Below are 113029 nucleotides of genomic sequence, written 5' to 3' on the forward strand. Positions count from 1 at the left end.
GCCCCGATCGTCGGTACGACCAGCGTCGAGCATCTCGAAGACGCCGTCGAGGCGCTCTCGGTGTCGCTGACTGCCTCCGAGATCGAGTATCTCGAGGAGCCGTACCGACCGGTCGAGGTCTCCGGTCACCAGTAAGCAAGCGACGAAGCGCCGCGGCGGAGCTAACGGCGTGGGTGGCTGGCTACAGCAGCCCTTCGGCGGCCAGTCGCTCGAACCCTTCCTTCAGCCGTTCCTCGCTGGCCGCGTAGGAGATGCGGGCGTAGCCCGGGGCGTTGAACGCGGTCCCGGGAACGGTGGCGACGTGCGCGTCCTCGATGGCGGCGTCGGTCCAGGCAACGTCGTCCGCCGAGGTCGGGATCATCGCGTAGAACGCCCCCTGCGGCCGCGGGATCGACTTCCCGTGGTCTTCCAGTACGTCGACGACGAGGTCACGGCGGTTCTCGAACGCTTTTACCATCGTCGCAACGTCGGTTTCGACGCTGCGCAGCGCCTCGACGCCGGCGCGCTGGACGAAGTTCGGCGCACAGGTGACGGAGTGGCTGTGGATCTTCGACACCTGGTCCACGAGCGGCTCGGGCGCGGCCAGGTAGCCAAGCCGCCAACCGGTCATCGCGTAGGACTTCGAGAACCCGTTGACCGTCACCGTCCGGTCGGCCATCCCGTCGAAGGCGGCCAGCGAGGTCGGCTCGGCGTCGTAGGTGATGCGGTCGTAGATCTCGTCGGCGACGACCGTCACGTCGTGCTCGACGGCGAGGTCGCGGACGCCCGCGAGCGCCTCGTCGGAGAACACCGCACCCGTCGGGTTCGACGGCGAGTTGACCAGCAGCAGCGCCGTCTCGTCGGACATCGCGTCGGCCAGATCGTCGAGGGCGGGTTCGAGTTCGAACTCGTGTTCGCCCAGGTCGACCCGCGTGAGGTCGCCGCCGGCGAGTTTCACCATCGCCTCGTAGGAGACCCACGCCGGATCGAGCAGGATCACCTCGTCGCCCTCGTCGATCAGCGCGTGGACAGTCTCGAACAGCGCCTGCTTCGCGCCGGGGGTGACGACGACGTTGTCGGGTTCGGCGGGGACGTTCTTCGCTTTCAGGTCCGTCGAGATCGCCTGCCTGAGCTCCGTGATCCCGTTGGACGAGGTGTAGCCCGTGTGGCCGTCGGCGATCGCCTGGCGGCCCGCCTCCCGGACGCGCTCGGGGTCGGGAAGTCCGGTTCGCCGACCGAGAGATCGACCACGTCGACGCCCTCCTCCTCGAGCGCGCTGGCTTTGTTGCCGACGGCGACGGTCGCCGACGGTTCGACGCGGCCAACCCGCTCGGCGAAGTCCCACTGGTGGTCGCTCATGGCAGCACCTCCACCATGTCGACGGCGGCGTCGACGGCTGCCGCCCCTTGTCGACGCGCTCGTGAGCCTCGGCGCCGCTCTGGCCCGGCCCGGTGATGCCGAACGTCACGGGCGTGTCCCGGTCCAGCCCCACGGACTGCAGCGAGGAGGCGGTCGCGTCGCTGATCACCTGATCGTGATCGGTGTCGCCGGTGACGACGGCACCGACGACCGCGACGGCGTCGATATCGTCCCGGCGTGCGAGTCGGTCCGCCGCGAGCGGGCTATCGTACACGCCCGGCACGCGGACGGTCGATTCGATCCCGACGCCCCGATCCGCGGCGGCGTCTTCGGCGGCTGCCGCCATCTGCTCGGTGACTGAAGCGTTGAACTCCGCCACCACGAGTCCGAGATTCACCATACCTCCACCTGTCCGTGGGCGAAGAAAGAACTACCGAAGCGGGCGACCTGTGCGGCGCTCCGGGGCTGGAAAACCGAACGGCGACCCGACAGGTTCGGAACCCGAATCAGGGCCAGTTGCCGTTGTCGGTGAACGCGTCGACGACGCGCTGGATCGCGACGACGTAGGCGGCGGTGCGGAAGTTCGGCACGTCGAACGCCTCGTAGGCGTCGGTGAGGTTATCGAACGCGTCGGTGATGATGACCTCGAGCTCCTCGTTGACCCGTTCCTCGCTCCAGTAGAACCGCTGGCGGTTCTGGACCCACTCGAAGTAGGAGACGGTGACGCCGCCGGCGTTGGCGAGGATGTCCGGGAACACGTGGACGTCCTTCTCGGTCAGCACGTCGTCGGCGTCGGGGGTCAGCGGGCCGTTCGCGGCCTCGACGATCACGTCGGCCTGTACGTCCGCGGCGAGGTCGCCGTCGATGGCGTTCTCGAGCGCCGCGGGGACGAGCAGATCCACGTCCATCGTGAGCAGCTCCTCGTTGCTGAGCTCCTCGACACCCTCGTAGCCGCTGACGGAGCCGGTCTCGCGTTTGAACTCCTTGACGGCGACGGGATCGAGCCCGTCGGGGTCGTGGACCGCGCCCGAGGAGTCCGAGACGGCGACGATGTTGGCCCCGAGTTCGTCGATGAGTTTGGTGGCGATCCAGCCGGCGTTGCCGTACCCCTGCACGGCGACGGAGGCGCCCTCGATATCCTTATCGAGGTAGTCGAACGCCTCGCGGGCAGTGAGCATCGTGGACCGACCGGTGGCCTCGACCCGGCCTGCACTCCCGCCGGCATCGATCGACTTGCCGGTGACGACGCCCGGTTCGGTCGTGTTCTCGAGCGTCTCGTAGGTGTCCTTGATCCAGTTCATCTCCCGCTGGCCCGTGTTCACGTCGGGCGCGGGGATGTCGTTGTCCTCGCCGATGAACGGGCGCAGCTCCTCGGCGAAGGAGCGCGTGAGCCGTTCGAGTTCGGCCGCGGAGTACTCTGCGGGGTCGACGACGATCCCTCCTTTCCCGCCGCCGTAGGGGATGTCGACGACGGCGCACTTGTACACCATCCAGCCGGAGAGCGCCTTGACCTCGTCGCGGCTGACGCCCGGGTGGTAGCGAATGCCGCCTTTGTAGGGCCCCCGGTCGCCGTTGAACTCCGACCGGAACGCTTTGAACCGCTCGATCGACCCGTCGTCGAGGTCGACCGAGAGGTTCGTCTCTAGAACCCGCTCGGGGTACTTGAGCCGGTGAATGATGTCGTCGTCGACGTCGAGGTACGCGGCCGCGTCGTCGATTTGTTCCTGCAGGCTCTCGAACGGGTTTGCCTCATCGGACATTTCGGCATAGATATCATGTGTAGCTCGAATAAGCCTGCCGAAGTCCTACTACAAACGTTCGTGAACGATTTAGCGATCGTCGCCGGCAGCCGCACGCTCGAGCACGCGCTCGGCCTGTGCGATCAGTGGTGCGTCGATCATCTCGCCGTCGACGCTGAACACGCCTCGACCATCGGCCTCGGCTTCGTCGCGCGCGTCGAGCACGCGTTCGGCCCACTCCACCTGTTCGGGCGACGGCGTGAACGCGTCGTTGATGATCGGCACCTGGGCGGGGTGGATCGCGAGCTTGCCGTCGTACCCCAACTGGAGCGCGAACTCCGTCGCCTCGCGGAGTCCGGCGTCGTCCTCGTAATCGGTGTGGACCGTGTCGATGGCGTCGACGCCGGCCGCGCTCGCGGCCAGCACGACCTGCTCGCGGGCGTGGAGCACCTCGGTCCCCTCGCCGGTTCGGGTCGCGCCGATGTCGGCGGCGAGATCTTCGGCGCCGAACACCAGCGCGTCCGTCGCCGGCGCGTCGGCGATTTCCTCCGCCCTGAGCACTCCCCGGGCGGTTTCGACTAGCGCCAGTAGCGCGGGCTCGGCGTCGTGCTCGTCCAGCAGATCGGCGATCCACGACACGTCGGCGGCCTCGGCGACTTTCGGCACCATCACGCCGTCGAGACGGATCGACTGGTCGCCGTCGAGCAGCGCGTCGATGTCGGCCGCGGCGTCCACGCTCACGCGCACGGTGACTTCACAATCTGGGTCGAACGACGGGTCCGAAAGCACCTCGCGAACCGCCGCCCGCGCCGTGTCGCGCTCGCTGGGGGCGACCGCGTCCTCGAGGTCGAAACAGACGGTGTCCGCGCCCGCCGCGGGCGCCTTGCGCATCAGTTCCGGGCGATCGCCCGGCGAGAACAGGAGACTTCTGCGTGCCATACGTCGCGGGTCGGCCGGCGCGGAGTTAACTGGTCGGGATCGCGTCGGACTGAGTCGGCAGCGTTTTGCGCCGACCGCGCGAGGGGCCCGGTATGACGGGCCGCTACTACGAGGAGTTCCAGGTCGGCGAAACCATCGAGCACGGGAAGCGCCGAACCGTCTCGGAGTCGGACAACCAGACGTTCTGCGACATGACGATGAACCAGCAGCCGCTCCACCTCGACGCCGACTTCGCCGAGGACACACAGTTCGGCGAGCAGTTGGTCAACGGGCTCTACACGATGTCGCTGGCGGTCGGGCTGACGATCCCCGACACCACCGACGGCACCATCGTCGCCAACCTCTCCTACGACAACGTCGAGCACCCCAACCCCGTGTTCCACGGCGATACCGTCTACGCGCAGACGACGGTCACGGACAAACACGAGACCAGCGACGGCGAGCGCGGGATCGTCGAGATGCACGTCGAGGCGTTCAAAGTCGACGAGGGCGGCGACGGCCCGGACGGCGACACGCTCGTCTGTGAGTTCGACCGGACCGCGCTGAGCCTGAAACGCGAACACGTGGAGTGAGGCGTCGATGGACCCCGTGACGGCGAGGCTTCGACGCTGGCTCGCGCCGGTCGTCGACAGGGTGGAGACGGCCACGCTCGCCAGGGTCGGCCTCGGCACGATGCTGGTGCTCGCCGGGGTCCACAAGCTCCTGGCGCCGGCCGCGTGGGCCGTCTACGTCACGGACTGGCTGGCGCCGTGGCTCGTCGTCTCGCCGCGGCTGTTCATGCTCGCGAACGGGCCGCCGGAGGTTCTGGTCGGCGGACTGCTACTGGCAGATCGCTACGTCGCGCCCGCGACCGCCGTGGCGGCAGTCTCGCTCCCGGCGACGGTCGGCTACTTGGGTGTCGTCGCCGGTACCGACGGCGTGTTCGTCGACGTGCTGATCCGGGACGTGGGGCTGGCCGCGCTCGCGTGGGTGGTGCTGCTCGACGCGCTCGGGGACTAGCTCACCGAGAGGATCATCACCGCGTTGACGCCGACAGCTCCCCACGAGGGGAGCGCCAGGCCGAGCGGGACGAAGTACCGATGGCTGGCCGCGTCGTCGTCGAGATGTGGCAGCAGTCGCCAGGCCGCGTAGCCGACCCCGAGCGCGAACCCTTTGAGCAGCACGCCCGCACTGATCAGGCCGAACTCGCGGATGAACAGGCGGGCGAGGTAGTTGCCTTCGACGAGCCCGGCCGAGAGCCCGACCCCGGTGAGGGCGACGTCGAGGACCATCGCGACCGCGGCGAGCAGCCACAGTGCCCGTGCCCGTGCGTTGATCCAGCGGTGGTACGGGTCGGTCCAGGGCTCGCCGTCTGCCGCCGGAGGGAGGGGGCCGTCGACCATCGTTCGGTCGAGCGGTTGGCGCGCGCCGAGAAGAGTACCCGCCCGCTACCCCGGTTAGGAAGTGGAAAACCGCGGTTTACAGCACCGTGCCGTGCTTCTTGTCCGGCAGGTCCTTCTGGACGTCCTCGTAGAACGCGAAGCGATTGACGAGCTCCTGCCGGAGCGTCGACGGCGGCACCACGTCGTCGATCACGACTTCGCTGGCCATCCGGTGGGCGTCGATGTCCTGCCGGTACTCCTCGCGGAGCTCCTGCTCGCGCTGCTTGCGCTCTTCGGGGTCGTCGATGGCGTCGAGCTTGTTGGCGTAAACGGCGTTGATCGCCGCCTCGGGCCCCATGATCGCGATCTCCCCCGAGGGCAGGCCGATCACGCTCTCGGGGTCGTAGGCGGGGCCGCCCATCGCGTAGATGCCGGCGCCGTAGGCCTTCCTGACGACGACGGTCTGTTTCGGCACCGTCGCCGAGGAGGTGGCGTAGATGAACTTCTTCCCCTTCTCGAGGATCGCGTCTTTCTCCACGTCGGAGCCGGCCATGAAGCCGGGGGTGTCACACAGGTACAGCAGCGGGATCTCGTAGGCGTCGCAGGTCCAGATGAACTCGGCCGCCTTCTCGGCGGCGTCGGGGAAGATCGCGCCCGAACGGTGGTTGGGCTGGTTGGCGACGACGCCGACGGGGCGACCGTCGATCCGGGCGAACGCGGTGACGATCTCCTTGCCGTACTCCGGCTTCATCTCGAACACGGACTCGGCGTCGCAGATGCGATCGAGCAGATCGTGCACGTCGTAGGCGCGGTTCGGCTCGCTCGGGATCACCTCGTCGATCCCCTCCGGGGAGAACGTGGGGCTTTCGGGCTCCGAGCGGGGCGGTTTCTCGCCGGCCTTGTCGGGGAGGTAGCTCATCAGCTTCGCGGCCATCGCCCGCGCCTCCTGTTCGTCTTTCGCCACGAGGTCTGCGCTCCCGGAGTGTTTGGCGTGGACTGCCGGGCCGCCGAGATCCTGCATGTCGATCTCCTCGCCGGTCACCATCTTCACCATTCGCGGGGAGGCGATCGCCATCGCCGACATCCCCTCGACCATGATCGTGAAGTCGGCGAAGACGGGGGTGTACGCCGCGCCGGCGATACAGGGGCCGTAGAGCACGCAAATCTGCGGCACGTAGCCCGAGAGCATCGAGTGGTTGTAGTAGTACTTCCCGATCCCCTCGCGGTTGGCGAAGAAGCCGGTCTGCTGGTCGATCCGGCCCCGGAGGAGTCCATCAGGTAGAGGACGGGGTTGCCGGACTTCAGCGCGCGCTGCTGCATCCGGAGGAACTTCTCGACGCCCCGACCGGCCATCGACCCCGCCTTGACGGTGAAGTCGTTGGCCATCCAGTGCACGTCGCGATCCTCGAACGTCGCCGCCCCGGTCAGCAGGCCGTCGCCGGGCAGGCGCGTCCCCTCGTCGTACTCCTTGACCTCGGGGAGTCGGGGTGCCACTCGTCGAAGGCGGCGAACTTCCCGTCCTCGAACTGGATCCCGTCGGCGGCGCCCTCGCGGTCGGCGTCGCCGGGGCCGCCCTCGCCGTCCTCGCCGAACCAGAGGTCCAGTCGGTCGCGGACGAACAGTTTGCCCTGCTCTGGCAGGCGCTGTTTGTACTTCTCCGGCCCGCCGTCGAGGATCTCCTCGATCTCCTCGCGGAGCTTTCGCTCGCGCTCAGTTGGCCCGAGGTCGTCGTCGAGTGGGTACTCCGTCTCTGGGGGCGTCGCCGTTGCCGCCGGTTCGTCGGCGTCGCCGACCAACACCTCGATCTCCGCGCCGAGATGTTCGGCCAGCGCCGCAGCGACCGCCGACGCTTCCTCGTCGGTCGCACCCTCGCCGATGCGCACGTGCATACGGGGGTGGTCGGCCGAACGGGGCAAAAAGGGTCCGAAGCGCGATCGGAGGGCTCGCCGCTCGTCGTCGACTACTCGTACTCGTAGAAGCCGCGCCCGGTCTTCTTTCCGAGGTCGCCCGCCTCGACCTTCCGCTTCAGCAGGTACGCCGGGGTGTAGCGGTCACCCAGCTCCTCGTGAAGCGTCTCGCTGGCGTGGAGGCAGACGTCGAGGCCGATGTGGTCGGCGAGTTCGAGCGGGCCCATCGGGACGTTCGTCCCGAGAGTCATCCCGCGGTCGATATCCGCCTTCTCGGCGACGCCCTCGTCGAACGCGCGGATCCCCTCGTTGATCCAGGGCATCAGGATGCGGTTGGTGACGAACCCCGGCTTGTCGTCGGACTCCCAGGTCTCCTTCCCGAGGTCCTCCGCGAACGCGTGCGCGAGCGCCGTGGTTTCCGTCGCCGTGCGCTCGCCGGTGACGACCTCGACGCCGTCCATGATCGGGACGGGGTTCATGAAGTGGAGGCCGACCACGGAGTCGGCGCGCTCTGTCGCGCTCGCGATCGTGGTGATCGACAGCGTCGACGTGTTGGTCGCCAACAGCGCCTCCGCGTCGAGCGTCTCGTCCAGCTCCGCGAAGATCGACTGTTTGAGCTCCATCTCCTCGGGCGCGGCCTCGACGACGATCTCGGCGCCGGCGAGGTCGTCGAGCTCCGTCGTCCCCGTGATTCGGGCTTTCGCCGCCTCGGCTTCGTCCTCGCTCAGCGCCTCGCGGTCGACCAGCCGCGAGAGCGAGTCGTCGATCGTGTCGAACCCGTCGTCGACAAAGGACTGCTTGATGTCCCGCATCACCACGTCGTAGCCCGCCGTCGCGGCGACCAGTGCGATCCCGGCACCCATCGTTCCGGCGCCGACGACGCCCACCGTCTCGACGTCTTCCAGTGTGTACATAGACGGCATTCGGCCCGGCATCACCGTAAGCGTAGCGACAACCGCTCGATGACGCCGACATCCCTCGAATTGACTCAAAACAGAGTCCTCAGGCACGCTGCGGCGGACTCTGGGCCATCGTTTCACACAAACCTTGAAGTATCTTTGGTCCGCAGACGGTGGTAACGTGACTCGCCTGTTGGAGCATCTGATGGTCGACGTCGACGACGTGGGGCGTCGGTCGGTCGACGCGCCGACCGACCTGAAGTTCGTCGGCCCGGCCACGGCCGAGGCCATCGAGGCGGCGGCGTTCTCCGCCCAGGCCGTCGCCGACAAGGAGGTCTCCTACCGGATGCTGCAGGAGGCCGGGGTCAACCCCGGCGTGGCGGCGAAGATCCGCCGGCACCACTCGTTGCCGTGGTCGTTCGACAACGACGGCGACCTGAGCCGTCGCTCCGAGCAGGTTCGTGGGCTGCAGGACGACGAAGCGGCGTGGGTCGCCTCCAGTCACGGCGAGGAGCCCGCAGCCGAGGCCGACTCAACTACCGAGGGGGCGGAGTCGGCAGCGGAGAGCGACGCCGACGAGGCGGCGTGGGTCGAAGCTTCCACACAGCCGGCCGAAGCCTCCGACGCCGAATCGGCAGCGTCCGGCGGCGACGCCACCGACGACGCCGTCGACGAGGAGACGGCGTGGGTCGCCGACGCGACCAGCGACGACGCCTCGGCGACCGCCGACGGGAGCGGTGATCCGCTGGCGGCCGAGGCGGCGTGGCGCGAGCGATCGAAACCGACGCCGCTGACCGATCTCTCCGGGGTCGGCGACGGCTACGCCGACCGGCTGGCGGAGGCTGGCGTCACCTCGGTCCGCTCGCTCGCGACCGCCAGCCCCGAACTGCTGTCGGACGTGACCGGAATCCCCGAGGAGCAACTCCAACGGTGGCACCGCGAGGCTAGCGAGCAAGCCGACTGACGGGGCCGTAAGCGGTTCGCTGCCGTACCACCGGGTTCTCCCGTCAGACGCGACGAAGCCTTTATACTCGCAGAATCAGAATCGATAGATAGATGACTGGCTCTGGGGCACCGGTCCGAGGGAGCCGCAGTTCGGGGGTGGGTCGGCGATGAGCATCGACATCGCGACCCGGGGACTGCGCTGCACGTGACGGACAGCATCGAGCAGCGCCAGTGCGTGCTGCGGATGCCCGAGCCCGCCGCGACCGAGTCGATCGACGGCGATCGGTTCTACTTCCCGGTCGACGCCGCCGCGCGGATCGACACCCAGAGCGTGACCCTCGGGAGCTACGTCGCGACGTTCGTCCGGGACGGCGAGGGCGACGTGGTCGCCCAGATGGACCGCACGGACCAACTCGACCTCGATTCCGGCGAGTACCTGATCGAACTCGAACAGCCGGTGAAGCTGTACGTCCGCATCGAGGGACCGCTCACGGTCGAGACCAACGGAATGACGACGACGGTGAGCACGCAGGGCGACCTGTTCGTCGCCGGCCGCTCACGACACAACCACCCGGCGGGGACGATCACGACGACCGGCGACCCCCGCGAGATGATGCGCGCCGTGTCGGCGATGTCGTCGTCGCTGAAAACCACCTCCGTCGAGCGGTCCTACCCGACGCTGCGTGGCCACCCGCCGGAGATCGAACTCGGTGACGAGCTCGACATCCCCGAGGGGATGGCCGCGGCCGACGCGGGCGTCCGGATCGAGGTGCCGCCGCAGTTGCGCTTCGTCTACCCGGTCGCGCCGCTTGCGTTCTACCTCGGCGCCGAAGTGGTCCCCGGGAACGTCCCCGGCTCGTCGGCGAGGAGGGGTTCAGCTACCGCCTCGACGGCGCGGGCGGGTTCGAGGAGACCGTCGCCCAGACGCTGAAACAGACGCTGCTGTTCGACTGCGTCGCCCGAACGGAGGGGTTCTACGCCGTCGACCTGGCCGAACGGGAGGATGTCGACGCGGTGGTCGACCTCGACTGGGCCGACCTGTACGGCCGCTCGCTCTCAGAGCGATTGGACGCCTACCTCTCGGTCCCCTACGAGCGGATCGCCGACTACGTCCCGGAGTGGAAGACGGCGGGCTACGTCGCGCCCGACCCCGAGAACGCCGAACTGCTGCCGTACCTGATCGACGACCTCGCGACGATCAAGACGCCGGCCGGCGAGGCGACGACGGCCGAACAGGTGCAGACCGACTCGTTGTTCGACTTCGCGCGTGCCGGCGCGTCGACGCCGAGCACGGACGCGATCACGGGCCCGACCAGAAGCGCCACGCGCGCCACGGGACGGGCACAGGCGCCACAGGGACCGCTACCGGATCTCGTCGAACCGGAGCCGACCGGCGCGTTCGAGACGGTCTGGGCCGACGACGGCGTCCCCGTCGGGTCGACGAAGGCGTCGATCGACGGCTACCGGAACGGGCTGGAACACACACCCTCCGAGGAGATCGGCGTCACCGTCGTCGTCAACGACGAGGGAATGACCGAGGAGGGCGACGTGGCCCAGGACGTGTACGGCGACGACGCGGAGTTCCCGTTCGACCTGCGGGTGTACCGCAACCTGACGACCGATCGGCTCAAGGCCGTGTTGGAGACCGAGCGGGAGTTCCTCCACTACGTCGGCCACATCGAGGCCGACGGGTTCGAGTGTTCGGACGGCCGACTCGACGCGCGCGACCTCGACTTCGTCGGCGTCGACGCGTTCTTCCTCAACGGCTGTGCCTCCTACGACCAGGGGATGGGGCTACTGGAGAACGGTGCTACCGGGGGCGTCGTCACGCTTACCGAGGTCGTGAATAGTGGCGCCACCCGCGTAGGGAAGGCAATGGTGAAGTTACTGAATCACGGTTTCCCACTTCGTTCGGCGCTCTCCGTTGCGAGTCAGCAGTCGTTCGTCGGCGGCCAGTACTCGGTTGTCGGAGATGGCGACGTGGACGTGGTACAGCGGGAGGATCTCGGTGCACCAATGACAGAAATCAAACGCAAAGACGGTGAGTTTGCAGTTTCTGTTCGCGTATTCCCAACGAATGACATTACCGTCGGTGCCCAGTCCAATTCTGCATTTAGTGATGAGTCTACGTTCTATCTGACACCTGGAACTATCGTCGAGTCACGCTTCGACGATGTCGATACTCTATTAGATATTCTTGAACAGGTCGGCGACCTTGTTCGGTATAATGGCGAGATCAGGTGGTCAGACGAGATCAAGTTGTAATATCTAGCATCTATTCTCTAACGTGAAGTTTCCATTTACGGGCCCGCAACCGTATTTGCTGCGGAAGCAGCCACACTACCCGCCTGGGAGAGGAACAGCAGCATCGTGAACAGGACGCCCATCATCTTCGGGTTGTCGGCCAGGAACGACTTGAATTCGGACATTACACTCCATGCGAACAGTTCGCTATATAAGTGGATAGATATTACCCGGTTTGATTCTAGGCCATGATAAACGAGATGTGAGTGAAAACGACGGAAGGAAACCGGACCGACACCTCTGGCGACGCGCAGCCCTCAGTCGAGATACCCCAGGTTCTCGAGTTGCTCGGCGATCTCCTCGAACTCCGCTTCGGTGAGCTCGCCGCGCTCTTGGTGTTTGATCACGATACTGCGGAGCAGGAACCGGACGAGGTCGCTGGTGCTCGAGAAGCTGGTTCCTTCGATCGTCTCGTCGACGCGCTCGGCGAGTTCGGTGGGAATCGAGACCGTGGTGTACTCGGTCATGGCCGGTACTCAGGTGTCGGTGGGGAAAAACACGCCGGCACGGGGCTCCCACGGCGTCGACGGCGGCCGCAGGCGCGATTAGTCGTCGCCGCTGGCGAAAGACTCGATCCGATCGAGCTGTTCGCGATGGAGGGTGAGGATCAGGTCCGAGAGCACCCCGAACATCAGGAGTTGGACGCCGAGGAGGATCCCCGCAGCGCCCGCGAGCGCCCAGATCTGGTGGGGGACGCCGTAGACGAACCACTCGACGGCGACGTAGGCCGCGATCACCGACCCGGCGACGCCGGACGCGACGCCGACGCTCCCGAAGTAGAACAGCGGGTTGTTGGTTTTCGCCCGCCGGAACAGTTCGAGGAGGATGATCCCCCGTCGCGGATGGGGTGGAGGTTCGTGTTCGACCCCGCAGGGCGCTCGAGATACGTGATGGGGACGACGGTTGTGGGGATCCCCTGCTTCGCACACTCGACGGCCATCTCGGTCTCGATCCCGAACCCCTCCGCGGAGAGGTGGAGCCGTTCGAACGACGAGCGACTGAACGCTCGGTAGCCGCTCAGGATGTCCGTGAACTCTTCGCGGTGGATCGTTCCGAACAGCCAATTGATGAGTCCGTTGCCGATCCGGTTCAGGCGCGTCATCGCGCCGTCCTCCATGTCGGCGAACCGGTCGCCGATGACGTGGTCGTACCCCTCCTCGAGCGGCGCGAGCATGGCGTCGGCGTCTTCGGGGCGGTACGTGCCGTCGCCGTCGGCCATCAGCACGTACTCGCGGTCGATGTGTTCGCGGACCGCCTCGCGGATCGCCTGTCCCTTCCCCGACGCTGACTGGGTCTCGACGCGCGCACCGTGCTCGCGAGCGATCTCGCGAGTGCCGTCGCCGGAGTCCCCGTCGATCACGAGCACGTCATCGAACCCGTGCTCGCGGAACCCGTCGACGACGTCGCCGATGGTGGCGGCCTCGTCGTACGTCGGGAGGAGGACGGTGACCTGTTCGGGGTCGGGCATCTCGTCTCCGTGTGGTGTGGGGTGGAGTGAAAAGGCTTCTACTTGGGGGCGGCGACACCGGCGGAGTTTTTGCCGGCGGTAGCACAAGGGAGAATATGCGACGTTTCGTCGAGGCACTGGCCGGCCTCCTCGCGCTGACCGGGCTGCCCTATTTAGCCTACGTGGGCCTGTACTGGCTCTTCGGGCCCGAGGGCTCGCCCGCGGAGAAGGATTACGACGCCGAGCCGACAGTGAGTATCGTCCTCCCGACGTACAACGAGGAAGGGATCGTCGAGACGAAACTCGAAGAGTTGGTCTCGCTCGACTACCCGATGGAGAAGGTGGAGGTCGTCGTTGTCGACTCCAGTGACGACGAGACACCGGAGCTGGTGGAGGCATTCTTCGCGGACCGGCAGGCGCCCGAACTGACGCTGATCCGCGAGGAGGAGCGCCGTGGACTCGCCGTCGCGCTGAACGAGGCCTACGCCGCGGCGTCGAACGAGATGGTCGTCAAGACTGACTGCGACTCCCGGATCGCCGACGACGCCCTCCGTGAGGCAGCAGCGAATCTCGCTGATCCGGATATCGGCGCCGTTACGGGGCGAAACGCCGAAGCACTCGGCGGGAGCGAGGTCGAAGAGGGGTACCGGGACGTGCAGGCCCACATCCAGACGCTCGAGTCCCACCTCGACTCGACGCTCATCTTCCACGGCCCGTTCTCGGCGTTCGAGAACGACGCCATCGTCTCCATCGACGAGGACTCCATCGCCGACGACACGGAACTGGCGCTGAAGATCCGCAAGGGCGGCGACCGCGTCGTGTTCGACCCCGAGATCGAGTACAAGGAGGCCGCCCACTCGACGTTCCGAAAGCGTCGCCAGCAGAAAGATCGCCGCGCGATGGGGTTGATTCGGCTGCTCTGGCGACAGCGAGAAATGTTGGGCGGGTACGGCGCCTACGGCCGAGCGGTGCTGCCGTTCAACTGGTGGTTCATGATCGTCTCGCCGTGGCTCGTGATGGGGTCGATCGGGTTGGCAACGCTGGGTGGGGTGGCCGTCGGTGGCCCGCTCGGACTAGTTGTTCCAGCAGTGGTCGGCGGATTCGTGGCGCTTGGCTCGCGTGAGAAGTTGGGCGGGCTGCAGGCGGCGTACTCGCTGTTCGACACGCAGGTCTCGCTGTTCCGTGCGAGCCTAAAGCTTCTGAGTGGCGAGGGTGACGGGACGTGGGAGATCGACGAGGAACTGCGGGAGGTTTACTGAGGCTGTCGAAGGAAGCGTCGCACGGCGAGTGTGGTTGGTTGAAACGTCACCCTACCTTATTCGCGTTCGGATGCGACCGAGAGCCGGGACGAGAACATTATTGAGAGTGAGCCGGAAGTGACTGCTCATCACCACGAGCGAGAGGAAGTACGCCCCAGCTCCGAACACGATGAGTGCAATTACCGGAACCCAGGACACCAGCGGGACCATCGGTTTGATCAGCATGATCAATCCATACATGACGACTGCACTACCGAGCTGTGCCACGACGGGCTTTGGGAAGATTATACCACCGAGCTCTCGATGGCTCACGGCCTGATAGATGGCCAATAGAACTACTTCTACGGCTAGCGTCGCCCCAATCACCCCAAGGAGTCCGTCCCAGTAGTTCCCCAGTAGCAGCGCGAGCGGGAGGTGGACCACCAATGCAAAGAGCCGGAGTCGGAACACGATCTGGGGGCGGTCGGAACCCTCGAGCGCAGTCGCGAACGGATCCTGGTAAATGTAGAAGACGAAAAATAGAGCGATCCCGATCAGTGCGGTCGCGCCACCGGCGAACTCGGAGCCGAAGAACGTCTGCATGAGCGCAGCCGGCATCGCGAGTGCTCCGAAAAACATCGGGATAGCGAGCAGCCCGGTGTAGATAACTGCGTTAACGATATCACTCCGGATTTCCTGTCCGATCGAAGTCAGCCCGCTCACTTTCACACCGAGGGCGTTTGAAATGCTCCCGGAGAGCTGTTGTGCCGGAGTAACGATACGGAGGGCGGTTTCGTAGAAACCGACCGCTGACTCGCCAGCAAACAGGCGAATGAGGATGACGTCGACTCGCTTGTAGAAGTCCTCGACCACCGCTGTCGGGACGGAGTAGCGGGCGAACGTGAACACGTCGGCGCCCGTCTTCCCGATGTTACTTATCGACGGGCGTACTCCAGCTGCAACGAACACGATACCGGCGGAGATGAGTGTCCCCCCGCAAGTCCGACCAGTAGGCCGAACGCTCTGTACCCCTGGACGAGAAACAGCAATTGGAGCCCGAGAGTGAAGGCGCTACGAACCGTGTCGATCCAGAGGGAACGGCTTGGGTACCCTAACCCCGCGTAGAACCGGTTGAGAATCTGGAAGAGCCCCACGGTTGCGAGAACCGAAATGACTCCTGAAACGACGAGTGGTGTCATCGGAAGGAGATCGGTAAACTCCGCTACGAGGAACGTCCCAACAGCGACGACGACAACCCACGCGGCGTGGAAGAGCAGTCCGACTGTGAGATACGTATCCGCCTCCGTCTCGATTTGGCTGACGCGTTTCTTCAGGGCGACACCGACGCCGGCATCGACTCGAACGAGAAGCAATGCGATAGCGAGCGCGAAGTAGTATCGCCCGACGCCCGCTGGACCGAGCACGTTTGCGAACGCGATGACACCGACGAACCCCAACCCGGACATCGTGAACTTCGCGATCGCGGAGGTGAACGCCTCGCTACCCAGATCGAGTTCGGCGGTGTTCTTGTCGGTCATTGATGGTAGACCGGGTGGGTCACTTGTAACCGAGTGCTTCTAGATCGTCTTCGGGAAGTTCGTCTCTGGACACTGGTTCGCTTGCGGTCGTTTCCCACTCTTCGAGTGCAGCAGTGAGCTGTGAATCTGTCGTGTGCTCGCCGTCGAATGTACGTACCCCGTCGTTGTTGGCGAAGTGTCGAGCGTTCATGGCCGCGTAGTTCCCGTTCGAGGCGGCGAACGCGGTCTCTCGCTGGATGCTTCCATCACCGTGGATCTCCCCGCGGAAAATTGAGGGGACATCCACCAGACTCCAGACATCACTCCGATCGAGTGAGATCGGTAGGTTCCGTCCAGCCATCGGCACGCGAAGGATCTCCGGACACATCGTGGCATGATGCCCCCACTCTCCGTACTCCCCGAGTAACTCGCCGTGGTCTGCACAGAACAACACTTGAGTCTCGTCGGGAATCGTCTCCCAGAGCCGGGCGAGCCGCTTGTCGAGCTCCTCCACTTCACCCCGGTAGAGCTTCCGTCCGAGTTCGGCGTCCGCGTCGCTTCCACGACCGTCAAGCAGTCGGCGCGTAACCTGTTGTGCCTCGGTCCGGGAGACGGGGGCCTCGTCGGGGTTGTACGGGTGGTGTGGCTCCATGAAGTGAAGCCACCCGAACCAGTCATCGTTAGACGTGTTGACGGTATCAAGAAACTCGTCAATGACTTCTGCCGCCGGGCGGTAATCCCGGGATGCGTCGGTGACTGTGCCTCGGAGGCTCTGGTAGCTGTTGTACAATCGCGATGCGATCCCGTAGACGGTACTCTGCGGCGTCATATGCGACGCCACCCGGTCCTTTATCGACGCCTCGCCACGATCGGGCTCAATGAACTGGTCGAAACCCGCGTCGTATCCGTAGCGTTTCGAGAGAAACCGGTTCGTCGAGATGCCGACCTTCCGACGGTGTGGAAGCTGCGGCACGAAGCTCTCCTGCTCGGTGATGCCTGCCTGGCCTGGGTAAATACCGCCGATGATGGACTGGAAGCAGGAGGGCGTCGCCGTGTTCGGGGCGAACGTCGCTTCATGTGTCTCGCCAAGGAACTCCCGAGTCGAACTCATGTGTGGGTAGTGATCATACCGCAAAGAGTCAACGGTGATGAGAAGCGCGGGCCCGGCCATAGATTCCATTTCTCCCTTCATCAGTTTAAACTCCGTCGGGAGTTGTCGGGAGTCATTGATACCCCAGCGCAGTCAGCCGTTCATTGATCGTGTCGTCGGTGAGGTGGATTTCTTCTGGTTCCACTTCTGGTTCCAACTGGCCCGAGTCAGTCGCAGAGGTCACGATCCACGGGACTTCACGGAGCGCGGCCGCGGGGACGTGTCGGTAATGACCGTACAGGTTCCACTCGCCGAACGCCTCGCCGTGGTCACTAGAGAGGACGACCCGATCAGCGTCGATGTTCTCGAGGAGGGGGGCAACACCATCGTCGAGCACCCATCTGAGGTTGTCGCGATACGCGTCCCACGCGTCCGCTCGAGACAAGTCTCCCATTTGGAGGAGGTCCCAGACGGAGCGCTGGGCAGCCCCCCGCTCGTCTGCGTCGGCCCGGTCTCCAACGTCCAGCGAACGGTAGGGAATATGTGGCTGCATGTAATGGACGATGAGCCGATCAAACTCACCGTTCCGTCGGACGTCGACAGCACGATCAGTGACCGTCTCTGGCGGAACAACCCCTAGATCATCGTCCCACCCATACCGCCATACCTCGTCGAGCAAACCAAAGCTGGCTGGGTCGGGCTCGAACTCGTCACCGAACTGTTGAGAGAAGTTGTTCGCACAGACGTACGCAGTTCGTTCGACAACGTCGTTGGGGGCTTCCGAAAACGTTCGGTTGAGCCATTCCCAGGACGTAGAGCCCACAGAGGTTATCGAGGGAACGTCGGACGGGACAAACGGGTAGCCCCCTGAAACTTCCTCGGCGACGTCCGGTCGACACGTATCGAGAAGCACTAGGACGTCCCAATCTCGTTCGAACACGTTCTCCCCCTTACGGTCGGCCCCGATGAGGTGTGAGGAGTGACGCAGCGCACCCCCCAGAAATCGTATGCTGCGGAGACACCACCTTTGCGCCAACCGTAGTGGTTCACCTTGAACCGAGACTCTTCGATCCAGTCCCGAAACGTCATACGTACCCGAGTGCTTCGAGTCGATCCTTTCGCTCATCCTCCGATACCGCCTCCTCCTCGGTCGTCACAGAGGGAGTCAACTCTCCCGTATCAGTTGCTGTTGTTTCGACCCAAGGCACCTCTTTGAGCGTTTTCAACGGTACGTACGGCGGGTGTGCGTAAGTCCCCCATTCTCGGGCGGTTGCCGCGTCGGCCGTCCACGTCTCGGCACCCCATCGGCCGAACGCCTCTCCATGGTCGCTGGAGAGGATGACCCGGTCAGCGTCGACGTTGTTCAGTAGTGGGGTGACGCCATCGTCGAGCACCCACCGAAGGTTATCGCGATACGCGTCCCAGACTTCTTTGATCGAGATCTCGTTGGCACGGAGTTCTTCCCACATCTCCCGGGCCGGGTGAGTCGCACCGTAGTTTCCAACACCCGGCTTCTCGTCCCACCCATACCGATCGATCATCGACCGATACGGTGCGTGCGGCTGCATATAGTGGACGATCAGCCGATCCGGGTCGTGCTCACGAGCGGCCGCGACCGCGCGGTCGGTGACCACTTCTGGCGGGGTGGTGCAGACCTCTTCATTCCATCCGTACTCGTGTACTTCGTCCAAGTAGAGCAAATCGTCATCGTCGATGTGCTCGGCAAACAGGTTCGAGGTGACGTACGCCGTGTTTGCGAGCTCCTCGCCGTACCAACCGTTGGTCGATCGGTCAATGAATGGCTCGGAGTAGTCGCCGTCAGTGAAGTTCTTCCGAATCCACTCCACCGAAGCCGAGCCGAGGGAAGTATGGGTTGGGACCTCCTCCGGCACGTACTCGTACTCAGAACTGACCTGCTTGAGTAGATCCGGACGACAGGTATCGAGGATTACGAGTACGTCCCATTCTCGCTCGAAAATAGAGGTTCCATAGTTGAACCCCGCTCGCCCTGTACGATCGAGAACCCCTGTAAGGAGGGCTTCAGCCGACCCGCGCCCTCCGGTAACGATTCCGTGTTGGGCGATTCTCTCTCGTGATTCATTGAACCAGTCCTGTAGTGTCATGATAGCTGCCGCGGTTTCGCTGCGGCAAGTTAAGAGAAGGGTTGTCGGTGCCGTGGGATAATATTTCCTTTTGCTATCAACGGTAGCCGAGGGCTGCGAGGCGTTCCTCTATCTCGTCGTTTTCTAGCCGGATCGCTTCCGGTCTGATCGTCGGTTCAACGCTCCCTTCGTCGGTAGCACTGGTGACAGCCCACGGCACACGCTTCAAGGGTGGGATCGGAGCGGGCGTGCTGTGCCCGTAGTACCACCAGTCGCCGAACCCCTCGCCGTGATCGCTCGTAAGCACGACCTTATCGGCGTCGATGTTTCGTAGCAGGGGTTCGATGCCGTCGTCTAGCACCCAACGCAGTGTGTCTCGATAAGCGTCCCACGCCTTTTCGGCTGAGACTCGCTTTGTCCTGATCCGCTCCCACATGTTCATATCGGGGCGATCCTCGGGGTTGTCCATCCCGACAGTCAACGAGTACCACTCTGGGTGCTCCTGCACAAAGGGTCGGTATGGGGCATGGGGCTGCATGTAGTGGACGATCAAGCGGTTTGGCTCGTGCTCACGGGCGACGGCGATGGCACGGTCGGTGAGATTCTCCGGGGGACGTTACCCCACTGTTCGTCCCAGGCATATTTCCAGACTTCGTCAAGCAGAAACAGCGACTCGGGGTCAGGTATATCTCGCGTGTGCGGGTTCGCGCTTACATACGCCGTTTTCGCGAGCGAGTCGGCGTGTTCGTCGGGGTCAAACGTCTTGCGAATCCACTCGGGCGAGCGTGAACCCAGGGAGTTAATCGATTGGGATGTGTCGTACCCCGCGAGGAAGTCGTACTCGTTAGATACTTCCTGTAGCAGATCAGGCCGACACGTATCGAGAACGACCAAAACGTCCCACTCTTTGTCCCACACCGGGGTGCCGTAGTTATACAGGTGTTCACCGACCTTGCCAAGCCCGCCCTCGTAGAGTTCCTGCACTGCGCCGTAGACCCCCATCAGGGCCCCTCCCGCTCAAACCGGTCGACGCTGTTCGAAACCCATTCGCCGAAGGTCATGTCTCGTCACCCGAACCGTATGATACATCGATCGTTGCATCGTCCTCGGCGCGGGCTACAGCGTCTTGCATTCCCTGGCGGAATGCTTCCGCGCTGTAGCGTTCGGCGTACTCCTGAATCTCGGCTGCCGACCAGGCAACCCCCTCACGCTCGAACCGTTCGACTGCCGAACGGATACTCTTGGGGTCGGGGTCGTGCGTATAACCATTCTTCCCAGCCTTTATTTGATACTTCGTGTACCCTTCGTCGACGCCGAGAACCGGCGTACCGCTGGCCAGTGCCTCTACCGGGATCATGCCGAAGTCCTCATTCATTGCGTTGAATAGCAGCGCCCGAGCCTCGCCGAGGCGACGTTTCTTCTCCGATTCGTCCATGTAGCCCACGAACCTGACGTTCTCTGGGGCTCGACGCTCGAGTCGATCGCGCTCCTCACCGGAGCCACCGACGACAAGCTCCGCATCGAGCTCTGCGAACGCGTCAACGATCGCGTCGATCCGCTTTTCGGGGATGAGCCGGGAGTAGGTGAGGTAGTACTCTTTCGGATCACTCGGGCTGTACTCGTCGACGGGGACCGGCGGGTAGACGACGTCGATGCGGTCCGCCGAGATCCGCCAGTAACGTTCGAGTCGACGGGCGACAAGCTCGCTGTTCGCGACGAACCGGTCCGGATACTTTGTATTCGGGAGGAATAGGGTTCGCGCTACGAACGAGTAGAGCCGCGTTGGAAGGCTGTCTCCTCGCTGCTGGAACAGATCGTACGGCGTTCGCGGAGTGCTGTGGACGTAGTGAATGACTGTCTGTTCGTCTTCCGGAACGTACCACGATAGTTCGTTTTTCGATAGCACGACCGTATCGTACTCAGCCAACTCCGGGATGCGCTGTGCAGCGAACGCGTAGTAGAGATCGCGTGAAAACACGGACCGGCTCAGTTGGGAGACGAGTCTACCACCGAAGAGTTGCCGAGAGTCGACATCGTCCGGAAGGTACTCCGGATCCCCAAAACCGTAGTACAGTGGCGCATCGAAGAGACGGGCCAGTTCGTTTGAGACCTGCTCTGCACCACCACGCTGTAGATAGTTTCCGTGAGCGATAGCGGTACGTCCTGTCATTTGAACACCCGTACCAACGACCGATCAGTCGGACTGCTGTGAACTACTCGCCCGAGATCGAGGGAGTGAAATCGGACGGTCGGGGACGGGAGGGTCAACATACATGGCGTTGCAGGCCAGAAGATAAAAACGCCATCGCATACGGTTTTGCTACCTCGATAGACGGTCGTAGTATGCGTATTTTGGGAGTCCCCAAGGGGAGGCCGACCACGGGCTGCTGGCTCTTTCACAAACCTTATCCCCCTTTTGCTACGATTCACGCCAATGAGTTCGCGAACCGAAAGCGGCGACTCCCTCCAGTCGCTCCGCGACACTGCGGCCAACTGGTACCACGTCCCCGCGCTCCTCTTCGCGATGGCGTGGATGTTCTGGGTGCGGATGCAGAGTTACTCCCGTTTCCTCCAGAACGGTGAAGTGTATTTCTCTGGCATGGACGCCTGGTACCACCTCCGCGAGACGAACTATATCGTCCGAAACTTTCCGTCACCAATCCCCTACGACATTTGGACTGGGTTCCCGGTCGGTACGTTCGTCGGCCAGTTCGGTACCCTCTACGACCAGCTGATCGCCCTCGTCGCCCTCATCGTCGGCCTCGGCTCCCCGAGCGACACCCTCATCGCCAAGACCCTGCTCGTCGCACCGGCAGTCTTCGGCGCGCTCGCCGTCGTCCCCGTCTACTTCATCGGAAAGCGGTTCAGTAGCCGCATCGGCGGCCTGTTCGGTGTCCTCCTCCTCGCCCTCCTCCCGGGGCTGTTCCTCCAGCGAACCCTCGTCGGCGCCGCCGACCACAACGCCGCGGAGCCGTTCTTCATGGGCCTCGCGATGGTCGGCCTGTTCGGCGCCGTCGCCGTCGCCGACCGGACGATGCCCGTCTGGGAGGTGGTCCGTGAGGAGCTGATCGAGTCCCGCGAACTCGACACGCTGAGAGAGCCACTCGCGTGGTCGATCGCAGCCGGGGTCCTCGTCGGCCTTTTCCTCTGGGTCTGGCCGCCCGCCGTGTTCCTGGTCGGCATCGTCGGCCTGTTCCTCGTCCTGAACGTCGTCACCGACGTCGTCCACGGCGACACGCCCGAACCGGTCGCGTTCGCGGTGACGGTGGCGATGCTGGTCACCGCGCTGATGAGCCTGCTCGCGATCGACACGTTCGACGCCTCGACGACGACGCTCTCGCTGCTCCAGCCGTTGGCCGCCCTCTCCGTGGCGGCAGCGGGCGTGTTCCTCTGTTGGCTCGCGCGCTACTGGGAGCGCGAGGATCTCGACACGACGTACTACCCGGCCGTGGTTCTCGGGCTCGGGATCGTCGGCGCCGCCGTGCTTTCGGTCGTCGCGTCGGGGCTGTTCAACAACGTCGTCAGGAACCTCCTCCGCATCGTCGGCTTCAGCGCGGGCGCCGCGACCCGCACCATCTCGGAGGCTCAGCCGTTCATCAGCCAGAACTCCATCAGGCAGTACGGGCTCAACTCCGCCTCCGAGCGCGTCGTCATGGAGTACGGGATCACGTTCTTCACCGCCGTCCTCGGTGTCGTGCTCATGCACGCCCGGCCCCTGATTCAGAAGGGGACCCAGCGGGCCTACAGCTACCTCGGCGGGAGTCTCGTGATCACCGCACTGATCTTCCTCACGCCGCTGCCGAGCGTTCTCGGCGGCGTCGTCGGCGTCGACCAGCAGGTACTCGGCCTCCTGATCGTCGCCGCGCTCCTCGCCGGCGCGCCGCTGGTCGTGGAGTACGAGGCGACCGACCTGCTGTTCGTGGTCTGGGCGGCGTTCATCACCTCGATGGCGTTCACCCAGGTGCGGTTCAACTACTACCTCGCCATCGTCGTCGTCGTGGCGAACGCGTATCTGTTCGCGCGCGTGCTGGCGTTCATCGACGTCGACGCCGCCCTCGCGGCGGCCGACCTCGAGGTGCGCACGATCGGGTTCGCCACGGTCCCGGTCGTGTTCGGCCTGCTGCTGCTCGACCAGACGCTCGCGGCGATCGTCGTCGCGGCCGCGGTGCTCGTCTCGGCGATCATGTTCGTCGACGAACTCGAGGGCCACCAGGTGCTCACCATCGCCGCGGTGCTCCTGCTCGTCGCCGCGCCGGTGCTCGCGGTGCCGGTCACGCTCGGGGCGTCCGCCCAGAGTGGCGGGACACAGACGGCCACCGCCGTCCAGGGCGGCAACAGCACCGGTCCGGGCGCGGTACTCGCGTGGGAGGGGACGTTCGACTGGATGCAGAACAACACCCCGAGGAGGGCAACCTCGGCGGCGCCGGCAACGCCGAGCAGATGGAGTACTACGGCGCCTACGAGCGGACTGACGACTTCGAGTACCCCGAGGGGGCCTACGGCGTGATGTCCTGGTGGGACTACGGCCACTGGATCACCACCCAGAGCCAGCGGATTCCGAACGCCAACCCGTTCCAGCAGGGGGCGACCAACGCCGCGAACTACCTGCTCGCGCCGAACGAGAGTCAGGCCCAGGACGTGCTCGACCGTCGGGCCGACGCGGGTGAGGAGACTCGCTACGTGATGGTCGACTACCAGATGGCCTCGGTCACCTCGAAGTTCAGCGCGCCGGTGACGTTCTACGACGACGAGAACGTCTCCTACAACGACTTCGCGGAGACGGTGTACAGCCTCCAGGAGACCGAGCAAGGGACGTTCGTCGACCGGAGCTCGCAGGTGTACGACCAGCGCTACTACGACAGCCTGATGGTGCGGCTCTACCGCTACCACGGCTCCGCCCAGCAGGCCCAGCCGATCGTCGTCGACTGGGAGACCCGCGAGCTGACCGCCGGCGACGGCAGCACCGTCGACGTCCGCACCGTCGGCGACAACGAATCGATGGTCAAGCGGTTCCCCAACATGAGCGCCGCGCGGGCGTACGTCGAGGAGGACGGCAGCGCCCAGATCGGCGGCGTCGGGCCGTTCCCGAGCGAGGACGTGCCCGCGCTGAAGCACTACCGACTCGTGAAGGCCAGCGAGGCACAGAACCCGAACTTCCAGCTGAACGACCGGCGACAGGCCGCGATGGCCGGCGACCAGCTCTACGGGCTGATCTACCAGACCTCGGCCACGTCGCCCAACTGGGTGAAGACGTTCGAGAAGGTGCCCGGCGCGACCGTCGAGGGCTCCGGGGCGCCGGCGAACACCGAGGTGACCGCCTCCGTGGAGATGCGGATGCCGAACTCGAACTCCACGTTCGTCTACACGCAGCACGCCCAGACGAACGACGACGGCGAGTTCACGCTGACGCTGCCGTACTCCACGACGGGCTACGACGAGTTCGGCCCGGAGAACGGCTACACCAACGTGAGCGTCCGTGCGAACACCAGCTACACCGTGACGACGCCCTCGACGACCAACGCGAGCGGCTACACGGTCCAGTACGGCCAGGAGTTCAACGTCTCGGAGGGCGCCGTGCTTGGCGTCGACGAGGAGCCCGTCCAGATCACCCTCGAGAAGCGCACGCAGGCGCCCGAGGGCGCACAGAACGACTCCGACACCAACAGCACGGACACCAACAGTAGCAGCCTCACCGCCCCGGACTCGCTCAGCGTGGACTCGTCAACCGTTGACTCGACAGACGCCGGAAGCGTCGACGGGCCGAGTTCGAGCGTGCTCACGACTGACGCGTTCGGGCCGGCGGCACGCGTGACGAACTGATGCGCGGACGGAACTCCCTGGGCGTCTACCTCCGCGGGATCGCGATGGGCGCCGCGGACGCGGTACCCGGCGTCTCTGGGGGGACCATCGCGCTGCTGACCGGGATCTACCCCCGGCTGATCGCCGCGATCACCGCCGTCGAACCCGACCGACTGCTCGACATCGTGGCGGCGCCGCTGCCCGACCACCGGGCCGACGCCGTCGACGCGTTCCGGGAGATCGACGGGCTGTTTCTCGCCGCGCTGGGGCTGGGGATCGCGACCGCGGTCGTCACCGTCTCGCGAGTGCTCGAGCACGCGATGGCGGCGTACCCGGCGGCGACGTTCGGCGGCTTCTTCGGCCTCATCGGTGCCTCGGCGTGGCTGCTGCGGGGCGAAATGCAGTTCGACAGCCGTGGCCAACAGGCTGCCGCAGTCGCCGGGTTCGGCGTCGCCTTCCTGCTCTCCGGGCAGGCCGAGGGTGCGCTCGGCCACGGGCTCCCCGTCACGTTCCTCGCCGGCTCGGTCGCCGTGACCGCGATGATCCTGCCCGGGGTGTCGGGGTCGTTACTCCTGCTCCTCCTGGGGCAGTACGAGTACATGATCAGCCACCTGACCGACTTCGTCGACGCGCTGCTCGCGATCGCGACCGGGGAGTCGGCGGCGATCCCCGGCGAGACGCCGACGATTCTCACCTTCCTCGCCGGCGGCGTCGTCGGTCTGTTCACGGTCGCACACGTGGTTCGCTGGGCGCTCGAACACCGCCAGGCGGCGACGATGACGTTCCTCGTCGCGCTGGTCGTCGGCGCGCTTCGGGCGCCGGTAGTGCAGACGGCGACCCGGCTCGAGGGCGGCTGGACGCCGACCGCGCTCGGACTGTTCGGCGCGGCGGCGGTCGTCGGCGGCGCCGTCGTCGTCAGCGTCGATCGAGCCGCTGGCGGCGAGGCGATCGACATCTGAGTGGAAACCCTTCCGGGCGTCCGCCAACGCGTCTCAACAAGGCTTAATCCCCGCGGCCAGTTGCGTGGCGTATGAGCCAGATCACGGTCGTACTGCCGGACGGATCGGAGCTCTCCGTCCCGGAGGACGCCACGGTCGAGGACGCCGCCTACGAGATCGGCCCCGGACTCGGTGACGACACCGTCGCCGGCGTCGTCGACGGCGAACTCGTCGCGAAGGAGAACCAACTGCACGACGGCGCACAGCTCGAGATCGTCACCGACCAGTCCGAGGAGTATCTCGACGTGCTGCGGCACTCCGCCGCCCACGTGTTCGCCCAGGCGCTGCAGCGACTCCACCCCGAGGCGAAGCTCACGATCGGCCCCCAGACTGACGACGGGTTCTACTACGACGTGACCAACGTCGACCTCGACGACGAGGACCTCGACGCCATCGAGGACGAGATGGCCGAGATCATCGAGGCCGACTACGACATCGAGCGCCTCGAACGCTCCCGCGAGGCAGCCCTCGATCAGTACGCGGACAACCGCTTCAAACGGGAGATCCTCGAGGACGAGGCTGCCGGCGAGGAGACGGTCAGCTTCTACCGTCAGGACGACTGGGAGGACCTCTGTCAGGGCCCCCACGTCGAGTCCACCGGGAAGATCGGCGCCGTCGAACTGCTGAACATCTCCTCGGCGTACTGGCGCGGCGACGAGGAGAACGAGTCGCTCACCCGCGTGTACGGCACGGCGTTCGAGTCCGAATCCGACCTGGAGGAGTATCTCCAGATGCTCGACGAGGCCGAGGAGCGCGACCACCGCCGCATCGGCAAGGAGATGGACCTGTTCTCGGTGCCGGACCACTCGCCGGGCTGTGTCCACTTCCACCCCGCGGGGATGACGATCCGACGGGAGCTCGAGGAGTACATCCGGGAGAAGAACGACGAACTCGGCTACGACGAGGTGTGGACGCCCGAACTCAACAAGGCCGAGCTCTGGAAGCCCACGGGCCACTACGAGAACTTTACCGAGAACGGGGAGATGTTCAACTGGGTGCAGGACGACACCGAGTACGGCCTGAAGCCGATGAACTGCGCGAACCACGCCCACGTGTTCGACACGTCGAGTCACTCCTACCGGGATCTCCCGATCCGGATCTCCGAGTTCGGCACCTGCTACCGCAACGAGCAGTCCGGCGAGCTCTCGGGGATGCTGCGCGTGCGCGGCTTCACGCAGGACGACGGTCACGCGTTCATCCGCCCCGACCAGATCGAGGAGGAGATCCGCAGCACCCTCGGCGTCGTCAAAGACATCTACGAGGACTTCGGCTTCGAGATCGGCTACAAGCTCGAGACCCAGGGCGACAACGCGGTCGGCTCCGACGAGATGTGGGACGACGCCACCGACGCGCTGCAAGCCGCGCTCTCGGGCGAAGGACTCGACTACGAGATCGAGGCCGGCGAAGCGGCGTTCTACGGCCCGAAGATCGCCATCGACGCCGAGGACGCCATCGGGCGCCAGTGGACCGTCGGCACCGTCCAACTCGACTTCAACATCCCGCGCCGGCTCGAACTCACCTACGTCGGCGAGGACAACGACGAGCACTACCCGGTGATGGTCCACCGCGCGCTGCTCGGCTCCTTCGAGCGCTTCATGGGCGTCCTGATCGAGCACTTCAAGGGGCAGTTCCCGCTCTGGCTCGCGCCAGAGCAGGTCCGGATCCTGCCCGTCTCCGACGACGCGCTCGGCTACGCCCACCGCGTGAAGAACGATCTCGACGAGTTCCGCGTCGAGGTCGAGGACCGCGACTGGACGGTCGGCCGGAAGATCCGGCAGGCCCACGACGACCGCGTCCCCTACATGATCATCGTCGGCAGCGACGAGCAGGAGGCAGGGACCATCTCGGTTCGGGACCGCTACGAGCGCGAGGCCGACGGCGTGGACCCCGAGACGTTCCGCGACCACCTTGAGAGCGAACGCGACGAGAAGCGCCTCGAACCCGGCTTCCTCGACGAGTAACGCCAACGGCCGCGTTCGCCCCCACCCGCAGCTTTTAGCCGCCCCCACGAACATCCCGGCCATGTCCGACGCACCCGACGTGGGAGAGCTCTCGCCGCCGAACCGGACGCTGATGGGGCCCGGCCCCAGCGACGTGCATCCGCGCGTGCTCCGCGCGATGTCGACGCCGCTGGTCGGCCACCTCGACCCCTCGTTCGTCGAGATGATGAACGAGGTGCAGGAGCTCCTCCGCTACACGTTCCGCACCGACAACGAGTGGACGATCCCCGTCTCCGGCACCGGCTCGGCGGCGATGGAGGCCGCGATCGGCAACCTCGTCGAACCCGGCGACACGATGCTCGCCCCCAGCAACGGCTACTTCGGCGGCCGGATGGGCGAGATGGCCGAGCGCGCCGGCGGCGAGGTCGTGACAGTCGACGCGCCGTGGGGTGAACCGCTCGACCCCGACGACGTAGCCGCCGCGTTCGCGGCACACGGCGACATCGACGTGTTCGGCTTCGTCCACGCCGAGACCTCGACCGGCGTGCTCCAGCCCGAGGTGTCCGAACTCACCAGCATCGCCCACGACCACGACGCGCTGGTGATCGCCGACACCGTCACCTCGGTTGGCGGGGTCGAACTCCGCGTCGACGAGTGGGATATCGACGTGGCTTACGCCGGCCCACAGAAGTGTCTCTCCTGCCCGCCGGGGGCGTCGCCGCTCACACTGAACGACGCGGCGATGGAGAAGGTGCTGAACCGGGAGACGGACGCCCGGTCGTGGTACCTCGACCTCTCGCTGCTCGAGGGTACTGGGGCGAGGAGCGGGCGTACCACCACACGGCGCCGATCACCAACGTCTACGCGATCCGCGAGGCGCTGCGGCTCGTCGCCGAGGAGGGGATCGAGGAGCGCTGGGCGCGCCACCGCCGCGTCGCGGGCGCGCTGAAAGCTGGTGTCGAGGCGATGGGACTGGAGATGAACGCGCCCGACGAGTACTGGCTGCCCAGCCTGAACGCCGTTCGCGTGCCCGACGGCGTTGACGACGGCGAAGTGATCGACTACCTCCTGGAGGCGTACGACCTGGAGATCGCGTCCGGCCTGGGCGACCTGGAGGGCGACATCTGGCGGATCGGCTGCATGGGCTTCTCGGCGAACCCGAAGAACGTCTCGCTACTCGTGACCGCACTCGGCGACGCGCTGGCCCGACAGGGCGTCGACGTCGACGTGGGGGCGGCCGTCGAGGCGACGGCCCGGGAACTGGACCAGTAGCGAGTTCGCCCCCGGCTCTCACGGCGGCTTTACCCTGCGATTTCTCGCCTGGCTGCTCACGCGTGTGAGTCACATCTGGCGCGATTTTTCAACGAGCTGTGTCCTGTGAGGCGTTACCACAAGATTTACTCGTAAGTGTGTATACGTTCGTCACATATGTCCTCGGACATGAACGACGACGGGCTTTCGCGGCGTACTGTGCTTGCGTCCGCCGCCGCGGCGGGTGCCACCGGGCTGGCCGGCTGTAGCAGCCTCACGGGCGGCGACGACGCCCCCGAGAACCCGATCGAACTGCTCCACGCGTGGTCCGACGGGGACGGCAACGCCGCCATCGGCGCGCTCATCGAGGGGTTCGAGGAGGAACATCCCGACGTCGAGTTCGCGAACGAGCCGGTCAACGGCGCGGCGCGTGGCAACCTCGACCAGGTGATCGGGAACCGACTGCAGGCGAACGATCCGCCGAGCACCTTCCAGACGTGGCCGGGCGCGACCCTCGAGAAGTTCGGCGAGGCGTACGCCGACATCGAGGGCGACGTGTGGAACGACGATCTGAAGGAGAACTACCTGCCGGGCCCGAAGGAGCAGGCCCAACTCGACGGGACGTTCGTCACGGTCCCGCTCAACATCCACCGCATCAACAACCTGTTCTACAACACCGCGGTGCTCGAGGAGGCCGGCGTCGATCCCGAATCGCTCTCCTCGCCCGCGGACGTGGTCGACGCGTGTGCGGCCGTCGACGAGAACACCGACGCCGTGCCGTTCGCCCAGCAGACCAGCGGCTCGTGGTCGACGATCCAGCTCTGGGAGACGGTGCTGCTCGCCCAGGCCGGCCCGGACGGCTACGAGTCGTTCATCGAGGGCGAGGGCGACGTGGATCAGGTCCGCTCGGCGCTCGAGAACGTCGTCGCGCTCAGCGAGTACTACCCGAGCGACGCGTCCTCGATCGGCTTCACCGAGGCGAACACGATGGTGATGGAGGGCGACGCGGCCTTCATCCACCAGGGCGACTGGGCCGCGGGCGCCTACAGCGGCAGCGACGACTTCAACTACGGCGAGGACTGGGGTCAGGTCACCTACCCCGGCTCCGAGGGGAGCTACCTGCTCAACATGGACTCGTTCCCGTACTTCGACAACAACCCCTCGCCCGAGGCGACGAAGACGTTCCTCAGCTACTGTGGTACCACGGACGCCCAGGTGCGGTTCAACCGCGAGAAGGGCTCCATCCCGCCCCGCAAGGACGCCGACGTGTCCGAGCTCAACACGTTCCAGCAGGACCAGTACGACGACTTCACGAGCGCGGACAGCCAGCCGCCGTCGATCCAGCACGGCCTGGCCGTCTCGACGCAGATCAAAACCAACATCACTGACGCGTTCAGTGGCTTCCTCGAGGAGTACGACGCCGACGCCACCGCGGAAGCGCTCGTCGGCGCGTTCGAGTAACGCTCCCGCGGAAGCACAGTTATGCGTACCCTGATAGCCACACTCCGCAACCGAGGGTCCGACAGCGACGCCCGCACCGACGGCGGCGAGCCCGCGGCGACGCGGTCGTTTTTCGACCGGGATTCGGTCCGGTCGGCGCCCTTCTGGCTCCCGCCGTTCCTGCTGGTCGGACTGTTCGTGTACGGCGCCGTCGTCTGGAACTTCTTCCTCTCGCTGACCGACTTCTCCGGGATCGGCGAGCCGGATTACTCCGATCTGGATGTCGAGAACTACGTCGTCGCCTTCGCCGACCCGATCGACGGCTTCCTCTCGATGTTCGGGTTGGGCGGCGAAGTCGGCGGCGCGACTCCGGCGTGGTCCGATCTGACGGTCTCCCCGGTCTGGAACTCGCTGGGCAACACCATCGCGCTGATGGTCGGCTTCTCGGCCGTCTGTCTCGCGCTCGGGCTCGTGCTCGCGATCCTCGTCGACCGCGGGATCCGCTTCGAGAACACGTTCCGGACGATCTACCTACTGCCGATGAGCCTCTCGTTCGTCGTCACGGCGAAGTTCTGGCTCTACATGTACAACCCCAACACGGGGATCATCAACATCGTCCTCGGCGTGTTCGGGATCGGCCCGGTCCAGATCGTCCAGAACCCCGACCTCAAGCTCGGCGCCGTCGCGTTCGCCCTGATCTGGCAGTTCAGCGGCTACGCGATGATCGTCTATCTCGCCGCGCTGCGCGGGATCCCGTCGAGTCACTTCGAGGCCGCACGCGTCGACGGCGCGAGCACGATCAAGATGTACTGGCGCGTGATCATTCCGCAGCTCCGGACGGCGACGGTGAGCGCGCTGGTGGTCATCACCGTGTTCGCGCTCAAAGCGTTCGACTTCCTGTTCTCGATGTACGGCGGCTACCAGCCCGGCCCCTCGGCCGACATCCTCGCGACCCGGATGGTCCGGGAGGCGTACGCCAACCAGAACTGGGCGTACGGCTCGACGATCGCCGTCATCCTGTTCGTGATGGCGCTGTGTATCGTCGCGCCGTACGTCTACTCGCAGTACCAGCGAGGTGAGCTATGAGCACGGCCGACAGCGACGCCCGGCTCAAACGGCTCGGGCTCTACGCGGTCCTGGTCGCGATGGCGGGGTTCTACCTCCTGCCGATCCTGACGGGGCTGTTCACCTCGATCACGAGCCCGGAGAGCTACACGGGCCAGTCGCCGTTCCTGCCGCCGCTAGAGCCACTGATCGATGGCACTGGGTCGTTCTCCCTGCAGTCGTGGGGGAACGCGTTCGACGGGCTCGCGCGCGGGCTGGCGAACAGCTTCATCCTCGTCATCCCCGCGACGATCCTCTCGGGGCTGTTCGGGAGCATGGCCGCCTACGGGCTGACGAACGTCGACTGGCGCGGACAGGTCGGGATCTACGCCCTGTTCGTCGCCGGGATCTTCATCCCTACCAGGCGGTGCTGGTGCCGCTGACGCAGTTCTGGTACAACGTCGTGCCGCTGCAGTCGCTGTTCGCCCCGTTGGCTGGGCTCCCGCTGGTACAGGCGTACCACTGGAAGCTGGTAGCGCTGATCGTCACCCACACCGCCTACGGGATCCCGATCTGTACGCTGCTGTTCCGGGCCCACTACAAGAAGCTCTCCGACGAGATGATCGAGGCCGCCCGACTCGACGGCGCCTCGGTGTCGACGATCTACCGCCGGATCGTGCTGCCGCTCTCGATCCCGATGTTCGCGGTGGTGTTCATCTACCAGTTCACGCAGATCTGGAACGATCTGCTGTTCGCGCTGACGATCATCCAGTTCGGCGACGCCTCCGTCGTCACGCAGGAACTGGTCGGACTCGGCGTCTCGCAGTCGGGGACGAACTTCCCGCTGCGGATGGCGGCGGCGCTTTTGGCGGCGCTCCCGACGCTCGTGGTGTACGTCCTGTTCGGCGACAAGTTCGCCGAGGGGGTGGCCGCATGAGCGCCGGCGAACGGTTCAGAGGTGATTCACTATGGCAGAACTAACGCTCGATTCGGTAACGAAACTGTTCAACGAGGGGGGGAACGACGAGGTTGTCGCCGTCGACGACCTCACGATGGGTATCGAGGACGGCGAGTTCCTCGTCCTCGTCGGCCCCTCCGGCTGTGGGAAGTCGACGACGCTGCGCATGATCGCCGGGCTCGAGACCGTCACCGACGGCGAGATCCGGCTCGGGACGCGCACGATCAACGACAGCTCGCCCGCGGACCGGGACATCGCGATGGTGTTCCAGTCCTACGCGCTCTACCCCACATGACCGTCCGCGAGAACATGCGCTTCGGGCTCGAGGAGTCGACCGATATGCCCGACGACGAGATCCGGACGAAAGTCGAGGACACGGCGTCGATGATGGGCATCGAGGAACTGCTCGACCGCAAGCCGGCGGAGCTCTCCGGCGGCCAGCAGCAGCGCGTCGCGCTCGGGCGGGCGATCGTGCGCGACCCGTCGGCGTTCCTGATGGACGAACCGCTCTCGAACCTCGACGCGAAGCTCCGGGCGACGATGCGGACCGAACTCCAGCGCCTCCAGGCCGACCTCGGCGTGACGACGGTGTACGTCACGCACGATCAGACCGAGGCGATGACGATGGGCGACCGTATCGCCGTGCTCGACGACGGCGTGCTCCAGCAGATCGGGACGCCGCTCGAGTGTTACCACGCGCCGAGCAACCGCTTCGTCGCCGGCTTCATCGGCGAGCCGTCGATGAACTTCTTCCCGACGACGCGCTCGGCCGACACGCTCTCGGCCGAGCAGTTCACCTACCCGCTGCCGGCGGCGGCCACCGACGCGCTGGGTGACGCGACGGACATCACGCTCGGCGTGCGCCCGGAGGACGTGGGGGTACAGCCCGAAGCCGACGCCTCGGGCGACCACGAGTTCGAGTGTGTCGTCGACGTGGTCGAACCGGTCGGCGAGTCGAACAACGTCTACCTCCGGTTCGCCGGCGCGCCCGAGGGCGAGACGTTCATCGCGACGATCAGCGGGATGCGCAACGTCGCGGCCGGCGACCGCGTGGTCGCCACCATCCCGCCGTCGGCGATCCACCTCTTCGACGACCGCACCGGCGAGGCGCTGCGCAATCGCTCGCTCGCGGACGTCGACGGCGTCACGCTGAGCTAAGCCCGCGCTCTCAGGGCTTCCGGATGTACGTCACCGGACAGCCGGCGTTGAGCAGGATCTCCTGGGCGGTCGAGCCGAACACTGCCTTCCCCGTGGGCGAGCGCCCGCGGCCGCCGACGATCAGCATGTCGGCGTCGAACGCCGTGGCCAGCGCGAGCACCTCGTCGCTGGTGTCGCCGACGGCGCCGTGCCAGGCGTACTCCACCCCGGCGTCGTCGAGCGTCGTCCCCACCTCCCGGATCGTCGCGTGACGTTTGGCGACCGTGTCGGGCGAGACCCCCGCGTCCGGGTCGAACTCGAGTTGGCGCTTGACGGCCTCGTACCGCTCGTCGGAGAACACGTGAACGAGGTGGACCGTCGCGCCGGCCGGTTCCGCGATGTCGATCGCCGTCGCCGCGATCGACGCGACCCGCTCCTCGTCGTCGTCGCCGATCGCGACGACGACCGTTTCGAGGCTCATGGGCGACGTTGACACCCCTGAGCACGGGCCGGCCTGGGCGATGACTGCGTCCCGTCATCGATTCACCGCCACCCGTTCGCGCTGATCGTCGCCGTCGCACCTGGAGCCCGGTTCGACCCCGAGCGCCGTACTCGGCGTGCCAAAATCGATCATACCACACGGTTGCCGCCGACGCGTAAGAAATTTACTTACGTTCGAAAGAATAGTTCACAGCATGCGCTGGCACCGACTTCCGACGGCGATCTGCTCCTGGACGGTGCCGGCATGACCGCGTGGTACGCCGGCGTCGACCTCGGTGCGAGCAACATCAAGGCGGTCGTGGGCCCCGAGAGCGGTTCCGTCGAGAGCCGCGCGCGTCGCCGGACGCCACAGGGCCCGGACGGGGACGCGGTCGCCGAGGCCCTGCTCGCCGCGACACGGGAGGCGCTGGACGGCGCGGGCGTCACACCCGAGGAGATCGTCCACTGTGGCGTCGCCTCGATCGGCCCGCTGGACAAGGCGGCCGGCGAACTCGGCCGCTCGGCCAACCTCGGCCCCAACGTCGATCGCGTCCCGCTCGCCGAGCCGCTGGGCGACCTTCTGGACACCGAGGTGACGCTGCTCAACGACGCCAACGCGGGCGTCGTCGGCGAACGGTTCTACGCCGACCGCACGCCCGACGACATGGCCTACCTCACCATCTCCTCGGGCATCGGCGCCGGCGTCGCCGTCGACGGCCACGTCCTCTCGGGCTGGGACGGCAACGCCGCGGAGGTCGGCCACAACACCGTCGAGATCGGCGGGCTCAGCTGCGGCTGTGGCGCCGCGGGCCACTGGGAGGCGTACTGTTCGGGGACGAACATCCCGCGGCACGCGCGGCACGTCCACGAGACCGAGGGCGTCCCGACGGCGCTCCCGCTGGCGGAGATCGACGCCAAAGACGTGTTCGAGGCGGCGGGCGACCCGCTCGCCGACCGCGTGATCGAGCGGATGCAGGCGTTCAACGCGGCGGGCGTCGCCGATCTGGTCCACGCGTACGCGCCGCTGGTGGTGTACGTCGGCGGCGCGGTCGCCCGGAACAACCCCGAACAGGTCGTCGAGCCGATCCGCGAGCGGCTGCCGGAGCTGGTGATGACGAACGTCCCGGAGATCCGGCTCACGTCGCTGGGCGACGAGGCGGTCGTTCGCGGCGCGCTGGCGGCCGCGATCACGGCCGGCCGGAACGACCGCTCGCAGCTCCGGCCTTAGGCGCGCTCGATCGTGATCTCGTGGGCTTCGACGTCCTCCAGCGCCGCGACCCGCCCGCCGACGCGCACGCGGCCGTCGTCGGTCTCGACCGTGAAGGAGGCGATCGACTCCTCGTCGTTGAGCGTCGTCTCGACGACGGTGCCCGCCACCGCTCGGGGCTCGCCGGTCAGCACGTCCCGCCCCTCGACGCTCGCCCGGAGCGGCCCGGAGAGCGCCTTGAGCTCCTCGACACAGCGCCGCAGCGACGCGTAGTGCCGCGGGAGCTCCCGCTCGGGCGTCATCGCGAGCGTCTCGCCCGAGGCCCACAGCACCGTCGAGACGAACCCGGAGACGAGGAACCCCAGCTCGGAGCGATTGAACACGACGCCGTAGCGCTCCGGCCCCCGCTGAGCGCCTCGCGGGTCGCGTACAGCGAGAACTGGCCGTCGGATACCGCCGCGACCGGCGTCGTAACGCCGCGGCGCGAGCGAACGGTGGTCGCGACGGCGGTGTACTCGAACTCGTCGGCCTCGGGCACGTCGGCGGCCGGCGAGACCAGGAGCTCGATCGTGACCCCGGCGTCGCGTTTCGCCCGGAGCGCGGACTCGAACTCCGCGAGCAGATCCGGCGTCAGCGACAGCAGCAGTTCGTACTCCGCGGCGTCGATGATCTCCGCCAGGTAGCGTTCGATCGTCGCCGGCGACTTGATCAGGGTGACCGCCTCGGCGTCGCGGGCCGGCGCCGTGTAGCGCTGTTCGAGCCCGTCGACGAGGTCGTCCAGCGACGACCTGACGCCGCCGAACGCCTCCTCGGGGTCGACGGCGAGCACCTTCATCGGCCGGGACTCCTGGAGTTCGACGAAGCCGTGCTCCGCGAGGCTCCGGACCGTGTCGTACACGCGGGGTTGGGGAATGTCGGTCCGCTCGGCGATCTCGGTCGCGGAGAGCCGGCCGTGTTCGAGCACGGCCAGGTACGCCTCGATCTCGTACTCGCCGAAGTCGAACGTCTCCCCGACCCGCTCCAGCGCCACGCGCAGGTCGTCGTCGTGCATACCCCGGGGATGCCCGCCCGGTCACATAAACACCGTTCGTCCGTCCCGCCGCCGGACGCCGAACGAAACGTTCACTCGCCTCCGAGTTTATCCCGGTACTTCCAAGAGAGCCGCGGCCCTGTCGCCGCTATGGCCGCACCCGATCCCGGCGCCGCCGACCCGCTCTCGCTGCACGGCGTCGTGCCGCCGACCGTGACCGCGTTCGACGACGACGGCGCCCTCGACGCCGAGACCACCGCCGAACACGCCCGCTTCGTCGTCGACCGCGGCGTCCACGGCGTGTTTCCGCTGGGGACCAACGGCGAGTTCGCGCTGCTGGGTCCCGAGGAGCGTGACGAGGTCGTCCGCGCCGTCGTCGAGGAGGTGGGCGAGGAGGTGCCGGTGATCGCCGGCGTCGGCGAGCCGGCGACGCGGCGCACGGTCGAGCGCGCGCAGGCCGCCGAGCGTGCCGGCGCCGACGGCGTCGTCGTCGTCACGCCGTACTACTACCCGCTGGACGGCGCCGCCGCGGTCGAGCACTACCGGACCGTCTGTGCCGCGGTGGACTGTCCGGTGTACGTCTACCACATCCCCTCGAAAACCGGCAACGAGCTCTCGCTCGAGACGCTCGAGGAGATCGCCGCGATCGACAACCTCGCCGGCCTGAAGGACTCCTCGAAGGACGTGCCGTGGCTGGGCCAGGCTGTCGCCGCCCACGACGACCTCACGTTCCTCGCGGGCTCGGACTCGCTGTTGAAGCCCGGGCTCGACCTCGGCTGTACCGGGATGGTCTCGGCGGTCGCCAACGCGTTCCCCGAGCTGGTGGTCGACCTGTACGAGGCGTACGACGCCGGCGACCGGGAGCGCGCCACAACGCTGCAGGCGCAGGTGTACGAGGTCCGTTCGGCGATCAAGCGCGGCCCGTACATGGCCGGCGTGAAGGAGGCCCTCTCCCACCGGGGTTTCGACGCCGGCCCGCTGCGGTCGCCGCTCCGGCGGATGGATGACGCCGACAGCGCGGCGCTCCGGGAGGAACTGGCGGCGCTGGGGCTGTTGGAGTAATCTTTTACTACGCGTGTAGTAACCATTCGCCATGGTCGACTACTCAGGGCTCCACGATCCGAACGCGGAGTACACGATGCGGGAGCTGTCGGCGGAGACGATGGACGTCACCGGCGAGCGCGGCGGCGGCCGGGACGTGGAGATCACCGACGTGCAGACGACGATGGTCGACGGCAACTTCCCGTGGACGCTCGTCCGGATCTACACCGACGCGGGCGTCGCGGGAACGGGGGAGGCGTACTGGGGTGCCGGCGTCCCGGAACTCATCGAGCGCATGAAGCCGTTCCTGCTCGGCGAGAACCCCTTGGACATCGACCGGCTGTACGAGCACCTGATCCAGAAGATGTCCGGCGAGGGCTCCGTCGAGGGCGTCACCGTCACCGCCATCTCGGGAATCGAGGTCGCGCTGCACGATCTCGCGGGGAAGATCCTCGACCTGCCGGCGTACCAGCTCCTCGGCGGCAAGTACCGCGACGAGGTCCGGGTGTACTGTGACTGCCACACCGAGGACGAAGCCGACCCCGAGGCCTGCGCCGACGAGGCCGAGCGCGTCGTCGAGGAACTGGGGTACGACGCGCTGAAGTTCGACCTCGACGTGCCCAGCGGCCACGAGAAGGACCGCGCGAACCGGCACCTCCGGCCCGGCGAGATCCGCCACAAGGTCGACATCGTCGAGGCCGTCACCGAGCGCGTGAAAGACCGCGCCGACGTGGCCTTCGACTGCCACTGGACGTTCTCGGGGGCAGCGCCAAGCGGCTCGCCGAGAAGCTCGAGCCGTACGACGTGTGGTGGCTGGAGGACCCGGTGCCGCCCGAAAACCTCGACGTGCAGGCGGAAGTCACGAAGTCGACGACGACGCCGATCACCGTCGGCGAGAACCGCTACCGCGTGACCGAACTCCGCCGACTGATCGAGGACCAGGCCGTCGACATCGTCGCGCCCGACCTGCCGAAAGTCGGGGCATGCGCGAGACCCGGAAGATCGCCGACGTGGCCAACCAGTACTACGTCCCCGTGGCGATGCACAACGTCGCCTCGCCGATCGCGACGGTCGCCGCGGCCCACGTCGGCGCCGCCGTTCCGAACTCGCTGGCCGTGGAGTATCACTCCTACGAGCTCGGCTGGTGGGAGGAACTGGTCGAGGAGGACGTGATCGTCGACGGCTCGATCGAGGTGCCCGAGCAGCCGGGGCTCGGCGTCACGCTCGATCTCGATACCGTCGAGGAACACTTGGTGGAGGGCGAGGAACTGTTCGATCCGGTATGAGCCTGCCCGCCTTCGACGACGACCCGGCGCCGACACTCGCCACGTTCGGCGAGAGCATGCTCCGCTACAGCCCACCGGCCGGCGAGCGACTCGAGACGACCGACGACCTCGCGGTCCACGTCGGCGGCGCCGAGAGCAACGTCGCCGTCGCCGCGAACCGACTCGGCTGTGAGGCCGCGTGGCTGTCGAAGCTCCCCGATTCGCCGCTGGGTCGTCGGGTCGAACGTGGCGTTCGGGAACACGGGGTCGAGCCGCTCGTCGCGACCGGCGAAGGTCGCGTCGGGACGTACTACCTCGAACCGGGCGGGAGCCCACGCGGCACGTCGGTGGTGTACGACCGCGCGGACGCCGCCGTCCGGACGGCGACGCCCGACGAACTCGCCGTCGACCGCGTCCGTGAGGCGGACGCCTTCTACACCAGCGGGATCACCCCCGCGCTCTCGGCGACGCTTGCGGAGACGACCGAAGCACTGCTCGAAGCGGCGGGCGAGGCCGGCGCCACGCGCGCGTTCGACCTCAACTACCGCGCGAAGCTCTGGGCGCCCCAAGAGGCCGCAGCAACCCTCCGGCCGCTGTTCGGTCACGTCGATATCCTCGTCGTCGCCGCCCGCGACGCCGCGACCGTCTTGGACCGCGACGGCGAGCCAGCCACGGTCGCCAGAGAGCTCGCGGCCGACTACGACTGCGACCTGGTCGTGGTCACGCGCGGCGACGCCGGCGCCGTCGCCGCTCACGATGACGAAACCTACGAACAGGACGCGCTGGCGACCGACACCGTCGACCCCGTCGGCACCGGCGACGCGTTCGTCGGCGGCCTGTTGGCGACCCGGCTCGCTGGTGGCAGCGTGCCGGACGCGCTCGAAGTCGCCGCCGCGACGGCGGCGCTGAAGCGGACCGTCGCCGGCGACGCCGCGGTGGTGACGCCGGAAGAAGTCGCTGCGGTACTGGACGGCGGCGGGGACGGGATCGATCGGTAGGCCCCGCGGATCGGTGGATCGCGTCAGTCGCCGTCGCCGACCCGGATCACTTGCAGCAGCGAGTACACCGGGACGCCGTCGACCTCGTCGAGCCCGTGTTTGTCCGCGAGCACGCCGCAGGCGACCGGTTCGCCGCCGCGGGCGCGCACGGCGTCGATCGTCTCCTGTATGGTCGTCCCCGAGGTGATGGTGTCGTCGACGATGTAGCAGTCCCGTTCGCGCACCGCCGCGAAGTTGCGGGAGAAGCCCCCTCGAGGTCGTCGATGCTCCCCTCCTCCCACTGGTGTTTCCGGGGCGTGTACGTCGCGAGATCCGTGTCCAACTCCGTCGCGACGGTGGTCGCCAGCGGCCCGCCGGCTTTCTCGACGCCGACGGTCAGGTCCACGTCCTCGCCCCGCTTCGAGAGCAGGTCCGCGAGCGCCGCGGCGACGTGGCCCAGTCGGGCTGAGTCACGGCCGATCGCCGACCAGTCGACGTGGATGTCGCCGGGGCCCCGCTCTGGACCGGCGTGGCGCCCGCGCGCTCGACCAGCCAGGAGGCGGTCTGGCGGGAGACGTTGAGTTCGTCGGCGATCTCCCCCTTCGAGAAGCCCCGGTCGGCCAGCGATCGCGCGTCCTCGATCAGGTCGTCGACGTTCTTCATGGGTCGAGTTCGACTGCCGTCTTGATAACGTCGCGGTCCAGCGCCGCCTCGAACTCCGCCAGCGGGTAGACGTGCTCGGTGAAGGCGTCCACGACCGACGCCGGGAGGGCGTCGAGCCACTCGACGGCCTGCTCGAAGTGGCTGTATCCGGCGTTGACCGAGCCGATCAGGGCGCGGTTGCCGACGACCAGCTCGCGGTGGAGTTCGCCGAGTTCAACCGGTGCCTCGTGATCGGTCGGCACTCCCAGCAGCGCCGCGACGCCGTTGGGCGCGAGCGCCGCGACGGACTCGGCGGCGTGCGGCGCGTGGCCGGTTGCCTCGACCACGAGATCCATCGGCGCGTGAGCGCCGGGCACGTCGTCGACGGCGGTCTCCCGCGAGTCGACGTACGTCGCGCCGACCGATTCGGCCAGTTGGACCGCGGGATCGTCGCGATCCCGGCGACCCAGACAGTAGACCTCCTCGAACCGGTCGTCGAGGACCGGCAGCGTCAGCAGGCCCAGCGACCCCGTCCCGAGCACGAGCGCGCGGTTCCGTTCCCACGTGAACGGCTCGCGGGAGGCCTCGACCAACTCGAGCGCCTTCGCGGTGACCGACAGCGGCTCGACGAGGAAGCCGGCGGGCGCCAGCCGCTCGGGGAGTCGGAGGAGGTACTCGCTGGGGACGGCGACGAACTCGGCCATGAAGCCGTCGGCGCCGTCGATGCCGCACTCGACGGTCGCGTCCATCGGCGCCATATCGGGCTCACCCCGCCGGAAGTACTCGTTGTGGTCCCCCGGCGGCCGGCGAACGGTCGGAACGACCGTTTCGCCGGGCTCGAACGCGGTTCCGTTGGGGTCGGCGACGGTGCCGACGGCCTCGTGGCCCAGTACCATCGACGACTCCACCCTGCCGTGGGCGCCGGCGACGACCTCGCGGTCGGTGCCGTCGACGCCGACGCGGTCGATCCGGACCAGCACCTCACCCGGCGCTGGGTCCGGCCGCGGCCGGTCGACGAGCCGTGGCGATCCCGCCTCTTCGAGGACGACTGCGTCCATGCCAGAATCTACCGCACACCCGCACAAAACGTTTATCCTATAGTGAGTAAACTTTTGAGACATGCGAAACCGCGACCGCCCCGGCGTCGACCACCGCGAGAGGCTCGATCGGCTGTACGACGAGTTCGACACCGCGTCGATCCGCTCGCTGCGTGACTTCGTGGAGCTGTTCCCGCCGGTCGACTCCACGGCGGCGCTCGAGCGCTGGGAGACCGCCCGCGCGGACTTCGAGAGCCGGAACGCTCGCGTCGCCGACGCGTTCGGTGAGGCGTACGCCGAGATCGCGGGCCGCGCGACCCGGGAGGTGGCGAGGCGAGCCGTCGACCTCTGGGAGCGGGAGGGGCGGACGGTCAACGCGCTCGTGCTGGACGTGGACGAAACCCTGCGGTCGGCCGGCGGAACGGACAACGAAATCCCCCGCGAGACGCTTCACTTGCTCACCGAACTCCACGACACCGGCGTCCCGATCGTCATCTGCACCGGGCAGACGCTCGAGAACGTCAAGGGGTTTCTCGTCCAGGGGTTGGGCAGCGAGCTCGTCCACTCCGGCCAGCTCTCGGTGGTGTACGAGGCCGGCAACGGCGTGTTCACGCCCGGCCACGGCTCAGACACCAAGCAGCTCCTGTACGAGGAGCTCGCATCGTCGGTCCGCCGCGTGTTCGAGCAGGTGCGCTCGTGCGCGCTCGGCGACGCACCGACCGCGGTCGCGCGGGGCTGTCACCTGCAGGGCAACGAGTTCAGCGTCACGCTCAAACCCAACCACGAGACCGGCAGTGACGACGCCCGGGCGGTGATCGACGAGGGGCTGCGCCACCAGATCGACTCCCTTGGACGGGCGGTCGCCGACGAGACGGGGATCGAGGGACCGGCCGCGGGCTGGGCCCGCGCGTACTACGCCGCCGCCGACGCCGAGATCGCCACCGTGCTCGACCGCGTCGACGCCGCGGTACCCCGGACGACGGTGCCGGAGCCGGTTCGGGAACTGTTCGAGCGCATCGACGTGGGATACTACGAGGCCGACGCCGCGGAGATCACCTCGCTCGAACTCGACAAAGTCGCCGGCGTGGAGGCCGCGTTCGACGTGCTCGGTATCGACGACCCGTTCGCGCTGGTGCTCGGCGACTCCAAGTCGGATCTGCGGGTGATGGAGTGGGTGGACCGGCTCGACGCCGGGATCGCGGGCGCGCCCGAGCACGCCTCCGACGTGGTGCTGACACACGTCCGGGAGACCGACGGCCTGCTGTTCGACCGGGGCGACGCCGGGACGCCGCTCCGGACCGTGCTGGCGCTGAATCAGCTCGCCGGGATCGAGGCGACGGCCCGCGCCTGAGCGCTCACCACTCCGTCAGGGCGGACCGGCCGTGGAAATGCGTGAGCACGACCGCGAACGTGATGGCACCTGTGACCGCAAACGCGCCGCCGACGAAGAACACCGTCCCGATGCCGTACTGGCTCCAGAGCCAGCCGGCCAGCACTGGTCCGAGCACGCTGCCGGGGCGCCAGACGAGTTCGCGGATGCCGAAGCTGGCGGCGATGCCGCCTTCGTCGGCGCCCTCGTCGGCGAACAGCGCCATGCTCGCCGGCTCGCGGAACGCGTCGACGACACCGAGCAGCCCGTTGACCACGAGCAGCGGGACGAACGCCGGCCCGAGCGTGCCGAGCACTGAGTAGCCCGCGCCAACCCCCAATACGTCGCTGAGCAGGGAGGGAACGATCAGCTCGTACGTCTCCGGGAGCCCAACTGCCGTGCCGATCGCCGGCGTGAACGGCACCGCCAGTGCGACGAGTCCGTAGGCACCCCCGCCGGCGAACACGAACAGCGAGCGGCCGTAGCTGTCCGAGAGTCGCCCGGTGAACGGCTGGCAGAGCATGTTCGTCAGTTTCTCCGCGACGAGAACCAACGCGACCGCGAGCCCAGCGAACGCCAACCCGCCGCGAGCGGCAGAGACGCCGGCGTAGATGGATACCCACGAGCGGACGACGGTGACGGCAACGGCGTACTGCGCACGGAAGGAGGTGAGGGTGATGATGCGCTTGTTGAGCGCCAGTCCCGCGAACGGGTTGCCGTACGAGCGTGTCTCGTCGGCCGGAAGGTAGAGCCAGACACCGGCGAGGCCGAGCGCGAAGGCGGCGACGATCACCGTGTAGATCGGCGTGAACCCGACGATCTGGTAGAGGCCGCCGGCGATGATCATCCCGAGAATCGACGCCAAAAACCGCACCGAGTTGGCCTTCCCGATGGCGTTGGCCCGCTCGCCGTGGTTGGCGAGTTCACCGACCAGCGAGAGCGTCATCAGCCCGGATCCGGTGACGACGACCCCCTGCAGCGCACGGACGCCGATGAACGCGCTGCTGTGGGCGAAACTGGTCGACAGTTCCACGCCGAACAGCGACGCCGCGGCCGCGGCCACCACCTCGCCGATGGGTTGGACGTTCGCGAACGCGACGTAGGCCAGCACGCTCACGCTCAGCACGCCGAGCAGGACGTTCTTCTTGTCGTACCGGTCGCCCGCCCACGCGAGCGGGATCACGACGATCGTTTGGGCCAGCGTAAAGCCCGTGATGAACAGCCCACCCATGAACTCCGAGGCGTTCAGCACCTCGATGTAGAACGGGATCAGCAGCGCCAGCGTCGAGTAGCCAAAGCCCGTCGCGAACCGCGAGAGGTAGAGCGACCAGAACTGCAGGCGTTCCTCGTTCACAGACCGACTGCGAGGGAGCTTCGAAAAGACGTTTCGGTTCGATATGCGCGGCTCCTCGGGATCCTACCGGCGGTAAAACGGGTGGTGTCGGGGGCGTTACTCGCGGCGGGCGACGAAGCCGGCGCCGACCAGCGCGAGCAGCGCGGCGACGACACCGAAGCCGGGCGCCGACGTGCTCGTCTGGGTCGACGTGTCAGTCGGCTCTTCGGTTTGGGTGCCCGTCGCCTGGGCCGTGCCCGTCCATGTCTTGTTCAGTCCCGCCTCCTCCGAGGTGATGCTGATCGTGTACTCCTCGTTCGCCTCGAAGGTGAAGAAGGAGAACTGACCGGTCGCACGGCCGTTGTCGTTGACCGTGACCTGCGTCGTCGTCTCGGCACTGCTCTCGCCGCCGGCGTTGGAGACCAGCGAGAACGTCAGCGAAGTGCCGGGCGCGAGCGTGGTCGCGACCTCGTAGTTCACGACTTCGCCCGCGGGCGCCTCGGTCACGCCGTCGAGGAAGTTGACTTTGGGCTCGACGACGCCGAACGTCGCGGTGCGAGTGTAGTTCTCGCCGTCGGTGACGGCGTCGGTCAGCGTCGCCGACGCGGTGAAGCTGTCGCCGACCGCGGCGACCGAGCTGCCGTTGCCCTGCTGGAACGTCGTCTTCTCGAGGTCGATCGCGACGTAGACGGCGTTCTCCGTGGCGTTGGCGGCGACGCCCTCGGTGTCGGCGGTCGCCGCGAGCGTCTTGGCGGACTCGTTGGTGTCGACGCTGCTCTCGGTCTGCTGGAGCGAGAGTTCGAGCTCGTCGCCGAGCAGCGTGCCGTCGTCGTCGGCCTCGGCGGCCACGCCGGCGGCGTCGAGTCGGAGGACGACGACGTCGTTGGCCGAGACGATGCTGTTGGTCGGGTCGGACTGACTACCCGCCTCGGCGGCGGCGGTGGCCGAGGTGGTCGCGGGCGCCGTGGTCACCGTGAGGTCGCCGACGGCGTCGGATTCGACGGGTGCGGTCGCGGCCGCCGCGGGAGCGACGGCTGCGAGGAGCAGTACGAGCGCGAGCGAGAGAGCGGTGTTCCGTGTGTTCATAGTTTGATGGCCCACCTGCCCGCCGTGACCGGCGTCTGGGGTGCATCAGCAGTCGCTGTGAGTGCGTTAGCAGTCGCTGTGGGTGTGACGCCGCACGGAGGGCGGGCGGAGCGGTTCGGACCGACTGAATCGGTCGCTGTCACTTGATTCGTGAGGACGAACTAAACGGTTCCCTTCCGACCGCCGTCTGGGAGTCGTTAACTGGACTGTACCGGAAGGTTTTGCCAAGCCAGTAGTTTCACGGCGTCGCCGGCCGACTCGCCGCCATGACGGTTTTCTGGCATCGACGCGATCTGCGGGCGGCGGACAACCGGGGGCTGGCGGCGGCCGTCGACGACGCCGACGACACGGTTCCCGTGTTCGTCTTCGACGACGCCGTTCTGGCGCACGCGAGCGACGCACGGCTCCGGTTCATGCTCGACTCGCTCGCGGAGCTCCGCGAGACGTACCGTGAGCGCGGGAGCGACCTCGTCGTCGCCCGCGGCGACCCCGCCGCGGTGCTGCCCGCGCTGGCGGCGGCCGTCGACGCAGAGACGGTCCACTGGAACGCTGACTACTCGGGGCTGGCACAGGACCGCGACGCGCGCGTCGCGGACGCACTCGACGCCGCGGGCTTCGACACCGACACCCACCACGACGCCGTACTCCACGAACCCGGGATGATCCGGACCAACGCGGGAGATCCGTACTCCGTCTACACGTACTTCTGGAAGAAGTGGCGCGACCGCGAGAAGCCCGACCCCTTCGCCTCGCCCGCGGGCAGCGATCTCGCGGATACAGACGCGATCGCGCCAGCGACGCTCGACGGCGGCGCCGGCGATTTCGACCTCGACGATGCGCTCTGCCCGAGTCTGCCGTCGATCGAGGAGCTCGGGTTCGCGGACCCGGCTGCGGACGTACAGTCCGGGGGGACCGCGGCCGCCCGCGACCGCCTCGCGGCGTTCTGCGACGAGGCGATCTTCAGCTACGAGTCCGACCGCGAGTACCCGGCTCGGGCCGGGAGCTCCCGGCTCTCGCCCCACCTCAAGTTCGGGACGATCGGGCTACGGGAGGTGTACCAGGCGACCGAGGCGGCGATGGCAGCGGCGAAAGCGCGGGACGACGCCGAGACCGAAGGGGACGCCAACGCTGAGGCGGACGATGCCGAAGCGGACGACGAACTCGACCCCGCCCAAGAGAGCGTCCGGACGTTCCAGTCCCAACTCGCCTGGCGGGAGTTCTACGCCCAGGTGCTCTACTTCAACCCGGAGATCGTCTCGCAGAACTACAAGGCGTACGAGGAGCCGATCGAGTGGCGCAACGACGCCGACGAACTCGCGGCGTGGAAACGCGGCGAGACGGGCTACCCGATCGTCGACGCCGGGATGCGCCAGCTCCGCGCGGAGGCGTGGATGCACAACCGCGTGCGGATGATCGTCGCCTCCTTCCTCACGAAGGATCTGCTGATCGACTGGCGGGCGGGCTACGACCACTTCCGGACCCATCTCGCGGACCACGACACTGCCAACGACAACGGCGGCTGGCAGTGGGCGGCGTCGACGGGCACGGACGCCCAGCCGTACTTCCGGATCTTCAACCCCGCCACGCAGGGCGAGCGCTACGACCCCGACGCCGAGTACATCCGGGAGTACGTCCCGGAGCTCCGCGGCGTCGACGCCGACGCCATCCACGACTGGCCGGAGCTGAGCGACGCGGAGCGCGCGGATCTCGCCCCCGACTACCCCGACCCCATCGTCGACCATAGCCACCGCCGAGAGCAGGCGCTGGCGATGTACAAGCGAGCGCGCGGCGAAGATCCCGAGGAGTAGGGCACGACAGTCCGCGGTTGGCTACACAGCCACGGCATCACGCTCCCTGCAGCGGCCCGGAGACCGCTGCTGGTCGCGAGCCGTGCTTAGGTCCTTACACAGCCACGGCATCACGCTCCCTGCAGCGGCCCGGAGACCGCTGCTGGTCGCGAGCCGTGCTTAGGTCCTTACACAGCCACGGCATCACGCTTCCTGCAGCGGTCCGGAGACCGCTGCTGGTCGCGAGCCGTGGCTGGCGGGCTACCCGTGCGTTGCGGTATCTGTCGTCCCCAAAATCGTCTCGCAGTGGGGACACTGCCAGACTACCGGCTCCCCCAGTCGGCGTCGATGAACGCGCGCTCGAGTTTCCGTACCTCGCGCTCGCAGGACGGACAGTTGGCCATAGTTCGGCTCCCGCCCGCCCGGGATTAACCGTTTCCTTCGCGGAACCCGCCGGGTCGCCGCCGTCGCGCTTTTGCTCGCCGGCCACCCACAGCCCTTCATGACCACACGAATCGACGTGCTACTGTTCGACGGCTTCGACGAACTCGACGCAGTCGGCCCCTTCGAGGTGTTCCAGAACGCCGCACGCGCCGGCGCCGACTGTACGGTCTCCCTGATCACGGCCGAGCCCCAGGAGCGCGTCACCGCGAGCCACGGCCTCGACGTGGGCGTCACCGGACGGAGTCCGGCTGCCAGTGGAGCTTCGCTCCACGACGTCGACAGGACGCTCGCCGACCCCGAATCCGCCGACGCGCCGGACCTGCTCGTGGTGCCGGGCGGTGGCTGGTCCAGCGGCGAGGGCGGCGTCCGCCGCGAGTACGACGCCGGCGACCTCCCGCCGAGAATCGCCGCCCACCACGAGGCTGGCGCGACGATCGCGTCGGTCTGTACTGGCGCGATGCTGCTCGAACGCGCCGGCGTCCTCGGCGACGGCCCCGCGATCACCCACCAGTCGGCGGTCGAGGACCTCCGGGGGCGGGCGTCGAGGTGCCCGACGCACGCATCGTCGACACCGGGCGTGTCGTGACCGCCGGTGGGGTCACCAGCGGCATCGACCTCGCGCTCTACCTGGTCGAACGGGAGTTCGGCGCCGAGGTGGCCGACAGCGTGGCGACGACGCTGGAGTACGAGCGCCGCGGCGACGTGCTCGTGGATCGCTAATCCCGGGCGATGGCGACCCAGACCGCGACGGCCGCGGCGGTCGTGAGGGCCGCGAGACCGGTCCAGCCCACGTCGTAGCCGACGCTCTCGGCGACCGTGCCGAACAGCGGCGGCGCGACGAGGCCGCCGACGTTGAGCGCGCTCTGGCCACCCGCCGTGGCTGCACCGACCTCGTCGTCGTCGACCAGCGCAGTCATCGTCGCGTAGTAGACGCCGGGGAAGCCGAGCATCGACACGCCGAGGAAGCCGAACGCCAGCCACGTCGTCGTCTGGCCGCTGGCGACCACGACGGCGAGAAACCCCGCGCCCGCGAGTGCGGCCTGCGCAGCGAGGACGAGTGCCGGGCCACGGGTGGGTCGCCCCGGGATCCTGTCGGCCAGTTCGCCGCCCGCGAGCCGGCCCAGACTCCCCGTCACCTGCACCGTCGCGAGCACGGCGCCGCCGACGCTGGCGGTGGCGGCGACGGTGTCGGTGACGTGGGGAACCACGTAGCTGGTGGTCGTGAACACCGCGGCGCCGAGGAAGAACCCCGAGACGAGCAGCCCGCGGTACGCGCGGTCGTCGAGCAGCGAACGCACGTCCGGCACCGACAGCGAGCCACTCGCGGGCATCCCCTCGTACCGAACTGCGGTGACGACGGCGACGATCACGGCCAGCACGGCGCCGGCGAGGAACGCGGCCTGCCAGTCGAACCGGACGATCCCCACCACGGCCGCGGCGTCGGTCGTCGCCATCCACGCGATCAGCAGCGCGGCGACGGCGCTGCCCGCGGTGACGCCGACCTGCTTGACGTTCATCGCCAGCGCCTCCCGGCCCGGGGGCGCCACGTTGATCGCCGCCCGGTTGGTCGCCGGCATCGCCGTCGCGTACGCGAACCCCACGAACAGCAGCGCGACGAGGAGCGCGGGGAACGTGGGCGCGACGGCGACGAACGCCATCCCGGCCGCGAGCGCGAGCAGGCCGTACACCAGCAGCGGCCGCTCGCCGAACGCGTCGGTGGCGGCACCGGTGCCGAACAGCAGCGCGGTGTAGCCCAGCATCACCGCTGTGACGGTCAGTCCCGTGACGCCCAGCGAGACGCTGAAGCCCTCGCGCACGAACGCGGTGGCGGCGAACACCGTGTAGAAACAGAGGCTGGCGGTGAACTGCCAGCCGGAGACGAGTGAGACCCCGCGCCAGCCCATACCGACCCTGTGGCACAGCCACGTAAGTGCGTGCCCGTTCCGGCACGGTCTGCTGGTCTTCCGGAACCGTCGCGTGCGCCACGCTACCAAACGTTTCCTCAAGATTTAACATGAACCGCAACCCAACAAACGAGTGGTGATTCACCCATGACTGAGTACGAACTGCCGCCGCTCCCGTACGACTACGACGCGCTGGAACCGTCCATTAGCGAGCAGGTGCTGACGTGGCACCACGACACCCACCATCAGGGCTACGTCAACGGCTGGAACAGCGCCGAGGAGACGCTCGCGGAGAACCGCGAGAACGGTGAGTTCGGCGACTCCGCCGGCGCGATCCGCAACGTGACCCACAACGGGTCGGGGCACATCCTCCACGACCTGTTCTGGAAGAACATGAGTCCCGAGGGCGGCGACGAGCCGTCGGGTGCACTCGCCGACCGCATTGCGGAGGACTTCGGCTCCTACGAGGCCTGGAAGGGCGAGTTCGAGGCCGCTGCCGGCGCCGCCGGCGGGTGGGCGCTGCTCGTGTACGACTCCTACAGCAACCAGCTCCGCAACGTCGTCGTCGACAAGCACGACCAGGGCGCACTCTGGGGGAGCCACCCCATCCTCGCGCTTGACGTGTGGGAGCACTCCTACTACTACGACTACGGTCCCGCTCGCGGGGACTTCATCGACGCGTTCTTCGACGTCGTCGACTGGGACGAGCCTGCCGCGCGGTACGAGCAGGCCGTCGAGCTGTTCGAGTAGACTCGCTACTCTCGCGTCGCACGAAGCCGGAACGCGTCGCCGCCCCGATTTCTTTCACGACTCGCCCCGGAGCGCCGCTGCCGTCGACGCCGGACCAGTAGCGTTTACGCCGTCCCGTCCGAAGCCGGGCGTATGCCACGCGCCAAGGAGAGCTTCGACCGGCTCCACCCCTGTGACTTCTACACCCCGAGGAGCTACTGGTCGAGGACCAGATGTACACGGTGTACGAGATCGCCCGCCTGCTGCAGGGGCTCGAACCGGACGCCGAGATCGACGAGGAGACCGAGGCGGTGCTGCTGGACTGGGCGATCCCGTGGGTGATGAACAACGCCGACGACCTCGTCGTCGCCGAACCACCCGCCGAGGACGCGCCGGGCTACTACGGCCTGCGCCGGCCGGCTGACCTCGCCGACGCAGGGGACTCGGAGTAGCTGCCCCAGCGCCGTTACTCCCCGAACAGCGACGCGTAGCGCTCGCTCGCGGCGCGTGCGCCGCGGCGGAGGTAGCCGATGTCGGTGCCGACGATGAGGTAGTCCAGCCCCCGCTCGTGCCAGGCGTCGATCTCCGCGGGACTGGTCGCCAGCGTGCCCACGGGCACGTCCGCGGCTGCGCCCGCCGCGAGCACGCGGTCGAGCGCGTCGCGAAACGCCGGGTCGTCGTACTCGCCGAAGCAGCCGAGATCCGCCGAGAGGTCGGCGGGCCCGACGAACAGCGTGTCGACGCCGTCGACGCGGGCGATCGCCTCGGCGTGGTCGACGCCCGCGGCGGACTCGACCTGTGGCAGCACCGCGACGGCGTCGTTGGCCGCGGTGAAGGAGGTGTCGAGGGTGGCGCCGTAGCCGTTGGCGCGGCTGCCGGCGACGCCGCGCTCGCCGTCGGGCGGGTAGCGCGCGGCCGAGACCAGCGCCTCGGCTTCGGCGGCGCTCTCGATCCGCGGCGCCATCACGCCCGCGGCGCCGAGATCCAGCGCCCGCTTGACCTGGGTGGCGTCGTTCTCGGGCACGCGGACCACCGTGTCGGTGTCGCCCGCGGCGTCGACGGCGCGGACGAGTTCGCCCGCGCTCTCGACCGACAGCGGCGTGTGTTCGGTGTCGACGACGACGAAGTCGAACTCCAGGGCGCCGACGATCTCCGCGGCCGCGGGGGAGCCGAGCGACACCCAACTCCCGATCGGGGCGTCGCCGGCCGTGAGCTGCTCCCGGAACGTCATCTCCTCGGTTCGGTCGTGGTTGGTCATGGCTGGGCTGGCGTCCCCGATGGGCAAAAGTCGGCGGGTTCCGGCCAGTACGGTCGCCGGTCGGCTATCGGTTCGTGAGAATGGCCGGGGCGGGCTCAAACTCCCGGGAGCGCGGAGCGCTCCCGTATCGCCGTTCACGCCGCGGTGCGCCGTTCACGGCGACCGTTCCGGGTTCTCCGCCCGCGAGGTGCCGCTCGGTTTTCGGACGCCACGCTCACGGTGTTCGCTCGTCGTCGGTGAAAACCGAAGATGGCCGGGGCGGGCTCCGAACCCGCGATCTCCGCATGACCCAGGTCCGAGGCTCGGCGGGCCCCGTGGGCGCTGCGGATCTTCCAAGGCGTACCGCACCGAATCTCGATACCCTATGAGTGCGGCGCTATGTCCAGCTAAGCCACCCGGCCGCATTACGGCGTAATCGGATCTCGGACTTAAAACCTCCCATCTCTTTCGACGCCGCGAGCCACGCGGATTTATGGCCTCCGGGGTGAACGCCTACCCATGAGCCTGCCGGAGACCGTTACCGCACACCTCGAGGGCGAGGAGCCGGTCGCGGAGGTCGATCTGGGCGGCGAGGATCGACTGCTGGTCACGCCCACGCGAACGCTGGTTTACCGCGCTGAGGGGCTGCTCTCCGACGAGACCGTCGAGGAGTTCCCCCACGACGCCGAACGCATCACCCTCTCGACGAGCCGCCGGAAGGCCAAGCTCACGCTCGACTACGGCCTCGACGGCGAGGAGACGCTCTCGGTGCCGAAAGGGAAGTTCGACGCGGTGCTCCACCCGCTGCTGGCTGGCGTGCTCGACGCCAACGGGATCACCGACGCCGGCGAGACCGTCAAGCGCACGTTCCGGTTCTCGGAACTCACCCTCATCGTCACCAGCAAGCGCGTGGTCAAACACATCGGCCAAGCGGTCTGGGACGAGGAGTTCGAGGAGTACCCCTTCGAGCACGTCACCGATCTCGACTTCGAACCCGGCAACGTCGCCACCAGCGTCGTGCTCACGCACGACGGTCGACAGGAGCGGTTCAAAGCACCGAACGACGACGCCCGGGCGGTCGAGGCCGCCATCACCGACGCCCTGCTCTCCTACCACGACGTGCGCGACATCGACGAACTCCGCGCCAAGTACGCCGACGAGAACGCTGCCGACGCCGACACGGACGGCGACTCCCCGTTCGGTGACGGACCCGACCTGTTCGACGAGGGTGAGACCCCCGTCCCCGACGCGGAACCGGAATCGTCGCCGGAGTCGGAGCCGGAGCCGGAGCCGGCGGCGCCCGACCAGTCGGACGACGGCACCGATCGCCTCATCGAGCAGGTCGAGGCGGCGACGGCCGACACGGAGTCGGGCGAGCTCGACACCGACGACGCGGCGGCCGAACCGGACGTCGCCGACCTCGCTGCCGAGATCGACGATCTCCGGGGCGTGATCGAACAGCAGCAGACAGAGCTCGAACGGCAGAACGACCTGATCGAGCAGCTGATCGAAGAGCTCCGACAGGGCCGGTAATCAGGGACGCTCGCCGCGACGGACGGCGTCGATCGCCGGCTCGTACCCCTCGTACACCGACGGATACTGCAGTTCGTACCCCAACTCCAGCAGTCGATCGTTCCGGCAGCGCTTCTGGCTCGCCACCCGCGGCGCCGCCGACGCCGGCAGCGCCGCCAGCCGCTCCTCGATGGTTAGCTTCTCGGGCTCCGGAGCGCCACAGCGCTCGGCCAGCCAGTCCGCGAACTCCCACCGGTCGACTGGCGTGCCGTCGGTCACCAGCACCGTCTCCCCGCGGGCTACGTCCTCGGTCAGGAACCACGCCAGCGCGCCCGCGGCGTCGTCGCGGTGAACGGAGTTCCGCCAGCCGGCAGTCGCCGAATCGAGTGTGGACTCGATCCGGTAGCGCCCCGGGCCATAGAGCCCGGCGAACCGGGCGACGGTGCTGTCGAGATCGCTACGGTGGACGATCGCTTCGGCTTCCGCGATGACGGCCGCTTTCGGGCGCTCGGGGTCGACCGGCGTCGACTCGTCCACCCAGCCGCCGCCGTGGTCGCCGTAGACGCCGGTGGTGGAGGTGAACAGCAGTCGATCCGGCGGCGACCCGCGGCTCTCGAACGTCGAGACCACGGCACGGAGTCCGTCGGCGTAGAGCGCCCGCGCCTCCGCGACGCTCCCGCGACCTGCCGAGGCCGAGAACACGAGCACGTCGGCGTCGGGGAGGCTCGATACAACATCGGGATCGGTCAGCTCTCCCTGGATCGGGTCGATGCCGGCTGCCGCCACGGCCTCGGCGCTCGACTCGGATCGGACGACGCCGACCACGTCGTGACCCGCGTCGACGAGTCGCCGACCGAGTTCGCGACCGACGTAGCCACAGCCGAGAACGAGAACGCGCATCAGCGCCGGGCGTCGACGTACGCCTGGATCGCGGCGAACTGTTCGAGCGTGGTCGGGAGCCGACCCTCGATCGCCTGCTGGATCTCCTTGCCGTCGAGGTCGATGTCGATCTCGCGGGCGATCGTGTCCACGTCGACGACCGCCGTCGTCATGCCCATCAGCACGTGATCCCGGCTCTCCCACGCGATGGTGTCGGCGTCGGGGGCGTCGTCCGCCAGCGCGAGCACCTCGGCGGCCTCCTCGAGGGTAAGCTCCGGCTGCTCGCCGGCCTCGATCGCCTCGACGGTCGCCCGGTCGAGATCGGTGCCGCCCGCGACGGTGTCGACGCCGCGTTCGGCGACCACCGACGCGAGCTCTTCGAAGTAGGCCGCGAGGAGGGCCTCGGGGGAGTCCTCGTCGCCGGCCGCGACTGCGTCGTAGAGCATACTCGACCTCGGCGCCCGCCGGGGAAAACCGTTGTTACTCCGGTTCGCCGGCAGTACAGGACTCGTCGTCGACGCCAGGGCAGGGCCAGCCGGGCGACTGCTCGTCGCGGTTGCCGTCCACGTCGCCGACACCGGGCATCCCCGGCGGAACGACCGCGGCGATCGTCGTCGACGCCTCGAAGTCGACGCGCTCACTCCGCCCGAGCAGTTCACGCTCCCCGTCCCCGTCGACGTCGAGTCGGGCCGCTGAGCCATCGCGGACGTACCGAACCGTACCGCCGGTCCCGTCGGGGGCGGGCGCCCGTGCCCGGACGGTGAAGCGCTGGTACTCGCCGCGGACGGTGACGCTCCACCCGTTTACCGTCGCGATCCAGGCGTACGGCGGCGGCGCGACCGGAACTCCCGCGGGCAGTCGCGAGGCGCCAGTCAGTCGGCGGGTTGCCCTGGCGCTGGCGTTCTCCAGGGCGCCGCTGACCTGCTTCCGTGCCGTCTCGCGGGCGGCTTGCTGGACCACGGAGGCGGTCGCATTGGTCGTCGCCGCAGGCACGCTCGTCGACTTGGCGCCGCTCAGTTCGCGGAGCCGGACGCGGACGCGGATGGCCGCCTCATCGGCTGTCGCCGCGTCGACGTCCCGTGCCGTGAGCGCGCCCTCGAACACGGCCGCGTAGCTCCCGTTGGCCATCGCCTGCGCCCGGTAGCCGAGCGTCGGCCAGCGACCGCGGGCGTCGACGACCGCTGCACGACACGTCGACCGCCGGATCCCGGTTCCGTTCGTCGCGGCGTCGCAGACGGCGTCCTCGGCGTGCTCGACGGACCTGCCGACCGCTGCCGCCAGTTCGTCGCGGTTCGCCGCCAGTGCGGTCGACGCTGTGCCCGGATCGTCACTGCTAGCCTCGGCCGTCCGGTTTGCCGCGATCAACGTTCCCGCAGCCGTCTCGAGAGTCACGGTCCGGCTGCCGCCGCCAAGCAAGGTATCCACGATCCCGTCGGCTGCGTCGCCGTACGGCACTGCCACCCAGTTCGTTGTCCGCGCAGTTAGCGGGTGGGCGGACGCACCGGGGGGCACGCTCGGCTCCTGTTCGTGGTCGATCGATGCGAGGGTGAGGTAGGCCGGGCCGCCGTCGGGCGTGAGCACGAGTTCGTCCTCGGCTGCCCCGAGCTGTTCGTAGCTATCGGCGCCGCTGAACCGCTGCTCGTCCGACCGGCCGAGCTCGATCAGCGAAGCGAGCTCGGCAGTGGTCCGATCACCGAGTTCGTCCCGGTAGTCGACGTTCCGATCACGAGCGTCGGCCGCACGCGCGTCCAGTTCTGTGAGCACGCGCTCGAGATACGCAACGCGGGCGGCGACCCGCGCGCGGTCGGCGGCGCCGTCGTAGCTCGCCGGCACGTCCAGCAGCTCCCGCCGGCGGTCCCGGAGTTTCTCGGCCAGTCTCGCGGGGACGTTCGCGTCGCCGCTCGCGATCGCCGAGCGCGGCACGGAAACAGTGACGTTCGACACCTCACGGCGGAGCCCCCGGAGGTCGGCAGCGACCCACGCACCGAGTACGTTCGGCCGTGCGGCGGTGATCGTCCGCTCGTGGACGACAGTGCGCCCACCATCGCCGGCCACGGCACGCGCCGCGACGGCGTCGACGCCGCCGTTGGCGTCGAGCAGCGCGTCGGCCGCTCGGTCGCGTGCGCCGGCGAGGTTCGGCCCCTCGAGCGCGCCGCCGCGTTCGAACAGCGGCTCGGTCGGCCTGTCGGGTGCGGCGTCGACCGGCGCGTACCCCGCAGTCACGCGTACGGCGACCCGGGCGGTCTCGGTCCGTTCGGTGGTTGTCGTCCGCGTTGTTCCGTTACGTTCCCAGTGACGCTCGACGGTGTGATGGATCGTCACTTTCCGGATCGTATCGACGACGGTGTCTGCCGCGTCGGCTTTCGACTCCTCGAGGGTCGTGACGACCGTTCGCTCGCTGCGTTCCTCGTCGACGAGGGTCCAGTTGTCGGCGCTGGGGGTAACATCTCTCGCGCTCGTCTGCCTGAGCACCGTGACGTGGAGTTCGCTCTCGACGCGGTAGCTTCCGGCCGTCGACGACCCCGAGACGGCAGCGAGATACGCCCGATCGGCGGCTGCCGCGGGATCGGCGTCGATCGGCTCCGTCGTCGGCTGCTGGGGTTCGAACTCCCCGACGGCTGGGTCGGTCGTCGCCCCATCGACGGCGTTGGGGTTTAGGAGTGCGTTCGTCGCGGTCGCGGCGTCGCCGTGGCGGTCGCCGAGAACGTCCAACACGCCCACCTCGACTGTCGCTACGTCGACTGCGCGGGCGCCAGCAGGGTCGTGACGACCGAACGCTGCTCGCTGTTGGGCCAGCAAGGCGGCGTTGGTCGAGAGTTCGACGTGGCGGTTGGCGAGCACGTTCCGGATCGGCGCGCCGGCGTAGCGACCGTTGGCTCGAGCCATCGCGACCGCCGTCAGGCGTGTCGTCAGCCCGCGTGCCAGCCCCTCACCGACCAGCGCGCCGCGGTTCAGGCGACGCTCGTACTCGCGGGTCCGCTGGTGAAGCGCGAGCACCGGCGTCTCGACGGTGAGCGTGATGTCGTGGCGTCGCTGGGCGACCGACCGGTCTGCCTCGGAGGCCCGAACCGTGACGTTCCGAACGGTCACGCGCATCGCCGCGCCGTCGTCGACGGGGACGAGTTCGATAGCCGACTTCGCGCGTCGGAGCGAGGCGGTCGAGCCGTCCACGGCGGGGAGGCTGACACGCGCCTCGACAGCGCCGTGCTGGCGGCTGACGCCGGAGAGCGATTCGCGCGCGGCGAGCGCGATGCGGAGCTTGAGGGCGTCCAGGTACGGTTGGGAGTCGTTGATCGCTCGCCCGGCCGGCGTATCCGCCGGCTGGGTCACTGGCTCGCGAGCCGCGTCCCGAGCCGCACCCCGAACCGCCTCGCTGAGCGCCGGGCGCGCGTCCCGGAGCGCGTCGTCCATCGCTGCCGTCGCGGGGCGCTCGATCGAGGGCTGCGCTCTGTCGGCGATCCCCGTCGCGTACACGGAGGCGCCGAGGAGCAGCAGCACGCCCACGAGTGCGAACGGGACCCGCCCCCGGTCGTCGGCTGCCAGGCTCACGGCGACCACGTCCGGACGGAGATCTCGACGCTGTCCAGCGCGAGCCGTTCGACGGCCTCGGCCGGGCTCTCGCTTGCTCGCTCGAGGTCCGCGGCGACGTGATCGGCCATCGCCGCCGCTATCTGGCGGTTCGCGTCGCGGGTGTCGCCGCGTTCGATCGCCGCCGCCGTGTCGACGCCGTATCGAGCGCTCGCCCGGCGGTAGCGGTGACGAACGAGGTCGTCCAGCGGCGCGTCGTCGCCGAGCGCCAGTCGGGCCTTCTCGGGCGGGAGGATGCCGGCGACGAGCGACTCCGACACGACACGAGCGAGAGCTCGGTGCCCCTCGTCCTCGGCCGTCACGTGGGCAGTGTTGGGCGCATCGACGCCGCTCGGGACGCGGATCGTCTCGGCGTGTACGTCCGCCGACTGCGGCGGGTCGTCGCCGACGGCGAACGTCCGGCCGAGATGGGCGTCGGGGAACGGCTTCCAGCGGACGACCACCCGCGTTCGCGGCGGGAGTCGGTCGGCGACCACCTCGCGAACTGCCGTCGCGAACCTCGCGTTGGTCCGCGTCAGCGCCTCGCCATCGACGCGGACAGTTCTGACGGCGGCGTCGGCCAGCAGCGAGGCCAACGTCCCGTGGGCGACGCGGTCGAACTCGGGGTTGGTGTCGGGATCAGTTGCTGCGTTCGGCGACGGCTCGAGCGTGTACGGAACTTCCGCGGTTGTCGCGGCCAGCGTCCCCGCGACAGCGTCGGCCCGATCGGTGTGAGTGACGGCCGGCGACGCGGGCACGCTGGTTACGGTGACGGCGGCGGCGCTGATCAACAGCAAGCAGAGACAGGCGTCGAGAGCGGCCGCCGTCACCGGTGAACCACCACCCGGAGCCAGCCTGCACGCACCTGTCCCGGCGCGGTCCGAACTGGCACGCGGCGCCCCGCCGTCTGGAACGCCGCATCCGGCGCTGGGGTGTCACCAGCCGCCCAGTGCGCCGTTCCGGCCCGGAGTTCGACGCGGACCGACCAGCCGTCCGGCCCGGCCGCTCGGGCCTCGTCGAGCCCGGCGGGCGTCGCGACGCCCGCCGGCGCCACGATGTCGTGCACCCGTGCGAGCGTCGGATCGGCGACCTCCCGGTCAGCCGTCGGGGCAACGCCGGCGAACACGGTCGCGTACAGCGAGAGGCCGAGGCCGATCGCCGCGACGGCGGCGAGCGCCGCCGTGGGCGACACCTGGCCGCGCTCAGGCGCCGACGAGCGTGACACGGTACCCATCCCAGCTCACCCCTGTGACGGTGATCTCCTCGGACGCTGTCCATCCCGGCCCTCGAGCCCGTGCCGCGTCGACCGCCCTGCGGAACGCGGCGCGGTCGGTGAACACGCGTTGCGGCGCGTTCCCGTCGAGGACGCGCCGTAGCGGTCCGTCAGCGACGGGCACGATCGCCCCGAACGCGAACGTCGCCCGCGCGGTGCCGGCGTCGTTGCGCATCGCGATACTGTGCGGGCGCAGGCGAACGGCGTCGGCAGCGTGGTCGTGGCTCGCGCTCGCGGGCGCGGCCCCGGCTGCCACCCGGTCGACAGTGTCTGCGACCCCGGCGGCGTCCGGTGCGGGGCGAGCAGGGAGCGTTCCGGCGACGGCGAGAAACGCCACGGCGGCCACCACGAGCCCGGCGTGCAGTGCCGGCGACTCCATCGGAGGTCCGAGCATGGCACGGAGTGGTCCCGGTTTCGTACTTGAACTCTCGGCTCAGAGCACTGCCGCCGCGGCGACAACCGCCGCGACGTACGCCGCCGTCGCCGTGGGGAGTGCGAGGCCGATCCGATAGCCGAGCAACGACCGGTCGACCCCCCGCTCCAGCGCGGTCGCCAGTCCAGTCAAGATCGCGGCGAGCAGGAGCACGTAGAGCCCGACGACTGGTCCTAGCGTATCGGGGCCGAGCGTGCTCGCCGTTGGCGCCCCGCCACCGGTCAACCTCCCGCCAGCGTCGGCCGGGATCCGGCCGACCATCGCGACGGAGACGCCGCCGACGAGCGGGCCGAACAACGCGGCCGTGTTCGATAGCGTACCGGTGATCGCGGCCAGCTCGCGCCGTGTCTCGCGTTCGATTCGCGCGAGTTCGCGGAGGTGGTCCCCGGCGGCAACGAGCGCGTCGCCTGCCGGCGGTCCCTCCGTCGCGGCGAGCGCGAGCAACCGACCGGCGTCGTGGGCCCGCGGGCTGGGCAGATGTCTGAGTGCGCCGAACCGGCCGAAGAACGACTCTTCGACCGACAGCCCGAGCATCGACCTGCGACCCGAAACTCGGTCGAGCAGCGCCCCGGTTTCGCCACCCAGCGCCGTGGCGGCCGCCTCTACCGCCCGTTCGACCGCGACACCGTCGTCGACGCGCCGGCCGACGAGGGCGAGCGCGTCAGGGAGGCCTGACTCAACCTCCTGAATCTCCCGGTGGAACGCCCGCACGGGGGTGAACAGCCACAGGAGTGCGACGCCGGTTCCGATACCGGCGGCGACGATCGGCGCCGCCCAGGGAAGGAAGAGCGTGCAGCCGGCGCCCGCGACGCCGCCGGCGGACACCCCGAGCAGGGCTGCACTCCGGCGCCGATCCGGGACCTCGGGGTTGGTGGCGTCGATCCGCGGCGGGGGGAACGAGACGGGTCGCTCGGCCAGCAGCCACACGCCCGCCCCCAGCAAACCGATCGGGAGCAGGAGGTTGTAGAGCACCGCCAGCGTGGCGATGCCGACGTTGACGCCCGCGAGCCGCGCGGCGGGGAGCACGCCCACCAAGGCGAGCGGAAGCAGCACGCCGAACGCGTACAGTCCCGTTACCGGTGCCCGAATCTCCCCGGCGAACGCCGCCGCCCGCTCTTCGACGCCCGAGCGGGCGGCCGCCAGCGCGCGCTCGACTCCCGTGTCGCGCTCGTCAGCCGGCGCCTCGGCGGCGTCGACGACGAGCGCGGCGGCCTGCTCGATCCACGGGGCGTGTTCGCCCCACTCGGCGGCGAAGGACGCCAGCCCCGAATCGCCAGTGCCACGCGCGTCCCGCGCGTGCGCTGCCAGCGACGCCGCGAGCGCCCCGTCGCCAGATCGGGCAGCGAACGTGACGGCTCGCTCCAGGCTCGGCTCCACCCGGAGCCGGAGCGTCAGGCGACCGAACAGCGCCGGGGCGTCGCCGAGGGCACGCGTCCGCGAGAGCGCGACGAGGGTGCCGGGGACGGCGCGAACGACGACCGCCGGAACGACCCCGAGCGCGACCGCCAGCGGGAGCAACGCGGGCACTCCCGCGATGAAGCCCGCGAACGCGACCGCTGTTGTGAGCGCCGCGCCGATCGCCTCGGCGGCCGCCACGAACTCGGGCGCGGCTGGCAGCCCGAGACGCTGGCAGGCGTCGGCCAACTCCGCCGGAACTGCTGGCTCATGCGGCCACCATCGCGCGACTGCGGCGACGAGCCGGTCGAGCTGCTCCGACCGACAGTCCGGCGATCGGGTTACCACGACTCCCCAGCCGGAGCTGTTCCACCGGCCGTCGATTCCGCCCGGATCGCCGCCGGTTGGGTGACCCCGTCACGCGCGAGCGAACGCAGGTGCTCGGCCCGGTCGGCGAGCGTCTCGAGCGCCTCGCCGTACGCCTCCTCCGGCGACGTGAGCGCTGCGAGGAGGCTACTCTCACCGCGGTCGAGCCGCCCTGTCGGCTCGAGATCGCCGCTGGCGCCGAGTTCGAACAGCGGGTGGAGGTCGGTGCCGCCGGAGACTGACTCGACCTCCTCGATCCCGACCGCGCGCCGGCCGCGTTCCGTATCGGCCACTGTGAGCACGAACCCCGTCGCGGCGAACGCCGACTCGCTCACGCCGAGATCCTCGGTCATCCGGGTCCGAACTGCGTCGGCGCCGTCGCCGTGGACCGTCCCGAGAACGGTACCCGAGGCGGCGCCGACGCGCATCGCCTCGTACAACGTGGTCGCCTCCTCGCCCCGGACCTCGCCGACGATCAGCGCGCCCTCTCCCAGTCGGAGCGCGGTCCGAAGCGCGGACGCGGGGCTTGTCTCCACGGAGTCGTCGTCGCCGCGGGCGACCCGGAGTGACTGCACGTCCCGGCCGGCGGCCCGTAGCGCGGCGGCGGGGAGCTCCGGCGTGTCCTCGATCAGCACTGTGCGCGTTCGCTGCGGGAGCGCCCACAGCAACGCCCCCAGCGTCGTCGTCTTCCCGGCGCCGCGAGCGCCAGCGACGAGCCCCGTCGAGCCGCGCTCGACGGCCAACGAGAGCAGCGCCGCCGCCCGCGGTGAGAGCGATCCGGCGGCGACGAGCCTGGGGAGCGTCCACGGCTCCGAGTCGTGGCGGCGGACCGCAAACGCCGGTCCGGGTGAGAGCGGCCGCGTGACGCCGGCGACCCGGACCTGCTCGCGATCCCCTGGCGGCCCGACCGACAGCGTCGCGTCCACCTGCGGCGTCGCCCGCGAGAACGCCCGGCCGCTCGCCCGGCGGACCCTGGATGCGAGTGCAGCGACGCCCTCGGGGGTGAGCCGGACGTTCGTCGGCATCGCCTCGCCGTCGACGACGACCCGGACCGGCGTTTCGGCGGCCGGCGCGGTGACGTAGGCGTCCGAGACGCGCTCGTCGGCGAACAGGTCGGCGAGCACGCCGTTCCCGCGGGTGTGTTTTCTGAGTGTCGCCGACAGCGCCGTGACGGGCGCGTCGGCCTCGTCGTCGACGACCCGTCGCACGGCCCGAGCGGGGGCGACGTCACCCGTTTCGCCGGACTCGGCGAGCCAGGTCGCCGCCTCGTCGAGCAGTTCGTACGCTCGGCTGTCGAACGACGCCGACGCGGGGGTGAGGTGGTAGAGTGCCGGCGGTCCACTGCCGTCGTCGAGGGCGTACTGCCGGACTGTTCCGCCGGTCGGGAGCGTAGTCGTCCCCAGCAGTCTGGCGGCTGTCGGTGGCCGGCGGTCGATCTTGGCTCGCGCGATGGTCGGGCCATCGTGGGAGCGGAGCGCGGCATCGAGTTCGTTCACACCCTCCGCCCCCGCCGCGAGCCCGGTTTCGGCGGCGAGTCGCCCGACAGGGTCGCTTCGCCCGGTCGCCTCACGGGCTGCCGCGAGTGGATCGGTCAGTGCGGCGGCGGCGAGTTCGGCGTCGTGATGGTGGACGAGCCCCGCGAACCGGCCGGCTGCGTGGAGGAGGCCGACCGCGTCGTCGGTGTACCAGCGCTCGTACCCCGCCGATCGTACCCGGACAGCGTCGGCATCTCGATCGGTCAGCGCGTCGACGACCGTCGACCGGCAGGCCGGCTCGTCGGCGAGGTCGCCGTCGCCCGCACAGTCGTCGGCGTCGATCCGCAGTTCGATGCGGTCCTCGATCCCCGTCCCGCCGACATCGACGAACGACGGCTGGCAGTCACAGGCTCCTTCGTCGCCGCCCGGAAGCAGTGCCATAGCGCGGGTGGTCGCGCTTTCGTACTTGAACGCTGGGGTGATCATCCCCGGACCGTCACGACTCGACCGTCGTCGCCCTCGGCGAGCCCCAGCACGAGGCGGTGGTCGCCGGGGGTTCCGAACCGGACGGCGCCGTCTGGCGTCACGAGCGGGAGTTCGATCCGGCGCGTCCGAACGGTACCGCTTCCGAGGACGTACCGGACGACACAGTCCGGACGACAGCGGAGGGTGACGGAATCGACGCCTGCGGCGACGAGCGACCCTGCCGGCACCGAGATGGTGAGGACTCTCCGCCCGCCCGGGTCGTCGTCGGCCAACAGTGACGCGCCGGCGCGTTCGATCCGATCGACATCGCGGTCGAGCGCCGACGCGGTACGGTCGGCGGCGGCGGACTCGACGGCCGGCAGGGCGGCCGATAGCAGCGCGGCCGCGAGCGCGATGGCCACCACCGCCCGGATCACGGGAGGTCCCGTAGCCGGTCGCGGAGCGGCCGTTCGTCGGCGTCGTCGACGGATTCAGGTTCGGTGCTCGGTGGTTCACCGTCGATCTCGTCCCCATCGCCGGCACCACCGGCATCGTCGAGGCGGCGTTCCAGTCGATCGACCGCGGCGACGGCGGCGTCGGCGCGCCGTTCCACGCTCTCGTTCACCGCGGAGACGCCACCGAGGAACCCCCGGATCGCCTGCACCGCGGCGTCGAGCTCGTCGACGCGGGCTTCGAGTGTCGAGAGTCTGCGTTCGAGTTCGTCGTCATCGTCCCGGGGCAAGTCGCCGAGGCATCGGTCGGCGCCATCTGCCGTCGGCTCCCCGCCGATAGCGCGCTCGACCGCCGCGAGCCGTCGCTCCAGTGTGTCGTCGCTGTCGGACATGGGGCGGCTGGTCGCCCGATCGGGCATAAGCGTCCGGGTGGGGGTTCTCCCCCGCCGGGAGAACTTAAGTTGGATCCCGCTGAACGACTGTCCATGAAGAGCGTCCTCGTCGGCGTCGGGCAAGCTGGTGGGAAAGTGGCGACTGCACTGGCGGAGTACGACGACGAGATGGGGTTTCACGCGATCCGGGACGCGGTCGCGGTCAACTCCGCGAAGGCCGATCTCCAGGGGCTCCCGCTGGACACGGTGCTCGTCGGGCAGGACGTGGTGAAGGGTCACGGCGTCGGCGGCGACAACGAACTCGGGGCGGAAGTGATGCAGCGTGACGCCGACGAGGTGATGACCGGCCTGAGCGGCCGGATCGACTCCGCGACGGAGGCGATCTTCGTCGTCGCCGGCCTCGGCGGCGGCACCGGCTCCGGCGGCGCACCCGTGCTCGCGAAGGAGCTCAAACGGGTGTACGACGTGCCGGTGTATGCTGTCGGCATCCTCCCGGGACGGGACGAAGGGTCGCTGTATCAGGCCAACGCGGGCCGGTCGCTGAAGACGCTCGCCCGCGAGGCCGACTCGACGATCCTGATCGATAACGACGCCTGGCGCGAGAGCGGCGACAGCGTCGCCGAGGGGATGGCGGCGATCAACGAGCGCATCGCCCGGCGGGTCGGCCTGCTGCTCGCGGCTGGTGAACCCATCGAGGACCGGTCGCTCGGGTTGGGCGGTGAAAGTGTCGACCGCGACGTGGCCCAGAGCGTCGTCGACACCAGCGAGGTGATCAACACGCTCCGAACCGGCGGGCTCGCCGCGGTTGGCTACGCCGAGTCGCCGGCCAGCGAGGACGCCGACGACAACGTCAACGTCGTCACCAGCACCACCAGGCAGGCGCTGCTGACGGGGACCAGCCTGCCCGACGCGTCGACGGCCGACGCCGCGCTGCTGGTCGCCGCCGGGCGACCGGAGAGCCTCTCACGGAAAGGGGTCGAGCGGGCGCGCTCGTGGGTCGAGGAGGAGACTGGAAGCATGGCGGTCCGCGGCGGTGATTTCCCCCTCGCCACCGACGATATCGCCGCACTCGTGCTGCTTGGCGGCGTCGAACGCTCGCCCCGCGTCCAGGAGTTCATGAACCGCGCCGCCGAGGCACAGGCCCAGACCGACGGGCGAAACGAGGGCGAGCAGAAGCGTGACGCGGCCGACGCGTTCCAGAACGACGAGCTCGACGACCTGCTCTGAGCACCGGCTATTTCTCCCCGGCGCTCCTTTCGCCGGTATGGATGACCAGGCCGACGACTCGCCGATCGAGGAGCGCATCGGCGACGCCCTCCGCGAGCGGGACGCGACGGTCGCCGTCGCCGAATCCTGTACCGGCGGGCTGATCGGATCGCTGCTGACCGACGTGCCGGGCTCGTCGGACTACTTCGACCGCTCGCTGGTCACCTACTCCTACGACGCCAAACTCGAGGAGCTGGCGGTCTCCCGGGAGAGCCTCGACGGCCACGGCGCGGTTTCGGCGCCCGTCGCCGAGCAGATGGCTGCCGGCGTCAGGGACCGCGCCGGGACGACGTTCGGGCTCTCGACGACGGGGATCGCCGGCCCCGAGGGCGGCACCGAGGAGAAACCCGTCGGCACCGTGTTCGTCGGGCGCGCCTACGCGGCTGAGTGGGGGAGCGGCGGGTCGTACACGGAGGTGTCCCGGCACGTGTTCGACGGGAGCCGGACGGAGGTCAAGGCACAGATCGCGCGGGGGCGCTGGAACTGCTGCTCGACGACGTTCGCGCGGACCTGTCGGAACGCTGATTACGTCGTCGCCTCTCTGCCGGGGCATGGTGCGACTCTGGGTGCTCAACACGCTCCCGGCCCACTGGAAGCGCTGTCGCGACGGGCCGACCGACGCCGACGCCCACCCCGAGCGACAGCTCGGCCACCCCTGGCACGGGATTCCCTCGGGTGGGCGCGCGCCCGACCCCCGCCAGCTCACGCCCGGCGAGGACCTGTTCGTCGTCAGGCAGACCGGCGGCGTCGGCGTCTCGGGCATCTGGACGTTCGAGAACGCCCGGCGAGTCGACGATCAGGCGATCGTCCCGGACGTGTGGCGCGACCACGACGGTGAGACGCGAGACTACGACTGGCTGCTCTACTGTCGCGGGAGCCCGGAACGCGAGGTCGAGCCGCCGATGCGCGAGGATTTCGGCGGCTCGTTCCCGTTTCACCACTCTAAACTGACGGGGACGGGGATCGCGATGGAGGGCGCGGACCGCGCGGCGTACGTCGAGGCCCTGATCGACCACGGGATCTCCGCAACGGCGGAACGTCGACTCCGGGACGCGCTGGAAGCGCCAGCGACCGGCGGAACGGCGGCCGCCGACAGCGACCCGCCGGCACGGACCGAGTACACGACGACGCGGACGATCCGCGACACGAAGCTTTCCACGATGGCCAAGGAGCTGTACGACCACCGGTGTCAGCTCTGTGGGGACCGGCGCGACCGCCGCGACGGCAGCGCGTACGCGGAGGCCCACCACGTCAAACCGCTGGGAACACCCCACCGCGGCCCGGACACAGCGTCGAACCTACTGGTGCTCTGTCCGAACCACCACGCCGACTTCGACTACGGGCGCGTCCGGGTCGACCCCGACTCGCTCGTCGTCACGCACGCCTTCGACGACGCCGTCGACGGGACGTTTCTCACCGTCCACGCCGACCACGATCTCGATCCGGCGTCCCTCGAGTACCACAACGACCGGATCGCGTCGTTCTAACCGGCTGACACGCGCTCCCCCGACCGAAACGTTTTGCGGGGAGCCGGTCGCTGGCAGGGGTATGGACAAGAAAGGCCACGTGCTCAACGCCGTCCTGCTGGCGATCGGCGTCGGGTACGTCCTCGAACCGTCCGGGGACGTGCCCACGTTCGTCGCCATCGCGGAGGTGTCGCTGCCGCTGGTGCTGGGCGCGCTGTTCCCCGACGTGGACACCGCCTTCGGGAAGCACCGGAAGACGCTGCACAACCTCCCGGTGCTCGGCATCGCGCTCGCGTACCCCTTCTTCTTCGGGAACCTGAGTTTCGTCTGGGCGGGGATCCTGAGCCACTACGTGCTGGACATGCTGGGGAGCAAGCGCGGCATCGCGCTGTTCTACCCGTTCTGGAGCGAGGAGTTCGGCTCGCCGACGGGCGTGACGACCACGAGCAAGTTCGCCGACGTGGTCACCATCGTCGTCACGCTGATCGAGGTCGCCGTGTTCGCCGCCTTCGTCTACCTGCTGCCGCAGTACCTCCCGCCGGGACTGGAGCTCAGCGGCGTGACGACGATGATCTAGTACACCGCCACGTCGTCGAACCGGCCGTCGTAGGCGATGTGGTCGGGATGGGTGGGCTCGGTGCCCGAGAGGAACAGCCGATCGACCTTCCCCCACGAGTTCTCGTAGCCCAGGTGGGCGAACTCCGCGGCGTTCCAGAAGCGGTGGCGCGGGCCGGCGCGGTGGACTACCTGTCGGTCGGCGCCCGAGACGAGCGCCTCGACGAGATCGGCCTCGCTCTCGATATCGGCGTCGAACTCGGTCCAGGCTTCCCCGATGCTCCCGCGGAGATGCGCGTAGGAGGAGCCGAACGACGGCAGCCCGGCCTCCTCGATGATGCGTTTGGCCCGGCTGTTGACGTGTGGCGGCGATTTGACGTTGTAGCTCTCGACGGCGTCGATGTGGTCGGCGTACGCCCGGATCTCGGGGCGGCCGAGGCTGACGTTCAGCAGCGTCGGGTGGGGGACACAGAGCGCGGCCTCCTGCTCGGCCAGCGTGGAGAGCGCCCCCTCGAAGGAGATGAAGTCCGGAACCGGCTCGGAGAGCCCGACTGCGAGCAGGTGCCGGCGATTCTGCCAGTTGCCAGTGAAGATCTCTCTGGCTGGAACCACCAGCAGTTCGTCGTCGCTGTGGCGCTCGGCCTGCTCCCTGATCGCCGGCAGTCGCGTGAAGTGTGGGGCGTACACCAGCACGTCGATGCCACGGGCTTTCGCCCGCTCGACGACTCGCCCGTCGAGCATCTTGACGTGCATGTCGACTCGCGTCGGCGCCGTAGTCACGTACGACTGCAGTCGGTCGGCCCCCAAATAGCCTCCGTGTTCCGGACCGGGCGTCGGGGAGAACCCTTTTGCCGTCGCCCGACGAGCAAGCGGGTATGAACCGCTGGACCTGCGGGATCGCCGGCTGTGGCCGGGAGTTCGACGGCCCCGAGGAAGTGATCGTCCACCAGACGACCGAACATCAGCGCCACGAGTGTGCGGTCTGTGGGACGATCGTTCCCGAGGGGTACTTCGCGATCCGCCACGCCTTCGACGAACACACGCGCTCGGAGTACGTCCGCGCCTACGACGCCGACAGCAGCGACGTGCGGGCCCGCGAGGCGGTCAAAGAGGAGATCGAGGAGAACGCCGACCTCCAGCGCGTCGTCAAGCGGCTGAACGCGCGCTCGGAGTAGCGACCGCGTGCCCACGGTGTGTCTATCGCCCGTGAACCGTTCGGCTCTCGAGGGGGAGAGTGATCGAAAAGCGGGACTCGGTGAGTCAGTCCGCCCGCTACGGGCTGGCGCGGAACTCGCCGTGTTTCATCCCGAAGAAGAACGCGACGATCGAGAAGACGATCATCGAGGGAGCACCATCATGAACACCGTCGAGGGCGTCATCATGGCCGTGAGTGCGATCGTCGCGACGGCCACGATGGCGACGAGTGGGGCAACCGAGCGTGTGAAGTCGTACTCCATACCCGCTATTGGGGCCGGATAGACAAAGTCGTTGAGAAACCAGCACTCGACCGAACGACACCGATAGCGCACTGGGGCCCGCCCCGATCCGTACCCGTGCTGTCGTTCCTCGAGCGGGGCCTATCGCTCTTCGCTGTCGAGCACGCGGATCTGGTCGCCACGAACCGTGACCGGGATCGGCACCGTCGCCTCGTACAGTTCGACGGTCACCTGGTCCTTGCCCTCGTCAATGCGCTGGACCTGGGCCTTCTCGCCTTTAAACGGGCCGGCGATGAGCTCGACGATGTCGCCCTCGGCGATCCCCTCCACGTCGGGGGTCGGCGAGAGGAAGTGCTCGACCTCGGTCATCGACGACGTGCCCGGGACGATCCCGTTAGCGTGGGGGATCTCGTCGAGCACGCGCTCGATGATCGAGTCGTCTTCGGCCTCGACCATCACGTAGGAGGTCAGCGAGTCCGGCGCCAACACGGCGTGGATCTCGGGCATCTCTTTCGAGGCGATCATGTCGGCGACCGTCTCCTCCTGGCTCGCGGTGGTCTTGACGGCGTAGATCGGCATCTACGCACCACCCGGAATGAAGCTCATGACCGCGAACATCAGGAAGCCGAGCAGCCCGATGAGGAAGATACCGGCGCCGGCGACCTTGGCGACCATCGAGAACTCCTCCCACTCGGGGTGCTCGCGAGTTTGAGCACGCGGATGTACTCCGAGAGGTCGTATTTGACGTCCATCTTGGCGGGAACTTCTCCCTGGCGCCTTTTCTATCTATTGAATACGCTTTCAGTGACCGATCGCCGAAAACCAGCAGCAGCTCCGCCCGCGCCGATCAGTTCACGTCCTGTAGCTGCTCCTTTGGGGGCCGCGCTGGGCGGCCTCGCCGCCGCCGTAGATCTGGGGGGACTCCACTCCGGTCACGACGATCATCGTGCGCATCCGCCCCTCGATCTCCTCGTCGACGGACGTGCCCCAGATGATGCGGGCGTCGGGGTCGATCCGGTCGTAGATCTCCTCGACGACGCCCTCGGCCTCGCCGATAGACATGTCCGAGCCCCGGTGACGTTGACCAGCGCGGAGTTGGCGCCGGAGATGTCCACGTCCAACAGCGGCGACCGGAGCGCTGACTGCACGGAGTCCTCGGCCTTGTCGTCGGTGTCGGACTCGCCGAGGCCGATCATCGCGACGCCGCCTTTCTCCATCACCGTCCGCACGTCGGCGAAGTCGAGGTTCACCAGCCCGGGCTTGGTGATGAGTTCGGTGATCCCCTTCACCGAGCGCATCAGCACCTCGTCGGACACTTTGAACGCCTGCTTGACGGGCAGTTTGCCGACCGCGTCGAGGAGCCGGTCGTTCGGGACGACGATCACGGTGTCGGACACGTCACGCAGCCGTTCGAGGCCGGCCTCGGCGTTCGTCCGCCGGACCTCGCCTTCCGCGGTGAACGGGGTGGTCACGATCGAGATGGTCAGCGCGCCGGCGGCCTGTGCGGCCTTGGCGACGACGGGCGCCGAGCCGGTGCCGGTGCCGCCGCCGAGGCCGGCGGTAACGAACACCATGTCCGAGCCGTCGATCGACTCCTTGATCTCCTCCTGGGACTCGATCGCGGCCTCCTCGCCGACCTGGGGTAGCGAGCCGGCGCCGCGGCCCTGGGTCTTCTCCTTGCCCATCAGGATCTTCGTGTCGGCCTCGATGGAGACGAGGTGCTGGACGTCGGTGTTCGCCGCGACCAGCTTCGCGCCGTGGATCCCCTCCTCGTGCATTCGGTTGACCGTGTTGCCACCGGCGCCGCCGCAGCCGACGACGGTGATGTTGGTCTTGAGGTCCTGCAGGACGTCCTGCAGCTGCTCGTCGGTCATCTTCCCCGACGTCGGCGTCTCGTCGGTGCCCGGATCCGACGGGGTCTCCTCCTCGGCCGGCGCGTCGGGCTCCTCGCCGCCCTCGCCCTCGGCCTCGTCGATAGCTTCCTCTACGATAGAGTCCATTTGACCCTGGCTATACAGTGGAGCCTATTCATCTTTCTCCCTTTCCGTCCCCCAGCGCGGCGTCGAGGGCGGCTCAGACGGGAAATCGCTCCTCACGCTCGCTCAGCACCGCCGACGGCGGGATCTCCTCGTCGCCGACCTCGACGGCTTCGCCGCCCGAGAGCTGCCCCATCTTCGGCCCCTCGGGCACGCCCAGCTTCTGGGCTTTCTCCGGGTCGAACGCCTGCTCCCGGGCGATTACGGCGTCGTCGGCGATGCGCACCTCGTCGTACGCAGCCCGCAGGATCGCGGCGAGTTCGTCGACGAGTTCCTCGTAGCGCTCCCCGTCCGGCACGGCGGCCTCGCCTCGCGCGCGGGTCCCGTTCTCGATCGTGTCGAACGCGACCGTCGCCCCCGCCACCGCCGCCCGGGTTCCCTCGCCGTCGACGTTCTGGGCAGCCGCGAGCAAGTCGTCGGGGAGGCTCACCAGCTCCCACGCCTCGGGGTCCTCGGGAACGTGGGCGCCGAACCGCAGCCCCTCGTCGACGGTCGCGACGCCGGACTCCAGTGCGTCGACCAGCGCCAGCGGGCGGTCGCCCACGGTCCGGACCCACGTCTCGCTCACGACGCGGTAGCCCAGCTCTTCGATGGTGCGTGCGAGTTCGGGGTGGTCGCCGTCGAGCAGTGCGTGGGTCGCGCCGCTGCGTTCGAAGGCGGTCTCGAGCACTGCGCGCGCCTCGTTGCTTCGCGGGTGGCCGAGCTCCGACAGCTGCCAGTCGCTGGCGATGTGGCCGACTGCCCACGGCGTCTCCTGCAGCACGCGGAAGAACCGTGGGGCGTAGTGGCCGCCGCCGACCCCGACGAGCTGTCGGTCGCGGTGGGCGTCGACGCCACGCAGCGAGAGCACCGCCTGGGCGACCGCGCGGGCGCCCTCGGGGTCCTCCCACTGTTCCTCGCCGCTGCCCAGTTCCGCGAACATCGACGGCGTGTCCAGCGCGGTTGGCCCGTGGTGGGTCCCCTCGATGGCCACGTCGTACCCGTCGGGTGCGTGCGCCCCGAGGGCGCTCACGTACGCCGAGAGCGCGCTGGGTGCGGCCTCGGCGAGATCGCCGTCCTCGCCGCCGTACTCCGCCTCGCCGAAGTTCCCCGTGAAGTGGCCGGTCAACAGCGCGCCGGTCTCGCCGGCGTGGCGCGAGACGAACACCAGCAGGCGCGGCTCCTCACTGAACACCGGCACCGGGTCGTCGAGGTGGATGTGCAGTTCGTCGAACGACCGGAGTTCGAACGGGCCGTCGCGGTAGTACGTGCCGCCGCCGGCCGCGTCCGGTCGGCCCTCGTCCTCGTGTTCGGTCCAGTCCCCTTGGGCGAGCAGCTGCTCGCCGATGTGCTCAGACGCGCGGTCGGCCCGCGAGACGACGATCCCGATACTCATTGCTCCGGAGTCGGCCCCCGTCAGCCAAGTAGGCGTCGGCTCCGGCCGCGCCCGCGACCTTTTTCCGGCCCGCTCACCCCACGGGAGCCATGGACGTGTACGGGCTGATCGGCCGACCGGTCGAACACTCGCTCTCGCCGCCGATGCACGAAGCCGCCTACGAGGCGCGCTCGCTTGACGCGCGGTACGTCACGCTGGAACCGGACCCGGATCGGATCGAAGAGGCGATCGACGGCGCCGACGCGCTGGGCGTCGCGGGCCTCAACGTCACGGTGCCGTTCAAACAGGACGTGCTCCCGTCGGTAGACCCCACGCCCACCGCGGCGGCGGTTGGTGCGGTCAACACGATCAGCTTCGACGGCGGGACGCCCGAAGGTCACAACACCGACACCGAGGGCGTGACCCGGGCGTTGGAGCACCACGACGTGGCGATCGAGGGGCAGTCGGCCGTGGTCGTCGGCGCGGGCGGCGCCGGGCGGGCCGCGACGTACGCGCTCGCGGACGCCGGTGCGGAGACGTTCGTCGCCAACCGCACCGTCGAGCGGGCGGCGGAGCTCGCCGAGGAGTTCGCCGATCTCGGCGTCGAGTCCGGCGGGCTGGACGCCCTGGCGGACTGGCTCCCCCAAGCGGACCTGCTCGTCAACGCCACCAGCGTCGGGATGGACGACCCGGACAGCTCGCCGGTGCCCGCCGAACTGCTCCACGGCGATCTCGCGGTGCTCGATGCCGTCTACTCCCCGCTCCGGACCAAGCTGTTGCGTGACGCGGCCGACGTGGGGGCGACGACGGTCGACGGGGCGTGGATGCTGCTGTACCAGGGGGTCGCCGCCTTCGAGCGCTGGACCGGCGTCGACGCCCCGGTGGCGGCGATGGACCGGGCGCTTCGGGACCGGCTCTGACGCTGGACCGGGGGTTTTCGGGCGCGAAACGGCCGAGGGCGACGCTGGCTTTTTACCATCGGGGGTCATCTTCCGCGACAGTATGGTACTGGGGAAGCTCAAACGGCTCCTCGGACTCGACTCCGGCAAGGACGACGCCGGCCGGTCCGAGCGCGACGTGACGGTGCAGGACCGTGAGGACGCCGACGCCGAGAACGAGGCGGCGGTCAAGGGCACCGACGAGGGGGCGTACAGACCGAGGCGGGCGATTCGGCCACCGAGGCGGGCGATTCGGCCACCGAGGCGGACGAGGCCGACGAGTCGGGTGATTCGACTACCGAGGCGGACGAAGCTGACGAACCGATCGCCGCCGACACCGACGCGGACGCGTCGACCGAGTCGCTCGTCGACGAGGAGCTCGCCCAGGAGGAGCCGTCGGGTCGCGCGGAACCGGCCGAAGCCGCCGGCCCTGACGCCGAAGACGAGACGACCGACGTGGAAGAAACCGGCCCCGAGGTCGAGGAGGAGGCGGCCGAGGCGACCGAACACTCGCCGCCGGTCGACGAGATCAAGGGGATCGGTCCGGCCTACTCCGAGCGCTTGGCCGAGATCGGCATCGAGACGGTCGCGGATCTCCGCGGCGGCGACGCTGCGGAGATCGCCGAGCGAACGACGGCGCCGGAGGGGACGGTACAGAAGTGGATCGACCGCGCGGACGACTGGGACTGACGACGGACCCGCCCGTTTTTAGCGGCTTCCCGCCGACGGTGGAGTCATGACCGAGACCACGGTGGTCACGACGCGCGAGCAGTTCCACGCCGTGGCTGCCGACGCGCCGGCGGGCGCCCGCGTCCCCGTCGAAGTTCGGACCGTCGTCGCCGACCCGTTCGACGCCTACCGCCGGGCCAGCGGCGAGTCCAGCGGCGCCTTCCTCGAAACCACTGGCGGACAGGCCGGCTGGGGGTACTTCGGCGTCGATCCCGTCGACGAGCTCACCGTCTCCGGCGACGCCGTGCTGGCCAGACACTGCCAGCGAGCGGACACCGACCGTCGGTTCGGCTCGAAGCGCTCGGAGACGTTGGCGGCGCTCGACGGCCTGCTCGACGGCGAACAGTTGGCTCGCGGGGACTGCGACGTGCCCTACCCCTGCGGCGCGATCGGCTGGCTCTCCTACGACATCGCCCGCGAACTGGAGTCGTTCCCGGAACCTACGGACGAGCCCGACCGCGGGCTCCCGACGATGCAAGTCGCCGTCTACGACTGTCTCGCCGCCTGGGAAGCGCCCCGCGACGGCGACACGACGCTTCGCATCACCGCCTGTCCCGAACTGCCCGCGGACGCCACCGAAGCCGGGATCGACGCCTGCTACGACCGTGCACTTGCTGATGCCCGCGACCTGGCTCGACAGGTCCACGTCGGGGGTCCCGAGGCCGGCCCCGCGCCCGCGACGGCCGACGAGGCGGCGTTCGAGAGCACCTGCGGGCGCGAGCAGTTCCGCGAACGCGTGCGCCGCGTGAAGGCGTACGTCCGCGATGGCGACACGTTTCAGGCGAACGTCTCCCAGCGGCTCGCCGCGCCGGCAGCGGTCCACCCCGTCGAGGCCTACGCGGCGCTCCGGGACGTGAACCCGGCGCCGTACTCCGGCCTGCTGGAGTTCGACGGCATCGACCTCGTGAGTGCGAGCCCGGAGCTCCTGTTGGATCGAGACGGGGATCGCCTGCTTACGGAACCGATCGCGGGGACGCGCCCGCGGGGCGACACGGCCGAGGAAGACGCCGCCCTGGCCGACGACCTCGGGAGCGACGAGAAGGAGCGAGCCGAGCACGCGATGCTGGTCGATCTGGAGCGAAACGACCTCGGCAAGATCAGCGAGTACGGCAGCGTCGAGGTGACCGAGTACCGCCGCATCGACCGCTACGCGGAGGTGATGCATCTCGTGTCGCTGATCGAGGGGCGCCTCCGCGACGAGGCGACGCTCGCCGACGCCATCGCGGCGACGTTCCCCGGCGGCACCATCACCGGCGCCCCCAAACCCCGGACGATGGAGATCATCGACGAGCTCGAATCCCGGCGTCGGGGGCCGTACACGGGAAGTATGGGCATCTTCGGCTTCGACGGCCGTGCGACGCTCAACATCGTCATCCGAACGCTGGTCCGGCACGCCGACGAGTACCACCTCAGCGTCGGCGCCGGGATCGTCCACGACTCCGAACCGGACGCGGAGTACGAGGAGACGCTCGACAAGGCTCGGGCGCTGATCCGGGCGGTCGACGACGCACTGGAGCAGGGGGCGCTCGAAGTCGCCGAGGGAGCGGGTGCTGGCGCCGACGCTGGCACGGACACCGGTGCTGACGCTGAGACGGACACCAGTGCTGACGCTGAAAGCGATGCCGTCGCCGACGACGAGGTGGGGGCCGAGCGATGAGCGGGCCCGAGATCCTCGTGATCGACAACTACGACTCCTTCGTCTACAACCTCGTGCAGTACGTCGGTGAGGCGGTCCAGCCGGTCGACGGCGAGGTGACCGTCCGCCGCAACGACGCCGTCGACGCGGCCGACGTTCGCGACCTCGACCCGGACGGCATCGTCGTCTCGCCGGGCCCGGGGACGCCGCAGGAGGCGGGCGTCTCGATGGCGGTGTTCGCGGCGCTCGACTACCCGACGCTTGGCGTCTGTCTCGGCCACCAGGCGCTCTGTGCGGCCAACGGCGCGCCGGTCGGCCACGCAGACGCCGTCGTCCACGGCAAGCCGTCGCGGATCTCCCACGACGGCGGGGGGTGTTCACCGACCTGCCGGAGGAGATCCGTGTCGGCCGCTATCACTCGCTGGCGGTCGAGCGCTCGGCGATCCCGGACTGTCTGGTCGAGACGGCGACGACCGACGACGAGAACGTCGTGATGGCCGTTCGCCACCGGGACCAGCCCCACGTCGGCGTGCAGTTCCATCCGGAGAGCATCCTGACCGAGCACGGGAAGACGATGATCAAGAACTTTCTCGCGATGAGCCGAGCGTGGGACCGATGAACGACCGATCCGATCGCGTCTTCCACGTCGACGGCGACCTGGTCCCGGCCGGCGAGGCGACTGTGTCGGTCGAGGACCGCGGGTTCCAGTACGGCGACGCGGCCTTCGAGACGCTGCGGGCTTACGGCGGCGACGTGTTCGGCTGGGACGCCCACGCCGACCGACTCGCCGAGACCTGTGAACTGCTCGCGATCGATCACGGGCTGACGCGCGGTGATCTCCACGAGCGGATCCTGGCGACGCTCGAGGCGAACGGGCACGAGGACGCCTACGTCCGCCTCTCGATCTCGCGGGGGTCCAGCCGGGGACGCTCGACCCCGACCCCGAGGTCGATCCGACCGTGGTCGTCGTCGTCAAACCGCTCCCGCGTGGCGGGCTCACGGGTGAGTCAGTCTGGGACGAGCCGGCGACGCTGGAGACGGTCTCCACCCGGCGGATCCCCGACACCGCCGTGCCCGCCCGGGCGAAGACGCACAACTACCTGAACGGGATTCTCGCCCGCATCGAACTCCGGGGCACCGACGCCGACGAGGCGCTCATGCTCGATTCGGCGGGCCACGTCGCCGAGGGCGCGACCAGCAACGTGTTCGCGGTCGACGCCGACGGCCTGCTCACCCCGGCGCTCACGGGGCCGGTGCTCCCGGGAATCACCCGGGCTACCGTGCTCGACATCGCCGCGGAGGAGAACATCCCCGTCCGCGAGGGGACGTTCGGGCCCGAGACGCTGCGATCCGCGGAAGAACTGTTCTGTACGAACTCGACGTGGGAGATCCGCCCCGTCGAGTCCATCGACGGCGCGACCGTCGGCGGCGGGCCGGTGACCCAGCTGCTCGCACAGCGCTACCGGGAGCGCGTGGAGACGGCGTTCTACTAAGCCGCCGCCAGCAGGATCGTTGCCACCGCGTACACCAGGATCAGCAACACTGCGGCGATAATGAACTTGAGCAGCAGGCCGTCCTCCTCGGGGCTCTCGCCCTCGGGCAGGCCGTCGTCGTACAGGTCGCCGTCCTCCTCGCTCATCGTCGAAGCGAGGAGCCCTGAGGGTATCAATCCGTCCTTCCTCAGAAGCCGATCCGCGACTCGATCGACCGGGCGATGTCCGCGTCATCGTCGCTCTCGCTCGCGCCCAGGCGGACGAACTCGTAGCCGTCGGCGTCGAGGAACACGCCGCCGTCGGCCGTCTCGACGGGGAGTTCGTCGAGCACGGCGCCCTCGCAGGGGCCGAACGTACACTCCCCGCTGTCGCGTTCGAAGGTGGCGCCGTGGCGCTTACAGACGAGTTCGCCGTCCCGAACCACGGCGCCGTCGCCGGTGTCGAGGTTCACGTCGCGCCAGTGCTGGCAGTAGTTGAACCACGCCGTGACGCCGTCGCCGGCCCGGACGAGCACGACCTCGCGCTCCTCGCCGTTGTCGCGGTCCGCGACGGTGATGAGGAGGCTGCTGTCGTCCGGTACGGCGTCGATGTCGGCGATGCGTTCCCCGGTGGGCATTGGGGCCCGGTAGTCGAGCGGTTCTGAAGGGCGTTTGGGTCTGGCGTCGACGGCGCTTTCGGCAGTCGACGATCACGCCGTGGGAAGTAGATCTGGACCGCGAGGAGTCCGCTCCGCTCGGTCTTCGAGTACCAACCGACTCCGTCGCTATATCCCTGCCGACCGGACTCACCGCTCGCGGTTCGTCGGTGGTCGGCAGGAGAATATAGCGGGAGGTAGATTTGAACTACCGATCTCCGGGTTATGAGCCCGGCGGAATCTCCTGGCTATCCCATCCCGCTACCTGTACCAAATCGGGTACGACGGTTAAGCGTTCTGTTTCGGTCGCCCTCTGTCGGTTCTTCCCGGGGTCAGTCAGCGGTCACGCGCCACGTGAACAGGCTCTCGAGCACGTAGTTCAACAGCAGCGAGCAGCCGATCGCGATCGGGAACGTCGCCAGCTCCCAGAGATCGACGCCGAACGCCGTCAGCGCGATCGGCAGCCGCGTCAGCCCCGCCACCACCCCGACCTGGACAGCGACGCCGCCGCTACGCACCAGATTCGACTTCAGGAACCGGCGCAGGATCGCCCAGCCGCCGTCGGCGCCGTGGGCCGCGAACGTCCAGCGCTCGTTCACGACGAACATGACCACGATCGCCACCTCGGCGCCGATCAGTTTCGCGAGCTCCGGCGGGACGCCGACGCCGGCGCTCAGCACCGAACTCGCCGTGAGGTCGAACACGGCGCCGACGGCGCCGACGGAGACGAACTGGCCGAAGCGGTCGACGGCGAGTAGTTCGTCCGGAACTCCCCTCACTGCTCACCTCGCTCGATCAGCAGCGGTCGGTCGAGCTGTCCAGCCAGCAGTCGGTGGAGCCGATCACCGCGAACCGCCTTCGCGCGGTGGCGAGCGGCCAGCAGTCCGGTGAACAGCGAGAGCGTGTCGCTCACGGGGTCGACCGTCGACTCGGGCTGGTCCTCCCAGACCACGGGCACCTCGGCGATCTTCCCGCCCAGCGCGCCCGCGATCGCGAGCAGTTCGATGTCCCACGCGAAACCCGACTCGGTGAGGTGGCGCCGGAGCCGCGACCAGAAGTTGGCCGACACCGCCTTCGCGCCGCACTGGTAGTCGTACAGGTCCGGGGTGAGCAGCTGGCGGGCCAGCCACGCGAACCCGTCGCCGAGGAAGCGCCGCAGCGTCTTCTGGTGGGACTGGACGGTCGCCTCGGGGTGGCGTCGGGAACCGGCCGCGAGGTCGAACTCGCCCGACTCGACGGGGTCGACCACGTCGGCGACCGAGTCGGCGGGCGTCGAGCCGTCGGCGTCGGCGAACGCCAGCACGTCCGTCGACAGCGCGTCGAACCCCTCGGTGATGGCGGCGCCCTTGCCACGGCGGCGGTCGGCGACGTGTACCGTCGCCGGGAGGTCGGCGAGGGCCTCGCTGTCGCCCGGTCCAGGATCGTCGAGTTCGATGCGGAGTTCCGCGGGGGCGAGCCGCTCGTCGAGCGCGCGAACGTAGCGCGAGAGCCGGTCCACGTCCGGCCGGTAGGCGGGGACCACCACGCCGACGGAGCGAGACATGTGGCGGCGTTCCGCGCCGGTGGGGAAAAAGCGTCCGAACTTCTGTGGCTCTCAGAGGGACGCCGAGATCAGGCCCACTGCCCCAGCCCGGTCTGTTCCTGCCCGGATTTCACTTCGTCCCAGGAGAGCCCCAGCGCCTCGATCACGCGCTCGATCGGCCCTTTGAGCGTCTTGTCGAGCATCTTCGGCCAGTCGATCTCGAACTCGTCGGGCACCTCCTCGGCGTACTCGAAGCAGATCACGTCCGGATCGCGCTTGAACTCCCGGTAGAGCGGATCTGTCTGGGGGTCGAACCCGTGCTCGTTCTCCATGCGCTGCCAGAACTCGGGGTGGACCTTCTTCAGGTAGAGCCGTTTGGGCTTCGAGCCGCGCTGGAAGTTCGTCCCCAGCAGGAGGTTCGCGTACTTCGCGCCGCGAACTTGGGCGGTGTCGGTGTCGTAGGCGTCGAGGCGTTTCCCGATGCCGCCGGGGATGCCGACCTCCTCCAGGTCGGCGTCGCCCTCCTCGAAGGTCGTGATCTCGTCGTGGAGGTACTCCTTCACGTCGTCCAGCTCGCCGCCGCGGACGATCATGTCGATCACCGCCTTCTGGACGCGCTTGGTGACGGGGGCGATGTCCGAGCGCTTGTACTCGAACCCGGTGATGTCGATGTCGTCGACGTCCTTCCCCTCCTTCCAGACGATGTGGCCGGCGTAGCGCTTCTTCTTGCCGGCCTGGAAGAACCGGCGGTAGAGCTTCTCGAACTCGATCTCGAACCGGTGGCTCTCGGCGTTGAGCTCGTCGCGGGCGAAGTCGTCGTAGCGCTCGTTGATGTGCTCCTCGATGCCGAAGGACTGTTCGATGGCCTCCTCCTTGGAGATCTGTTCTCCAAGAGACAACATAACGCTGTCAGTGTCACCATATGCCACCTCGTGGCCGATCTCCTCGCTCGCGGTCTCGGTGAACTCGATGACCTCTCGGCCCGTCGCCGTCACCGCGGCGGCGCCCTCGGTGTCGTAGAGGCGGAAGCGATCCCAGCCCGAGACGCCGTAGAGCGACTGGCCGACGAACTGGAACGTGCCGTTCCGGCCGGCCAGCAGGCTGTGGTTGTCCGCGACGGTGACGCAGTAGACGCCGTCGTCGGCGGTGCTGGTCGAGCCGCTGCGGTGCATCCGGAGCGTGTTCTTCGACCCTTCGTCGACGTAGATCCGCCACGAACCGCTGTTCTCCCCGTAGCTGGCGGTCAGTCCGAGGTGGGTGCAGAGGCGGAGCACGTCGTCGCGGAGGCGGTCGCTGGAAGTGGTGTAGCGCCACGAGTTCGGCTGGCGGTCGCCGTCGCCCGCGACGAGCGTGTCGAGGAATCGCCGCTTCTGGCGCTCGCTCAGGCCGAAGATGAACTCGGGGAGCTGCTTCTCGAAGCTGTGGCCGCCACAGAGCCGTTCGAGCGTCTCGCCGAGCAGACGGGAGGTGAACTGGTAGCCGTTCTCGTCGGCGTAGTAGTTGAACCCCATCCGGTCGAGCAGGTCGCCGATCGCGGCGTGGTCGTCGTCGCCACCGTCGGCCATCGCGGGCTGTTGTGCGATCTGGATCGTCGTCGCCGACCCCCGGAGCTTCTCGCCGAACTGCTTCTCCTCGGAGGTGTAGACGTTCCCCTCGGTAACGTACCAGGCCAGCAGGTCGAGGAAGTCGTCGCCGTCGAATGTTCGGGGGATCCACTTCCGCCCCGACTCCCGATGGACGAAGCTCCGCTCACAGACCGACTCGATGTACTCCCGGTGTTCTGCGTACGCCTCGGCGTCGAAGACGTACCCCTCCTCACCGACATCGTTCTTGAGGACCGTGTCGGGGTAGTAGCCCAGTTCCGCGGCGAACGTGTGACCGTGGACCTCCGGGCGGACCCAGACCTCGTAGTCGCCGTCGAGGTAGTCCACGAGGTCCACTTCTCCGAGGTCGTCGCCGTGTTCGGTCGACCAGTCGTGGGGGAGTTCGTAGTTCGTCGCGCGGTCGAGATCGCCTGCCTCGACGAAGCTGTAGCCGTCTTCGGTGATCCCGTTCGTCTCGTTCTTTCGGACGAGCATCCGGTGGTTCGGCGTGACGCTGAAGTCGATCTTGCTCGTCTCGATGTCGACCAACTCACCCTCGTAGTCGGGGTAGGCGTGGGTCTCCTCGACCGACTTCACTTCCATCTCCTCGGTGTCGGGGTCCAGCGAGTACACGTCGTCGCCGACCTCGAGGTCGCGGATGTTCCGGACGCCGTCGGGCGTGAGCACGTCGGTGTCGGGCGTGAAGCAGTTCATGATCACCTTCACCCCGCCCTGCTGGCGGTCGTAGCGCTCGTACGCCTCGGAATCAGGGTCGTGCTGGTCCCGGAGTTCCTTCTTCTCCTCGCGCTCGGTGAGGAGCTCGTCGATCATCTCCCGCATGATGCCGTCCGGCTCCTTCCGGAAGTGGGTGCCATCCGGCGCGTGGTACGTCTCGCCGTCGTACTCCTCGGGGTCGACCTTCGTCTCCGGCGAGGAGTTGATCGTCGCCATCGACATCGGGTACAGCGACTTCAAGTCGAGCACGGTGACGTTCTCCTTCACGCCGGAGATCGGCTCGAACACGGCGCCGCCCTCGAACTCCTCGGCGGCCTCCTGTTGGCCCTTCGACGGCAGGCCGAACTCGCCGTAGGCTTTGTGGAGCACGTACATGTCGACGGCGTCGCCCGCCGTCGGCGCGTCCTCCAGCTTGCAGCCGACGAACGAGCGCACCTCGTCCCAGAACGCGATCACGGACTGCTTGCGGTCGATTTCGACACAGAGCTCCACGTCCCGGAGGTTGTACTCCAGCAGCTGCTCGGGGTCCTGCTCCCAGAGGTCGCCGATGTCCCCGGAGTAGTGCTCCTTCCCCACGTCGAGCTCGCGCTCGCCGATGGCGTCGAGGCGGAACGACTCGAGCTCCTTGATGACGATCTGCTTGTAGCCGTACAGCAGGTCGAACACGACACGCCCCTTCACGTCCGGGCCACCCCAGTCCGAGCGCCACACCTCGTCGACCCGGGAGAGGCGGTCGATGTCGAGGTCGTACTCCGTGCTGGGGTCGACCATCTCCAGCCGGTCGAGCACGTACGGCATGTCGAAATCCTCGAAGTTCCAGCCGGTGAGCACGTCCGGGTTGGTCTCCTCGATGTACTCGACGAAGGCGTCGAGCATCGCCGGCTCCTCGTCGAAGACGCGCACGTCGACGCTGCCCGAGTCGGCGATCTGCTCGTACTCGTCGAGCATCTCTGGCGCCGCAACCTCGGCGTCCGGCGCGTCGAACAGCCAGACCACGTACTCGTCGTCGTAGGAGTCGTGGGAGGTGAGACAGACGATGGGCTCCTCGCCGTCCTCGGGAAGCCCGATCGGTCGTCGACCTCGATGTCGAACGTGTTGACCCGGAGGTCGGCCGCTGTCGGCGCGTCGACGGCGACCAGCTCCTCGTCGTCGTAGCGGACTTGGATCCGGCCGTCCTCCAGCCGTCGCTCGGGCACCTGCAGGCCGGCGCTCACGTCCTTGTCGATCAGGAAGCGGTTCGGGAACAGGATGTCCGCCTCGTAATGCTCCTCGAAGTCGTCGCGGATCTGCCCCACGTCCCGCGGCGTGCGACCGATCACCTTCGTCAGGGGCTTCCCCGGATGGACTCGAAGCGCTCGCCGTTGGCGTCCTCCTCACGCGTGTCGAGGATCACGTCGTACTCTTCGGTCAGCGCGCGGTCCGCGACGTGCTCCGTCGGGACGTAGAAGTACGGCTCGACGCCGAGTACGCGGACGTGCTCGTACTCGTTGTCGGCGGTGCGGCCGAACACGTGGATAACCGGGTACTCCTCGGCGCCGGAGCCCTCGATGGTGTAGTCGACCTGCGAGACCTTCAGTTGGGTGACCCCTCGCTGTCGGGGAACTTCAGGTCCGCGGCGTCGACCACCTCGCTGACTGTCTGTCCGGCGTTCCCGGCGACGACGGCCGCCTCCTCGTCAGGTCGGCCCCCGTCGGGGGTCTCGAACTCGTCGAGACCCCACTGCTCGCTCTCACTCATTGGCGGTGATTTGCCGGGATCCGTTAAAACGACGGTGGTCCGCGGGGCGGGCAGTCGCACACCCCCGAAAGGCATTTACTCTACCGATTGGTACTGATTCACATGCCCGACGAGAGCGGTCTGCCGAAGGCGGCATCGGAACGCCCGGGACCGGCTGACGACGGCTTCGAGACCGTCGAAACCTACGAGGTCGACGGCGGCGTCGTGTTCTACGACGCGGAGGCACCGCTCGCGTGGCTCCGGAGCGACGCGGCGGTGTCGCTGGCGGAGCGACGCTGAGGCGGACTGCGAACCCTTTTCTCGCTCGGTCCGGGAGGGAGACCGTGAGCGACGACGACCCGGTCGAGGCGTTCGTCGAGGGCTCCGTCGAGCCGTTCGAGGAGTCCGACGAGCGCTACGACGGTCCGAAAGCCCGGGACATGGAGGCCGAACTACGCGAGCGTACCGGCGCCGACGGTGAGGCCGTCGAGGCCGAGGTGAGCTCGGAGACGGCCTCGGCGTTCTGGGCGGCAGTGATCTACGTCAACGCCGGCGTCCTGTTGGTCGCACTCGGACCCGTCGTCTACGCGCTCCGGGGGCTCCCGCTCGTCTCGGTCGCGCTGGTCGCGGGGGGCCTGGTCGCGTTCTGGCGTGCCTACTCGGTCTACCGGGCGTTCGAGACCGACGACGACGCTGCGGCGGAGTCCGAACCTGTCGAGACCGACGACGGGGACCCGGAAGGGACAGCGTCCGGCGAGAGCGACGACGAGAGCTGAGCGTCCCCGGAACCGTTTTGCACGACTATCGCCTTTCCTCGAGCGATGCGAACGGTCAAGACGCCGGACGGGGAGCGCCATCTGTTGCTGTCGACGACTGACGGGACCGCACGACTCCGAGATCCGGCGACGGGGGAGGAGTGGACCGTCGACGAAGACGCTGTCGAGCCGGCCGTCGAGGGGGCGCTGGCGGTCGCGGCCGAGGGGATCCCGGAGTCAGTGAGACAGCTGGTTACGGCGGCCCACGACGAGCGCACGCTGGGGGTGTTGGTGACGCTCGTCGACGACGGACCGACCGCGGTGGTCGACCTGCTGTCCGCCGCCGGGCTGTGTGAGAGTGACTTCAACGGCCTCTTCGCCGAACTCCGCGCGGCGGGGCTGGTAACGGAGTGTCGTGTCGCGGGCGAGCGCGGCTACGCGGCGACTGAGACGGCCGCCGAGGCGGTGAGCCTGCTCCGGGGGGCGTCGACGGCCGACGCCTAGTCGCCGCTCTCCAGCAACGCTTCGGCCCGGGCGAGCGTCGCGGCGTCCTCCCGGCGCGCGGTCGAGCGGTTCGTGGTCGTATCCTTCTCGACGGTGACCAGCTCGTCGGCGGCGTCGACCAGCTCCTCGTCGTGGCTCACGATCAGGATCTGGCGCACGCCGAACCCGCGCATCTCCTCGACCAGATTCACCAGCCGGGAGACGTGTCCCGAGTCGAGGAACACCGTCGGCTCGTCGAGAATCAGCGGCGGCGTCGGCGCCGCGCCCTCGATCCCCTCCGACAGCAGGCGGTAGATCGCACACCGCAGCGAGAGGTTGAACAGCGCGCGCTCGCCGCCGGAGAGCTGCTCCGGCGACAGCGGCGTCCCGTCTTTCTGGTAGACGGTCAGGTCGTATTCGCCGTCGAGCTCGATGTGAGAGTACGCGTCGTTGCCGTAGGCGAGATCGAACGTCTCGTTCAGCATCCGTTCGAGCGTCTCGACGTTGCGCTGGCGGAGCTCCGCCCGGAGGTCGCCATACGTCTGCTCCAACTGCTCGGTCTCCTCGTGGAGCGACTCCAGATCCGCGACGGTCTCGGCGAGTTCCTCCCGGTCGGCGCGTAGCGCCTCGAGCTCCTTGATCTCGTTCTCGACGCTCCCGATCTCGCCGGTGAGTTCGTCGCGGCGGTCGGCGAGGGCGTCGAGCTTCGCTTCGACCTTCTCGAGGTAGTCGACGGCGTCGTCCCGCCGTGATCGGGCGTTCTCGACGCGGTCGCGATCGAACTGCTCGCGGAGGTCGTCCCGGCGCTCCCGGAGATCTCCGAGCCGGTCACGGCGCTCGTCGGCGAGTTCGGCCTTGCTCTCGCGTTGCTCGCGCAGGCGGTCGATCTGGTCTTCGGCGTCCTCGATCGCGTCGAGGGCGTCGGCGACAGCGTCGAGTCGCTCCCGGCGCTCGTCGAGTTCGTCGAGCTGCTCGTCCAGTTCCGCCACGCGCTCGCGGGCCGCTGCCGCCTCGGATTCGGTCTCCGCGGCCGCGGTCTCGACCGCCTCGGCCTCGGCGTCGAGTTCGTCGGCCTCCTCGCGGAGCGTCTCGGCGTCGGCGCGATCCTCCACGATCTCGGCCTCCAGTTCCTCGACGCGGGCCTCGAGTAGCTCTCGACGCTCCGCCAGCGTCGCGGCGCGACTCTCGGCGTCGGCCAGCGACTCGGCGTTCTCGATGTCGGCTTTCAGGTCGGCTTTCCGGCCGTTGAGCTGGCCGAGCTCCGCAGCGAGCGTCTCCACGCGCTCGCGATCGGCTTCGAGCGAGTCGACGTGCGGGGAGTCCTCGACGGGCTGTCCACACTCGGGGCAGTTCCCCGCCTCGAGCAGTTCTTCGGCCTCTTCGACGCTGTCGCGTGCGGAGGCGAGTTTGCCGACGGTCTCCTCGATCGCCGCCTGCACCTCGTCGAGTTCATCGCGGAGCCGCTCGCGGTGGGCGTCGGCCTCGCCGATCTCGACGGGAGCGTCGGCGAACCGGGTCTCGATCGCTTCGCGCTCCGCGACCACTTCTTCGAGATCGGCCCGCACGTCCTCGAGCGCGGTCTCGTCGTCGTCGGCCTCGGCGTCGAGTTCGGCGGCGCGTTCGCGCTTCTCGCTGGCGTCTTCGCGAAGGCGCTCCGCTTCGTCCCGGCGGCTCTCGGCCTCGCTCTCGAGGCTGGTGACGCGGTCGCGCTGCGCCTGGCGCTGTTCGCGGAGCTCGGCCTCCCGCTCGTCGATGCTCTCGCGTGCCTCGGCGACGGCCGTCTCGGTGGCCGCGTCGATGCCGGCGGCGTCGGCCAGGTCGGCGAGCTCGGTCTCGCGCTCCTCGATCCGCTCGCGGATCTCGGTGATCCGGTCGAAAAGCGCCTCGCGCTCGGTTTCGGTCTCGCGGATCGACGCCTCCAGCTCCTCGATCTCCTCGGTCAGCTCCTCGAGTTCGGTTTCGCGCTCCTCGGCCTGCTCGATGATCGACTCGGCGTCGGCTTTCGTCTCGCGGGCCTCCTCGCGGTTGGCCTCGAAGCGCTCGATCTCGTCGTCGAGGTCGGAGAGCTCGCTTTCGAGTTCATTGAGTCGGTCGTGGAGCGCTTTCTCCTCTTTGGCTTCGATCTGCTCGTCGAGTTTGTTCAGTCCACCGCGCTTGTCCGAGAGCACGTCCTCGACGCCGAGGCGGGCGTCGCTCGCCCGCTCGCGGTACTCCTCCAGCTTCCCCAACTGGAGCAGGTCGTCGATCATCTCCCGGCGCTCCCGGGGGAGGCGTTGATCAGCCGGTTCACCTCGCCCTGGCGGATGTACGCGCAGTTGCGGAACGAGTCGCTGTCCATCCGCAGCAGCTCCTCGCCGACGAACTCCCGTACGTCCCGGGCGCCCTCGATGACGCCGTCGGGCCCGTCGAGCGTGCAGGTCCGGGTCGAAATCGAGTCGCCGGACCGCCGGAGTTCGCGGGTGATCTTGAACGCCTCGCCGGCGTGGGTGAACCACAGCTCCACGTCGGTCTCGTCGGCGCCGGTCGTCACGGCGTCGTCGAGGGTGCCGTCGAGCGCCCGCGAGCCGTAGAGCGCGAAGAAGCAGGCCTCGAGCAGCGAGGACTTTCCGGAGCCGTTGAGCCCGTGGATGACGGTCACCCCGTCCTCGAAGGTCAGATCGGTGTCGGCGTAGGGCTTGAAGTTCCGGAGCCGCAGGCGGTCGAACTTCACAGGTACTCCTCCATGGTGCCCTGCGCGGCGTCGTCTGACTCCCCTGCCGGGTCGGCCGTCGCGTCCCTGACGGCCGGTTCGCCATCATCTCCGTCGTCGCTCCCGTCGCTGACAGCGGTGTCGTTGGTCTCCCGACCCGCGTCCCCGTCGGCGCGTTCGAACGCCGCGGGCTCCTCGTCGAGGAGGTCGGTCACCCGGTTCTTCACCGCCTCGCGCACGTTCGAGTCGGCGACTTTGCTCTCCCGAACCGTCTCGTCGACGCCGCGGGCGGCCGTCGAGAGCCCCATCTCGGCGACGCGCTCGGTCACCGCGTCGTCGGGATCGGCGAAGCTGACGCCGACATCGGCGTCCTCCTCGACCTCACGACGGTCCGTGACCCGGACGAGCAGGGCGCCCGCCTCTTCGCCGGCCTCCTCGATCGCGGCGGGGGTGACCGGTTCGCCGTCGCCGGTGATCTCGACGATACAGACCGCGTCCGTGAGGTCGTGCTGGCGCACCTGCTCGCGGACGCGCTCGACCCCTTCGCCCTCGGCGAGGTCGACAGACACGAACGCGAACGGTCGCGTGTCGAGGCTGCGCCGACGGATGTCGACCTCCCCATCGTCGAACGTAACGAGGTTGTAGCCGCGGGCGTCCTCCTCGCTCGCGCTCGCGCGCTCGGTCGACCCACAGTACGTGACCCACGTCCCCGAGACCTCGGCGGTGTCGGGTTTGTGGTTGTCGCCTACCAGCATCGCGTCGAACTCGACGGTCGCCTCCGAGAGGACCGTCTCGGTGTCCCACTCGCCGAACTCGAAGGGGGTAAACAGCCCGTGCGAGACGAGCGCCGCGTACTCGGCGTCGTGGCCCGCGAACTCGTAGGTGAGGTCGTCGCGGCGCGATTCCGGCACCCAGTCGAGGCCGTAGAACGCGGTGTCGCCGACGACCTCGGGCGTGTCGTCGAGTCGCGTCGCGAGTTCGGTCCCTTCGAACAGGTCCAGCCACTCGCCGGTCCGGGTCGCCTCGTGGTTCCCGACGACGGCGAGAAACGGGATCCCGGCGTCGTCCAGTCGGCGGAGCGCCGAGAGCACGCCCATCAGGTCCGGCAGTTCCGGCCGGCGGTCGTGGAACAGGTCGCCGGCGTGGACCACCGCGTCGACGCCCTCGTCGATGGCGTCGTCGACGACGGCGTCGAACGCCCGGCGGAAGTCCGCCCGGCGCTCGGGGGAGTGGTACTGCTGGTAGCCGACGTGGGTGTCGCCCGTGTGTATCACCCGAGTCATCTGTCCTCGGCTACGCCCCTCCCGGGAAGAGCGTTGTGCGAGCGGGGTGGAAGTGGTCCGCCCCCGGCGAGGCTCACCGAGGCCCCTCCACCGCAGCGTCGCGGAACCCCTCGATCGTCGACAGCACAGCACGACCCCGGGTCGCGAGCGCGTCGTCGCCGCGGCCGTCGGCGAGCTCGACGGCGCGGCGGAGGTCGGCCTCGCGGTCGGCGTCGACGAACGCCGCTGCCGTGCGCACGCGCTCCATCGACGCCTCGGCGTCGGCGACGACGCGTTCGCCGTCGCCCTGGAACTGGCCGGGGAGGCCGTCCGGGGGGCGATCGCGTTCGTGGTGTCCGGGCGCGCCGTTGGCCAAGCTGGCTAGCGCCCGTGCGACTGCGTCCGGGTCGGTCACGGCGAGATTCGCCGCCCGATCACACTTGAGGATTCGGGTGGATACGGGAGGCAGCGGCGCTGTGCTGGCCGTCCGGCCGCGGTGGATTCCGACGGGACCCGAAGCCTCATAAGAGTCAGCCGCTTACGGTCCGCCAATGAGCGATACGGTTGACGACGTCGAACTCCCCTACGAGGAGACGGCGTCGCAACAGGAGAAGATCGAGTCCCTGCGTGAGCGCCTCGAGGATCTGGAAGACCAGAACGAGCAGATGCGTGACAGCCTGCTCGACGCCAACGCCGAGAACAACAAGTACCAGCAGAAGCTCGAACGGCTCTCCCACGAGAACGAGAAGCTCAAGCAGTCGCCGCTGTTCGTCGCGACGGTCCAGGAGATCAACGACGACGGCGTCGTGATCAAGCAGCACGGCAACAACCAGGAGGCCCTGACCGAGGTCACCGACGAGATGCGCGAGGATATCGAGCCCGACGACCGCGTCGCGGTCAACAACTCCCTCTCGGTCGTCCAGAAGCTGACTCGCGAGACGGACGTGCGGGCCCGCGTGATGCAGATCGACCACTCGCCGGACGTGACCTACGGCGACATCGGCGGCCTGCAGGACCAGATGCGCGAGGTGCGCGAGACGGTCGAACTCCCGCTCCAGCAGCCCGAGACGTTCGACACGGTCGGCATCCAGCCCCCGAGCGGGATCCTGCTCCACGGCCCGCCCGGGACGGGGAAGACGATGCTCGCGAAAGCCGTCGCCAACGAGACCGACGCGAGCTTCATCAAGATGGCCGGCTCCGAACTCGTCCACAAGTTCATCGGCGAGGGCGCCAAGCTCGTGCGTGACCTGTTCGAGGTCGCCCGCGAGAACGAGCCGGCGGTCATCTTCATCGACGAGATCGACGCCATCGCCTCGAAGCGGACGGACTCCAAGACCTCCGGCGACGCCGAGGTTCAGCGGACGATGATGCAGCTGCTCTCCGAGATGGACGGCTTCGACGAGCGCGGCGACGTGCGCATCATCGCGGCCACCAACCGCTTCGACATGCTCGACGAGGCGATCCTCCGCCCCGGCCGCTTCGACCGCCTCATCGAAGTGCCCAAGCCCGACCCCGCGGGTCGCGAGCTCATCTTCCAGATCCACACCCGCGACATGAACGTCGCCGACGACGTGGAGTTCGGCGCGCTGGCGGAGATGGCGGAGGACGCCTCCGGCGCCGACGTGAAAGCGATCTGTACCGAGGCCGGGATGTTCGCCATCCGCGACGACCGCACCGAGATCGAGCGCCAGGACTTCGAAGCCGCCTGGGAGAAGCTCCAGCAGAGCGAGACGGTCGAGGCCGGCGAGTCGCCCGCCTTCGCCTGATCGGCGCGTCGCCGGATTTTCCTTCACCCCTACGGTCGAGTAGCCATGCCCGAAGAGCTCTCCACAGCCCAGCAGCAGGTGGCCGACTTCCTCGACGACAACGGGATGCACGCCCCGCCCGCCTACCGCATGCTCGACCTCGCCGCCGAAGTCGGGGAAGTCGCCGCAGACGCCGCGAAGTCGAGCGAGTACGGCGAGGCCCCGGAAGCGCTCTCGGTCCCCGAGGCCGAACTCGGCGACGCGCTGTTCGCGCTGTTGGCGCTGGCCGAGGAACTCGACGTCGACGCCGGCGACGCGCTCGAAACGTCACTGCGAAAGTACGAGAACCGGATCGCCGCCGACGGCGACGCCGGGTCGGGCCGTTAGAGCAGAACGAAGATCGCCGTCGGGATCGCGAACAGCAGCACCGTCATCGCGACCAGAATCAGTCCGTAGCCACCGAGGGTGCCTGCGAGCGCGCGCCACGACGGGTGGTCGGTGTCCATACCGGAACGGGAGCGCGCCCGAACTTAGTTCTCCCGGGTCAGCCGCTCGCCGCTCAGCCGATGTAGCGCAGCTCCTCGTCGCTGGGGCCGGCGCCGCTGCCCTCCTGCATCTGCTGAATCTTGCTTACGACTTCCTCCATCTCCTCGGCGCGCTTCTCCAGCGCGGCGAAGTCGACGCGGAAGTCGAGCTGCTGTTCGAGCGTCTCCAGCACCGCCTGCGCGCTTTTGGGGTCGACGAGGTAACCGCTGGTCTCGCCCATCAGGCAGGCCACGTCGAGGTCGCGGCGGCCGCCGAGGCCGAGCAGTAGCCCCGAAACGCCGACGATGCCGCCGGCCGGCTCGTCGCCACGGAACTCCACGCCGGCGTCCGAAAGCGAGTCGGTGAGTGCGGGCTCGCTGACGGCGCCGAGGACGTTGTGCTCCTCGATGAGCTCGCCCGTCGGCACGCCGCCCAGCGCGTAGGCTTCCTCGACGCCGAACCCCTCGGCCACGTCGAGGAACGCCTCCGTCAGCTGGTAGTGGCCCTTGTTGCTCCCGGCCTGGTGGTTGCCGGTGAGCACGAGCAGATCGCGGTCGGTGGGGACCGTGCCGGGATCGTCGTCTTCGTCGCCGTTCTCGCCTTCCTCACCGTCCTCCGCCTCGTCGACCGCGCCGCCGTCGGCGAGCGCGTCGCCTTCGGGGTTCTCGTCGTCAGCGTCGGCTTCCTCGTCACCGTCTTCAGCCTCGTCGTCGTCCTCGTCCACGTCGGTCGGTGTCGGCGAGGAGAGGTCGACGGCGTGGAAGGAGGCGTGGGTCAGCGAGGCGACGCCGTCGTCGTCCACGTCGACCTGCGGGGGGAACTCGTCCGCGTACACGCGCCGGACGAGCGTGCTCTCGAACTCCTCAAGCAGGTGCTCGGCGGCGAGTTTGCCGACGTGACCGACGCCGGGCAGCCCCTCGACCAGTACGGGCTCCCGGAGATCGGGGTCCGCGACGGTCTCGATGTCGATGGGATCCATACACGCGAATGGTCCACCGGCGGGTAAAGGTGCGTCGAAACCCTCAGTTCGTGTCAGGCCCGGCGTCGCGGGCCCGCCGGCGGTACTCGCCGTAGGGGTCCGCGGGATCGAACGGCGCCGGGGCGGAGTTGATCGCCTCGGCGCCGCAGTCGGGACACGTCGAAGAAAGCGTGTAGACGGGTCGCTCGTGTTCGGACTCCCACGCCGAACAGACGTGGATGTCCGACTTCGTCATTCGTCGTCTTCCCTTCGCTCGCGGTGGTACTCGGCGGTGCCGCCGAGCGCCTCGATCGCGGTTTCGGCGCGGGCCGCGGCGGCCTCGAGTTCGGCCTCTGCGGTCTTGTAGTCGGGCGCCTGTACCTCGATGCGGTACTCCGGGGCGCCGACGTAGGAGACCTCGAGTTCGACCTCCTCGGGAACGTCGTGGTCACCCTCGCCGGCGGCGGCCCGGAGCGCCTCCTTCACGTCGTCGACGCCGTCGGGGCCGGGCGAGCGGATGTCCACGTAGCCGGTGACGTTGACGTACGGCACCGAGACGTTCTCGCGGGCGGTCTGGACGACCGCTTGCGCGTCCTCGTCGTCGAGCGAGACGTCGTCGAGCGCCTCCATCCCGTGGACGGCGGCCTCCTCGAACGCCTCGTACAGCGAGTCGTACGCGACCAGCAGCGACTCGACTACGTCGTCGCGGCCGTGGTCCTCGCCGAAGGCGAGTTCCATCCACTTGTCGGCTTTCTGCTGGTTCTTCCAGCGCTGGATCGTCTCCTTGCGCTGGTGCTCGTTCACGTCCTTCAGCGAGAGGTCGACCTGCTGGGCCGACTCGTCGACCTCGAGCACTTTCGCGACGACCGTGCGGCCGACGCTGACGTGGTCGCGGACGTTCTTGATCCACCCGGAGGCGACCTCCGAGATGTGGACCAGCCCGCGGTGCTCGTAGCCCTCCATGTCGACGAACACGCCGAAGTCGGCGATCTCGTCGACGGTCCCGACTACGAGCTCACCCGGTTCGGGCCACTCGTTCCCCGCCATCTGGAGCTATCGCGCCTCGACGACGTCGGCGACTTCGCCGTTGATGGCGGCTTTCCCCCGGTGGGCGTCGCCAGCGTGGTGCCACAGACGGCACAGTTGACCGTCGTGGACGCGTTCTGGAAGACGATCTGCTCGTTCTCGCAGTCCGGGCAGACCACCGTGATGAAGCTCCCCGTCATTCCTGGAACTCCAGGCGGCCGGTCCGCCACCCTTCTCGCATGTGCGCTTTGTTGCAGTCCGAGCAGATGTACTTCAGGTGGGTCTTCTTGGTCGGCTTGTTGCCGGCCGGCACCTTCGAGAACTTCCCGGAGTTCCCGATGACCTTCTTGCCGCGCTTCTGCTGGCGGGCGGCCCACTTCATGCCGGTCTGGCGGCCGGATCGAACCTTCTCGACCTCGTGTTCGTGGTGAGCGTCACAGTGCGGACAGTACGTGTTCATGCGGCGTGGCATCTCCATGGATATTCGCCTCTTGCTGGCGAGTTCGGGAGACTTGCTTAAAACCCGTTTGGTCTCGACCGGCGGGGGAGCGAAGCGGTTAAGGAACGTCTCGGCGAACCCAGGGGCATGAAGCAGCTCATCGTCCACGGCGACGCGGGAGTCCGACGCGACGACGTTATCGAGGTCGACGGGGAGGAGCTGATCTGTTTCGGCGTGAACAAACAGGGCGACTGGCACGGCCCTGACGAGCCCCAGCTCTGGTGTACGGTCGGGACCGAGGAGGACCGCGAGACGTACGACAAACGGCAGTACGTCCCACACTGGCTCGACACCGAGAGCGTCGACGCCGAGGACGTCGAGATCGTGAGCGAGAAGAACCCGCTGAACGTCTGAGTCGATCGCTGTCCGAAGCGGGCGGCCCAGTGGACTGTTTCGGGTGACCCAGTACACCTTTATTTTCGGCGTGAGGGGGACTGAGTATGGTTCCCGATCGACGCGATACGGTCCCCCACTGACCGAGCGGTTGGTCACGTACTCGATCAGTGGCGGCGAGACCGCTGTCGAGGCGCTGATCGGGGCGTTCGAGGCCCTCGAACCCGACGTTCAGGCGCGCGAGAGGACGCTGTACGATCACGTCGCGACTGACGCCGTCGACGAGCTGCTCGCCGCGGAGACGGCGATCCGCCTCGAGATCGTCATCTGGCAGCACCCGGTCGTGCTGACACGCGAGACGGTCGAGGTGTACGCCGTTCCGGACGCGTAACGCCGGCGGCCACTCACTCGGGGAGCTCGGACGCCGTCACTTCGTACACGACCACGTCCCCCTCGACGAACGCGGGTTCGTACCCCGCGCGATCGCTGAAGTTCACCAGGTCGGTGCCGTACCGAGCGCGCTCGGCGGCGCCAACCCAGACGTACTCAACGTCGTGCTCGCGGATCACCGACGCCGCCTCCGCTGGCGACCCAGTGTAGAGCGCGTCGACGGCCTCCGCCCGGCCGTAGTACGCGTCTGGCCCCCGGTAGCCGACTTCGTGGGCCCAGCCGGCAACCGTCGGGACGCCGGTGAGGCTGGCGCCGATCGCGGCGTCCCAGCTGTACATTCCGGGCTCGCCGCCGGTGCCGGGTGCGGAGACGATCACCGTCTCGCCGTCGGCGGTTCGGTCGAGCCAGTCGACCGCCGCGAGTTCGCTCTCGTCGTACCAACTGGGCATCGAGGTGGCGTCGAGCGTCGGGTCCTGGGAGCCGGCGAAGTGCCCCGAGAGCGCGAAGCCGCCGTAGAGCGACGTGGACACGACGAGCGCGGCGACTAGCACCGGGACGGCGACGCCACGACCCAGCGCGGGGCGGTCTGCGCCCCGGACCGCCCGTGTCGCACGCCCGACTAGCCCGGCGACGGCGGCGCCGGCGGCGACGCCCCAGAACACCCAGATCTGCATGTACGTCTTGAACACCGTGTTCATCCGGAGCGGCCCGGCCTGCTCGTTGACGAACACGAACTCGACGATAGTCACCAGCCCCGCGCCGGCGACGATCAGGACGGTCTCGTAGCCGGCGTCGCGGAACCGGAGGACGGCCCAGCCGACGATCAACAGCGGCAGCGTGAACGCCAGCACGTCGAGCGGAAGGGCGACGGTGACGACGGCGACGGCACCGATCGCGAGCGCCAGCGACCAGCGCCGGTCGCGTGCGACTCGCCCGAGCAGGTAGAGCCCGAACACGACGAGGAACCCGCCGTGAACCGCGAACAGTTCGAGGACGCCGCTGCGGGCCGCGGCCGGGAGGAACTCGATCGTCCGACTGCTCCCGCCCGTCATCGTCCCCGCGAGAAACGGCGCCGCGAGCACGGCCGCGACGGCGCCGAGCGCGCCGACGACGCCCAGCGGCACGACCAGGCGTTCGAGCTCAGCGAGCGCGCGGGCGGCCGTGTCGTCATTCCCCAGGGAGTCGGCTGCCCGGCCGCGGGCCGCCCGGATGCGCTCGGCGGCGCCGCGCGGGAGGAGGGCCGTGGGGTCTGCGGGCGCGAGCGCCAGCGCGAGGTAGGTGACGCCGAACACGGAGGGGAAACTCCACGTGCTCGTGACGATCTGGAACTGTCCGAGCAGGGGGACGACTGCGAGCAGGCTCAGCCGGCGCCGACGCTCGTCGGCGGGGGTCAGGTAGAGGGCGAACCCCAGCGCAGCCGCGAGCAGCAGGAACGGCGTCCCCATCATGTGGGCGTGCATGTCGCCGTTGAGCCACGCGAACAGCGGGAACTCGTTGATCGTCGGGAACGTCGCGCCGTCGACGGAGTCGGAGATGATGCGGCTGGCGTTCCAGTAGCTGAACCCCTCGCCGGAGAGCGGGAGCGACTCGATCCCGGGCGCGATCGACTCACGGATCCCCGCGGGGAGGAGCCCGAGGAGGAGGCGACCGACCGTAGCGAGGTTGCTCGCGAAGCCGACGAAGAAGGCCGCGAACGCGCCGCCAAGCCGGGGATCGACGCCGCGCTCGGCAGCGACGTTGCTCGCGAGGTCGTACGCCGCGGTGACGAGCATCGCGTAGAACCCCGCGAGCGCGAGATTGTACGCCAACGCCGGCGCCGTGCCGGTCAGGTAGGTCAGGATCGCCGCGACGAGGTGGCCGCCGTAGTAGTACTGCACCGACTCGCCCGCGAACCAGAAGTCCTCGGGCGGGAGCGTCCCCGACCGCAGTAACGTCCGGAGCATCCCGAAGTCGAGATACTTCTCGCCGCCGCTGGCGTGGACCGCCGGATCGACGCTCCGGATCGCGATCAAAAGGAGGAACGCGGCGACGAACACGACCGCGGTTTCGGCGACGACACGCCGATCGACGCCGAGATCGCCCGCGAGCCGCGGTTCACCGTTCCGGAGCGCGTCGCGGTCGAGTCCAAGCGCCGCGGCGAGGGCGACGAGGACGGCGACGCCGGCAGCCACCGTGAGCGGCCCGAAGGAGAGTTTCCCCAGCCAGTACACCGGGAGCCAGATCGTCACAAGCGCCACCGGGAGGGCGAACCCGACGCCCCGGCTTCGGAACCGGGCGAACAGCCGGGCCGCGAGTGGGTACCCCAACACCGCCACCCCGGCGAACACCGCCAACCAGACGAGCACGGCGAGATACTGCATTGCCGGGATCCGCGGCCCGGACCGGGAAACCCCTTTCGGGTAGTCCGCGAGAGTGCCGCGATAGCCGGCGTCTCTCACTCCAGCCCCGCAGAATGCCGGTTCAGCTAGCTGATCCTGGCGACCCTCGAGCGCCACGACACAGCCCGGAGTTTTCTGAAGGGAAAACATTTCTTTCCTTCCTGAAAAACGGTCGGGGGGTGATGCGTAACGTTCATGCGTGCGACACCCCGATGTACCCCCACGAGGCTACGAATGGCTACACTCGAAATCAACAACCTACACGCGGAAGTCGCCGAGAACGGAGAGCGAATCCTTCGCGGGGTCGACCTGGAGGTCAACTCCGGGGAGATCCACGCCCTGATGGGTCCGAACGGGTCGGGCAAGTCCACGACCGCCAAGGTCATCGCGGGCCACCCGGCCTACGAAGTGACCGACGGCGAGATCGTCCTCCACCTCGAGGAGGAGGACGTCGAAGACGTCGACGCCGACGAGGACGAGATGGCGTGGGACCTGCTCGACCTCGAACCCAACGAGCGGGCCGCGCTGGGGATCTTCCTCGCCTTCCAGTACCCCGCCGAGATCGAGGGTGTCACCATGACGAACTTCCTCCGGCAGGCGCTCAACGCCAAACTCGAGGAGCGCGAGGAGCTCTTCGAGGACGAGGACGAAGCCGACGCCGAGGAGGAGGAGGACGAGGGCTACGAGACCTCGCCGATGGAGGGTCCCGCCGACGACGGCGAGATCGGGGTCGCCGAGTTCCAGCAGATCCTGAGCGAGAAGATGGAGCTGCTCGACATGGACGGGTCCTTCGCCCAGCGCTACCTCAACGCCGGCTTCTCCGGCGGCGAGAAGAAGCAGAACGAGGTGCTGCAGGCCGCGATCCTCGAGCCGTCGATCGCCGTACTCGACGAGATCGACTCCGGGCTCGACATCGACCGCCTGAACGACGTTGCACAGGGGATCGAACGACTGCGCGACGAGCAGGGCACCGGCGTCCTGCAGATCACCCACTACCAGCGGATCCTCGACTACGTGGAGCCCGACCGCGTCCACGTGATGCTCGACGGCGAGGTCGTCATGGAGGGCGACGCCGAACTCGCCGAGACGCTCGAGGAGAAGGGGTACGACTGGGTGCGCGAGGAAGTCTACGAGACGGCTTAAACCCATGAGTTCAGACCAGGACCACCTACAACAGACCGATACCGAGGAGCGCTTCGACTTCAAGAAGGACTCCGAGGCCGCCTACGCGGCGGAGAAAGGGCTGACCGAGGAGACGATTCACGCGATCTCCGACGACAAGGACGAGCCCGACTGGATGCGCGAGCGCCGCCTGCGCGCGCTCAAGCAGTTCCAGGCGATGCCGATGCCGACCGACTGGCCGGGCCAGCCCGACCTGTCGGAGATGGACATCAACGAGATCGTCCCGTACATCCGTCCGGACATCGAGACCCGGGGCGGCGTCGACGACTGGACCGACCTCCCGGACGACATCAAGGACACCTTCGACAAGCTGGGCATCCCCGAGGCCGAGAAGAACGCGCTCTCGGGCGTCGGCGCCCAGTACGAGTCCGAAGTCGTCTACCAGAACATGCTGGAGCGATGGGAGGACAAGGGCGTCGTGTTCATGAACATGGACCAGGCCGTCGACGAGCACCCCGAGCTCGTCAAGGAGCACTTCATGACGGACTGTGTCCCCCGAGCGACAACAAGTTCGCGGCGCTCCACGGCGCCATCTGGTCGGGCGGCTCGTTCGTCTACGTCCCCGAGGGCGTGACGGTCGACATGCCCGTCCAGGCGTACTTCCGGATGAACTCCGAGGGGATGGGCCAGTTCGAGCACACGCTCATCATCGCCGAGGAGGGCTCTGAGGTCCACTACATCGAGGGCTGTTCCGCCCCGAAGTACTCCGCGTTCAACCTCCACTCCGGCGGCGTCGAGGTGTACGTCGGCGAGGACGCCCACGTCCAGTACTCGACCGTGCAGAACTGGTCGAAAAACACGTACAACCTCAACACGAAGCGCGCCCTCGTCGAGCAGAACGGGCGCATGGAGTGGATCTCGGGCTCGATGGGCTCGAAGGCGACGATGCTCTACCCGTCGACGGTCCTCAAGGGCCGCGGCGCGAGCGACAACCACATCACCATCGCCTTCGCGGGCGAGGGTCAGGACATCGACACCGGCGCGAAGGTGTACCACAACGCGCCGGAGACGAAGTCCACCATCGAGTCGAAGTCCATCAGCAAGGACGGCGGCCGCACGAACTACCGCGGCCTGGTCCACATCGCCGACGGCGCCGAGAACTCCTCGACGGCCGTCGAGTGTGACGCGCTGATGTTCGACAACGAGTCGACCTCCGACACGATGCCGTACATGGAGATCAACGAGTCGAAGGTCGACGTGGCCCACGAGGCGACGGTGGGGAAGATCGGCGACGAGGACATCTTCTACCTCCAGACCCGCGGGCTCGACGACGATGACGCCAAGCAGATGATCGTGAGCGGCTTCATCGAGCCGATCACGGAGGAACTGCCCATCGAGTACGCAGTCGAGCTGAATCGACTGGTGGAACTCGAGATGGAGGGGAGCCTCGGATAATGAGCACGACGCTCAAACAGGGTCTCACCGCGGACACCGTCCGCGAACTCTCCGAGGCCCGCGACGAACCCGAGTGGCTGCTCGAACGTCGCCTCGACGCGCTCGAGGCGCTCGAGGAGCTCGACCTGCCGGACGTGATTCAGACGCCCGGCCGCCGGTGGACGAACCTCACCGACCTCCAGTTCGAGCGCCTCGTCGATCCGCTGAACCAGTCCGACGAGACCGAGCGCGTCACCGCCGAGGGCGTCGAAGTGCTCGACTTCGAGACCGCTCTCGACGAGCACGAGGAGCTGCTCCGCGAGGAGTTCGGTGCGACGCTCGACCCGGAGACGAACTACCTGACTGCGCTGTCGGCGGCGCTGTTCACGACCGGCACGCTGATCTACGTCCCCGAAGGCGTCGACGCCGAGGACGTGAAGATCCGGACCGAGATGCGCTCGGACTCGCTGTTCAGCCACACGCTCGTGGTGACCGAGGAGAGCGCCTCCGTCACGATCCTCGAAGCGATCGGTGACGAAGGCTCGCCGGTGCTGGCAACCGGCGAGGACGAGGGGTCGGCCGCCGACGACGAGGGAGGCTACTTCAGCAACCTCGTCGAGGTCGCGGCCGGACCGAACTCGAACGTCCAGTTCGGCTCGCTGCAGGACCTCTCGGAGGACGCCTACTGCTACACGCTCAAGCACGGGATCGCGGGCGACGACGCCACGATCAACTGGATCGAGGGCAACTTCGGCACCCAGATCACGCGATCCGACGTCGAGACGGAGCTCAACGGCGAGGGCAGCGAGTCCCAGATCGTGGGCTCGTTCTTCGGCCACGAGGACCAGCACTTCGACGTGAACGCGCGTGTCTGGCACAACGCCGAGCACACCACCGCGGACCTCGTGACCCGCGGCGTGCTCGACGACACCGCGCGCTCGGTGTACGAGGGCGTCCAGGACGTCGGGCGCGACGCCTGGGACACCTCCTCCTACCAGCGCGAGAACACCCTGATGCTCTCAGACGAGAGCGAGGCCGACGCCTCCCCGAAGCTGATCATCAAGAACCACGACACCGAGGCCAGCCACTCCGCGACGGTCGGACAGGTCGACCAGCAGGACCTGTTCTACATGACCTCGCGGGGCATCTCCCCGGAGCAGGCACGGAACATGCTCGTCGAGGGCTTCTTCGTGCCCGTGCTCGAGGAGATCGCCGTCGAGGAGTTCCGCGACGACGTCGAGACGCTCGTCCAGGAACGCCTCCGGAACTGAGCGGCACCGCGTTTCCCTCTACTCTCTCCCGTTTTCGACCCTTTAGCGACGGCTACGGCCGCTCGTTGTAACCGGCGACAGCTTTACAGTGGTGTGTAAAGTAGGCTTTACTGTAAAGGACGCTTTCCATACGTCCTCGGTTCCCATGAACGAGACCTCGAACGTACTGGAGACGCGCCAGAAGTACCGGAGTTGGATGAACAGTGCGATGGGGACGGGCATCGTCGGTGGCGCCGCGCTCCTGATAGCGGCGGCACTCCTCGAACGGGACGTGCTCGTCTTCCTCGGCGTCGCCGTCTACTGGGCCGGCATGGTCGGGTACCTCGTCATCAAGCGACGCTCCCCGGTCCGAACCCGCGACGAGCGCGAGGCCCGCATCAGTCAGGAGGCGTCCGAGTTGACGCTCAACGTCCTCGCGGCTCTACTGATCTTCAGCGCGCCGGCGATAACGGTGCTCGAGACCACCGGCGTCTACGAGGTGTCCCGGTTCGTCTGGGGGATGGTGACGATGCTGGTGGTGGTCGCGATGGTCGTCGGCGTCGCCAACTGGCACGTGGAGCGGCGACGATCGTGAACAACGACCTCCCCGAGCGCCGGGACGAGCGAAGGATGAGCCAGGCCGATCTCGCGGCGGCCGTCGGCGTCTCCCGGCAGACCATCAACGCGATCGAACGCGACCGCTACGACCCGTCCCTGGATCTCGCGTTCGACTTGGCCGAGGAGTTCGGCTGCCGGATCGAGGACATCTTCGAGCCGAGCGAGGACGCGGACGGCTGAGCTCCACACTGGCCCAGGCTAACTGAACATCTTCTCGCGGCGGATCTGGAGCCGGAGGAACGCGGGGATCGCGATCAGCGCCAGCAGGATCTCCGCGCCGCCGGCGAAGCCGAAGGCCGCGGGGTAGCCGAAGTCGTCGGCGATCAGCCCCCCGCCGACGACGCCCGCGAGGAAGCCGAGGCTGCCGGCGATGTTGAACCCACCCAGCGCCACGCCACGCTCGCCCTCGGGCGCGAGGTCGACGACGAGCGCCATCGTCGCCGGCGCCATCAGCGCCCCGAGGACGCCGACGGCGACCATCCCGAACTGGACCGCCAGCAGCGCGTCACTCTGGGCGGCGAACACCGAGTCGGCGGCGCCGATCCCCAGCACGACGACGCCGTAGAACGTCGACCCGGCGACGATGGGGGCCGTGCGGCCGAACCGGTCGGAGAGCCGGCCGAACGGGTACTGTAGCAGGCCGAACGGCGCGAAAAACAGCGCGAGCGTGATCCCCGTCTCCGCCGGCGAGAGCGAGAACGCGGTCCGGAAGTAGACGGTGCCAACCAGCGCGAAGAAGCCGGCAGTCATGCGGTCGGCGAAGCCGAAGGCGAACGGGACGGTGAGGGCGGGCGTCCGACGGAGCGCGCCCAGCGCCTCGCGCACGCCCTCGTGGTCGCCCTCGGGGGCGCGGTCGGCGACGAGCAGCGTGGCGGCGCCGACGAGCGTCAGCAACACGGCGCCGGTCCACAGCGGCACGAACGGGCCGACGGCGTAGAGCTGGCCGCCGATGGGGGCACCGAGTGCGGTGCCGATTCCGATCGCGATGCCGGCGGCGCCCATGTTCCGGCCGTTCCCCTCGCCGAGGTCGGCGAGCATCGACATCGCCAGCGAGAACGCGCCGACGGTCGCGGCCCCCTGCAGGAACCGGACGGCGAGGATGAGCCAGAAGGCGGGCGCTGTGGGGCCGAGCAGCGCGAGGGCGCTGTAGCCGACGGCGCCCAGCACGGCCCCGGCAGCGACGAACGGGATGCGGCGCTCGACCGTGTCGCTGGCGGCGCCCCAGACGCCGGCGGCGACTGCGAACGCCGCGAACTCGGCCGCGAGGAACCACGTGCTCGCGTCGAGGTAGTTGCCGCTGCCGAAGCCCATCGCGGCCACGAGCCGATCCACACCCGGGTACAGCAGTGTCTGGGAGAGCATCACCGCCCAGACGACGAGTGCGAGTGCGGTTCGGTCGCGGGTAGACACGCGGGGGGTTCGAGGTGGGGAGGCTTCGGACTTCCGGGTTCGATCGGCGCCGTACACCCGCGGAAGGGCCGGGCTTAAGTCCCTCCCTCCCAGAGTCAGCACTGATGAGCACGGTATCGGTCGCCGACTGGCGGTGGTCGCTGTGAGCGTCGACCAGCGGGTCGACTCCGACCACCAACTCGCGCGCCTGCTCCAGATCGGGGTGGTGCTCGAAGAGGTCGTCGAGGCTCGGGCGTACCGGCACTACCAGAGCCTCGCCGAGGAGGACCGCGATCTCGAGGCCGACGTGGAAGCGCTGCTCGAGGAGGCCGCCACGGAGTCGGCACGCCACCGCGAACGCCTGGAGGAACTGGTTGACGAACTCGACGCCGACTCGATCCCCTTCGAGGACATCGAGACGCTCGTCGAGGCCCGGTACGGGCGCACCAAGCCCGAGGACTTCGACGGCGTGCTGTACGACCAGCTCTGTAACGAGGAGACGGCCTACAAGTTCTACGACGACCTGATCGACGCGATCGAGGCGAGCGACGCGGCGTTCTCGCTCGAACGCGAGCACGTGGTCGACGTGTTGACCGAGATTCGCGACGAGGAAGCCGAGGGGGTCGAGGAGGTAACCCGGATCATGGAGGCTCGCGAATGAACACGGCCAATCAGTACCTGAAAGCAATCTATCTTGTCCAACGGATGGACGACGGCCCGGCGGCGACGGGGCGTGTCGCCGACTCGCTCGACGTGAGTCCCGCAAGCGCAAACGAGATGATCGGGAAGCTGGAGGATCGGGGACTCGCTGAACACGAGAAGTACAAGGGCGTCTCGCTCACCGAGGAGGGGATCACCCAGGCGGAGAACGCGCTCCAGACGTACTGCATCCTCGAGCGCTTCCTGGCGAACGTCCTCGGCGTCGAGGAGTTCCGCAACGAGGCCCAACAGCTCGAACCGGTGATCGACGAGACCGTCGCGGAGCGACTCGACACCATCATCGACCGCGCCGACGAGTGCCCGGACTGTTTCGACGCCGAAGCAGACGCCTGTTGCTACCTCGCGGAGAGCTGCGAGGGGGCGGACTGAGACGGTAATACTCTTGTACGGCGCGCTGCTTTCTCCGAGTGCAGTCCCGTGGTGTAGTGGCCAATCATGAGGGCCTTTGGACGTGCTCGGTGGTGCCGAGCGCGAAAGACAGCCTTCGACGGCGGTTCGAATCCGCCCGGGACTATATCCAAAAAGGCACGAATCCTCTTTTTTGAGGATTATTTTGCCGCTTTTACTAGCCGGTGAGTGGCGATGCGGTGGTGTCGCGCGCGCCGTTGGCCAGACGCGAGTGACTGTGCCTGTGAGTCGAGACGGTGACATATGAGAGCCACACCTGACTGTGACCTGAGAGTGTGAGTCGAGAAGGTGAGCCGACAGTGACGAAGAGAGATGTCCCATGTGTCCGCCTACAGCGAAGTCAGTTCCGAGAGGGAGTTCAGTAGAGTTGCTTGTAGGCGTCCACGACCTTGTCTCGGTGCGTGTCAAGCCCGTGTACAGTGTATTGTCCCCAGTTCACTTCGTCGAACACGCCCGTTCCGTCGTTCGGATGAACCTCTCGTACTCGGCGGAGCTGGAGGGTTTTCATCGTCTTCTCCCCACTCGCTTTTCGGGCTTCGTAATCACGCAGTTCGATGTCGCTATGTGCAGGTACCTGGCCAAGGAGCCCACCTTCGATTTTCGGCGTGTTTGTGGCCGGAATGAACACGAGACCGCCGTCTCGACACAGGTCGTACATATTGTCCATCGATGTTTCCCAGTCATCCTCGGGGCTTGCTGCGGTAGAGACGGATGCCCCGACACCCCAGTCGATGCCGAATCGCCGTTGTTTGTACATCTCGAGGCGCGCATCGTCTGAGATGCCTGCCTTGTCGAGTCCGACCATCACGTTCGCGAATGATACAGGATCAGTGCGGGGATCTTCCAGCATGCAATTCTTTCTGTCAAAGGGTATGGTCAATAATTTTCCCCTCGGGGAGTTCCTTCGTCTGTGAGGTGTGCGTGTGAGTCGAGACTGTGACTTGTCCGGGTCACACCGGACTATGATGTCTCACTGTGACCCGTGACTGTGGCCTGTGAGCGCTCAGTGATGAAGCGAGGTGTGCGCGTTGGTTTTATTTCGATGATGGGGTCTTCATTTCGACAACACCCCTTCATTTCGAAGACGGTGCTACAGTGGCGAAGCGAGGTGTGCCCCTCCACTACCTGTGAGCGGCGAGCGCTCGCCGGCTAGACCGACGCTATAGCGTTTCTCCCTTCAGGAATCGAGCGAAGCACTCCCTATCGGGCGTGACGTTTTTACCTATAATATTACTATCTGTTACTATATGGAAGAAACTGAAACAGACCCAGTGGTCGAAGCGACGGAAACAATCAAAGGATACCTCGAACGCGGGGAATACGACGAGTTGGACAGGCAAATATTCCTCATCATGCAGAAACTCGAACGAGAGCTTGCGGTGAAGTTTGCTGAACAACACGAGGAGACCATTGCAGAATTGACTGAAGAGGCCATTCGGGAGAAACTCGACGAGGCTGATTCCGATGAATGACCCGACGAAAGTCACCGTGCAGTGTAGTGGCGTCACCGATGACGGGTCTCGGTGCGAACGCACGATGACTGTGCACGTACATTTCAAGCACCGAGATCACTACTGCTACGACCACGCTGACAGTGACGGTGAGAATCGATGATTGGGACAGTCTCCAACGTCCAATCCCGTGACTGTGACGCACTATTGATTGACGAAGGCACCGTGTATCGATGCCTCAACTGCGACGACGTATTTCCACAAGAATTCGAGGAGAGAACCGATGAGCGATTAGTGGACTGACGAACGCGAAAACCAGGAAGAACTGGCACAGAAACGCTATGATAGGCAATTTTTGATGTCTCAGAGACGTACGAATTGGAGCGTGGTATACTATCTCTGGCTTCGAGATTTCGGTATCTCTGGCGGATGAGTCCACCCCGGAGTTTTAATCCCCCACTTGCAATGTAGTGTTATGTCTCAGAGTCCAGAGGATCTGAGTTTCTCTATCGATAGTCGTCTCCTCGAGGAGTTGGGTGAGAACCTCGTTACTAAGAATCATGTTGCAGTTGCGGAGCTGATCAAGAACGCCTATGACGCAGACGCAACGCGGGTTGAACTCCAATTCATCAATGCGCGGCAGGATAACGAAGGGCGGAGCGAAATTCGGATCAAAGATAACGGCGTCGGGATGACCTATGATGAGATCGACGAAAATTGGATGCGAATTGGAACTACTGATAAAGTCCGTAACCCCCAAACCGAAAAATATGGAAGAGAAAAAACCGGTAACAAGGGGATCGGTCGGTTTTCCTGTCGGAGGTTAGGATATCGCCTGGAGCTAACTTCTATCGCGGAAGATCCGGACTCCGACCAATACATCAAATCTTACGTTGAATTCCCTTGGAGTGAGTTCGCTCGGAATACTGATGTAGATGAGATCCCGGTTGAATCGGAGGTCGAATATCTTGAGAATGCTGATACGGGTGTCACTCTCCGAATCTTGGATCTTCGGGATGAATGGAACCAACGAGATTTCAACACGCTCAGGCGCAATGTGCTGACTCTTTCAGTTGTCCAACAACAGCGTAGGGAAGGGTATAAAGAAGACCCTGGTTTTGACATCGTCTTCGACGCACCGGAGTTTGATCAAGGAGAAGGGAGTCTACTGGATCAGGTCTATGATGCAGGCTGGTGTGAAATGCAAGGTATGTTTAATGAAAACGGAGATATCGAACTCTCTATCGAGGGAAAGAAAATCGGCAAGCGTTCACATACAATAAAGAAGGGGTACGATGGACTTGATGACACGGATTTTAAAATTGCGTTCATTCCTAAAGACAAGAAACACTTCCGGGATACTAGTACACTAAGCCTTGAACGTGCCAGTGAAATAACGGGAGAATATGGTGGAATTCGGGTTTATCGGGACGGGTTTCGTGTCTACCCTTATGGTGGCCCTGATGATGACTGGCTCGGGATTGACCGATACTATTCTCGACGGATAGGGTCACCTGACGAAGAGTTCGATGATTTATCCGGCAAGATGGATTTGCATAACGATTTCAATCGAACAATGCTGGTTCATCCTCGGAACGAGAACTTGATTGGCCGTATTGGTGTTGGGACAGATGCGAATCTGGAAATGAAGACAGACCGCGAAGGTTTCAAGCAGAATGACACTTTCGAGGATATGAAGGAGGGTCTTCGTCTGGCATTACAGTGGCTCACGTTACAATATAGCAACTACCTCTCGATCCGTCAAAAAGAGGAATTCCAAGACCAAGCCGAGGATTTCTTGGAGCAGGTTGAAAAAAGTAAAGGCGGGTCGGAGAGTTCTGATGGGGACAATACCGAACAGGGGGGAGATCTACGACTTCTGATGAAGATGGGATAGATGAAAACACATCCTCGCTTTCGAGTTGGACGAGCGACGATGAGAAAGGAAGCGGTTCCAGTTCTGGGTCGAATGTAAGTACGACTGTTTCCGGGTCAGCTTCAACCTCGACGAATTCCACAGACACAAAAGCGGTAGATGAGGCCGTGTCGGTTATCCAGAAAGCTAGTGAAACAGTTGCTGAACGAACCGAAGAAGATGAAGAGGAGATGTCTAATATTGTAGAGACTGCCTCAGAAATTGTTCAGAAGTCTGTCGAAAAGAACAGACAAGAAATCGACTTCTATCGATCAGCCTTCTCAGTCAACCAATTTGTCTTCTCATTCATGCATGAGTTACGAGATGTCATTGTGGAGTTAGAAACAAATAAGACCGATCTTGACTCCGTTGCAGATTCGATGTCTTCGCCGGAGGCCGACCACGTCAAAGAGGTTGCAGATGATCTTGACGAACTTAAGCAGCGCTTCGAGCAGCAAATGAACCTCTTCGGCATACTAACTGACTCGGAAGGAGATGTCGAATCTGACACACAACGCCTTCAGGAGGAGGTAGAGAAACTAGTCAATTCAGTTGAATATATTTCAGAAGATTACGACATATCAATAGATACTGATATTCCAATCAACCTCTATACGCCGCCAATGCATCGGACTGAACTGTATTCCGTATTGATTAATTTGCTCACAAACAGCATCAAAGCCGTGATTGCAGATGGAGGCGAGGATAACCGTATTCTTATTGAGGGAACAAAAGAAGGCGACAAGGTGATTTTACGGGTTCACGATAGTGGGATTGGTATTCCACCCGAACACCATGAAGAAATCGTAGAGCCGCTTATTAGTGACCCCCAAGGTAATCTATATGACCGTTTGGAAGATGAGATGCCTTCTCAGTTATCGAGTCAATTGGGCTCCGGATCAGGGCTTGGACTTAGTATCGTTTCAGAGATTGCAAACAAGTACGGTGGCGGCCTAAAATTCATCAATTCCGAGGACTGGGCGACTACAGCAGAGGTGACGCTGCATGACGAGTGAGTATACTGTCCTGTGGATCGACGATGACAAAGAGCGACGAGAAGAAAATCGAGGTGGAGTCGGCAATGACGACCGGGTTAACGTGACTACGCTTGGGCCAATGGAGGCTGCTTCTGAACTCCTCGGTGGGCCTAATGGAGAAGGTCAGATTCCTTCAAACCCAGATTTGGCACTCGTTGATTGGTATCTTCACACTGACGAATATTCAGGAGATGGGCCTTCAATCGAAGGAATTCTCCGGGATACGTTCAAGACACTACCTATTTACGCATTTAGTGGCCAGTATGGAAATCCAGAATTTAAGCGCGAGCAGAAGCGAGGCGAACATAGATTTGCTCTCATCACTAGTCCTGATCGGCTTGATGATGATGACCTAATTCAAGATATACAGGACTACCAACAGATTCGCAGTAAAGAGGGTGAAGGTATCGATGGCATACTTGAATTATTAGGTGCTCCTACGGAACTCAAGGAAAAGATTCAATCTACGCTCCCGCAGGAATTTGCTGAAGGCCTTCCGGCGGAAGACGAGGGTGATTCAGATAGTAGCCTTCGGTTCGCTCGTTGGGTGAGACATGAGTTACTAGAGACACCCGGTCTGCTCTGGGACGATGTGTGGACTGCAACTAAGGTCGGAATCAAGAAGCACCAATTCGCCGAATACAGTTCAAAACTCTCTGGTGCAAAATACACTGGCATTTTCTCGCATAGAAACCATCTATGGTGGAGGGTGAAAGTTCGAGACGAAATATACCGATTAGCCGACGACCAGAATCATTCTGTAGATCGGCTTTGGAAGTCCGGGCCAGATCTTCTTGATGTCTCTGAATCAGATCGCTCTACCTGCGAAATCGATTCGTGTGACAAACCACATCCACCACAAACGGTGGCAGCAGGGTCACCGAGTCAAAAGCCTGAGTTCCAAGTTCACTACAATTGCAGCAATATTGAACAATCCCGAGCTGCTTCTTATGAAGACCTTCGTGTATTGGTGGAGCTATGACAGATTGGTCGGAAGAACAAATACCGGAACCCCCGAGCTCTATCAGTACCTAAAGAATGCATTCCGTAAGCTGGATGAGAACTCCGACAAGATACCAGGTGCTGGGCATCAGGTGGAAGAGTCCGTGGATAGCGTTCGACGTCAGTTAGAGAGAGGCGATGAGGATAATTGGGCTCTCGAAACAGACCCGTACTTGGTCTTTGATCTACGTTCGGGCCGTGATTTCAATCATGAAAGCGGACAAGCTCGTTTAGGAGGGATTATAGAGGTCTGTGATGGGGAATATGAGATGTTTTCTTCGTCTTTGATCCTGGCTATTCAACACCCAACAGATGACGATGGAGGGAGTCTCCCAGAGGGGTTAGATCACTGTTGTATCGAAACCGGAACAGAAGAAAAAGATGAACAATACGACGCAGGATACAATTTCTACCATATTCTTGAGCGATTCCACTGGGATATCGATACTGGAGATGATGCAGATGATCGTAAACCTGTTTGCCATTTCCAGTCGGGGGGAAAGGTATCAGGTTCTGCTTTCAACGATTCTTATGAAAAACACCACTATTGTTCGAACGGACTAGACAAGCCACGCATTCCGCACCCGCCAATGGAGCCTATCCTGGTTTTCAATATGCTGATTAATCAGTACGAGTCTCTTGAGTCATTCAATCAAGCTCAGTGGGATGGTATTGTGAAGGAAGGTGAAACGGCTCTCTGGGAGCCCTACTACAATTCCACTCATGGGATGGTCAGTACTGACAGCAGTGTTATGGATCTAATGCAGCCAAGTCCACAGGAGACTGGCTGATGCATATACTCTGATATAATTGAAAGCGTATTGTCGGTTGTATTTCCGTTCCGAGAAATTCATCATAGCAAGTTACACACAATCTGTACAGAGGGAGGCGGTGTCGTCTACCCCTGTTTCTGTAACGGAGAATCGATTCTTGCCAACCCAAAGGTTGGTTCAAGGCGCTTGAATGTAATATCGACGTGGCTGTTCATCGCTTATTCTGAATATTGTGGATTACCCGTCAGCTAGGGTGCGAAGGACGTGATCCATCATCTGTGACCCTCCAGCTTTATCTGCAAAAGCCAGTGCCTCCCGCGCAGTAGTGACCCCGACATACTCATCCGGGAACATGAACAAGACCCAGATAGCCGTCGCTGTTGGGTACAGGAAGATATTCTCACCACTCTCGGGGTCTGTCGCCTCTTCGAACGGTACTGGCTCTAGTACCCGCTGATATAGTTCCCCGAGAGTTCGAGGGTCACTGTTCAGTAACTCTTCGAGTTCGTTACGACTGTCTCGATCTACGCGGAGTCCTGCATCAGTATCGTGAACAACATCGTGCTCCTCGAGGTAGGCCTGCATTTCGTCCACGTCCGCACTACCGACAAAGTCCAAGTTCAGCTGCTCTTCCGGGACGGCAGGAGCCAGGGCTCGGAAGTACCCGTATAGCTCAGCGGCGAACTCTTCTGGCGGCATGCCGCGTTTCCCACTTTCTCGGTCGTCTTCGTCTTCTCGCACGACATGGTATAGAATCGAGTTCTCTTCGAAGGCGAGGGTGAAGTGGCGGTTGTTCCAGTCGTTTGTGACGGCGAAACCGTCTGTAGTTGGGTTGAGGCCGAAGGTGTCGCCGTCAAAACGGATTGTTACGTTGTCTTCTGTAGTATCGACGTAGATGTCAGAGCCTGGGTCGAAGTTGAACGCGGTCACTGGACATGGTTACCACTCGTGTGTTGTTTGAGAGGACACTTATGTTTATCCGTGGACACCTTACAGCGTTCCGTTTCAAGCCGTAGAACCAATCTGCACTCATCGTTCCTCCGGTGGCAGAGAAGGGTTAATGGTTCATCAAAAACGGGCAGGTAATATGGCAGATACGATTGATTCGGAAGAAGACCTTCCTGAGGATATTCAGGACAAGATCAGTAGTACGTTCGATCTCAACCGTATCAAGAGGTTATTGACCAACACCTACTACCAAGGGCCGATTCCTGAGGGCGAAGGTGGTACCGGCGGACACGGCCTGCGAAAGCGGGGCCACGCGTTGATGGGGAAACCTCGTACGCACCGGCAGAGCATATTGGACAAAGCGACAGAAACCGACCTCATCACGGAACTTTCGGATGGATTTGCATCGACATCACGTGGAGCAGAGTTGCTCCAGCAGATGATTTACTGCGACGATTGTGGTGAAAAGGAGGTTCCCGCCCGTCTATGTGGTGGTAGTAAACGGAACGCCTACATCTCGCAAACAACCGTTTGTCCTTCTTGCCATGAAATAGAGGAATTGGACGACGGCGATAACATAGTATACGGGAATATATACCATTTCGAGCGTGACGACGAAAGTTTGCAACGGGCTGTGGAGGCCATTCAGTCGAACGAGAACGTTGAGTTGTGGCTAAATGGTTTAAGTCTTAGTGAAGCTGAAGAATTAGTTGATGGGTAGTGGGAGCCATCTTCAAGGGCTCTTTCAGGCCAGGTTGTATAGTTCAGGACGGTCGTTGATTGACGCTCGAATGGTGGTGCGGGTGGTATCGAGGCGCTCGGCAGGCTTCCGCTTCGAGAGGTCTCCGGTGGCTACGTCGTGCAACACAGCTACGACTTCGTCGTAGTGAGGTGCTTCAACCAGGTGGCCGTTGTCCTTCTCGAACCCGAGGGGTGCGGGGCCGTGCCGATAGTCTTCTTCCTTCTGACGCACCGCCAGACCTTCTTTCGCTCGTTGCTGTGCCATGTCCGCTTCGAGTTCGGCGAACACTCCTAGGAGACGGAGCATGGCTTTCTGGAAGGGATCGTCGTCGCCGGGCTTAATCTGGAAGCCTTCGTCGATGATGTGAAGTTCGGTGTTGTTCTCCTCGACGATGCGCTCGACGGTGCGGTCGAGGTCTCGAATCGACCGGGCTAGCCGGGAGACGGACTTTGCAACGACGACATCGAGTTCGTCGTTGTCGACGTCGTCCATCATCTCGAGGTAGCCGCTGCGGTCAGTGTCCGTGCCGGTGCTTTTGTCTTCGTACCTTACCAACTCGCCGAGGTCTGCGCCGAGGGTGTCCTGGGCGTAGGTGGCGGTCGCGGAGCGTTGGCGGTCGAGTGTCTGTTCGTCTGTTGAGACGCGATGATACTGTGCAATGGAGGGCATTTCTCTACCACATCTAGTTTGTTTTAAAGTAAAAGACTTACTACCAGAACTGGTAGAGAACGTTCGTTCGGTACCGGGTCAACCATGACGTTCGCGGAACCGCTCCTTCGAGTGTTCATCGCAGAGCCACTCGTCGGTCTCGGGTTCGTGCCGGATAGCTGGGTTTCCGCAGACTGCACAATCGTGGTCGCTCATACTCGTTGATTGAGTTCGCGGTGTCAAAAGAGTGGCCGGGGCGACACTCAGAGAAGGAGCACCAGCAGGCGTTCAAACCGGTTGAGTTCCGATCGTCGTTGATCTAGCTCCGTACTGAGCTCGTGCAGTTCCTCGATGTCTTCCTTGAATAGTTCACGGAGGAACCCTTGTTCCCCCTGCGGCCACTCGCTAGGGGCAAGCGGGTGGACATGTGGATGGTGCGTTGGATTTCTCGCGCTCGCCGGCGTTTCTCTGCTGTTTCGCGCAGGTACTGTAGCGACTTCACTGGCCATCACCAATCCATAGAACGTGTTCGCCGTCTTCGCGCTCGCCGAGAGCTGGCGCTTGCAGCCGCCAGCCCCCGGCACGTGCTCGACCACTGCATCCGGGATGTCGTCGGGAGTGGGTTCTTACTGCTGAGTGTCGGTTTCCAGCGTGGCCAGCTGCCGGTCACCACACAGAGAGAACGTGATGGTGCGACCGGACAGAGACACGGTCAGGTGCTCCGCCAACCACTCGACGTCCAATTCAACCGGTTCCGGGGAGGCCTCAATGGTTGTTTCAGTGACATACGTCACTGGCCATCACCGGCGTATTCGCTGAGTCCCTGCTGTGGGGAATCAATATGCTCTGTCCCTCGTTGGAACACGACTGCTTGGCTCTTGGCCACGAACTCAGACGTGCTATCGGGCTGACTGACTCGCCAAGATGTGTCGCTGTGGACGAAATCGAGGAATAAAGAAACGAAGTCAACAACAACTAACCGCACTATCCTGTCGGCGAAGACGACACAATTAGTAGGGTGGTGTAACCAGTTGCAACGAAATGGACGACTGGCCACGCCCATCCGAAGAAGAACTCCCCGATATGTACGAGGACATCGACGAGATGGCCCGTACCGCAGAACAGGAACTGCGAAACCACTTCCCCATCGAAGAAACCCCAGAGGAACGCATTCAGTTCGGCGACGCCACCCCGAGGACTTCCTGGAGGCGATCGACGCCGACCACGAAGCCATGATTGCGCTGTTTCAGAAAATCGCCGGACTGCCTGATCGCGAGTTCGAACGACAGTACGGCGTGCGCGGCATCGGTTCTCGATTCCGTGACCGCAAAACCTCGCTGAAGGACGTCGAAGACGCCCAAACGTTCGCCAAGGCCCTAGCCGAACTAATGCCGGAGTCCCTATCGATGGAAGCAGCGTTGTTCGCGTTCTACAAGTCGTGGGAAGGCGACCAGCGGCGGTTCTACCGGATGCGATATGAGGATGAGTTCTTAGAATTCCTGAACGAGGAAGGCTATGAGGCGTGGAAAGGCAATAGTTTGCCCGGGGAGCCCGACATCGTCATTCCGGAGTCCGACCCGTACGATGTAATTGGTGAGATTCGAGTTATTCAGCAGAAGGACAAGCAGAAGCGCTTCAAAGAATTCCGAACCGAAGCGCACGAAGCCCACACGAACTTCGACGATATCAACTTCGTTGTGGTGGCGAACCTCGGTCGGCAGTACCTCGAAGACCACGGCAGAGAAACCGTGCGTAGTGAGATCAACAAAGATGGAATGTCGGAGATTGATGCGGTGTTCTTCCACGACGAGCGTGACGAGTTCATCGAGCAGTTGGAGGAGTGGAGTGTGTCGAAGAACCCGCAACAGTCGTTCGCGGAACTCGAGTGATAAATACCTTTAAGTAGTGTCGTCGGGGTATTCCAGGACGAATGAAAGGGCACGTCCCCACCCCGGACGACCTCGCCGACCACATGGTCACGAAGCTCTTCGACGGCCACGAACCCACCGAAGACGATACAATCCTCTACCCCGGCTGCGGTACCGGGCCGTTCATCGCCGCCGTCCACCGCTACTGCGACACGAACGATTTGCCTGTACCGGACGGTGTCGGCGTCGAGCTTGACCCGGAGCATCTTACCAAAGCCCGCGAGAACCACGCCGACAAGAACGTCGAACTGCTGGAACGCGACTTCCTCGACGACAGTATCCAGTCAGATTTCGACACGTTCGACTACGTCATCGCCAACCCTCCCTACGTT

General features: G+C 66.7%; 98 protein-coding genes, 3 tRNA genes and 24 pseudogenes (2 of these 125 cut by a window edge). 60 read left to right on the top strand and 65 right to left on the bottom strand.

Annotated features, from left to right (window positions below):
- Positions 1-135: pseudogene (locus SY89_RS06235) on the top strand (aldo/keto reductase) (it extends 842 nt beyond the left edge of the window).
- Positions 136-181: 46 nt separating this feature from the next.
- Here SY89_RS06235 and SY89_RS06240 read toward each other — a convergent pair.
- The 4 genes and pseudogenes from SY89_RS06240 to SY89_RS06255 all read right to left on the bottom strand — a co-directional run bounded on the left by SY89_RS06240 (position 182) and on the right by SY89_RS06255 (position 4016).
- Positions 182-1338 (bottom strand): annotated as a pseudogene (locus SY89_RS06240) (pyridoxal phosphate-dependent aminotransferase).
- A 55-nt stretch (positions 1339-1393) separates the two neighbouring features.
- A pseudogene (gene ribH, locus SY89_RS15775) lies at positions 1394-1738 on the bottom strand (6,7-dimethyl-8-ribityllumazine synthase); the annotation flags it as partial.
- Positions 1739-1844: 106 nt separating this feature from the next.
- Complete coding sequence (locus SY89_RS06250; RefSeq protein ID WP_054583566.1) at positions 1845-3098, bottom strand: Glu/Leu/Phe/Val family dehydrogenase; 1254 nt, start codon at positions 3096-3098, stop codon at positions 1845-1847.
- Positions 3099-3167: 69 nt separating this feature from the next.
- Positions 3168-4016 carry an HpcH/HpaI aldolase/citrate lyase family protein gene (locus SY89_RS06255; protein WP_054583567.1) on the bottom strand — a complete coding sequence of 283 codons (849 nt, stop codon included), beginning with the start codon at positions 4014-4016 and terminating at the stop codon, positions 3168-3170.
- A gap of 92 nt (positions 4017-4108) precedes the next feature.
- Here SY89_RS06255 and SY89_RS06260 point away from each other — a divergent pair, with 92 nt between their 5' ends.
- A complete protein-coding gene (locus tag SY89_RS06260) occupies positions 4109-4588 on the top strand; it encodes a MaoC family dehydratase (RefSeq protein ID WP_054583568.1) in 480 nt (159 codons plus the stop codon).
- Between the two features lie 7 nt (positions 4589-4595).
- Positions 4596-5015, top strand: a complete 420-nt coding sequence (locus tag SY89_RS06265) for a DoxX family membrane protein (protein ID WP_054583569.1) — start codon at positions 4596-4598, stop codon at positions 5013-5015.
- Here the strand turns inward: SY89_RS06265 and SY89_RS06270 are convergent.
- From SY89_RS06270 to SY89_RS06280, 4 genes and pseudogenes are all read right to left on the bottom strand, one after another.
- The gene (locus SY89_RS06270; protein ID WP_054583570.1) at positions 5012-5398 is read right to left on the bottom strand and encodes a hypothetical protein; all 387 of its coding nucleotides are present in this window, start codon (positions 5396-5398) and stop codon (positions 5012-5014) included. The genes SY89_RS06265 and SY89_RS06270 overlap by 4 nt on opposite strands.
- A gap of 76 nt (positions 5399-5474) precedes the next feature.
- Positions 5475-6871, bottom strand: a pseudogene (locus SY89_RS06275) (acyl-CoA carboxylase subunit beta).
- Positions 6802-7266 carry a hypothetical protein gene (locus SY89_RS19550; protein ID WP_394325731.1) on the bottom strand — a complete coding sequence of 155 codons (465 nt, stop codon included), beginning with the start codon at positions 7264-7266 and terminating at the stop codon, positions 6802-6804. The pseudogene SY89_RS06275 and the gene SY89_RS19550 overlap by 70 nt, the downstream one beginning before the upstream one ends.
- A gap of 71 nt (positions 7267-7337) precedes the next feature.
- Positions 7338-8198 carry a 3-hydroxyacyl-CoA dehydrogenase family protein gene (locus SY89_RS06280; protein WP_054583571.1) on the bottom strand — a complete coding sequence of 287 codons (861 nt, stop codon included), beginning with the start codon at positions 8196-8198 and terminating at the stop codon, positions 7338-7340.
- Between the two features lie 190 nt (positions 8199-8388).
- Here SY89_RS06280 and SY89_RS06285 point away from each other — a divergent pair, with 190 nt between their 5' ends.
- From SY89_RS06285 to SY89_RS16460, 3 genes are all read left to right on the top strand, one after another.
- Positions 8389-9147 (top strand): DUF7409 domain-containing protein, encoded by a 759-nt coding sequence (locus SY89_RS06285; RefSeq protein ID WP_054583572.1) that lies wholly within the window; start codon positions 8389-8391, stop codon positions 9145-9147.
- 186 nt (positions 9148-9333) lie between these two features.
- A complete protein-coding gene (locus SY89_RS16455) occupies positions 9334-10059 on the top strand; it encodes a hypothetical protein (protein WP_054583573.1) in 726 nt (241 codons plus the stop codon).
- An 83-nt stretch (positions 10060-10142) separates the two neighbouring features.
- Entirely contained in the window at positions 10143-11393 is a 1251-nt protein-coding gene (locus SY89_RS16460) for a hypothetical protein (protein ID WP_054583574.1), read from the top strand.
- A 35-nt stretch (positions 11394-11428) separates the two neighbouring features.
- Here the strand turns inward: SY89_RS16460 and SY89_RS19020 are convergent, their stop codons facing one another.
- The 3 genes and pseudogenes from SY89_RS19020 to aglJ all read right to left on the bottom strand — a co-directional run bounded on the left by SY89_RS19020 (position 11429) and on the right by aglJ (position 12900).
- Complete coding sequence (locus tag SY89_RS19020; RefSeq protein ID WP_275575396.1) at positions 11429-11557, bottom strand: DUF7503 family protein; 129 nt, start codon at positions 11555-11557, stop codon at positions 11429-11431.
- Positions 11558-11689: 132 nt separating this feature from the next.
- Positions 11690-11899: a ribbon-helix-helix domain-containing protein gene (locus SY89_RS06300; protein WP_054583575.1), complete on the bottom strand. Its 210-nt coding sequence runs from the start codon at positions 11897-11899 to the stop codon at positions 11690-11692.
- Between the two features lie 78 nt (positions 11900-11977).
- A pseudogene (gene aglJ, locus SY89_RS06305) lies at positions 11978-12900 on the bottom strand (S-layer glycoprotein N-glycosyltransferase AglJ).
- Positions 12901-12995: 95 nt separating this feature from the next.
- On the opposite strand from aglJ, the gene SY89_RS06310 reads away from it, so the two are divergent.
- On the top strand, positions 12996-14138 hold the full coding sequence (locus SY89_RS06310) for a glycosyltransferase (protein ID WP_054583576.1): 1143 nt from the start codon (positions 12996-12998) through the stop codon (positions 14136-14138).
- 51 nt (positions 14139-14189) lie between these two features.
- On the opposite strand, the gene SY89_RS06315 is transcribed toward SY89_RS06310, so the two are convergent.
- The 8 genes from SY89_RS06315 to SY89_RS06345 all read right to left on the bottom strand — a co-directional run bounded on the left by SY89_RS06315 (position 14190) and on the right by SY89_RS06345 (position 20996).
- Positions 14190-15086 (bottom strand): lipopolysaccharide biosynthesis protein, encoded by an 897-nt coding sequence (locus SY89_RS06315; protein WP_080506606.1) that lies wholly within the window; start codon positions 15084-15086, stop codon positions 14190-14192.
- Positions 15053-15655, bottom strand: coding sequence for a lipopolysaccharide biosynthesis protein (locus SY89_RS06320; protein WP_054583578.1), 603 nt, complete (start codon positions 15653-15655; stop codon positions 15053-15055). The genes SY89_RS06315 and SY89_RS06320 overlap by 34 nt, the downstream gene beginning before the upstream one ends.
- A gap of 19 nt (positions 15656-15674) precedes the next feature.
- Positions 15675-16805 (bottom strand): sulfatase-like hydrolase/transferase, encoded by a 1131-nt coding sequence (locus SY89_RS06325; protein ID WP_080506607.1) that lies wholly within the window; start codon positions 16803-16805, stop codon positions 15675-15677.
- A gap of 52 nt (positions 16806-16857) precedes the next feature.
- Positions 16858-17664 (bottom strand): alkaline phosphatase family protein, encoded by an 807-nt coding sequence (locus SY89_RS16465; protein WP_144427144.1) that lies wholly within the window; start codon positions 17662-17664, stop codon positions 16858-16860.
- Positions 17665-17809: 145 nt separating this feature from the next.
- The gene (locus tag SY89_RS06335) at positions 17810-18847 is read right to left on the bottom strand and encodes an alkaline phosphatase family protein (protein ID WP_144427145.1); all 1038 of its coding nucleotides are present in this window, start codon (positions 18845-18847) and stop codon (positions 17810-17812) included.
- 76 nt (positions 18848-18923) lie between these two features.
- The gene (locus SY89_RS15785) at positions 18924-19379 is read right to left on the bottom strand and encodes an alkaline phosphatase family protein (RefSeq protein ID WP_239685525.1); all 456 of its coding nucleotides are present in this window, start codon (positions 19377-19379) and stop codon (positions 18924-18926) included.
- On the bottom strand, positions 19376-19828 hold the full coding sequence (locus tag SY89_RS15790; RefSeq protein WP_080506609.1) for a hypothetical protein: 453 nt from the start codon (positions 19826-19828) through the stop codon (positions 19376-19378). Before SY89_RS15790 ends, SY89_RS15785 begins: the two co-directional genes overlap by 4 nt.
- 55 nt (positions 19829-19883) lie before the next feature.
- Positions 19884-20996 (bottom strand): glycosyltransferase, encoded by a 1113-nt coding sequence (locus SY89_RS06345; protein ID WP_080506610.1) that lies wholly within the window; start codon positions 20994-20996, stop codon positions 19884-19886.
- A 264-nt stretch (positions 20997-21260) separates the two neighbouring features.
- Here SY89_RS06345 and SY89_RS15795 point away from each other — a divergent pair, with 264 nt between their 5' ends.
- The 9 genes and pseudogenes from SY89_RS15795 to SY89_RS06385 all read left to right on the top strand — a co-directional run bounded on the left by SY89_RS15795 (position 21261) and on the right by SY89_RS06385 (position 33414).
- Positions 21261-23333, top strand: a complete 2073-nt coding sequence (locus tag SY89_RS15795; protein ID WP_080506611.1) for an oligosaccharyl transferase, archaeosortase A system-associated — start codon at positions 21261-21263, stop codon at positions 23331-23333.
- The gene (locus SY89_RS15800; RefSeq protein WP_144427147.1) at positions 23267-24646 is read left to right on the top strand and encodes a hypothetical protein; all 1380 of its coding nucleotides are present in this window, start codon (positions 23267-23269) and stop codon (positions 24644-24646) included. Before SY89_RS15795 ends, SY89_RS15800 begins: the two co-directional genes overlap by 67 nt.
- Complete coding sequence (locus SY89_RS06355) at positions 24646-25584, top strand: DUF368 domain-containing protein (RefSeq protein WP_054583582.1); 939 nt, start codon at positions 24646-24648, stop codon at positions 25582-25584. Before SY89_RS15800 ends, SY89_RS06355 begins: the two co-directional genes overlap by 1 nt.
- 71 nt (positions 25585-25655) lie before the next feature.
- Positions 25656-27584, top strand: a complete 1929-nt coding sequence (thrS, locus tag SY89_RS06360) for a threonine--tRNA ligase (protein ID WP_054583583.1) — start codon at positions 25656-25658, stop codon at positions 27582-27584.
- A 61-nt stretch (positions 27585-27645) separates the two neighbouring features.
- Positions 27646-28835, top strand: a pseudogene (locus tag SY89_RS06365) (pyridoxal-phosphate-dependent aminotransferase family protein).
- A 168-nt stretch (positions 28836-29003) separates the two neighbouring features.
- Positions 29004-30275 carry an ABC transporter substrate-binding protein gene (locus SY89_RS06370; protein WP_239685526.1) on the top strand — a complete coding sequence of 424 codons (1272 nt, stop codon included), beginning with the start codon at positions 29004-29006 and terminating at the stop codon, positions 30273-30275.
- A gap of 21 nt (positions 30276-30296) precedes the next feature.
- Positions 30297-31340 carry a carbohydrate ABC transporter permease gene (locus tag SY89_RS06375; RefSeq protein WP_054583585.1) on the top strand — a complete coding sequence of 348 codons (1044 nt, stop codon included), beginning with the start codon at positions 30297-30299 and terminating at the stop codon, positions 31338-31340.
- Positions 31337-32235: pseudogene (locus SY89_RS19555) on the top strand (carbohydrate ABC transporter permease). The gene SY89_RS06375 and the pseudogene SY89_RS19555 overlap by 4 nt, the downstream one beginning before the upstream one ends.
- Positions 32236-32266: 31 nt before the next feature.
- Positions 32267-33414 (top strand): annotated as a pseudogene (locus SY89_RS06385) (ABC transporter ATP-binding protein).
- Positions 33415-33424: 10 nt separating this feature from the next.
- Here the strand turns inward: SY89_RS06385 and SY89_RS06390 are convergent.
- Positions 33425-33874 (bottom strand): universal stress protein, encoded by a 450-nt coding sequence (locus tag SY89_RS06390; RefSeq protein WP_054583586.1) that lies wholly within the window; start codon positions 33872-33874, stop codon positions 33425-33427.
- A 264-nt stretch (positions 33875-34138) separates the two neighbouring features.
- Between SY89_RS06390 and SY89_RS06395 the strand changes: the two genes are divergently transcribed.
- Complete coding sequence (locus SY89_RS06395) at positions 34139-35101, top strand: ROK family protein (RefSeq protein ID WP_054583587.1); 963 nt, start codon at positions 34139-34141, stop codon at positions 35099-35101.
- Here the strand turns inward: SY89_RS06395 and trmB are convergent.
- Positions 35098-36131 (bottom strand): annotated as a pseudogene (trmB, locus tag SY89_RS06400) (HTH-type sugar sensing transcriptional regulator TrmB). The gene SY89_RS06395 and the pseudogene trmB overlap by 4 nt on opposite strands.
- 129 nt (positions 36132-36260) lie before the next feature.
- On the opposite strand from trmB, the gene SY89_RS06405 reads away from it, so the two are divergent.
- The 3 genes and pseudogenes from SY89_RS06405 (at position 36261) to kdgK1 (ending at position 39414) form a co-directional block, all read left to right on the top strand.
- Positions 36261-37172: a dihydrodipicolinate synthase family protein gene (locus tag SY89_RS06405; protein WP_054583588.1), complete on the top strand. Its 912-nt coding sequence runs from the start codon at positions 36261-36263 to the stop codon at positions 37170-37172.
- Between the two features lie 31 nt (positions 37173-37203).
- Positions 37204-38437, top strand: a pseudogene (locus SY89_RS06410) (mandelate racemase/muconate lactonizing enzyme family protein).
- The gene (gene kdgK1, locus SY89_RS06415; protein ID WP_054583589.1) at positions 38434-39414 is read left to right on the top strand and encodes a bifunctional 2-dehydro-3-deoxygluconokinase/2-dehydro-3-deoxygalactonokinase; all 981 of its coding nucleotides are present in this window, start codon (positions 38434-38436) and stop codon (positions 39412-39414) included. Before SY89_RS06410 ends, kdgK1 begins: the two are co-directional and overlap by 4 nt.
- Positions 39415-39437: 23 nt before the next feature.
- Here kdgK1 and gfcR read toward each other — a convergent pair.
- Together gfcR and SY89_RS06425 are read right to left on the bottom strand one after the other, a co-directional pair.
- A pseudogene (gfcR, locus tag SY89_RS06420) lies at positions 39438-40056 on the bottom strand (transcriptional regulator GfcR).
- Positions 40053-41093, bottom strand: a complete 1041-nt coding sequence (locus tag SY89_RS06425) for an alcohol dehydrogenase catalytic domain-containing protein (protein WP_054583590.1) — start codon at positions 41091-41093, stop codon at positions 40053-40055. The pseudogene gfcR and the gene SY89_RS06425 overlap by 4 nt, the downstream one beginning before the upstream one ends.
- Positions 41094-41154: 61 nt before the next feature.
- On the opposite strand from SY89_RS06425, the gene SY89_RS06430 reads away from it, so the two are divergent.
- A complete protein-coding gene (locus tag SY89_RS06430; RefSeq protein ID WP_054583591.1) occupies positions 41155-42423 on the top strand; it encodes an HAD hydrolase family protein in 1269 nt (422 codons plus the stop codon).
- A gap of 4 nt (positions 42424-42427) precedes the next feature.
- Here the strand turns inward: SY89_RS06430 and SY89_RS06435 are convergent, their stop codons facing one another.
- Positions 42428-43795 carry an MFS transporter gene (locus tag SY89_RS06435; protein WP_054583592.1) on the bottom strand — a complete coding sequence of 456 codons (1368 nt, stop codon included), beginning with the start codon at positions 43793-43795 and terminating at the stop codon, positions 42428-42430.
- Positions 43796-43891: 96 nt separating this feature from the next.
- A complete protein-coding gene (locus SY89_RS16470) occupies positions 43892-44860 on the bottom strand; it encodes a PGF-CTERM sorting domain-containing protein (protein ID WP_054583593.1) in 969 nt (322 codons plus the stop codon).
- Positions 44861-45126: 266 nt separating this feature from the next.
- Between SY89_RS16470 and SY89_RS06445 the strand changes: the two genes are divergently transcribed.
- Together SY89_RS06445 and SY89_RS06450 are read left to right on the top strand one after the other, a co-directional pair.
- On the top strand, positions 45127-46668 hold the full coding sequence (locus SY89_RS06445) for a cryptochrome/photolyase family protein (protein WP_054583594.1): 1542 nt from the start codon (positions 45127-45129) through the stop codon (positions 46666-46668).
- Positions 46669-47149: 481 nt separating this feature from the next.
- Positions 47150-47811 (top strand): annotated as a pseudogene (locus tag SY89_RS06450) (DJ-1/PfpI family protein).
- Here the strand turns inward: SY89_RS06450 and SY89_RS06455 are convergent.
- On the bottom strand, positions 47808-48995 hold the full coding sequence (locus SY89_RS06455) for an MFS transporter (protein WP_054583595.1): 1188 nt from the start codon (positions 48993-48995) through the stop codon (positions 47808-47810). The pseudogene SY89_RS06450 and the gene SY89_RS06455 sit on opposite strands and share 4 nt — an antisense overlap.
- Positions 48996-49142: 147 nt before the next feature.
- Here SY89_RS06455 and sod point away from each other — a divergent pair, with 147 nt between their 5' ends.
- Positions 49143-49745, top strand: coding sequence for a superoxide dismutase (gene sod, locus SY89_RS06460; protein ID WP_054583596.1), 603 nt, complete (start codon positions 49143-49145; stop codon positions 49743-49745).
- Positions 49746-49877: 132 nt separating this feature from the next.
- Positions 49878-50176, top strand: a pseudogene (locus SY89_RS06465) (DUF5827 family protein).
- A gap of 14 nt (positions 50177-50190) precedes the next feature.
- On the opposite strand, the gene SY89_RS06470 reads toward SY89_RS06465, so the two are convergent.
- Entirely contained in the window at positions 50191-50982 is a 792-nt protein-coding gene (locus SY89_RS06470; protein WP_080506613.1) for an HpcH/HpaI aldolase family protein, read from the bottom strand.
- Between the two features lie 250 nt (positions 50983-51232).
- Positions 51233-51383, bottom strand: a tRNA-Met gene (locus tag SY89_RS06475).
- Positions 51384-51480: 97 nt separating this feature from the next.
- On the opposite strand from SY89_RS06475, the gene SY89_RS06480 reads away from it, so the two are divergent.
- Positions 51481-52494: a DUF7115 domain-containing protein gene (locus SY89_RS06480; protein WP_054583597.1), complete on the top strand. Its 1014-nt coding sequence runs from the start codon at positions 51481-51483 to the stop codon at positions 52492-52494.
- On the opposite strand, the gene SY89_RS06485 is transcribed toward SY89_RS06480, so the two are convergent.
- Genes SY89_RS06485 through SY89_RS06530 form a run of 10 tightly spaced genes read right to left on the bottom strand, consistent with a single transcriptional unit; the run spans position 52495 to position 63170 of the window.
- On the bottom strand, positions 52495-53373 hold the full coding sequence (locus SY89_RS06485) for an NAD(P)H-binding protein (RefSeq protein WP_054583598.1): 879 nt from the start codon (positions 53371-53373) through the stop codon (positions 52495-52497).
- Positions 53373-53798: a DUF5791 family protein gene (locus SY89_RS06490; RefSeq protein WP_054583599.1), complete on the bottom strand. Its 426-nt coding sequence runs from the start codon at positions 53796-53798 to the stop codon at positions 53373-53375. The genes SY89_RS06485 and SY89_RS06490 overlap by 1 nt, the downstream gene beginning before the upstream one ends.
- A 34-nt stretch (positions 53799-53832) precedes the next feature.
- A complete protein-coding gene (locus SY89_RS06495; RefSeq protein WP_144427148.1) occupies positions 53833-56901 on the bottom strand; it encodes a DUF7286 family protein in 3069 nt (1022 codons plus the stop codon).
- On the bottom strand, positions 56898-57749 hold the full coding sequence (locus tag SY89_RS06500) for a DUF7284 family protein (protein WP_144427149.1): 852 nt from the start codon (positions 57747-57749) through the stop codon (positions 56898-56900). The genes SY89_RS06495 and SY89_RS06500 overlap by 4 nt, the downstream gene beginning before the upstream one ends.
- Positions 57746-58111 (bottom strand): DUF7285 family protein, encoded by a 366-nt coding sequence (locus tag SY89_RS06505; RefSeq protein ID WP_054583602.1) that lies wholly within the window; start codon positions 58109-58111, stop codon positions 57746-57748. The genes SY89_RS06500 and SY89_RS06505 overlap by 4 nt, the downstream gene beginning before the upstream one ends.
- Before the next feature lie 10 nt (positions 58112-58121).
- The gene (locus SY89_RS06510; protein WP_054583603.1) at positions 58122-58586 is read right to left on the bottom strand and encodes a DUF7283 family protein; all 465 of its coding nucleotides are present in this window, start codon (positions 58584-58586) and stop codon (positions 58122-58124) included.
- Positions 58587-58625: 39 nt separating this feature from the next.
- Positions 58626-60368: a type II secretion system protein gene (locus tag SY89_RS06515; protein WP_144427150.1), complete on the bottom strand. Its 1743-nt coding sequence runs from the start codon at positions 60366-60368 to the stop codon at positions 58626-58628.
- A complete protein-coding gene (locus SY89_RS06520) occupies positions 60362-62302 on the bottom strand; it encodes an ATPase, T2SS/T4P/T4SS family (RefSeq protein ID WP_144427151.1) in 1941 nt (646 codons plus the stop codon). The genes SY89_RS06515 and SY89_RS06520 overlap by 7 nt, the downstream gene beginning before the upstream one ends.
- Before the next feature lie 41 nt (positions 62303-62343).
- Positions 62344-62748, bottom strand: a complete 405-nt coding sequence (locus SY89_RS06525) for a DUF7311 family protein (protein WP_054583605.1) — start codon at positions 62746-62748, stop codon at positions 62344-62346.
- Between the two features lie 11 nt (positions 62749-62759).
- Positions 62760-63170, bottom strand: a complete 411-nt coding sequence (locus SY89_RS06530; RefSeq protein WP_054583606.1) for a DUF7310 family coiled-coil domain-containing protein — start codon at positions 63168-63170, stop codon at positions 62760-62762.
- Between the two features lie 93 nt (positions 63171-63263).
- Between SY89_RS06530 and SY89_RS06535 the strand changes: the two genes are divergently transcribed.
- The 4 genes and pseudogenes from SY89_RS06535 (at position 63264) to SY89_RS06545 (ending at position 66479) form a co-directional block, all read left to right on the top strand.
- Complete coding sequence (locus SY89_RS06535) at positions 63264-64397, top strand: tubulin/FtsZ family protein (protein WP_054583607.1); 1134 nt, start codon at positions 63264-63266, stop codon at positions 64395-64397.
- Between the two features lie 37 nt (positions 64398-64434).
- Positions 64435-64911, top strand: a pseudogene (locus SY89_RS17605) (CinA family protein); the annotation flags it as partial.
- Positions 64912-64987: 76 nt separating this feature from the next.
- Positions 64988-65923: an HNH endonuclease gene (locus SY89_RS17610; protein WP_054583608.1), complete on the top strand. Its 936-nt coding sequence runs from the start codon at positions 64988-64990 to the stop codon at positions 65921-65923.
- 61 nt (positions 65924-65984) lie between these two features.
- On the top strand, positions 65985-66479 hold the full coding sequence (locus tag SY89_RS06545; RefSeq protein WP_054583609.1) for a metal-dependent hydrolase: 495 nt from the start codon (positions 65985-65987) through the stop codon (positions 66477-66479).
- Here SY89_RS06545 and SY89_RS06550 read toward each other — a convergent pair.
- Positions 66476-67210, bottom strand: a complete 735-nt coding sequence (locus SY89_RS06550; protein ID WP_054584679.1) for a PHP-associated domain-containing protein — start codon at positions 67208-67210, stop codon at positions 66476-66478. The genes SY89_RS06545 and SY89_RS06550 overlap by 4 nt on opposite strands.
- A gap of 122 nt (positions 67211-67332) precedes the next feature.
- Here SY89_RS06550 and SY89_RS06555 point away from each other — a divergent pair, with 122 nt between their 5' ends.
- A complete protein-coding gene (locus SY89_RS06555) occupies positions 67333-67632 on the top strand; it encodes a DUF7565 family protein (protein WP_054583610.1) in 300 nt (99 codons plus the stop codon).
- A gap of 97 nt (positions 67633-67729) precedes the next feature.
- Here the strand turns inward: SY89_RS06555 and SY89_RS06560 are convergent.
- The 5 genes and pseudogenes from SY89_RS06560 to SY89_RS06580 all read right to left on the bottom strand — a co-directional run bounded on the left by SY89_RS06560 (position 67730) and on the right by SY89_RS06580 (position 71304).
- Positions 67730-67914 (bottom strand): annotated as a pseudogene (locus tag SY89_RS06560) (DUF7333 family protein).
- Between the two features lie 120 nt (positions 67915-68034).
- On the bottom strand, positions 68035-68472 hold the full coding sequence (locus SY89_RS06565; protein WP_049980982.1) for a transcription elongation factor Spt5: 438 nt from the start codon (positions 68470-68472) through the stop codon (positions 68035-68037).
- Positions 68473-68645, bottom strand: a pseudogene (locus SY89_RS06570) (protein translocase SEC61 complex subunit gamma). It lies immediately after the preceding gene.
- 100 nt (positions 68646-68745) lie between these two features.
- Positions 68746-69893, bottom strand: a pseudogene (gene ftsZ / locus SY89_RS06575) (cell division protein FtsZ).
- Between the two features lie 73 nt (positions 69894-69966).
- A complete protein-coding gene (locus SY89_RS06580; protein WP_054583611.1) occupies positions 69967-71304 on the bottom strand; it encodes a D-aminoacyl-tRNA deacylase in 1338 nt (445 codons plus the stop codon).
- An 89-nt stretch (positions 71305-71393) separates the two neighbouring features.
- Between SY89_RS06580 and SY89_RS06585 the strand changes: the two genes are divergently transcribed.
- The 5 genes and pseudogenes from SY89_RS06585 to SY89_RS06605 all read left to right on the top strand — a co-directional run bounded on the left by SY89_RS06585 (position 71394) and on the right by SY89_RS06605 (position 76079).
- Positions 71394-72203: a shikimate dehydrogenase gene (locus SY89_RS06585; RefSeq protein ID WP_054583612.1), complete on the top strand. Its 810-nt coding sequence runs from the start codon at positions 71394-71396 to the stop codon at positions 72201-72203.
- Between the two features lie 474 nt (positions 72204-72677).
- Complete coding sequence (locus tag SY89_RS18165; RefSeq protein ID WP_054583613.1) at positions 72678-72911, top strand: helix-hairpin-helix domain-containing protein; 234 nt, start codon at positions 72678-72680, stop codon at positions 72909-72911.
- Positions 72912-72957: 46 nt separating this feature from the next.
- Complete coding sequence (pabB, locus tag SY89_RS06595) at positions 72958-74607, top strand: aminodeoxychorismate synthase, component I (RefSeq protein ID WP_054583614.1); 1650 nt, start codon at positions 72958-72960, stop codon at positions 74605-74607.
- Positions 74604-75205: pseudogene (locus tag SY89_RS06600) on the top strand (anthranilate synthase component II). Before pabB ends, SY89_RS06600 begins: the two are co-directional and overlap by 4 nt.
- A pseudogene (locus SY89_RS06605) lies at positions 75202-76079 on the top strand (aminotransferase class IV). Before SY89_RS06600 ends, SY89_RS06605 begins: the two co-directional pseudogenes overlap by 4 nt.
- Here the strand turns inward: SY89_RS06605 and SY89_RS17145 are convergent.
- The 6 genes and pseudogenes from SY89_RS17145 to SY89_RS06630 all read right to left on the bottom strand — a co-directional run bounded on the left by SY89_RS17145 (position 76076) and on the right by SY89_RS06630 (position 82290).
- Positions 76076-76225, bottom strand: a complete 150-nt coding sequence (locus tag SY89_RS17145; protein WP_189319121.1) for a hypothetical protein — start codon at positions 76223-76225, stop codon at positions 76076-76078. The pseudogene SY89_RS06605 and the gene SY89_RS17145 sit on opposite strands and share 4 nt — an antisense overlap.
- Before the next feature lie 41 nt (positions 76226-76266).
- Positions 76267-76695 (bottom strand): Rieske (2Fe-2S) protein, encoded by a 429-nt coding sequence (locus SY89_RS06610; RefSeq protein WP_054583615.1) that lies wholly within the window; start codon positions 76693-76695, stop codon positions 76267-76269.
- A gap of 206 nt (positions 76696-76901) precedes the next feature.
- Positions 76902-76976, bottom strand: a tRNA-Met gene (locus tag SY89_RS06615).
- 69 nt (positions 76977-77045) lie between these two features.
- Entirely contained in the window at positions 77046-77492 is a 447-nt protein-coding gene (locus SY89_RS06620; protein ID WP_054583616.1) for a GtrA family protein, read from the bottom strand.
- Positions 77489-78256, bottom strand: a complete 768-nt coding sequence (locus tag SY89_RS06625; protein ID WP_054583617.1) for a glycosyltransferase — start codon at positions 78254-78256, stop codon at positions 77489-77491. Before SY89_RS06625 ends, SY89_RS06620 begins: the two co-directional genes overlap by 4 nt.
- Before the next feature lie 68 nt (positions 78257-78324).
- A pseudogene (locus SY89_RS06630) lies at positions 78325-82290 on the bottom strand (DNA polymerase domain-containing protein).
- 102 nt (positions 82291-82392) lie between these two features.
- Here SY89_RS06630 and SY89_RS17150 point away from each other — a divergent pair.
- The 3 genes from SY89_RS17150 to SY89_RS06640 are packed head-to-tail and all read left to right on the top strand — an operon-like array spanning position 82393 to position 83528.
- Positions 82393-82569 carry a DUF7331 family protein gene (locus SY89_RS17150; protein WP_189319122.1) on the top strand — a complete coding sequence of 59 codons (177 nt, stop codon included), beginning with the start codon at positions 82393-82395 and terminating at the stop codon, positions 82567-82569.
- Positions 82570-82613: 44 nt separating this feature from the next.
- On the top strand, positions 82614-83045 hold the full coding sequence (locus SY89_RS06635) for a DUF7322 domain-containing protein (protein WP_054583618.1): 432 nt from the start codon (positions 82614-82616) through the stop codon (positions 83043-83045).
- 45 nt (positions 83046-83090) lie between these two features.
- Entirely contained in the window at positions 83091-83528 is a 438-nt protein-coding gene (locus SY89_RS06640) for a DUF7346 family protein (RefSeq protein ID WP_054583619.1), read from the top strand.
- Here SY89_RS06640 and rad50 read toward each other — a convergent pair.
- The 3 genes and pseudogenes from rad50 to SY89_RS06655 all read right to left on the bottom strand — a co-directional run bounded on the left by rad50 (position 83525) and on the right by SY89_RS06655 (position 87873).
- Positions 83525-86217: pseudogene (gene rad50 / locus SY89_RS06645) on the bottom strand (DNA double-strand break repair ATPase Rad50). The gene SY89_RS06640 and the pseudogene rad50 sit on opposite strands and share 4 nt — an antisense overlap.
- On the bottom strand, positions 86214-87479 hold the full coding sequence (gene mre11, locus SY89_RS06650) for a DNA double-strand break repair protein Mre11 (protein WP_054583620.1): 1266 nt from the start codon (positions 87477-87479) through the stop codon (positions 86214-86216). Before mre11 ends, rad50 begins: the two are co-directional and overlap by 4 nt.
- A gap of 73 nt (positions 87480-87552) precedes the next feature.
- Positions 87553-87873, bottom strand: coding sequence for a hypothetical protein (locus SY89_RS06655; protein WP_144427153.1), 321 nt, complete (start codon positions 87871-87873; stop codon positions 87553-87555).
- A gap of 136 nt (positions 87874-88009) precedes the next feature.
- Here SY89_RS06655 and pan1 point away from each other — a divergent pair, with 136 nt between their 5' ends.
- A complete protein-coding gene (gene pan1, locus SY89_RS06660; RefSeq protein ID WP_054583622.1) occupies positions 88010-89224 on the top strand; it encodes a proteasome-activating nucleotidase Pan1 in 1215 nt (404 codons plus the stop codon).
- Positions 89225-89269: 45 nt separating this feature from the next.
- Complete coding sequence (locus tag SY89_RS06665) at positions 89270-89590, top strand: MazG-like family protein (protein WP_054583623.1); 321 nt, start codon at positions 89270-89272, stop codon at positions 89588-89590.
- On the opposite strand, the gene SY89_RS19035 is transcribed toward SY89_RS06665, so the two are convergent.
- From SY89_RS19035 to SY89_RS06685, 6 genes and pseudogenes are all read right to left on the bottom strand, one after another.
- Positions 89587-89709, bottom strand: a complete 123-nt coding sequence (locus tag SY89_RS19035) for a hypothetical protein (protein WP_275575398.1) — start codon at positions 89707-89709, stop codon at positions 89587-89589. The genes SY89_RS06665 and SY89_RS19035 overlap by 4 nt on opposite strands.
- A gap of 53 nt (positions 89710-89762) precedes the next feature.
- Positions 89763-90707, bottom strand: a complete 945-nt coding sequence (locus tag SY89_RS06670; RefSeq protein ID WP_054583624.1) for a PAC2 family protein — start codon at positions 90705-90707, stop codon at positions 89763-89765.
- Positions 90708-90750: 43 nt separating this feature from the next.
- The gene (locus tag SY89_RS06675) at positions 90751-90942 is read right to left on the bottom strand and encodes an RNA-protein complex protein Nop10 (RefSeq protein WP_054583625.1); all 192 of its coding nucleotides are present in this window, start codon (positions 90940-90942) and stop codon (positions 90751-90753) included.
- Positions 90939-91733: a translation initiation factor IF-2 subunit alpha gene (locus SY89_RS06680; protein ID WP_054583626.1), complete on the bottom strand. Its 795-nt coding sequence runs from the start codon at positions 91731-91733 to the stop codon at positions 90939-90941. Before SY89_RS06680 ends, SY89_RS06675 begins: the two co-directional genes overlap by 4 nt.
- Before the next feature lie 6 nt (positions 91734-91739).
- Positions 91740-91912 (bottom strand): annotated as a pseudogene (locus tag SY89_RS15815) (30S ribosomal protein S27e).
- Positions 91909-92190, bottom strand: a complete 282-nt coding sequence (locus SY89_RS06685) for a 50S ribosomal protein L44e (protein WP_049980957.1) — start codon at positions 92188-92190, stop codon at positions 91909-91911. Before SY89_RS06685 ends, SY89_RS15815 begins: the two are co-directional and overlap by 4 nt.
- A 108-nt stretch (positions 92191-92298) precedes the next feature.
- Between SY89_RS06685 and SY89_RS06690 the strand changes: the two genes are divergently transcribed.
- Entirely contained in the window at positions 92299-92565 is a 267-nt protein-coding gene (locus tag SY89_RS06690; RefSeq protein WP_054583627.1) for an HAH_0734 family protein, read from the top strand.
- A 130-nt stretch (positions 92566-92695) separates the two neighbouring features.
- Positions 92696-92935: a hypothetical protein gene (locus SY89_RS06695; RefSeq protein ID WP_054583628.1), complete on the top strand. Its 240-nt coding sequence runs from the start codon at positions 92696-92698 to the stop codon at positions 92933-92935.
- A 13-nt stretch (positions 92936-92948) separates the two neighbouring features.
- Here SY89_RS06695 and SY89_RS06700 read toward each other — a convergent pair whose 3' ends face one another.
- Positions 92949-95294, bottom strand: coding sequence for a DUF2298 domain-containing protein (locus tag SY89_RS06700; protein WP_054583629.1), 2346 nt, complete (start codon positions 95292-95294; stop codon positions 92949-92951).
- Positions 95295-95546: 252 nt separating this feature from the next.
- On the opposite strand from SY89_RS06700, the gene SY89_RS06705 reads away from it, so the two are divergent.
- From SY89_RS06705 to SY89_RS06725, 5 genes and pseudogenes are all read left to right on the top strand, one after another.
- Complete coding sequence (locus SY89_RS06705; protein ID WP_054583630.1) at positions 95547-96455, top strand: ABC transporter ATP-binding protein; 909 nt, start codon at positions 95547-95549, stop codon at positions 96453-96455.
- A gap of 4 nt (positions 96456-96459) precedes the next feature.
- Positions 96460-97889, top strand: a pseudogene (sufB, locus tag SY89_RS06710) (Fe-S cluster assembly protein SufB).
- On the top strand, positions 97889-99139 hold the full coding sequence (sufD, locus tag SY89_RS06715; RefSeq protein ID WP_054583631.1) for a Fe-S cluster assembly protein SufD: 1251 nt from the start codon (positions 97889-97891) through the stop codon (positions 99137-99139). Before sufB ends, sufD begins: the two are co-directional and overlap by 1 nt.
- Before the next feature lie 145 nt (positions 99140-99284).
- Positions 99285-99713 carry a DUF2178 domain-containing protein gene (locus SY89_RS06720; protein ID WP_054583632.1) on the top strand — a complete coding sequence of 143 codons (429 nt, stop codon included), beginning with the start codon at positions 99285-99287 and terminating at the stop codon, positions 99711-99713.
- Entirely contained in the window at positions 99710-99916 is a 207-nt protein-coding gene (locus SY89_RS06725; protein ID WP_054583633.1) for a helix-turn-helix transcriptional regulator, read from the top strand. The genes SY89_RS06720 and SY89_RS06725 overlap by 4 nt, the downstream gene beginning before the upstream one ends.
- A gap of 18 nt (positions 99917-99934) precedes the next feature.
- Here SY89_RS06725 and SY89_RS06730 read toward each other — a convergent pair whose 3' ends face one another.
- Complete coding sequence (locus tag SY89_RS06730; RefSeq protein WP_239685529.1) at positions 99935-101146, bottom strand: MFS transporter; 1212 nt, start codon at positions 101144-101146, stop codon at positions 99935-99937.
- Positions 101147-101288: 142 nt separating this feature from the next.
- On the opposite strand from SY89_RS06730, the gene SY89_RS06735 reads away from it, so the two are divergent.
- From SY89_RS06735 to SY89_RS06745, 3 genes are all read left to right on the top strand, one after another.
- Positions 101289-101786, top strand: a complete 498-nt coding sequence (locus tag SY89_RS06735; RefSeq protein WP_054584681.1) for a ferritin family protein — start codon at positions 101289-101291, stop codon at positions 101784-101786.
- Positions 101783-102214: a metal-dependent transcriptional regulator gene (locus SY89_RS06740; RefSeq protein WP_054583634.1), complete on the top strand. Its 432-nt coding sequence runs from the start codon at positions 101783-101785 to the stop codon at positions 102212-102214. Before SY89_RS06735 ends, SY89_RS06740 begins: the two co-directional genes overlap by 4 nt.
- 42 nt (positions 102215-102256) lie before the next feature.
- A tRNA-Gln gene (locus tag SY89_RS06745) sits at positions 102257-102359 on the top strand.
- Positions 102360-102611: 252 nt separating this feature from the next.
- On the opposite strand, the gene SY89_RS06750 is transcribed toward SY89_RS06745, so the two are convergent.
- Positions 102612-103103: a hypothetical protein gene (locus SY89_RS06750; protein WP_054583635.1), complete on the bottom strand. Its 492-nt coding sequence runs from the start codon at positions 103101-103103 to the stop codon at positions 102612-102614.
- 397 nt (positions 103104-103500) lie between these two features.
- On the opposite strand from SY89_RS06750, the gene SY89_RS06755 reads away from it, so the two are divergent.
- From SY89_RS06755 to SY89_RS16485, 5 genes are all read left to right on the top strand, one after another.
- A complete protein-coding gene (locus SY89_RS06755) occupies positions 103501-103725 on the top strand; it encodes a hypothetical protein (RefSeq protein ID WP_054583636.1) in 225 nt (74 codons plus the stop codon).
- Positions 103726-104236: 511 nt separating this feature from the next.
- On the top strand, positions 104237-105601 hold the full coding sequence (locus SY89_RS15820) for an ATP-binding protein (protein WP_189319123.1): 1365 nt from the start codon (positions 104237-104239) through the stop codon (positions 105599-105601).
- Between the two features lie 146 nt (positions 105602-105747).
- A complete protein-coding gene (locus SY89_RS15825) occupies positions 105748-106635 on the top strand; it encodes a sensor histidine kinase (protein WP_144427154.1) in 888 nt (295 codons plus the stop codon).
- A gap of 82 nt (positions 106636-106717) precedes the next feature.
- Positions 106718-107638 (top strand): hypothetical protein, encoded by a 921-nt coding sequence (locus SY89_RS16480; RefSeq protein ID WP_144427155.1) that lies wholly within the window; start codon positions 106718-106720, stop codon positions 107636-107638.
- A complete protein-coding gene (locus SY89_RS16485; protein WP_144427156.1) occupies positions 107607-108449 on the top strand; it encodes a hypothetical protein in 843 nt (280 codons plus the stop codon). The genes SY89_RS16480 and SY89_RS16485 overlap by 32 nt, the downstream gene beginning before the upstream one ends.
- A 219-nt stretch (positions 108450-108668) precedes the next feature.
- Here SY89_RS16485 and SY89_RS06780 read toward each other — a convergent pair whose 3' ends face one another.
- The gene (locus SY89_RS06780; protein WP_054583641.1) at positions 108669-109361 is read right to left on the bottom strand and encodes a hypothetical protein; all 693 of its coding nucleotides are present in this window, start codon (positions 109359-109361) and stop codon (positions 108669-108671) included.
- Positions 109362-109518: 157 nt separating this feature from the next.
- On the opposite strand from SY89_RS06780, the gene SY89_RS15830 reads away from it, so the two are divergent.
- Positions 109519-110100 (top strand): hypothetical protein, encoded by a 582-nt coding sequence (locus tag SY89_RS15830; RefSeq protein WP_080506619.1) that lies wholly within the window; start codon positions 109519-109521, stop codon positions 110098-110100.
- 24 nt (positions 110101-110124) lie between these two features.
- Here the strand turns inward: SY89_RS15830 and SY89_RS06785 are convergent, their stop codons facing one another.
- Together SY89_RS06785 and SY89_RS16490 are read right to left on the bottom strand one after the other, a co-directional pair.
- The gene (locus tag SY89_RS06785) at positions 110125-110790 is read right to left on the bottom strand and encodes a recombinase family protein (RefSeq protein WP_054583642.1); all 666 of its coding nucleotides are present in this window, start codon (positions 110788-110790) and stop codon (positions 110125-110127) included.
- Between the two features lie 242 nt (positions 110791-111032).
- Positions 111033-111365, bottom strand: coding sequence for a hypothetical protein (locus SY89_RS16490; RefSeq protein ID WP_144427157.1), 333 nt, complete (start codon positions 111363-111365; stop codon positions 111033-111035).
- Between the two features lie 445 nt (positions 111366-111810).
- Here SY89_RS16490 and SY89_RS17155 point away from each other — a divergent pair, with 445 nt between their 5' ends.
- From SY89_RS17155 to SY89_RS18185, 3 genes and pseudogenes are all read left to right on the top strand, one after another.
- Positions 111811-112005, top strand: a complete 195-nt coding sequence (locus SY89_RS17155) for a hypothetical protein (protein ID WP_054583643.1) — start codon at positions 111811-111813, stop codon at positions 112003-112005.
- Positions 112002-112658, top strand: a complete 657-nt coding sequence (locus SY89_RS06795) for a hypothetical protein (protein WP_054583644.1) — start codon at positions 112002-112004, stop codon at positions 112656-112658. The genes SY89_RS17155 and SY89_RS06795 overlap by 4 nt, the downstream gene beginning before the upstream one ends.
- Before the next feature lie 83 nt (positions 112659-112741).
- Positions 112742-113029 (top strand): annotated as a pseudogene (locus SY89_RS18185) (Eco57I restriction-modification methylase domain-containing protein) (its annotated part continues 177 nt past the right edge of the window); the annotation flags it as partial.

The sequence above is a fragment of the Halolamina pelagica genome (genome assembly GCF_001307315.1).
Classification (GTDB): Archaea; Halobacteriota; Halobacteria; order Halobacteriales; family Haloferacaceae; genus Halolamina; species Halolamina pelagica_B.

What these genes read in the sequence shown, in the direction of transcription:
- SY89_RS06250 (WP_054583566.1), bottom strand. Translation starts at nt 3,098, where the DNA reads ATGTCCGATGAGGCAAACCCGTTCGAGAGCCTGCAGGAACAAATCGAC.
- SY89_RS06255 (WP_054583567.1), bottom strand. Translation starts at nt 4,016, where the DNA reads ATGGCACGCAGAAGTCTCCTGTTCTCGCCGGGCGATCGCCCGGAACTG.
- SY89_RS06260 (WP_054583568.1), top strand. Translation starts at nt 4,109, where the DNA reads ATGACGGGCCGCTACTACGAGGAGTTCCAGGTCGGCGAAACCATCGAG.
- SY89_RS06265 (WP_054583569.1), top strand. Translation starts at nt 4,596, where the DNA reads ATGGACCCCGTGACGGCGAGGCTTCGACGCTGGCTCGCGCCGGTCGTC.
- SY89_RS06270 (WP_054583570.1), bottom strand. Translation starts at nt 5,398, where the DNA reads ATGGTCGACGGCCCCCTCCCTCCGGCGGCAGACGGCGAGCCCTGGACC.
- SY89_RS19550 (WP_394325731.1), bottom strand. Translation starts at nt 7,266, where the DNA reads ATGCACGTGCGCATCGGCGAGGGTGCGACCGACGAGGAAGCGTCGGCG.
- SY89_RS06280 (WP_054583571.1), bottom strand. Translation starts at nt 8,198, where the DNA reads ATGTACACACTGGAAGACGTCGAGACGGTGGGCGTCGTCGGCGCCGGA.
- SY89_RS06285 (WP_054583572.1), top strand. Translation starts at nt 8,389, where the DNA reads ATGGTCGACGTCGACGACGTGGGGCGTCGGTCGGTCGACGCGCCGACC.
- SY89_RS19020 (WP_275575396.1), bottom strand. Translation starts at nt 11,557, where the DNA reads ATGTCCGAATTCAAGTCGTTCCTGGCCGACAACCCGAAGATGATGGGC.
- SY89_RS06300 (WP_054583575.1), bottom strand. Translation starts at nt 11,899, where the DNA reads ATGACCGAGTACACCACGGTCTCGATTCCCACCGAACTCGCCGAGCGC.
- SY89_RS06310 (WP_054583576.1), top strand. Translation starts at nt 12,996, where the DNA reads ATGCGACGTTTCGTCGAGGCACTGGCCGGCCTCCTCGCGCTGACCGGG.
- SY89_RS06320 (WP_054583578.1), bottom strand. Translation starts at nt 15,655, where the DNA reads ATGACCGACAAGAACACCGCCGAACTCGATCTGGGTAGCGAGGCGTTC.
- SY89_RS06325 (WP_080506607.1), bottom strand. Translation starts at nt 16,805, where the DNA reads ATGGCCGGGCCCGCGCTTCTCATCACCGTTGACTCTTTGCGGTATGAT.
- SY89_RS06335 (WP_144427145.1), bottom strand. Translation starts at nt 18,847, where the DNA reads ATGACACTACAGGACTGGTTCAATGAATCACGAGAGAGAATCGCCCAA.
- SY89_RS15790 (WP_080506609.1), bottom strand. Translation starts at nt 19,828, where the DNA reads ATGGGGGTCTACGGCGCAGTGCAGGAACTCTACGAGGGCGGGCTTGGC.
- SY89_RS06345 (WP_080506610.1), bottom strand. Translation starts at nt 20,996, where the DNA reads ATGACAGGACGTACCGCTATCGCTCACGGAAACTATCTACAGCGTGGT.
- SY89_RS15795 (WP_080506611.1), top strand. Translation starts at nt 21,261, where the DNA reads ATGAGTTCGCGAACCGAAAGCGGCGACTCCCTCCAGTCGCTCCGCGAC.
- SY89_RS15800 (WP_144427147.1), top strand. Translation starts at nt 23,267, where the DNA reads ATGGAGTACTACGGCGCCTACGAGCGGACTGACGACTTCGAGTACCCC.
- SY89_RS06355 (WP_054583582.1), top strand. Translation starts at nt 24,646, where the DNA reads ATGCGCGGACGGAACTCCCTGGGCGTCTACCTCCGCGGGATCGCGATG.
- thrS (WP_054583583.1), top strand. Translation starts at nt 25,656, where the DNA reads ATGAGCCAGATCACGGTCGTACTGCCGGACGGATCGGAGCTCTCCGTC.
- SY89_RS06370 (WP_239685526.1), top strand. Translation starts at nt 29,004, where the DNA reads ATGAACGACGACGGGCTTTCGCGGCGTACTGTGCTTGCGTCCGCCGCC.
- SY89_RS06375 (WP_054583585.1), top strand. Translation starts at nt 30,297, where the DNA reads ATGCGTACCCTGATAGCCACACTCCGCAACCGAGGGTCCGACAGCGAC.
- SY89_RS06390 (WP_054583586.1), bottom strand. Translation starts at nt 33,874, where the DNA reads ATGAGCCTCGAAACGGTCGTCGTCGCGATCGGCGACGACGACGAGGAG.
- SY89_RS06395 (WP_054583587.1), top strand. Translation starts at nt 34,139, where the DNA reads ATGACCGCGTGGTACGCCGGCGTCGACCTCGGTGCGAGCAACATCAAG.
- SY89_RS06405 (WP_054583588.1), top strand. Translation starts at nt 36,261, where the DNA reads ATGGCCGCACCCGATCCCGGCGCCGCCGACCCGCTCTCGCTGCACGGC.
- kdgK1 (WP_054583589.1), top strand. Translation starts at nt 38,434, where the DNA reads ATGAGCCTGCCCGCCTTCGACGACGACCCGGCGCCGACACTCGCCACG.
- SY89_RS06425 (WP_054583590.1), bottom strand. Translation starts at nt 41,093, where the DNA reads ATGGACGCAGTCGTCCTCGAAGAGGCGGGATCGCCACGGCTCGTCGAC.
- SY89_RS06430 (WP_054583591.1), top strand. Translation starts at nt 41,155, where the DNA reads ATGCGAAACCGCGACCGCCCCGGCGTCGACCACCGCGAGAGGCTCGAT.
- SY89_RS16470 (WP_054583593.1), bottom strand. Translation starts at nt 44,860, where the DNA reads ATGAACACACGGAACACCGCTCTCTCGCTCGCGCTCGTACTGCTCCTC.
- SY89_RS06445 (WP_054583594.1), top strand. Translation starts at nt 45,127, where the DNA reads ATGACGGTTTTCTGGCATCGACGCGATCTGCGGGCGGCGGACAACCGG.
- SY89_RS06455 (WP_054583595.1), bottom strand. Translation starts at nt 48,995, where the DNA reads ATGGGCTGGCGCGGGGTCTCACTCGTCTCCGGCTGGCAGTTCACCGCC.
- sod (WP_054583596.1), top strand. Translation starts at nt 49,143, where the DNA reads ATGACTGAGTACGAACTGCCGCCGCTCCCGTACGACTACGACGCGCTG.
- SY89_RS06470 (WP_080506613.1), bottom strand. Translation starts at nt 50,982, where the DNA reads ATGACCAACCACGACCGAACCGAGGAGATGACGTTCCGGGAGCAGCTC.
- SY89_RS06480 (WP_054583597.1), top strand. Translation starts at nt 51,481, where the DNA reads ATGAGCCTGCCGGAGACCGTTACCGCACACCTCGAGGGCGAGGAGCCG.
- SY89_RS06485 (WP_054583598.1), bottom strand. Translation starts at nt 53,373, where the DNA reads ATGCGCGTTCTCGTTCTCGGCTGTGGCTACGTCGGTCGCGAACTCGGT.
- SY89_RS06490 (WP_054583599.1), bottom strand. Translation starts at nt 53,798, where the DNA reads ATGCTCTACGACGCAGTCGCGGCCGGCGACGAGGACTCCCCCGAGGCC.
- SY89_RS06510 (WP_054583603.1), bottom strand. Translation starts at nt 58,586, where the DNA reads ATGCTCGGACCTCCGATGGAGTCGCCGGCACTGCACGCCGGGCTCGTG.
- SY89_RS06520 (WP_144427151.1), bottom strand. Translation starts at nt 62,302, where the DNA reads ATGGCACTGCTTCCGGGCGGCGACGAAGGAGCCTGTGACTGCCAGCCG.
- SY89_RS06530 (WP_054583606.1), bottom strand. Translation starts at nt 63,170, where the DNA reads ATGTCCGACAGCGACGACACACTGGAGCGACGGCTCGCGGCGGTCGAG.
- SY89_RS06535 (WP_054583607.1), top strand. Translation starts at nt 63,264, where the DNA reads ATGAAGAGCGTCCTCGTCGGCGTCGGGCAAGCTGGTGGGAAAGTGGCG.
- SY89_RS17610 (WP_054583608.1), top strand. Translation starts at nt 64,988, where the DNA reads ATGGTGCGACTCTGGGTGCTCAACACGCTCCCGGCCCACTGGAAGCGC.
- SY89_RS06545 (WP_054583609.1), top strand. Translation starts at nt 65,985, where the DNA reads ATGGACAAGAAAGGCCACGTGCTCAACGCCGTCCTGCTGGCGATCGGC.
- SY89_RS06550 (WP_054584679.1), bottom strand. Translation starts at nt 67,210, where the DNA reads ATGCACGTCAAGATGCTCGACGGGCGAGTCGTCGAGCGGGCGAAAGCC.
- SY89_RS06555 (WP_054583610.1), top strand. Translation starts at nt 67,333, where the DNA reads ATGAACCGCTGGACCTGCGGGATCGCCGGCTGTGGCCGGGAGTTCGAC.
- SY89_RS06565 (WP_049980982.1), bottom strand. Translation starts at nt 68,472, where the DNA reads ATGCCGATCTACGCCGTCAAGACCACCGCGAGCCAGGAGGAGACGGTC.
- SY89_RS06580 (WP_054583611.1), bottom strand. Translation starts at nt 71,304, where the DNA reads ATGAGTATCGGGATCGTCGTCTCGCGGGCCGACCGCGCGTCTGAGCAC.
- SY89_RS06585 (WP_054583612.1), top strand. Translation starts at nt 71,394, where the DNA reads ATGGACGTGTACGGGCTGATCGGCCGACCGGTCGAACACTCGCTCTCG.
- pabB (WP_054583614.1), top strand. Translation starts at nt 72,958, where the DNA reads ATGACCGAGACCACGGTGGTCACGACGCGCGAGCAGTTCCACGCCGTG.
- SY89_RS17145 (WP_189319121.1), bottom strand. Translation starts at nt 76,225, where the DNA reads ATGAGCGAGGAGGACGGCGACCTGTACGACGACGGCCTGCCCGAGGGC.
- SY89_RS06610 (WP_054583615.1), bottom strand. Translation starts at nt 76,695, where the DNA reads ATGCCCACCGGGGAACGCATCGCCGACATCGACGCCGTACCGGACGAC.
- SY89_RS06625 (WP_054583617.1), bottom strand. Translation starts at nt 78,256, where the DNA reads ATGTCTCGCTCCGTCGGCGTGGTGGTCCCCGCCTACCGGCCGGACGTG.
- SY89_RS17150 (WP_189319122.1), top strand. Translation starts at nt 82,393, where the DNA reads ATGCCCGACGAGAGCGGTCTGCCGAAGGCGGCATCGGAACGCCCGGGA.
- SY89_RS06640 (WP_054583619.1), top strand. Translation starts at nt 83,091, where the DNA reads ATGCGAACGGTCAAGACGCCGGACGGGGAGCGCCATCTGTTGCTGTCG.
- mre11 (WP_054583620.1), bottom strand. Translation starts at nt 87,479, where the DNA reads ATGACTCGGGTGATACACACGGGCGACACCCACGTCGGCTACCAGCAG.
- pan1 (WP_054583622.1), top strand. Translation starts at nt 88,010, where the DNA reads ATGAGCGATACGGTTGACGACGTCGAACTCCCCTACGAGGAGACGGCG.
- SY89_RS06665 (WP_054583623.1), top strand. Translation starts at nt 89,270, where the DNA reads ATGCCCGAAGAGCTCTCCACAGCCCAGCAGCAGGTGGCCGACTTCCTC.
- SY89_RS19035 (WP_275575398.1), bottom strand. Translation starts at nt 89,709, where the DNA reads ATGGACACCGACCACCCGTCGTGGCGCGCGCTCGCAGGCACCCTCGGT.
- SY89_RS06670 (WP_054583624.1), bottom strand. Translation starts at nt 90,707, where the DNA reads ATGGATCCCATCGACATCGAGACCGTCGCGGACCCCGATCTCCGGGAG.
- SY89_RS06675 (WP_054583625.1), bottom strand. Translation starts at nt 90,942, where the DNA reads ATGACGAAGTCGGACATCCACGTCTGTTCGGCGTGGGAGTCCGAACAC.
- SY89_RS06680 (WP_054583626.1), bottom strand. Translation starts at nt 91,733, where the DNA reads ATGGCGGGGAACGAGTGGCCCGAACCGGGTGAGCTCGTAGTCGGGACC.
- SY89_RS06685 (WP_049980957.1), bottom strand. Translation starts at nt 92,190, where the DNA reads ATGGAGATGCCACGCCGCATGAACACGTACTGTCCGCACTGTGACGCT.
- SY89_RS06690 (WP_054583627.1), top strand. Translation starts at nt 92,299, where the DNA reads ATGAAGCAGCTCATCGTCCACGGCGACGCGGGAGTCCGACGCGACGAC.
- SY89_RS06700 (WP_054583629.1), bottom strand. Translation starts at nt 95,294, where the DNA reads ATGCAGTATCTCGCCGTGCTCGTCTGGTTGGCGGTGTTCGCCGGGGTG.
- SY89_RS06705 (WP_054583630.1), top strand. Translation starts at nt 95,547, where the DNA reads ATGGCTACACTCGAAATCAACAACCTACACGCGGAAGTCGCCGAGAAC.
- sufD (WP_054583631.1), top strand. Translation starts at nt 97,889, where the DNA reads ATGAGCACGACGCTCAAACAGGGTCTCACCGCGGACACCGTCCGCGAA.
- SY89_RS06720 (WP_054583632.1), top strand. Translation starts at nt 99,285, where the DNA reads ATGAACGAGACCTCGAACGTACTGGAGACGCGCCAGAAGTACCGGAGT.
- SY89_RS06740 (WP_054583634.1), top strand. Translation starts at nt 101,783, where the DNA reads ATGAACACGGCCAATCAGTACCTGAAAGCAATCTATCTTGTCCAACGG.
- SY89_RS06750 (WP_054583635.1), bottom strand. Translation starts at nt 103,103, where the DNA reads ATGCTGGAAGATCCCCGCACTGATCCTGTATCATTCGCGAACGTGATG.
- SY89_RS06755 (WP_054583636.1), top strand. Translation starts at nt 103,501, where the DNA reads ATGGAAGAAACTGAAACAGACCCAGTGGTCGAAGCGACGGAAACAATC.
- SY89_RS16485 (WP_144427156.1), top strand. Translation starts at nt 107,607, where the DNA reads ATGAAGACCTTCGTGTATTGGTGGAGCTATGACAGATTGGTCGGAAGA.
- SY89_RS15830 (WP_080506619.1), top strand. Translation starts at nt 109,519, where the DNA reads ATGGCAGATACGATTGATTCGGAAGAAGACCTTCCTGAGGATATTCAG.
- SY89_RS06785 (WP_054583642.1), bottom strand. Translation starts at nt 110,790, where the DNA reads ATGCCCTCCATTGCACAGTATCATCGCGTCTCAACAGACGAACAGACA.
- SY89_RS17155 (WP_054583643.1), top strand. Translation starts at nt 111,811, where the DNA reads ATGGACGACTGGCCACGCCCATCCGAAGAAGAACTCCCCGATATGTAC.
- SY89_RS06795 (WP_054583644.1), top strand. Translation starts at nt 112,002, where the DNA reads ATGATTGCGCTGTTTCAGAAAATCGCCGGACTGCCTGATCGCGAGTTC.